At 68.9% G+C, this 111,970-nt stretch carries 100 protein-coding genes (1 of these 100 cut by a window edge); 60 read left to right on the plus strand and 40 right to left on the minus strand.

The window, feature by feature from the left end; genetic code table 11:
• On the plus strand, positions 1-305 hold a 305-nt coding region (locus tag WG898_RS11650), incomplete at its 5' end, for a hypothetical protein (RefSeq protein ID WP_339602965.1).
• A 25-nt stretch (positions 306-330) separates the two neighbouring features.
• On the opposite strand, the gene WG898_RS11655 is transcribed toward WG898_RS11650, so the two are convergent.
• The 3 genes from WG898_RS11655 to WG898_RS11665 all read right to left on the minus strand — a co-directional run bounded on the left by WG898_RS11655 (position 331) and on the right by WG898_RS11665 (position 1,780).
• Positions 331-624, minus strand: a complete 294-nt coding sequence (locus WG898_RS11655) for a transposase (protein WP_444718933.1) — start codon at positions 622-624, stop codon at positions 331-333.
• Positions 625-639: 15 nt separating this feature from the next.
• Entirely contained in the window at positions 640-1,155 is a 516-nt protein-coding gene (locus WG898_RS11660) for a lipocalin-like domain-containing protein (RefSeq protein WP_339602966.1), read from the minus strand.
• 205 nt (positions 1,156-1,360) lie between these two features.
• Positions 1,361-1,780: a cupin domain-containing protein gene (locus WG898_RS11665; protein ID WP_339602967.1), complete on the minus strand. Its 420-nt coding sequence runs from the start codon at positions 1,778-1,780 to the stop codon at positions 1,361-1,363.
• A 215-nt stretch (positions 1,781-1,995) separates the two neighbouring features.
• On the opposite strand from WG898_RS11665, the gene WG898_RS11670 reads away from it, so the two are divergent.
• The 4 genes from WG898_RS11670 (at position 1,996) to WG898_RS11685 (ending at position 4,105) form a co-directional block, all read left to right on the plus strand.
• On the plus strand, positions 1,996-2,814 hold the full coding sequence (locus WG898_RS11670; RefSeq protein WP_339602968.1) for a class I SAM-dependent methyltransferase: 819 nt from the start codon (positions 1,996-1,998) through the stop codon (positions 2,812-2,814).
• Between the two features lie 62 nt (positions 2,815-2,876).
• Entirely contained in the window at positions 2,877-3,278 is a 402-nt protein-coding gene (locus WG898_RS11675; RefSeq protein WP_339602969.1) for a hypothetical protein, read from the plus strand.
• Positions 3,279-3,317: 39 nt separating this feature from the next.
• Positions 3,318-3,713: a VOC family protein gene (locus tag WG898_RS11680; RefSeq protein ID WP_339602970.1), complete on the plus strand. Its 396-nt coding sequence runs from the start codon at positions 3,318-3,320 to the stop codon at positions 3,711-3,713.
• Positions 3,714-3,724: 11 nt separating this feature from the next.
• Positions 3,725-4,105, plus strand: a complete 381-nt coding sequence (locus WG898_RS11685; protein ID WP_339602971.1) for a hypothetical protein — start codon at positions 3,725-3,727, stop codon at positions 4,103-4,105.
• Here the strand turns inward: WG898_RS11685 and WG898_RS11690 are convergent.
• On the minus strand, positions 4,102-5,523 hold the full coding sequence (locus tag WG898_RS11690; RefSeq protein WP_339602972.1) for a peptide MFS transporter: 1,422 nt from the start codon (positions 5,521-5,523) through the stop codon (positions 4,102-4,104). The two genes, WG898_RS11685 and WG898_RS11690, sit on opposite strands and share 4 nt — an antisense overlap.
• A gap of 293 nt (positions 5,524-5,816) precedes the next feature.
• On the opposite strand from WG898_RS11690, the gene WG898_RS11695 reads away from it, so the two are divergent.
• The 3 genes from WG898_RS11695 to WG898_RS11705 all read left to right on the plus strand — a co-directional run bounded on the left by WG898_RS11695 (position 5,817) and on the right by WG898_RS11705 (position 8,409).
• Positions 5,817-6,404 (plus strand): LysE family translocator, encoded by a 588-nt coding sequence (locus WG898_RS11695; RefSeq protein ID WP_339602973.1) that lies wholly within the window; start codon positions 5,817-5,819, stop codon positions 6,402-6,404.
• Between the two features lie 9 nt (positions 6,405-6,413).
• Positions 6,414-7,856: an aminotransferase-like domain-containing protein gene (locus WG898_RS11700; protein WP_339602974.1), complete on the plus strand. Its 1,443-nt coding sequence runs from the start codon at positions 6,414-6,416 to the stop codon at positions 7,854-7,856.
• A gap of 64 nt (positions 7,857-7,920) precedes the next feature.
• Positions 7,921-8,409: a c-type cytochrome gene (locus WG898_RS11705; RefSeq protein ID WP_339602975.1), complete on the plus strand. Its 489-nt coding sequence runs from the start codon at positions 7,921-7,923 to the stop codon at positions 8,407-8,409.
• A 19-nt stretch (positions 8,410-8,428) separates the two neighbouring features.
• Here WG898_RS11705 and WG898_RS11710 read toward each other — a convergent pair whose 3' ends face one another.
• Both WG898_RS11710 and WG898_RS11715 read right to left on the minus strand, forming a co-directional pair.
• On the minus strand, positions 8,429-8,866 hold the full coding sequence (locus WG898_RS11710) for a universal stress protein (RefSeq protein ID WP_339602976.1): 438 nt from the start codon (positions 8,864-8,866) through the stop codon (positions 8,429-8,431).
• Between the two features lie 147 nt (positions 8,867-9,013).
• Positions 9,014-10,570 (minus strand): tannase/feruloyl esterase family alpha/beta hydrolase, encoded by a 1,557-nt coding sequence (locus WG898_RS11715; protein WP_339602977.1) that lies wholly within the window; start codon positions 10,568-10,570, stop codon positions 9,014-9,016.
• A 153-nt stretch (positions 10,571-10,723) separates the two neighbouring features.
• On the opposite strand from WG898_RS11715, the gene WG898_RS11720 reads away from it, so the two are divergent.
• From WG898_RS11720 to WG898_RS11730, 3 genes are all read left to right on the plus strand, one after another.
• The gene (locus WG898_RS11720) at positions 10,724-10,975 is read left to right on the plus strand and encodes a DUF3297 family protein (RefSeq protein WP_339602978.1); all 252 of its coding nucleotides are present in this window, start codon (positions 10,724-10,726) and stop codon (positions 10,973-10,975) included.
• Positions 10,976-11,068: 93 nt separating this feature from the next.
• A complete protein-coding gene (locus tag WG898_RS11725; protein WP_339602979.1) occupies positions 11,069-13,018 on the plus strand; it encodes an RDD family protein in 1,950 nt (649 codons plus the stop codon).
• Positions 13,019-13,192: 174 nt separating this feature from the next.
• On the plus strand, positions 13,193-13,564 hold the full coding sequence (locus tag WG898_RS11730; RefSeq protein WP_339602980.1) for a hypothetical protein: 372 nt from the start codon (positions 13,193-13,195) through the stop codon (positions 13,562-13,564).
• Here the strand turns inward: WG898_RS11730 and WG898_RS11735 are convergent.
• On the minus strand, positions 13,554-15,956 hold the full coding sequence (locus tag WG898_RS11735; protein WP_339602981.1) for an ABC transporter permease: 2,403 nt from the start codon (positions 15,954-15,956) through the stop codon (positions 13,554-13,556). The genes WG898_RS11730 and WG898_RS11735 overlap by 11 nt on opposite strands.
• Positions 15,953-16,660 carry an ABC transporter ATP-binding protein gene (locus tag WG898_RS11740; RefSeq protein WP_339602982.1) on the minus strand — a complete coding sequence of 236 codons (708 nt, stop codon included), beginning with the start codon at positions 16,658-16,660 and terminating at the stop codon, positions 15,953-15,955. Before WG898_RS11740 ends, WG898_RS11735 begins: the two co-directional genes overlap by 4 nt.
• A gap of 121 nt (positions 16,661-16,781) precedes the next feature.
• Between WG898_RS11740 and WG898_RS11745 the strand changes: the two genes are divergently transcribed.
• The 7 genes from WG898_RS11745 to WG898_RS11775 all read left to right on the plus strand — a co-directional run bounded on the left by WG898_RS11745 (position 16,782) and on the right by WG898_RS11775 (position 26,406).
• Positions 16,782-17,360 (plus strand): TetR/AcrR family transcriptional regulator, encoded by a 579-nt coding sequence (locus tag WG898_RS11745; protein WP_339602983.1) that lies wholly within the window; start codon positions 16,782-16,784, stop codon positions 17,358-17,360.
• Positions 17,361-17,402: 42 nt separating this feature from the next.
• Positions 17,403-18,494: an ABC transporter substrate-binding protein gene (locus WG898_RS11750; protein WP_339602984.1), complete on the plus strand. Its 1,092-nt coding sequence runs from the start codon at positions 17,403-17,405 to the stop codon at positions 18,492-18,494.
• Between the two features lie 40 nt (positions 18,495-18,534).
• Positions 18,535-20,730, plus strand: coding sequence for a helicase-related protein (locus WG898_RS11755; RefSeq protein WP_339602985.1), 2,196 nt, complete (start codon positions 18,535-18,537; stop codon positions 20,728-20,730).
• Between the two features lie 168 nt (positions 20,731-20,898).
• The gene (locus WG898_RS11760) at positions 20,899-21,522 is read left to right on the plus strand and encodes a substrate-binding periplasmic protein (RefSeq protein WP_339602986.1); all 624 of its coding nucleotides are present in this window, start codon (positions 20,899-20,901) and stop codon (positions 21,520-21,522) included.
• A 184-nt stretch (positions 21,523-21,706) separates the two neighbouring features.
• Positions 21,707-23,521 carry an FAD-dependent oxidoreductase gene (locus WG898_RS11765; RefSeq protein ID WP_339603288.1) on the plus strand — a complete coding sequence of 605 codons (1,815 nt, stop codon included), beginning with the start codon at positions 21,707-21,709 and terminating at the stop codon, positions 23,519-23,521.
• Complete coding sequence (locus WG898_RS11770; protein WP_339602987.1) at positions 23,518-25,341, plus strand: 2-oxoacid:acceptor oxidoreductase subunit alpha; 1,824 nt, start codon at positions 23,518-23,520, stop codon at positions 25,339-25,341. The genes WG898_RS11765 and WG898_RS11770 overlap by 4 nt, the downstream gene beginning before the upstream one ends.
• A gap of 12 nt (positions 25,342-25,353) precedes the next feature.
• Positions 25,354-26,406: a 2-oxoacid:ferredoxin oxidoreductase subunit beta gene (locus WG898_RS11775; protein ID WP_339602988.1), complete on the plus strand. Its 1,053-nt coding sequence runs from the start codon at positions 25,354-25,356 to the stop codon at positions 26,404-26,406.
• Here the strand turns inward: WG898_RS11775 and WG898_RS11780 are convergent.
• The 5 genes from WG898_RS11780 to WG898_RS11800 are packed head-to-tail and all read right to left on the minus strand — an operon-like array spanning position 26,387 to position 31,799.
• Positions 26,387-27,187 carry an arginine N-succinyltransferase gene (locus WG898_RS11780; RefSeq protein WP_339602989.1) on the minus strand — a complete coding sequence of 267 codons (801 nt, stop codon included), beginning with the start codon at positions 27,185-27,187 and terminating at the stop codon, positions 26,387-26,389. The genes WG898_RS11775 and WG898_RS11780 overlap by 20 nt on opposite strands.
• A complete protein-coding gene (gene astA / locus WG898_RS11785; RefSeq protein WP_339602990.1) occupies positions 27,184-28,260 on the minus strand; it encodes an arginine N-succinyltransferase in 1,077 nt (358 codons plus the stop codon). Before astA ends, WG898_RS11780 begins: the two co-directional genes overlap by 4 nt.
• A complete protein-coding gene (locus tag WG898_RS11790; RefSeq protein ID WP_339602991.1) occupies positions 28,257-29,252 on the minus strand; it encodes a GlxA family transcriptional regulator in 996 nt (331 codons plus the stop codon). The genes astA and WG898_RS11790 overlap by 4 nt, the downstream gene beginning before the upstream one ends.
• A complete protein-coding gene (locus tag WG898_RS11795; protein ID WP_339602992.1) occupies positions 29,249-30,373 on the minus strand; it encodes a succinylglutamate desuccinylase/aspartoacylase family protein in 1,125 nt (374 codons plus the stop codon). The genes WG898_RS11790 and WG898_RS11795 overlap by 4 nt, the downstream gene beginning before the upstream one ends.
• 16 nt (positions 30,374-30,389) lie before the next feature.
• The gene (locus tag WG898_RS11800) at positions 30,390-31,799 is read right to left on the minus strand and encodes a cyanophycinase (protein WP_339602993.1); all 1,410 of its coding nucleotides are present in this window, start codon (positions 31,797-31,799) and stop codon (positions 30,390-30,392) included.
• 230 nt (positions 31,800-32,029) lie between these two features.
• On the opposite strand from WG898_RS11800, the gene WG898_RS11805 reads away from it, so the two are divergent.
• The 12 genes from WG898_RS11805 to WG898_RS11860 all read left to right on the plus strand — a co-directional run bounded on the left by WG898_RS11805 (position 32,030) and on the right by WG898_RS11860 (position 45,954).
• Positions 32,030-34,780: a TonB-dependent receptor gene (locus tag WG898_RS11805; protein WP_339602994.1), complete on the plus strand. Its 2,751-nt coding sequence runs from the start codon at positions 32,030-32,032 to the stop codon at positions 34,778-34,780.
• Entirely contained in the window at positions 34,737-35,855 is a 1,119-nt protein-coding gene (locus tag WG898_RS11810) for a serine hydrolase domain-containing protein (RefSeq protein WP_339602995.1), read from the plus strand. The genes WG898_RS11805 and WG898_RS11810 overlap by 44 nt, the downstream gene beginning before the upstream one ends.
• 53 nt (positions 35,856-35,908) lie before the next feature.
• Entirely contained in the window at positions 35,909-37,969 is a 2,061-nt protein-coding gene (locus tag WG898_RS11815; RefSeq protein WP_339602996.1) for a M13 family metallopeptidase, read from the plus strand.
• 64 nt (positions 37,970-38,033) lie between these two features.
• Positions 38,034-39,134, plus strand: a complete 1,101-nt coding sequence (locus tag WG898_RS11820; protein WP_339602997.1) for an ABC transporter substrate-binding protein — start codon at positions 38,034-38,036, stop codon at positions 39,132-39,134.
• 51 nt (positions 39,135-39,185) lie between these two features.
• A complete protein-coding gene (locus tag WG898_RS11825; RefSeq protein WP_339602998.1) occupies positions 39,186-40,202 on the plus strand; it encodes an SGNH/GDSL hydrolase family protein in 1,017 nt (338 codons plus the stop codon).
• On the plus strand, positions 40,199-42,022 hold the full coding sequence (locus WG898_RS11830) for a carbamoyltransferase family protein (protein WP_339602999.1): 1,824 nt from the start codon (positions 40,199-40,201) through the stop codon (positions 42,020-42,022). The genes WG898_RS11825 and WG898_RS11830 overlap by 4 nt, the downstream gene beginning before the upstream one ends.
• On the plus strand, positions 42,009-42,356 hold the full coding sequence (locus WG898_RS11835) for a hypothetical protein (protein WP_339603000.1): 348 nt from the start codon (positions 42,009-42,011) through the stop codon (positions 42,354-42,356). The genes WG898_RS11830 and WG898_RS11835 overlap by 14 nt, the downstream gene beginning before the upstream one ends.
• A 235-nt stretch (positions 42,357-42,591) precedes the next feature.
• The gene (locus WG898_RS11840; RefSeq protein WP_339603001.1) at positions 42,592-43,059 is read left to right on the plus strand and encodes an Lrp/AsnC family transcriptional regulator; all 468 of its coding nucleotides are present in this window, start codon (positions 42,592-42,594) and stop codon (positions 43,057-43,059) included.
• 268 nt (positions 43,060-43,327) lie between these two features.
• Positions 43,328-44,086 carry an N-acyl amino acid synthase FeeM domain-containing protein gene (locus WG898_RS11845; protein ID WP_339603002.1) on the plus strand — a complete coding sequence of 253 codons (759 nt, stop codon included), beginning with the start codon at positions 43,328-43,330 and terminating at the stop codon, positions 44,084-44,086.
• Positions 44,083-44,556 (plus strand): hypothetical protein, encoded by a 474-nt coding sequence (locus WG898_RS11850; protein WP_339603003.1) that lies wholly within the window; start codon positions 44,083-44,085, stop codon positions 44,554-44,556. The genes WG898_RS11845 and WG898_RS11850 overlap by 4 nt, the downstream gene beginning before the upstream one ends.
• Positions 44,557-44,698: 142 nt before the next feature.
• On the plus strand, positions 44,699-45,076 hold the full coding sequence (locus WG898_RS11855; protein WP_339603004.1) for a SirB2 family protein: 378 nt from the start codon (positions 44,699-44,701) through the stop codon (positions 45,074-45,076).
• Positions 45,077-45,135: 59 nt separating this feature from the next.
• Positions 45,136-45,954 carry a substrate-binding periplasmic protein gene (locus WG898_RS11860; RefSeq protein WP_339603005.1) on the plus strand — a complete coding sequence of 273 codons (819 nt, stop codon included), beginning with the start codon at positions 45,136-45,138 and terminating at the stop codon, positions 45,952-45,954.
• On the opposite strand, the gene WG898_RS11865 is transcribed toward WG898_RS11860, so the two are convergent.
• The 7 genes from WG898_RS11865 to dnaA form a co-directional block, all read right to left on the minus strand.
• On the minus strand, positions 45,931-46,170 hold the full coding sequence (locus tag WG898_RS11865) for a hypothetical protein (RefSeq protein WP_339603006.1): 240 nt from the start codon (positions 46,168-46,170) through the stop codon (positions 45,931-45,933). The two genes, WG898_RS11860 and WG898_RS11865, sit on opposite strands and share 24 nt — an antisense overlap.
• 155 nt (positions 46,171-46,325) lie before the next feature.
• Positions 46,326-46,586, minus strand: a complete 261-nt coding sequence (locus WG898_RS11870) for a hypothetical protein (RefSeq protein ID WP_339603007.1) — start codon at positions 46,584-46,586, stop codon at positions 46,326-46,328.
• A 266-nt stretch (positions 46,587-46,852) separates the two neighbouring features.
• Complete coding sequence (locus WG898_RS11875; RefSeq protein ID WP_339603008.1) at positions 46,853-47,197, minus strand: HepT-like ribonuclease domain-containing protein; 345 nt, start codon at positions 47,195-47,197, stop codon at positions 46,853-46,855.
• Complete coding sequence (locus tag WG898_RS11880; protein WP_339603009.1) at positions 47,187-47,507, minus strand: nucleotidyltransferase family protein; 321 nt, start codon at positions 47,505-47,507, stop codon at positions 47,187-47,189. The genes WG898_RS11875 and WG898_RS11880 overlap by 11 nt, the downstream gene beginning before the upstream one ends.
• A 37-nt stretch (positions 47,508-47,544) precedes the next feature.
• The gene (gene gyrB, locus WG898_RS11885) at positions 47,545-50,097 is read right to left on the minus strand and encodes a DNA topoisomerase (ATP-hydrolyzing) subunit B (RefSeq protein ID WP_339603010.1); all 2,553 of its coding nucleotides are present in this window, start codon (positions 50,095-50,097) and stop codon (positions 47,545-47,547) included.
• Between the two features lie 97 nt (positions 50,098-50,194).
• The gene (dnaN, locus tag WG898_RS11890; protein ID WP_339603011.1) at positions 50,195-51,319 is read right to left on the minus strand and encodes a DNA polymerase III subunit beta; all 1,125 of its coding nucleotides are present in this window, start codon (positions 51,317-51,319) and stop codon (positions 50,195-50,197) included.
• Between the two features lie 129 nt (positions 51,320-51,448).
• Positions 51,449-52,957, minus strand: a complete 1,509-nt coding sequence (gene dnaA, locus WG898_RS11895; protein WP_339603012.1) for a chromosomal replication initiator protein DnaA — start codon at positions 52,955-52,957, stop codon at positions 51,449-51,451.
• 437 nt (positions 52,958-53,394) lie between these two features.
• On the opposite strand from dnaA, the gene rpmH reads away from it, so the two are divergent.
• The 4 genes from rpmH to yidC are packed head-to-tail and all read left to right on the plus strand — an operon-like array spanning position 53,395 to position 56,095.
• The gene (gene rpmH / locus WG898_RS11900) at positions 53,395-53,529 is read left to right on the plus strand and encodes a 50S ribosomal protein L34 (protein ID WP_047486751.1); all 135 of its coding nucleotides are present in this window, start codon (positions 53,395-53,397) and stop codon (positions 53,527-53,529) included.
• Between the two features lie 18 nt (positions 53,530-53,547).
• On the plus strand, positions 53,548-54,054 hold the full coding sequence (locus WG898_RS11905; protein WP_339603013.1) for a ribonuclease P protein component: 507 nt from the start codon (positions 53,548-53,550) through the stop codon (positions 54,052-54,054).
• An 11-nt stretch (positions 54,055-54,065) separates the two neighbouring features.
• A complete protein-coding gene (yidD, locus tag WG898_RS11910) occupies positions 54,066-54,392 on the plus strand; it encodes a membrane protein insertion efficiency factor YidD (protein ID WP_339603014.1) in 327 nt (108 codons plus the stop codon).
• A complete protein-coding gene (yidC, locus tag WG898_RS11915) occupies positions 54,389-56,095 on the plus strand; it encodes a membrane protein insertase YidC (protein WP_339603015.1) in 1,707 nt (568 codons plus the stop codon). The genes yidD and yidC overlap by 4 nt, the downstream gene beginning before the upstream one ends.
• A gap of 237 nt (positions 56,096-56,332) precedes the next feature.
• On the opposite strand, the gene WG898_RS11920 is transcribed toward yidC, so the two are convergent.
• The 3 genes from WG898_RS11920 to WG898_RS11930 all read right to left on the minus strand — a co-directional run bounded on the left by WG898_RS11920 (position 56,333) and on the right by WG898_RS11930 (position 60,506).
• Positions 56,333-57,166 carry a hypothetical protein gene (locus tag WG898_RS11920; protein ID WP_339603016.1) on the minus strand — a complete coding sequence of 278 codons (834 nt, stop codon included), beginning with the start codon at positions 57,164-57,166 and terminating at the stop codon, positions 56,333-56,335.
• 90 nt (positions 57,167-57,256) lie between these two features.
• Positions 57,257-59,968, minus strand: coding sequence for a serine/threonine-protein kinase (locus WG898_RS11925; protein WP_339603017.1), 2,712 nt, complete (start codon positions 59,966-59,968; stop codon positions 57,257-57,259).
• 7 nt (positions 59,969-59,975) lie between these two features.
• Positions 59,976-60,506: an ECF-type sigma factor gene (locus tag WG898_RS11930; RefSeq protein ID WP_339603018.1), complete on the minus strand. Its 531-nt coding sequence runs from the start codon at positions 60,504-60,506 to the stop codon at positions 59,976-59,978.
• 137 nt (positions 60,507-60,643) lie between these two features.
• On the opposite strand from WG898_RS11930, the gene mnmE reads away from it, so the two are divergent.
• Both mnmE and WG898_RS11940 read left to right on the plus strand, forming a co-directional pair.
• Complete coding sequence (mnmE, locus tag WG898_RS11935; protein WP_339603019.1) at positions 60,644-62,020, plus strand: tRNA uridine-5-carboxymethylaminomethyl(34) synthesis GTPase MnmE; 1,377 nt, start codon at positions 60,644-60,646, stop codon at positions 62,018-62,020.
• A 29-nt stretch (positions 62,021-62,049) separates the two neighbouring features.
• On the plus strand, positions 62,050-63,765 hold the full coding sequence (locus tag WG898_RS11940) for a DNA glycosylase AlkZ-like family protein (RefSeq protein WP_339603020.1): 1,716 nt from the start codon (positions 62,050-62,052) through the stop codon (positions 63,763-63,765).
• A gap of 105 nt (positions 63,766-63,870) precedes the next feature.
• Here the strand turns inward: WG898_RS11940 and pdxR are convergent, their stop codons facing one another.
• The gene (gene pdxR / locus WG898_RS11945) at positions 63,871-65,409 is read right to left on the minus strand and encodes a MocR-like pyridoxine biosynthesis transcription factor PdxR (protein ID WP_339603021.1); all 1,539 of its coding nucleotides are present in this window, start codon (positions 65,407-65,409) and stop codon (positions 63,871-63,873) included.
• Positions 65,410-65,511: 102 nt separating this feature from the next.
• Between pdxR and gabT the strand changes: the two genes are divergently transcribed.
• The 3 genes from gabT (at position 65,512) to WG898_RS11960 (ending at position 69,568) form a co-directional block, all read left to right on the plus strand.
• Complete coding sequence (gene gabT / locus WG898_RS11950) at positions 65,512-66,807, plus strand: 4-aminobutyrate--2-oxoglutarate transaminase (RefSeq protein WP_339603022.1); 1,296 nt, start codon at positions 65,512-65,514, stop codon at positions 66,805-66,807.
• A 5-nt stretch (positions 66,808-66,812) separates the two neighbouring features.
• A complete protein-coding gene (locus WG898_RS11955) occupies positions 66,813-68,264 on the plus strand; it encodes an NAD-dependent succinate-semialdehyde dehydrogenase (protein WP_339603023.1) in 1,452 nt (483 codons plus the stop codon).
• Positions 68,265-68,446: 182 nt separating this feature from the next.
• Positions 68,447-69,568, plus strand: a complete 1,122-nt coding sequence (locus tag WG898_RS11960; RefSeq protein ID WP_339603024.1) for an agmatine deiminase family protein — start codon at positions 68,447-68,449, stop codon at positions 69,566-69,568.
• 51 nt (positions 69,569-69,619) lie between these two features.
• Here WG898_RS11960 and WG898_RS11965 read toward each other — a convergent pair whose 3' ends face one another.
• The 4 genes from WG898_RS11965 to WG898_RS11980 all read right to left on the minus strand — a co-directional run bounded on the left by WG898_RS11965 (position 69,620) and on the right by WG898_RS11980 (position 74,292).
• Complete coding sequence (locus tag WG898_RS11965) at positions 69,620-71,008, minus strand: DUF3138 family protein (protein ID WP_339603025.1); 1,389 nt, start codon at positions 71,006-71,008, stop codon at positions 69,620-69,622.
• A 98-nt stretch (positions 71,009-71,106) separates the two neighbouring features.
• Positions 71,107-72,222, minus strand: coding sequence for a polyamine ABC transporter substrate-binding protein (locus tag WG898_RS11970; RefSeq protein ID WP_339603026.1), 1,116 nt, complete (start codon positions 72,220-72,222; stop codon positions 71,107-71,109).
• Positions 72,223-72,268: 46 nt separating this feature from the next.
• On the minus strand, positions 72,269-73,198 hold the full coding sequence (gene aguB, locus WG898_RS11975) for an N-carbamoylputrescine amidase (RefSeq protein WP_339603027.1): 930 nt from the start codon (positions 73,196-73,198) through the stop codon (positions 72,269-72,271).
• Positions 73,199-73,218: 20 nt separating this feature from the next.
• Complete coding sequence (locus WG898_RS11980; protein ID WP_339603028.1) at positions 73,219-74,292, minus strand: agmatine deiminase family protein; 1,074 nt, start codon at positions 74,290-74,292, stop codon at positions 73,219-73,221.
• A 108-nt stretch (positions 74,293-74,400) separates the two neighbouring features.
• Between WG898_RS11980 and WG898_RS11985 the strand changes: the two genes are divergently transcribed.
• The 3 genes from WG898_RS11985 (at position 74,401) to WG898_RS11995 (ending at position 77,606) form a co-directional block, all read left to right on the plus strand.
• Positions 74,401-75,258: a LysR family transcriptional regulator gene (locus WG898_RS11985; protein ID WP_339603029.1), complete on the plus strand. Its 858-nt coding sequence runs from the start codon at positions 74,401-74,403 to the stop codon at positions 75,256-75,258.
• Between the two features lie 102 nt (positions 75,259-75,360).
• Positions 75,361-76,491 carry an agmatine deiminase family protein gene (locus WG898_RS11990; RefSeq protein ID WP_339603030.1) on the plus strand — a complete coding sequence of 377 codons (1,131 nt, stop codon included), beginning with the start codon at positions 75,361-75,363 and terminating at the stop codon, positions 76,489-76,491.
• A 26-nt stretch (positions 76,492-76,517) separates the two neighbouring features.
• Positions 76,518-77,606, plus strand: a complete 1,089-nt coding sequence (locus tag WG898_RS11995; RefSeq protein ID WP_339603031.1) for an agmatine deiminase family protein — start codon at positions 76,518-76,520, stop codon at positions 77,604-77,606.
• A 12-nt stretch (positions 77,607-77,618) separates the two neighbouring features.
• Here the strand turns inward: WG898_RS11995 and WG898_RS12000 are convergent, their stop codons facing one another.
• The 7 genes from WG898_RS12000 to WG898_RS12030 form a co-directional block, all read right to left on the minus strand.
• On the minus strand, positions 77,619-79,907 hold the full coding sequence (locus WG898_RS12000) for an ATP-binding protein (protein WP_339603032.1): 2,289 nt from the start codon (positions 79,905-79,907) through the stop codon (positions 77,619-77,621).
• Between the two features lie 25 nt (positions 79,908-79,932).
• Positions 79,933-80,166: a DUF2805 domain-containing protein gene (locus WG898_RS12005; protein ID WP_285234415.1), complete on the minus strand. Its 234-nt coding sequence runs from the start codon at positions 80,164-80,166 to the stop codon at positions 79,933-79,935.
• Between the two features lie 63 nt (positions 80,167-80,229).
• Entirely contained in the window at positions 80,230-81,711 is a 1,482-nt protein-coding gene (locus WG898_RS12010; protein WP_339603033.1) for a sensor domain-containing diguanylate cyclase, read from the minus strand.
• Positions 81,712-81,798: 87 nt separating this feature from the next.
• Positions 81,799-83,040, minus strand: coding sequence for an acyl-CoA dehydrogenase family protein (locus WG898_RS12015; protein WP_339603034.1), 1,242 nt, complete (start codon positions 83,038-83,040; stop codon positions 81,799-81,801).
• 14 nt (positions 83,041-83,054) lie between these two features.
• Complete coding sequence (locus tag WG898_RS12020) at positions 83,055-83,372, minus strand: EthD family reductase (RefSeq protein WP_339603035.1); 318 nt, start codon at positions 83,370-83,372, stop codon at positions 83,055-83,057.
• Positions 83,369-84,127: a histidine phosphatase family protein gene (locus WG898_RS12025; protein WP_339603036.1), complete on the minus strand. Its 759-nt coding sequence runs from the start codon at positions 84,125-84,127 to the stop codon at positions 83,369-83,371. The genes WG898_RS12020 and WG898_RS12025 overlap by 4 nt, the downstream gene beginning before the upstream one ends.
• Before the next feature lie 87 nt (positions 84,128-84,214).
• A complete protein-coding gene (locus WG898_RS12030; protein WP_444718939.1) occupies positions 84,215-86,209 on the minus strand; it encodes a monovalent cation:proton antiporter family protein in 1,995 nt (664 codons plus the stop codon).
• Between the two features lie 161 nt (positions 86,210-86,370).
• Here WG898_RS12030 and WG898_RS12035 point away from each other — a divergent pair, with 161 nt between their 5' ends.
• The 8 genes from WG898_RS12035 to WG898_RS12070 all read left to right on the plus strand — a co-directional run bounded on the left by WG898_RS12035 (position 86,371) and on the right by WG898_RS12070 (position 94,489).
• A complete protein-coding gene (locus WG898_RS12035) occupies positions 86,371-87,642 on the plus strand; it encodes a Glu/Leu/Phe/Val family dehydrogenase (protein ID WP_339603038.1) in 1,272 nt (423 codons plus the stop codon).
• A gap of 212 nt (positions 87,643-87,854) precedes the next feature.
• Positions 87,855-88,721, plus strand: a complete 867-nt coding sequence (locus tag WG898_RS12040) for a hypothetical protein (protein ID WP_339603039.1) — start codon at positions 87,855-87,857, stop codon at positions 88,719-88,721.
• Between the two features lie 8 nt (positions 88,722-88,729).
• Positions 88,730-89,098, plus strand: coding sequence for a hypothetical protein (locus tag WG898_RS12045; protein ID WP_339603040.1), 369 nt, complete (start codon positions 88,730-88,732; stop codon positions 89,096-89,098).
• 50 nt (positions 89,099-89,148) lie between these two features.
• Complete coding sequence (locus WG898_RS12050) at positions 89,149-90,138, plus strand: KpsF/GutQ family sugar-phosphate isomerase (protein WP_339603041.1); 990 nt, start codon at positions 89,149-89,151, stop codon at positions 90,136-90,138.
• The gene (locus WG898_RS12055; RefSeq protein ID WP_339603042.1) at positions 90,138-90,725 is read left to right on the plus strand and encodes a KdsC family phosphatase; all 588 of its coding nucleotides are present in this window, start codon (positions 90,138-90,140) and stop codon (positions 90,723-90,725) included. Before WG898_RS12050 ends, WG898_RS12055 begins: the two co-directional genes overlap by 1 nt.
• A 2-nt stretch (positions 90,726-90,727) precedes the next feature.
• Complete coding sequence (gene lptC / locus WG898_RS12060) at positions 90,728-91,429, plus strand: LPS export ABC transporter periplasmic protein LptC (protein ID WP_339603289.1); 702 nt, start codon at positions 90,728-90,730, stop codon at positions 91,427-91,429.
• The gene (locus WG898_RS12065) at positions 91,426-92,196 is read left to right on the plus strand and encodes an SDR family oxidoreductase (protein ID WP_339603043.1); all 771 of its coding nucleotides are present in this window, start codon (positions 91,426-91,428) and stop codon (positions 92,194-92,196) included. The genes lptC and WG898_RS12065 overlap by 4 nt, the downstream gene beginning before the upstream one ends.
• Positions 92,189-94,489: a carbohydrate binding family 9 domain-containing protein gene (locus WG898_RS12070; protein ID WP_339603044.1), complete on the plus strand. Its 2,301-nt coding sequence runs from the start codon at positions 92,189-92,191 to the stop codon at positions 94,487-94,489. Before WG898_RS12065 ends, WG898_RS12070 begins: the two co-directional genes overlap by 8 nt.
• Before the next feature lie 75 nt (positions 94,490-94,564).
• Here the strand turns inward: WG898_RS12070 and rbp are convergent, their stop codons facing one another.
• Positions 94,565-95,053: an RNA-binding regulator gene (rbp, locus tag WG898_RS12075; RefSeq protein ID WP_339603045.1), complete on the minus strand. Its 489-nt coding sequence runs from the start codon at positions 95,051-95,053 to the stop codon at positions 94,565-94,567.
• 240 nt (positions 95,054-95,293) lie between these two features.
• Between rbp and WG898_RS12080 the strand changes: the two genes are divergently transcribed.
• From WG898_RS12080 to WG898_RS12095, 4 genes are read left to right on the plus strand one after another with little or no spacing between them, the layout of a single operon-like run.
• The gene (locus WG898_RS12080) at positions 95,294-96,214 is read left to right on the plus strand and encodes a hypothetical protein (RefSeq protein ID WP_339603046.1); all 921 of its coding nucleotides are present in this window, start codon (positions 95,294-95,296) and stop codon (positions 96,212-96,214) included.
• Positions 96,215-96,216: 2 nt separating this feature from the next.
• On the plus strand, positions 96,217-96,993 hold the full coding sequence (locus tag WG898_RS12085) for a helical backbone metal receptor (protein WP_339603047.1): 777 nt from the start codon (positions 96,217-96,219) through the stop codon (positions 96,991-96,993).
• A gap of 10 nt (positions 96,994-97,003) precedes the next feature.
• Positions 97,004-97,645, plus strand: coding sequence for a MarC family protein (locus WG898_RS12090; RefSeq protein ID WP_339603048.1), 642 nt, complete (start codon positions 97,004-97,006; stop codon positions 97,643-97,645).
• Positions 97,646-97,657: 12 nt separating this feature from the next.
• Positions 97,658-99,307, plus strand: a complete 1,650-nt coding sequence (locus tag WG898_RS12095) for a GMC family oxidoreductase (RefSeq protein WP_339603049.1) — start codon at positions 97,658-97,660, stop codon at positions 99,305-99,307.
• Here the strand turns inward: WG898_RS12095 and WG898_RS12100 are convergent, their stop codons facing one another.
• Positions 99,308-100,684: a leucyl aminopeptidase family protein gene (locus WG898_RS12100; RefSeq protein WP_339603050.1), complete on the minus strand. Its 1,377-nt coding sequence runs from the start codon at positions 100,682-100,684 to the stop codon at positions 99,308-99,310. It lies immediately after the preceding gene.
• Between the two features lie 49 nt (positions 100,685-100,733).
• Positions 100,734-101,099, minus strand: a complete 366-nt coding sequence (locus tag WG898_RS12105; protein ID WP_339603051.1) for a thioredoxin family protein — start codon at positions 101,097-101,099, stop codon at positions 100,734-100,736.
• A 165-nt stretch (positions 101,100-101,264) separates the two neighbouring features.
• On the opposite strand from WG898_RS12105, the gene WG898_RS12110 reads away from it, so the two are divergent.
• On the plus strand, positions 101,265-101,429 hold the full coding sequence (locus WG898_RS12110) for a hypothetical protein (RefSeq protein ID WP_339603052.1): 165 nt from the start codon (positions 101,265-101,267) through the stop codon (positions 101,427-101,429).
• A 48-nt stretch (positions 101,430-101,477) separates the two neighbouring features.
• Here the strand turns inward: WG898_RS12110 and WG898_RS12115 are convergent, their stop codons facing one another.
• Complete coding sequence (locus WG898_RS12115; RefSeq protein WP_339603053.1) at positions 101,478-103,781, minus strand: DEAD/DEAH box helicase; 2,304 nt, start codon at positions 103,779-103,781, stop codon at positions 101,478-101,480.
• Between the two features lie 49 nt (positions 103,782-103,830).
• Between WG898_RS12115 and WG898_RS12120 the strand changes: the two genes are divergently transcribed.
• From WG898_RS12120 to WG898_RS12130, 3 genes are all read left to right on the plus strand, one after another.
• Positions 103,831-105,084 carry a hypothetical protein gene (locus WG898_RS12120; protein WP_339603054.1) on the plus strand — a complete coding sequence of 418 codons (1,254 nt, stop codon included), beginning with the start codon at positions 103,831-103,833 and terminating at the stop codon, positions 105,082-105,084.
• Positions 105,085-105,303: 219 nt separating this feature from the next.
• Positions 105,304-106,065 (plus strand): TSUP family transporter, encoded by a 762-nt coding sequence (locus WG898_RS12125; RefSeq protein ID WP_444718934.1) that lies wholly within the window; start codon positions 105,304-105,306, stop codon positions 106,063-106,065.
• A 56-nt stretch (positions 106,066-106,121) separates the two neighbouring features.
• Positions 106,122-106,967, plus strand: a complete 846-nt coding sequence (locus WG898_RS12130; protein ID WP_339603055.1) for an HDOD domain-containing protein — start codon at positions 106,122-106,124, stop codon at positions 106,965-106,967.
• Between the two features lie 6 nt (positions 106,968-106,973).
• On the opposite strand, the gene WG898_RS12135 is transcribed toward WG898_RS12130, so the two are convergent.
• Complete coding sequence (locus WG898_RS12135; protein ID WP_339603056.1) at positions 106,974-108,275, minus strand: GGDEF domain-containing protein; 1,302 nt, start codon at positions 108,273-108,275, stop codon at positions 106,974-106,976.
• Between the two features lie 160 nt (positions 108,276-108,435).
• On the opposite strand from WG898_RS12135, the gene WG898_RS12140 reads away from it, so the two are divergent.
• Together WG898_RS12140 and WG898_RS12145 are read left to right on the plus strand one after the other, a co-directional pair.
• A complete protein-coding gene (locus WG898_RS12140; protein WP_339603057.1) occupies positions 108,436-109,167 on the plus strand; it encodes a hypothetical protein in 732 nt (243 codons plus the stop codon).
• A 46-nt stretch (positions 109,168-109,213) separates the two neighbouring features.
• Positions 109,214-111,970, plus strand: partial view of an SNF2-related protein gene (locus tag WG898_RS12145; protein WP_339603058.1) — the 5' portion only. The gene runs 1,434 nt beyond the window's last position; 2,757 of the gene's 4,191 nt are visible here — the first part of the coding sequence; its start codon is at positions 109,214-109,216; the stop codon falls past the right edge of the window.

Raw genomic sequence — 111,970 nt, forward strand, 5'->3', positions numbered from 1 at the left:
TGCACCAGGCTAGCCATACTGCCGAGGCTGCTGCGGGTTCCGGCGTGCACCATCATTTTGGCGGCAGGCCAAGCTGCTCGCCCGCCGTGGTCCGCCGTGCTCGGCCAGTTTCCACTGCGGTGAACGAACCGATCGCGGCATTGACGCGCGGGAAATTCCCCATCCACGGCGTCATCGCGTTCACACGTCCGCTCTGCGCAACCCATATTGGCGCCAAGCCATCGTTTGATCCATGCACCACCGAGGCATCGCAAACTGAGGCCGCGCTTCGCACTTACCGGGTGCGCAGACGCCGCGATGCCTGAGTCTTTGCAGGGACTTCTCAGCGCGTTAACAGCGTGGCATTGATTTCTCGTCAAGGCCTGGCCCAGGCTGCTTGCCTAAGCGCAGGCCTAGGGACGAAGGACAGCCAGCTCGAGACGCGGGCAGCGTGTTTGCCCGCGCTGAGCAGCGCAGACTTGGGCCTTGGATCCAGAGTGTGCGCGGGTAGTCGGCACCGCGCTTGTTGATGCGGCCCGGACGCAGCTTGCCGCCACTGGCGCGCGGGCAGTGCACCAGGCCGCGCCAGGTGGCGAACGGGCGCGCGTTGCGTTCTTGAACTGGCCGTGTCGGCGATAGAAGCAAGCGCTTGGGCCAGCGCTACCTTGCTCGCTTCAACACGACTTCGGCAGTACCGCCGCCGGTCGAAGCGGGGGTCCTCCATGTGAGCTCGTCACCCTTGAGCGTGAACGGCCGTTTCTGGTCGGCTCCGTTCCAGTTTGGAAAGGTACTGGCTTCTATGTGGAACGTGATCGTCTTGGCCGTTTCGTCGACGCTATATCTGCCGAAGTGAGCGATCGAGCCTTGAACGACGGCCTGGTTTTCCTCCGGTGTACCCTGCATGCGATTGGAGGAAGTGAATTTGGCCAGCCCTGCGCGCGCGGTCATCAAGATGTAGCGGCCATTGCTATCGAAGGTCGCCTGTCCCTGCGGATTGGGTCCAAAGAGGGGCTCGCGAATGCCATCGGGGCGCACCAGGTCAACCGAGACATATGCCCAGGTTCCGACGACCTGATCTTTGAGGGTGGCTTGAGCCATGGCGCAGCGCTCGGGCAGAACAATCCAGAGAAGCAGCAACGCCATGGGAGGCCGGGTGCGTAGGCTGAATCGGTTCACGGCGTTCCTCCGCGATGGTTCGATGGGCGTTCCGAATGATGCCCGGCGGTCAGCGTCTATCCGTCGTCGCACGGTGCGAGGCAAGCGGCCCGCCGGCTCGGGTAGCAAGGGCATCGGCGGTCCAGTTCAAGCCGTCGTCAAGGTGCATCGGCCTGCTTCGAGGCGAGATTCACAAGGCGCCACACACAATCGGCCGGGCCAAGTCCTAAGGTGCCTTTGGAATGTCTACGGCTATCCACACTGCGGGGATCGTTCCGCGGTTTTCGGCCCAGTGCGTCGTCGCTTTGCCCTCTGCAAAGCCCTCTCCAGGGTGGATCACTACGTCCGGCTTGTCGGCCTGGTGGTAGGTGACTTCGCCCTGGAGGAAGTAGCTGACAGTCGGTCGGTCCTTGTGTGTGTGGATGCCAAGCACGCCGCCCGGCTGTAATGTGATTCGGCGCATTCGCAGCGGCCTGCCCTTGACTGAGTCGATCTCCTCGGTCAGATCAATGGAATGCAGGACGGCCGCAGTCTGCCCCTTTGTTTCCCTTGGCGCATCAGCCTGTCCGTGGGCAACGCCGGCCAGGAATGCGCCGGCAAGGCTGGTGGAGCCAGCAATAACGAGGGCCAGGGCATGTGGGCGCATGAAGGTCTCCTTCGTCGGTGTCGAGCTGACAAGCGTAGCCTGGGCGCCCGAGAGTCAGCGTTTATGCGCCGCAGGACGGTGCTTGTCAAGCGGCCGACACCAGCCGGCAGCGGCATGCGCTCGCCTAACTCAGACGCCCGCCAAGCAAGCACAGATCGCCCCCGCCGGCGTATAAACGCGACGGGCTCCCATCGGCGCATGCTGAATCAACAATGATGAATACATCCCACACCGATCGCCTGTTTGCCGGCTCCATTCCACAGCTCTACGAGCAATACCTGGTGCCGCTGATCTTCGAGCCCTATGCCGTCGACATGGCCGCGCGCGTCGCCGCGCTGCGGCCGGCGAGGGTGCTGGAGGTCGCCGCCGGCACCGGGGTGCTGACGCGCAGGCTGGCGGCGCGCCTGCCACCCGAGGCAGCGCTGGTGGCAAGCGATCTCAACGAGCCGATGCTGGACCATGCGGCCGCCATTGGCACGGCGCGGCCAGTGCAGTGGCAGCAGGCCGATGCGATGAGCCTGCCCTTCCCCGACGCGTCTTTCGATGTGGTGGTGTGCCAGTTCGGCGTGATGTTCTTTCCCGACCGGGCCCTTGCCATGGCGGAGGCGCGCCGTGTGCTGCGGCCCGGCGGCTCATTCCTCTTCAGCGCCTGGGACGCCATCGAGCACAACGAGTTCGCCGATGTTGTGATCCGCGCGCTGGCGGCGCTGTTTCCTGCAAGGCCGCCGCAGTTTCTGGCGCGCTTGCCGCATGGCTACCACGAGCAGGCGCAGATGGCGACGGATCTGGCGCGCGCCGGCTTCGCGGCGCCGGCACACTTCAGCACCCTCGGTTTCATGAGCCGCGCGGCTTCGCCATGCCTGCCGGCCACGGCCTACTGCCAGGGCACGCCGCTGCGCAATGAGATCGAAGCCATCGACGGCAACCGGCTCGAGGAGGCGACGCAGGCCGCCGAAGCCGCGATCGCAGCGGTATTCGGCAGCGGCCCTGTGGAGGGGCGCATTCAGGCCGTTGTGGTGGAGGTGGCGCGCTGATCGCCCGAGGTGAGCAATGGCACTGGTCAGGCGTGCCGGCGCATCGTGAGAAGCGCTCGCTCATGAACGCTGCCCATCTTTACGCCGTGCTGCTGGGTGGGTCGATCGCCGGCGCGCTGGACATCCTGTTTGCGATTTCCTTTGCCGCCTACCAGGGTGCCACGCCCGTGCGCCTGCTGCAGACCGTGGCCAGCGGCCTGCTCGGCAGCGCCGCGTTTGCCGGTGGCCTGCCGGTCGCCGCCCTGGGTCTGGCGCTGCATCCGCTGCTTGCGGGCGGCCTGTTCGGTGCCCTGGTCTTCCTGGCCATGCGGCTGCTGGTACTGCCGCTGTCGGCCTTCCCCTATCCGGTCAGCTTCAAGCCGCTCGCCACCGCGCTGGACCTGCTGTCCCATATGCTGCTGTTCGGCGTGCCGATCGCCTGGGCCGCACAGCGGGCCTTGCTCGATGCGAGCGCAAAGGCCTGAATCACCCCGCAACGCGCACCTCGCCCCTCTTGTTCAGCCATGTTTTCACACATCTTCGTCGGCGTGAGTGACTTCGAGCGCGCGCTCGCCTTCTACCGGCCGCTGATGGCCGCGCTTGGCATCCAGGCGCGCTTCTGCGATGCCGGCCGGCCATGGGCGGGCTGGCAATCGAGCCCCGATCCGCGCCCGCTGTTCCTGATCGGCAAGCCCTACGACCGCGCGCCCCATCATGCCGGCAACGGCCAGATGGTGGCCCTGCTGGCCGCCAGCCGGGCGCTGGTGCGCGCTGCCCATGCGGCGGCCCTGGCCCACGGCGGCACGGACGAGGGCGCCCCGGGCCTGCGGCCCGAGTATCACGAGCATTACTACGGCGCCTATTTCCGCGATCCCGATGGCAACAAGCTCTGCGTGGTCTGCCATGCGGCCGAAACCTAGACTCTGCAGCCATGAACAGCTCCGAAACCTTCGCCAAGCGCGTGTTCTTCTGGGCCGCCGTCTACGGCATCGTCATGCTGGCGCCGCAGTATTTTCTGGAGGGCCAGCTGGGGCGGGACTTCCCGCCGCCGATCACCCATCCGGAGCATTTCTACGGATTCATTGGCCTGGCGCTGGCCTGGCAGTTCGCCTTTCTGGCGATTGCCAGGCAGCCCACGCGGCTGCGCCCGGTGATGCTGGCCGCCGTGCTCGAGAAGTTCTCGTTCGCGGCCTCCAGCTTCGCCCTGCTGGCGGCCGCGCGCGCGCCGCTGCCGCTGGGCATCTTCGCGGCCATCGACGTGCTGCTGGGCACGCTGTTCCTGCTTGCCTACCGCAGGCTTGCTGACACTTAGGCTGGCGCGTCGTCCGGCGCCAGCACCTTGCCGAACAGCAGCTTCACCACCAGCAAGAGCAGGCCCGCGGCCGCCACCAGGGCCGCATGCAGGGCCCAGAACTGGCCGCCGGGCAGCTCGTCGAGCAGGCCGGCCAGCCAGCCGACGAAGGTGTTGCCCACGAACAGGTGCAGGTAGTAGATGCCGATCAGCAGGCCTTCCAGGCGGCGCGGCGCGGCGCGCGAGTACAGCGCCAGGCCCACCGGCATGATGTTGGCAAAGCCCAGGTTGTTGAGCAGGGTGTAGCCCACGGTCCAGGCAAAGCTGACCTTCTCGCCGGTGGCCGCGATATGAGCGGCCGCCAGCATCAACAGCGCCGGGGCGGCCGCGCTGACCAGGCAGCCCAGCGCCATCTTGGTGATCTCGTCGGGCTCGCGGCGGCGCGTCGCCCACCAGCGCCAGAAGGCCAGCGAGGCCAGCATGGTGGCGGTGCTGAAGAAGGCATCCACCGCCTGCAGCCAGGTCACCGGCACCTGCCAACCCAGCAGCACCAGGTCCATATGCTTTTGCGACCAGAGCGGAAAGGCGTTGTTGTACTGCTGGTTGCCCACCACCGAGAGCACCAGTACCGGGATCAGCGCGATCAGCAGCAGCAGGCGCGCCAGCTCCTGGCGCGTCATGCGCGGCTTGGCCTGGCCGGCCAGCGCGGCCTTGGCGGCAGCGCCACGCGCAGCCTCGGCCGGCAGCCAGCGCCGCCCCAGCAGATACACCACCAGGCCGATCAGCATGCCCACGCCGGCGGCGCCGAAGCCCCAGTGCCAGGCCAGCTTTTCGCCCAGGGTGCCGCACACGATGGGGGCCAGGATCACCGCGATCTGCACCGCCAGCATGAAGATCTGGAAGGCGCTGGCGCGGCGCTTGTCGCCGGGCGCATAGAGTGCGCCCACCTGGGCGGCGATATTGCCCTTGAAGCAGCCCACCCCCACCAGCAGGCAGGCCAGCGCGGCCAGGAAGCTGGCCTCGAAGGCCATCAGGAAATGGCCCAGCGCCATCAGGCTGGCGCCCATCACCACGGTGCGGGTACGGCCCAGCCAGCGGTCGGCCAGCAGGCCGCCGAACAGCGGCATTAGGTAGACGAAGCCGGCGTAGAGGCCGAACACCACCGAGGCCAGCTGCTGCGGCGAACGCGGGCCGGTGAGGTTTTCGATCAAGGCGCGCAGCGTCGCCATGCCGTCCACCGCGCCGATGTGCTCGGGCAGGAACAGGTAGTTGCTGAGGTAGAGCACCAGCAGGGCCTGCATGCCGTAGTAGGAGAAGCGCTCCCACAGCTCGCAAAAGGCCAGCCAGCCCAGGCCGGCCGGGTGGCCTAAGAAGGCGCGGTCGCTAAGCGTGCGAGCGCTGCTCGCTGCGGGGGCGCTGTCGAGGGGAAAGGTGGTCACGGCGCGGCGGTCGTCAAGATGGGTGGAAAAGCCGCGACTGTCGGCGAAAGCGGCCCTGCTGGCAATCCGCAATCGCCTGCGTGGCAAAGAAAATTGAAGTCTTTGCCGATCTCCGCGGACGACCGGCCGACACCGGCACAAGGCGGCAATACCGTAGCTTCCCGGGAGGCTGTTGCGCGCTTGTACCTCCACCGGCACTGATACAGCGTTGTGCCGTGGGCACCGGCTTGTGGCTTGGCCGCGCCGGCCACCCTGCCTAAGCTGGCGGCACTGTTGAACCGGAGCCCCCTGCGATGTCTGAACTGCTGCCCCTGATGACCTACTGTTTCGTCATGTCCAGCACCCCGGGGCCCAACAACGTCATGCTCACCACCACTGGCGCCAACTTCGGCTTCCGCGGCGCGCTGCCGCAGATCCTGGGCATCAATGTGGGCGTGGCCGTGCAGACCCTGGTCTGCTGCCTGGGCCTGGGCAGCCTGTTCATGGCCTACCCGCTGGCGCAGGACGCGCTGCGCATCGTGGGCGCGCTCTACCTGATCTTTCTGGCCTGGAAGCTCAGCGGCGCGGGCGGCATCAACAGTGGCGAGGCACCCCGGCCGGCCAGCTTCTGGCAGGGCCTGATGTTCCAGGCGGTGAATCCCAAGAGCTGGGTCAAGGCGGTGACGATCGCCTCGGTCTTCATGCCCGCCAACCTCGGCCCGCTGCAGGGCGGCCTGGTGGCGGCGCTGCTGGGCTCGCTGATCGGCTTTCCCTGCAGCTCCAGCTGGGCCCTGTTCGGCATGGCGATCCGGCGCTGGCTGGACGACCCGCTTAAGCGCCGCGTCTTCAACCTGAGCATGGGCGGCACCTTGCTGGTGTTGGCGATCCGCTTCCTCGCCTAGACTCCCAGCGTGTTCTCCATCGACCGCAACTCCCCCACCCCGCTGGCCGACCAGATCGAGGCGCGGCTGCGCGGGCTGATCAATGCCGGCCAGCTGCCGGCCGGCGCCCGGTTGATGTCGATACGGCAGCTGGCGGCACAGCTGGCGGTGAGCCCCAACACCGTGGTGGCGGCCTACGACCGGCTCGCCGCCGAGGGTCTGATCGACAGCCAGGGCACGGCGGGCTATTTCGTCCATGCCGGTGTGGCCGCGGCGGCGCCCGATGCCGTGGCGCTGGAGGCGGGCGAGGAGCAGGAGCCCGTGTGGCTGGCCCAGCAGGCCAACGACCAGCGCGCCGGCCTGCTGCTGGCCAGCAGCGGTGCCCTGCCCGCCAGCTGGTTGCAGGACGCCGTGCCGGCCAGCACCCTGACCCGCGCGCTGGCGCGCAGCCCCGCCGGCATGGCCACGCGCTGCCCGCCCCAGGGCCTGCCCGAGCTGCGCGAGCGCATCGCCACGCTGCTGCGCGGCCAGGGCATCGCGGCGGATGCCGGCCGCGTGCTCACCACCTTTGGTGGCACCCATGCGATCGACCTGATCTGCCGCGCCCTGCTGCAGCCCGGCGATACCGTGCTGGTGGAGAACCCCGGCTACTTCCTGATGTTCGGCCGCCTGCGCGAGCTGGGCCTGCGCCTGCTGCCGATCACGCGCCGCCCCGATGGCATAGACCTGGACGAGCTCGAGACCGCCTGCCGCGTGCACAAGCCGCGCCTGCTGTTCGTCCAGACCACCCTGCACAACCCCACCGGCTGGGGCAGCAGCCCGGCCAATCTGCACCGCCTCTTGGTGCTGGCCCAGCGCCATGGCCTGCTGATCGCCGAGGACGATGTGCAGGGCCATTTCCACCCCGGCCAGCCGACCCGCCTGGCCGCGCTCTCGGGGCTGGACCGGGTGATCTACTACTCGAGCTTCTGCAAGGCCGTGAGCCCGGCGCTGCGGGTGGGCTATATGGCCGCCGAGCCCGCGCTGCTGCGCGCCCTGCTGCGCGAGAAGATCTACCAGGTGCTCACCACCGCCGCGCTCAACGAGTTGGTGTTCCTGGAGCTGCTCGCCGCGGGCCGCTGGCGCAAGCATCTGGAGCGCCTGCAGCGCAAGCTCATCACGGCGCGCAACCACTGCCTCAGGCAGCTGGCCGAGGCCGGCATGCAGATCGACACGCCCAGCGAGGGCGGCCTGTTCCTGTGGGCCGCGCTGCCGCCGGGGGTGGACGTCGAGACCCTGGTGCAGGATGCCTACCGCAACCAGATCCTGCTGGTGCGTGGATCGACCTTCATGGCCGATGGCGCGGGCGATCCGCACATCCGCTTCAATGTGGCGCAGAGTCAGCAACCGCGCCTGGCCAGCTATCTGCGCGAGCGCATCGCAGCGCTCGCGGGCGCGCAGCAGGCGCTGGCGCGGGTGGTGGCAAGGCCTTGAGCCAAGGCAAGGCCGGACTGCGGGCGCGGCTCACAATCGGAGCGCCAGCCATGCGGAGGTGCCCATGCCCAAGCCGTCTTCTTCATCAACCACCGTCATCAGCATTGCGGCGGCGCTGCTGCTGAGCGCCTGTGCCGTGGAGCTGCAGAACCTGCAGCCGGCGCAGCAACTGGCCCGCGAGGCCCGGCCGCCCGGTTCGGTCTACAGCGGCTGGCGCGTGTTCCAGGACAAATGCGCGCGCTGCCATGGCCCCGCCGCCAACGGCACGGCGGGCGCGCCCGACCTGCTGCCGCGCGTGCAGCAGATGGGCTCACGCCGCTTCGTGGGCCTGGTCTTGCAGCGTTATGACTGGAACCTGCCGGCGGCGCAGGCCGACAGCGCGGGCGCGGCGCGCGACGCCCTCATCGAAGCGGTGCTGCAGCGCCAGGCCGGCGCCCTCAGCATGCCCGCTTGGCAGGGCAACCCGGAGGTGAGCGCCCATATCGTCGACCTGTACGCCTATCTGTCGGCGCGCGCCCAGGGCACGCAGGGGCCGGAGCGTCCGCAGCCCTGACGGGCAGGCTCGGGCAGTCTCAGCGCCACACCAGCACCGGCACCTGGCTGTGCGTCAGCACCTTCTGGGTCTCGCTGCCCAGCAGCAGCGACTTGAAGCCGCGCCGGCCATGCGAGGCCATCGCGATGAGGTCGCATTCGCGTGCCTTGGCGGATCGGACGATGGCCTCGAAGGGATGTTCGTCGGCAACCGATAGCACATCGCAAGCTACCTTGCATTCCTCGGCGGCCTTGCTGATCACCGCCAGGTAGCGCGCGGCGCGCGCCTCGGCCTGCGCCATATAGGTGACCTTGGTGTCCTCGATCATTTCGACGTCGTAGGCAAACACATGGAAGGGCTGGATCACATGCAGGCCCGTGACCCGCGCGCCGCATTCCTGAGCCAGCGTCATGGCCTTGGCAATCGCCGACTCGGAGGCGGCGGAACCGTCGGTAGGCAGGAGCAGATGCTTGAACATGGCGCACTCCTTTCTCTTGCTGGCCGGTGCGCTGATCGCCCGGCATGGACTCCCTGCTATTCAAACGTTATGCCGACGTTCCCCCGTTTCAAGGCCCATCAGGGCGGCCAGGTAGCACTTTGTTGCGCTGGGGCAAGCGGTGCGTAATCAGGGTGCGCAAACAAAGTTCGAGGCCTGCAAGGCCGCGCCGATGTCCTTGGCCGGGCCGATGTAGCGTGGGTACAGGGGATAGACGCAGAGCGGCCGTGTCAGCAGCGGGGTGCCGGCAAAACGCTTGCTGGCCAGCAGGGTGGCGGGCGCCTGCTGCTGGACCACCCAGGCATCGAGTGCCGCGAGCAGGTCCACCTCGTCGGCGCCCTGACCGCCACCGCAATGGTTGACCCCCGGTGCGATGTAGAAGCGCACGAAGCCGTCCAACACCGCCTGGCCGCCCAGGGCCGTCAGCAGGCCCTGGTAGTACTCGGCGCTACCCTTGGGGCTGATGGCGACATCGCTGCCGCCATGCCAGAGCATCAGCTTGCCGCCGCGGGCGTGGAAGGCGCCCAGCGCCGTGCTGGTGGCATCGTTGAGCGCGGCCAGGGCGCTCAGTGCGGCAGCGTCCTGGTCGTAGCGGTAGAGCAGGCTGTCGATGCTCAGATTCCGGGCGAGATAGGACTTCACCGTGGTGTCCTGAAACAGGTACTGCAGGGATGCGCGCACATCGCCATTGCCGGTCAGCCAGGGCGCCCAGGCGCCGCTGTCGTCCTCATTGCCGGTGAGCTTCCAGCCAGGGTTGCGGTAGCTGGCCGCGGCAGTGGTGAACTGCGCTGAGCTGGTCCAGGACTGCAGCAGCGCCAGCTGCACGTCCGACAGGCAGCCGCTGCCGGCTTCGGCACCGCCCGGGCAGCGCAGCTGGGCCGGATCGAAGCTGCAGGCGGCCGGGTTGGAGACGATGCCGTCCGCGAGGCCGTCGAGGCTGTCGCAGGCCGCGCGCACCGCGCCGGCCAGGCTGGCGATCTTGGCGGCACCGAGCATGGCGCCGGGCGCTGCCAGCGCCTTGGCGTTGCGCTGGTAGGCGCCCATCAGGCCGGTCCAGTTGTAGGCCGGTGCGCGCGCAATGATGCCGTCGAACAGCAGCGGATAGCGCTGCGCCATCATCAGCGCCTCGCGGCCACCATTCGAGCAGCCCTCCAGATAGGACCTGGAGGGCGCCGCGTCATAGGCCGCCCTGATCATCTCCACTGCGGCGGGCAGCACCGTTGGAATGGCCTCGCTGCCGAACATGCGCGCCGCGGTCGGATCGCTCAGGGCCCAGCTGGCGTCCACGCCGCTGGCCTGGTGGCCGCCATCGCTCGCCACCGTGGCAAAGCCCTTGCCCAAGGCGGCCGCGCTCTGCGCCAGCGGGGGTACCGCGCCGTCGTAGCCGCCGCCGCCCACGTAGTAGAGCTTGCCATTCCAGCTGACGGGCAGGCGCAGCACGATGTTCAGCTTGGGCGCCATGCTGGCACTGACCTGGCAATGCGCCGGCACATCGGCGCTGGCGGCCATGTCCTGCGCCGCCAGCACCCTGGCCCCAGCCAGGGTCTTGCCCTGCAGCCGGATGCAGGCCTGCTGGCTGGGGGCGGCGTTTTCGGCCGCGCCGCCGCCACAGCCGCACAGCAGGGCAGCGAGCAGCAGGGCGGGCGCGGCGACTGGCGCGTGGGCGAAGTTTGCAAGCTGGCTCATCAGCAACTCCCGTGCACATGGCGCAGTATCCGTGCATCAAGAACGCGCCGGCGTCGATCTCGATGACCGGCCGTGGCCGAGCGCGCGGGCAGGCCCCGGCAAATCCTGGAAAATCACGCCCTACCCATCTTCCACACGAGATCCGCAAACCCCATGACCGACGCAGCCCAAGCCACCCCCGCCATGCCCGACCGCCTTTCGGTGGACCCGCGCAGCCCCTTTCACGACGCCGCCGTGTTCGAGCGCGACATCGGCATCCGCCTGAACGGCAAGGAGCGCTTCGACGTCGAGGAGTACTGCATCAGCGAGGGCTGGGTCAAGGTGCCCGCCGGCCGCACCGTGGACCGCAAGGGCCATCCGCTGATGATCAAGCTCAAGGGCAAGGTGGAAGCCTTCTACAAATAGGCCGGCGCCCTCGGCTACCATGGCCTAACGGCTGAAAAGCGGGTGCCAGGCAGCCAACAACAATAAACCGGGCGAGGGGTGGGCGTGCAAGACATGAAACCAGCGGGCCTCAAGGTCCGCGCGCTGGCGCTGGCCATCGATGCGCTGCTGCTCTATATGGTGCTGGCGCCGCTGGGCTGGCTGCTGCGCGGCGATGCCCTCGGCGCCGGCCCCGGTACCCTGGCGGCGCTGACCCTGGCCGGCGTGAAATGGCTGCTGCCCAGCGCGCTGGTGCTGGGCTTCTGGCATGCCTGCGGCGCCACGCCCGGCAAGCTGGTGTGCGCGCTGCGCATCGTCGACGCGTCCAGCGGCGGCCGGCCCGGCGTCGGCCAGCTGGCGCTGCGCTGGCTGCTCTGGTTGGCGTCTGCCCTGCCGCTGGGCCTGGGCCTGCTGTGGACCGCGATCCACCCCGCGCGCCGGGGCTGGCACGACCAGTTCGCTGGCACGGCGGTGGTGCGTGCCAGCGGTGGCGCCGGACGGCCGGAGCCCGGCATGGCCCGGCTGCGGGCCTATCTGCTGTCGCACTGGCTGGGCGAGCTGCCCCTGGCCGTCAGCTTCTGGCTCAACACCGTGCTGGTGGCGTTGCCGCTGCTGGCCGCGGCGCTGGGCCTGGCCATGCAGGTCAACGTCCATGGCGCGATGCTGAGCCTGGGCAGCGCGGCGCTGCTGGCGGTCTGGGCGCTGCTGCTGCTGGCGCTGTGCTGGGCCGTGCCGGGCTGCTGGCGCGCCGCCAGCGCCTATGCGCGCTCGGGCCCCGACCAGCGCCGCGCGCTCGCGGCGCATGCGGCCCTGGTGGTGCTCGCGAGCGCGGTGCTGCTTGCCAGCGGCTTCGATGTGTTGCCGCGCGCCGGCCAGTACCTGCAGCTGGCCAGTGGCAGCGATCCGCTCGGCAACGCCGCCATCACCTTGTCGGAGGACGGCGCTCGCCTGGCGCTGAAGGGCCCGCTCGGGCGCGGCGATGGCGCCGAGTTCATGCGCATTGCGGCCGACGCCAAACGCCTCAGGGTGCTGGAGCTGGCGTCGTCCGGCGGGCGCCTGGCCGAGGCCCAGCGCATCGCCGATTTCGTGCGGGCGCGCAAGCTGCGCACGCGCGTGACCGGCAATTGCGATGGCGCCTGCGCGCTGATCTTCCTGGCGGGTGCCGAGCGCCAGATCGTGCCGGCCGCCGCGGTGGGTCTGAGCGGGGCCGCCAGCGGCCTGCTGAGCCCCCTGCTGGCGGGGCCGGTGGCGGTCGAGCTGGCCTCGCGCTACCGCGCCCTGGGCCTGCCCGAGCCCTTCATCGCGCGCATGCTGCAGGCCGGCCCGGCCTCGCGCTGGCAGGTGCCACGCACGCAATGGGAGGACGCGGGCCTGCTCGATGCTGCGCCGGCCACGCTGGACGTGGCCCTGCCGGCGGCCGGCGCGGCCGATGCGCGCTTCGAGCTCGCCGAGCAGCTGCGCGGCCATCCCAGCTGGTACTGGCTGAATCGCTATCTGCCCGGCCTGATCGATGCCGCGGCCGAGCGCATGGCGGCGACGCTCGCGCAAGGCGATGATGCGGCGCAGGTGCAGGCCGAGGGCCAGGCGCTCGTCACCGCCCTGCTGCCCGGGCTGCTGCAAAGCGCCGGCAACGAACTCCGGGTGGCCTATCTGGCGATCTGGAGCGATCAACTCAAGAGCGCCCGCCAGCTCGGCCCCAGCCAATGCGCGGCGCTGCTGGCCGGGCAGGCGGCCGTGAAGCGTCAGCTGGACGAAGCGCTGATAGGCCGGGAAAACGCCTGGCTGGTGCAGGCCGCGATGCAGGGCGAGGGGCCCGACTTCCGCCCGGTGAATGCCAACGAACAGGTGGTGCTGCAGCACCGTCTGGGCGAGCGCGCGCCGGCGATTCTGGCGGGCCTGTTCCAGGCCGGCCGCAAGGCCCAGCGGCGCCAGGACTGCGAGCGCAGCATCGAGATTCTTGCGCTCGTCAACGCGTTGCCGCTGAACATGCGCCAGGTGGCGGCGCGCGCCATCTTTCAGGATTGAAGTGACAACCCCTCGTCCAAGGCCTACCTTGGCCGGTCCCCCAGGGGGACGGCGATGCTTGCCGGTTCGACCGGCAAGCACATCGCCAAGGCGGGCCGGCTTGGGAGCGGCCCGGCGCTCGGCCCGCGGGTCTCATGCATCGCGGCTGCCGCGAATGCGGAATGGATAACTGATATGCGCCGAACATTGATTCTTCTCGTCGTCGCACTTTGTGTGCTGCTGGGCCTGGGCCTGGCCTATCCCGAGCAGGCGCGCGTCCGCTTGCGCCAGGTCCTGGCGTCGGGCCAGGCGCTGGTGCCGGGGCGTGGCGTCGAAGCGCTGCACAAATGCCGGGTGGGCGCGACGGTGGAATACCGCAGCGCGCCCTGCCCGGCCGGCAGCCAGGAGGCGGCGATGACGCGCGGCACGGTCACGGTGATCGCGGCGCCGGCCGCGGCGCCGAAGCCCGCTGCTGCAGCGGCCTCGCTGCCCACGGTGCGCGATCTGCTGGCGCCGCCCGGCGAGGTGGATCTGCAGCAGCGCCGCATCGACCAGCTCACGCGCTGAGGGTCTCGCGTATCGTCAGCCCGGCGGCGCGCCGCGCCGGCCACCAGCTTGCCAGCAGCGCCGCGGGCAGCAGCAAGAGCAGCCACAGGCCAAGCGCGCTGGGCGCGAGCTGCAGCAGCAGTTGCTGCGGCGAGATCGCACCCAGCACCGCGCCCACGCGCGCCGACAAACCGGTGGCGAGCAGCAGCGCCAGCCCCACGCTCAGCAGCGCGATCAGCAGGCCCTCGGCCAGCACGCTGCGCAGCACCGCGGCCGAGCTGGCGCCCACGGTGCGCAGCACACCAAATTCGCGCGTGCGCTCCAGCACCGCGCTGCCCAGCGCCGAGCTCAGGCCCAACAGGCCCACCACGGCCATCAGGCTCGCGATGAAGACCAGGGCGTAGATCAGGATGTAGACATGACCACCCTGGGCGGCAGCGAAGCGCTGCTCGGTGAGCAGGAACTTGACCGCCATGCCGGCCCCCTCCAGCGCCCGCACCAGGGCCGTGCCGCTGGCCTCGGCGTCGCTGCCTGGCTTCAGTGCGATGCGCAGCGCGTTGCTCTGCCCGGCCATGCCGGTCAGCGCGGCAAAGGTCTGCGGCGTGACATACATGGCACTGGGCGTGAGCGCCTCCCTCACGATGCCAACGACCTGCAGGCGCTGCGGCTGGCCGGCGACGTCCAGCTGCACCCAGTCGCCCAGGCCCACATCCGCGAAATTGCTCTGCGCGGCGCCGCTGTTCAGCACCACGGCGTGCCGATCATCCGGGCGCAGCCAGCGGCCCGCGCGCATGCGGTGCTCGATCATGGCGGTGGCCGGCGGGGCGGCGCGCAGCGAGACGCTGCCATGTCCGCCATCGGGATAGCTGTGCACCACCTCCAGTTCGCTGTCCTGATGGCGGGAGGTGCCGATCAGGCTCCAGGGCTCGAAGGCGGCCAGGCCGGGCAGGGCGCGCAGCAGCGGCTCCAGGCGCTCCAGGGCCTGGGGCTGTTGCAGCCGCAGCTCGATGTCGAAATGCCGGTCGGCCGCGGCCTCACGCACCCGGGCTTCCCAGGCGGCGCGCAGGTTCAGGCTGGTGATGAACATGGCGCCGGCGCCGCCCAGCAGCAGCAGGGTCATGAGCAGGCGGGCGCGGCGCCGGAAGGTGTTGCGCAGCGCCAGCGTGAGCGCGGCGTCGCCCAGGCTCAGGCGCGTCAGCCAGCGCGCCAGGCGGCCGCGCTCGGCGGCGGCGCTGGCGCTGACGCCGTGGTCGTCGATCGCCGACCGTACCGTGCGCCGCGCCGCCAGCCAGATCGGCAGCAGCGCCGCCAACATGGGTGCGGCGATGCCTATGCCCAGGGTGGCAGCGAACACCCAGCCGGGCAGGGCCAGCGAGTCCAGGCGCAGATTCAGCAAGCGAGCCACCGCGCTCATCAGGCCGCGGCCGGCGGCCCAGCCGAGCGGCCAGCCCAGCGCCACCGCCATCAGCCCGAGCGCGCCCACCATCAGCAGATAGAGGCCGGCGATCTGGCTGGAGCGCCCGCCAATGGTCTTCATGATGGCGATCTGGCGCACCTGCTGGGCCAGCAGGCCGCCTATGGTGCTGGCCGTCAGCAGCGCGCCCAAGAGCAGGCCCAGCAGGCTGAAGATCAGCAGCATGCCCACCACCGTCATCATCTGAGACTGGTGCGGATGCAGGCGCGGCGGCGGGATGCGGGCCTGCAGCACCGGCAGGCCCTGGCTGCTCAACCAGGCCGCCAGGGGGCGCACGGCGGCCTCGATGCTGGCCTGGTCGGCGTCGTCTCGGAGCAGCAGCTTGAGCAGGTTCAGCGCCAGTGGCTGGCCCCAGTCGGCCAGGGTCTGCTGGGTGACGTAGCCATAGACGGTCTGCTCCTGCCAGGCGGGCGCCACGCCGGGGTCATGCGCCGTGCCGGCCAGCGGCACGCTGATGCGACCCGCGGCGGGCAGTTCAAGCTGGACCTTGGCGCCCACGCGCGCCTGGCTCATGCTCAGGGCGCTGCGCTCCATCAGCAGGCTGCCGCGCGGCGGCGGCCAGCTGCCGCTGTCCGCATGCACGCGGTTGATGGCGAGGGTCTCGAAGCTGGGCACGACGAACAGCATCAAGGGCATCCAGCCCTGCTGGCCCACCTGGATGCGGCCCAGCAAGGTGCCGCCCAGTTCGGCACCCAGCACGCCAGGCTGGCTGCGCAGCGCCTGCAGCACGGCGGCCGGCGCTCGCTGCGGCAACTCGAGCTGCGCCGAGGCGGGATTTGTGCCGAGGTAGTTGAGCGGCACCTCGCGCGCCAGCACGATGGTGGCGCTCAGCATGGTCACCACACCGGCGATGCTGGCCGCCAGTGCGATCACGATCAAGGCCATGCGGCCACGGCTGCTCATCAAATCGCGCCAGATCTTGACCCAGCGCGTGCTCATGTGAGCCCCTTGGAATCCTGCACCAGCCGCCCGTCGCGCAGCGTCAGCGTGCGGCTGAAAAAGCGCCCCAGCTCGCGCTCATGGGTCACGGTGATCACCGTCTTGCCCTCACGGGTGAGCGCGGCCAGCAGGCCCATCACCTCGTCGGCGGTGGCGGAATCGAGGTTGCCGGTGGGCTCGTCGGCCACCAGGATGGCGGGGTCGTTGGCGAGTGCGCGGGCGATCGCGGCGCGCTGCTGCTGGCCGCCCGAGAGCTCGGTCGGCAGCTTGTCGGCCTGCTCGGCAATGCCCAGGCGTTGCAGCAGATCGAGGGCGCGCGCTCGGCGCTCGCGGGCCGGGTAAGTGGCGCAGAAGTCCATCGGCAGCATCACGTTCTCGGCCACCGTCAGCGTGGGCAGCAGCTGGAAGAACTGGAACACCACGCCGACCTGGCGGCCACGCCAGCGCGTCAACGCCTCCTGGCTCATGCGGTGGATGGGCTGGCCGGCCACCAGGATCTCGCCGCTGCTGGGGCTGTCGATGCCGGTGAGCAGGTTGATCAGGGTGGTCTTGCCGCTGCCCGAGGGGCCCATCACGGCCACGCATTCGCCCGCCTGGATCTGCAGGCTCAGGTCCTGCAGCGCGGCGCAGGGGCGCGCCGCCGACGGGTATTGCTTGCTCACGCCCTGCAGGGCGATCAGGGCGGGGGTCAGGTCTTGCGGCATCGGGTCCTTGCTCTTGTTGCTTGGCTTGGACCCGAACATACTGTTCCGCAGTCCAAAAGCCCCGAACAAGCCGGCAGCGCCTGTTCGTTAGCGAATTGCCAGCCCCGCTTTGTTCGAGAACATGCCAGAACCTGTTGTCAAAGCACCCGATCGCCGCGCGCAACGCAGTCGCGAACTCTTGCTCGACGCGCTCTTCGAGCTGATGTGCGAACGCGGCTACGAACGCCTGACGATCCAGAATCTGCTGGACCGCGCCGGCGTGGGGCGCGCCACCTTCTATGCGCATTTCGAGAGCAAGGACGAACTGCTGGCGGTGAGCGTGCAGGGGCTGCGCGCCTGGCTGGAGGCCGCGCGTGCGCCGGATCGGCGCCTGGGCTTCAGCCTGGCCTTCTTCCAGCATCTGGCCAGCCACCGCCAGCTCTACCGCATGACGGTGGCGCGCGAGAGCGAGGTGAGCGTGGAGCGCCATATGCGCGCCATGCTGCGCGCCCTGGTGCATGCCGAGCTCGCGCAGGGGCAGTCGCCCGGCCGCGCCGCTGCGGCGGTGGACCTGGCCACCCAGTATGTGGTGGGGGCGCTCTGGTCCATGCTGGTGTGGTGGATGGACGAGGCGCAGGACTGGAGCGCCGAGCGCGTCAACGAGCTGTTCGAGCGCATGACCTTTCCCGGCCTGGACCTGACCCTGGGCACGCGCTTTTAGGCGCCTCTAGGGCGGCAGGGCATTTGCGGCGAAAATGCCGCCTTGCCCGCCACCTTCCCTTACCTGCGCACGCCGATGAACCGCCGCCGCCTGATGGCCCTGCTTGGCACCGGCCTGGCCGCGCGCTCGGCCTGGGCCCAGCCGCCCGCTTCACTCAGGGAGCTGGAGCGGGCCGCGCGTGCCGAGGGCCGCATCCACAGCCTGGGCATGCCCGACAGCTGGGCCAACTGGCGCGATACCTGGGCCGAGTTGCGCCGCCTCTACGGCCTGGTGCACAGCGACCGCAATATGACCAGCGGCGAGGAGATCGCGCTGCTGGAGGCCGAGGGCCGGGCCGCCACGGTGGACATCGGCGACGTCGGCTTCGAGTTCGGCGCGATCGCGCGCAGCCGCGGCGTCACGCGCCCCTACAAGCCCAGCAACTGGGCCGAGATTCCCGACTGGGCCAAGGACGCCGATGGGCATTGGGCGCTGGCCTATACCGGCACCATCGCCTTCCTGGTCAACACCCGCCGCCTGCCCAGGCCGCCGCGCAGCTGGCAGGCGCTGTTCAAGGGCCAGTACCGCCTGCTGCTGGGCGAGGTGGGCCCGAGCGCGCAGGCGAATGCCGCGGTGCTGGCGGCGGCCGTGGCCCTGGGTGGCAATGAAACCCAGCTGCAGCCCGCGCTGGCCCAGTTCGCGCCCATGCACCGCGAGGGGCGGCTGCTCTACATCTACCCCGGCCCGGTGCCGATGAACCAGAACCTTGCCGACGTGCATGTGATGTGGGACTTCGTGGCCCTGGCGATGCGCAAGCGCGTGCCCGACCCGGGCGACTGGGAGATCTTCATCCCCGAGGATGGCTCGATCACCAGCGGCTACACCACCATCATCAACAAGCATGCGCCGCATCCCAACGCGGCCATGCTGACGCGCGAATACATCTTCAGCGACGCCGGGCAGACCCATCTGGCGCGCGGCCATGCGCGCCCGATACGCGTCGACAGCCTGGAGCTGAGCCCCGACGTGGCGCGCGGCCTGATCGCCGCCAGCCAGTATCAGGTCGCGCGCGCCCTGCATCCCGCCATCTGGGCCTGGGAGGCGAAAAAGCTGACCCGGCTGTGGCAGGCCGAGGTCCTGGCCCGGGCTTCCTAAACTCCTATTTCCTTGCACGCGTGCCGCCGGCACGCTCTCCATGCCTATTACCAAGCTCCTGCCCCACGCCCGCCATGCCAGCCGCCTGCCCGCCGAGATCGGCCTGCAGGAACTGCAGCGCATACGCCAGGCCGCCTACCAGCTGCCGCAGGTCTGCACGCCGGCCGATTTCGGCGACAACACCCATGAGGACGAGCTTGACCGCCTGGGCCTGATCCTCTTGCAGAAGGCCGTGGCGGGCGCGCGCCCCAGCCGCTGGATAGACCCGGCGCTGATGGCCACGGCACTGCGCCATCTGGACGCGCTGGGCACCGCGCCCACGGTGCGCGCGCTGATGCAGCAGCGCACCGCCCAGCTGGAGACCCAGGGCCTGCGCCGCGAGGGCCTGGCCTGGAGCCGGCTGTGCAGCCAGACGCTGGTGCTGGCGCGCCCCGGCTGGTCCGTGCCGGTGGCCTACCGCGTGCCGCAGCACGAGGCGCCGGTGTGGGACTTCTACCGCAGCGGCGAACAGTCCGCTCTCAAGGCCGCGCTGGGCGCCGCGCCGCCCTATGCCCAGGCGGCCGAGCTGCAAGCGCATCTGCAGAATCTGCTGGCACGCAGCGAGGCATTCAACGAGGAGCAACTCGATTCGCTGCTGCCGCGCCTGCAGGCCGAATGCGCGACGCCGCAATCGCTGGCCGATCTGAAGGCCGGCTGCACGCGCGCGCAGGACCGCTGGGAACACCGCGTCGCCGAGCTCAACACCCTCGCCGGGCTCAACAGCGAGCTGGCCTTCCAGGGCTACCCCGACACCTTCGAGGTGGCGCGCCGCATGCAGCGCACGGTCACGCTCTATGTGGGCCCGCCCAACAGCGGCAAGACCCACGCGGCCTTCGAGCGCCTGGCTGCCGCGCACGATGGCGCCTATCTGGCGCCGCTGCGCCTGCTGGCGCTGGAGGGCCGCGACCGCCTGGTGGGCCGCGGCGTGCCCTGCTCGCTGCTCACCGGCGAGGAGAACGTGCCGGCCGATGGCGCGCGCGTGGTTTCCAGCACCATCGAGATGGTCAACACCAACAAGCCCATCGATGTGGCGGTGATCGACGAGGCGCAGATGCTGTTCGATCTCTACCGCGGCTGGGCCTGGACCCAGGCCATCGTCGCGGTGCCGGCCAACGAGGTCATCATCATCTGCTCGGCCTATGCGGTGCCGGCAATTGAGAACCTCTTGGGCCTGTGCGGCGAGCGCTGCACGGTGCGGCATTTCGAGCGCAAGCAGGAGGTGCAGCTCCTGCCCGCAGCGGTGCCGATCGCGGCGCTGAAGAAGGGCGATGCGGTGGTGGCCTTCAGCCGCCGCGAGGTGTTGATGCTGCGCGACCAGATCGCGCAGGCGGGCCACCCGGTCTCGGTGATCTACGGCGCCCTGCCGCCCGAGGTGCGCAAGCGCGAGGCCGAGCGCTTTGCCAATGGCGCCAGCCATATCCTGGTGGCCACCGACGCGATCGGCATGGGCCTGAACCTGCCGATACGCCGCGTGCTCTTCAGCACCATGACGAAGTTCGATGGCCAGACCGACCGCACCCTGGGCGTCTCCGAGGTGCACCAGATCGCCGGCCGCGCGGGCCGCTACGGCATGCACGACGAGGGCTTTTGCGGCGTGCTGCGCGAGGCCGAACCCAGCGCCGCGCGCACCCTCAAGGAGCTATTACCCAAGCAGCCGCGCGCGCCGCGCGACTTCAAGGCCGCGGTGGCGCCCAACTGGTGGCATGTCTCCACCATCGCCGAGCGCCTGGGCCTCAACAAATTGCGCGCGGTGCTGGACGTCTTCATGGACCAGCTGCGCCTGGACGATGCGCATTTCGCGGTGGCCGAGCTGGAGCAGATGCTGGAGCTGGCCGAGCTGCTGGACCGCAGCGCCGGCACGCTGAGCCTGAAGCAGCGCTTCATCTACGCCCAGGCGCCGGTGGACACGCGCACCGATGCCCAGCTGCAGGAGTTCCTCGACTGGACGCACCGCCACGCCCTCACGGGCCAGGCCGGTTCGCCCTGGTTCCTGCAGGACGTGGACGAGCACAGCCGCCTGGAACGCATGGAGCAGGCGCTGCGCAGCTGCACCCTGTGGCTCTGGCTGGACCTGCGTTTTCCCGGCATCTTCGGCCAGGTGGACGCGGTGGTGGACCTGCGCGGCCGCCTCAACGACGGCATCGAGCGGCATCTGAAGGGCAAGAAGCCCCTGTATCAAACCAGACGGCGGCGCTGAGCGCTTGGTGGTAACTTCAGACCTGCGGCACCGTGCCGCGGGTCGGACGTGTTGACAAGCATCACAAGCAAACTGCCGCTTCCTTGCGCATGGGCGCTCGCGCTGGCCTGCTTCTGCCGCGCAGCGCCGGCGCAGGAGATCGTTTTCCTGGCGCCCAAGAATCAGGACATGCCGGTGGCCGGCTTTCAGGGCGGGCAACTGGTCGACGGCCTGACCAAGGACCTGGGCGATGCGATCGCCGCGCGCCTGGGCCTGAAGGTGCGCTACCTGCCCATGCCCAGCAAGCGCGTGCCGCTGGCGCTGGCGGCCGGCGAGGCCGACGGCCTGTGCTATGTGCTGCCGCATTGGATCGACGGCGACTTTCACTGGAGCCGACCCCTCTTGCCCACCGCCGAGGTGATCGTGGCGCAAGCCACGGCGCCTGCGCTGCGCCGCCTGCCCGAGCTGGGCGGCAAGCATGTCGGCACGGTGCTGGGTTATCGCTACCCGGCGCTTGACGCGGCGCTGCAGCACAAGCCCATGCTTCGCGACGATGCGCTCAGCATGGCGCAGCTGTTCGTCAAGCTGGGGCTGGGCCGCAGCCCCTACGCCATCGTCGACCAGCTCAGCCTTGACTATCACCTCAAGACCGATCCCGGCCTGAAGCTGCGCACCGAACTGGTGTTGAACCGCTCGGTGACCCAATGCGCCTTTTCTCGGGCCGGCAAGCTGCCCTTCGAGGCCATCAGCCGCGCGATCGACACGCTGGTGGCCGAGGGCGAGATCGAGCGCATGCTGGCGCGCTACCGCTGAGCCGCCCGCCGCGGCTTTGACGCCGGTCAGTCTTGGCCCAGCTTTGGGCCTGGCCGGGTTTGCCCCCGTCTCCTTTGCCGCCGTACCCAGCGTAGACTGGCCCGCGTAGTGAGGCCCCGGCTTGGCGCACGACGTCCGGATCTGGTGAGTGCCTCGCGCCGTTCCAGCACAGGAGGCGACCCAGGTGCAGCGCAGCGATACCCAAGACCCGGCCTATTTCCACAAGGTCGTTGACTGTCAGTGGGCCTGCCCGGCCCACACGCCCGTCCCCGAGTACATCCGCCTGATCGCCCAGGGGCGTTACGACGACGCCTATATGGTGAACTGGGTCTCCAACGTCTTCCCCGGCGTGCTCGGCCGTACCTGCGACCGCCCCTGCGAGCCGGCCTGCCGGCGCGGCCGCGTGGAAGAGAAGAACGTCGGCGAGGGCAAGAAACCCGAGGCGGTGGCGATCTGCCGCTTGAAGCGCGTGGCCGCCGACCACAAGAGCCAGGAGCTGCGCGCCCTGCTGCCCAAGCCCCTGCCGCGCAACGGCAAAAAGGTGGCTTGCGTGGGCGCAGGCCCGGCCTCGCTGACGGTGGCGCGCGACCTCGCCACCCAGGGCTATGCGGTCACCGTGTTCGATGGCGAGACCAAGCCCGGCGGCTTCATCCGCAGCCAGATCCCGCGCTTTCGCCTGCCCGAGAGCGTGATCGACGAGGAATGCGGCTACATCCTGGGCCTGGGCGTGGAGCTGCGTGCGGGCCGGCGCATCGAATCCATGCGCGCCCTGCTGGCCGAGGGCTATGACGCGGTGTTCGTGGGCTGCGGCGCGCCGCGCGGGCGCGACCTGACCCTGCCAGGCCGGCAGGAGGCGGCCGCCCATATCCGCATCGGCATCGACTGGCTCGCCTCGGTGTCCTTCGGCCATGTCAGCGGCGTGGCGCCGCGCGTGATCGTGCTGGGCGGGGGCAATACCGCGATGGACTGCTGCCGCTCGGCGCGCCGCCTGGGCGCGGCCTCGGTGACGGTGGCGGTGCGCAGCGGCTATGCGCAGATGAAGGCCTCGCCCTGGGAGAAGGAGGACGCCGAACATGAGGGCATCCCCATCCTGGACTTCCATGTGCCGCTGGCCTTCGAGCATGATGCCGACGGCAAGCTCACCGGCATGCGCTTCAAGCGCGCCAGCCAGGGCGACGAGATCAGCATTCCCTGCGACGAGGTCTTGATCGCGGTGGGCCAGGAGAACGCCTTCCCCTGGATAGAGCGCGATGCCGGGTTGGCCTTCAACGAGCAGGGCCTGCCGGTGTTGGATGCCCAGACTTTCCAGTCCAGCCTGCCCCAGGTCTTCTTCGGTGGCGATGCGGCCTTCGGGCCCAAGAACATCATCACCGCGGTGGCGCATGGCCATGAGGCGGCGGTGTCGATCGACCGCTTTCTGCACGCCGAGCCGGTGACGAAGCGCCCGCCGCCGCATGTCAACCTGCTCTCGCAGAAGATGGGCATTCACGAATGGAGTTATGACAACGCCATCACCCAGGAGCTGCGCCACAAGGTGCCCTGGGCCGCGGCAGAGAAGGCGCTGGCCAGCATACGCGTGGAGGTGGAGCTGGGCTTCGACGCCGCCACCGCCTTCAAGGAGGCGCAGCGCTGCCTGAATTGCGATGTGCAGACGGTGTTCACCGACAAGCTCTGCATCGAATGCGATGCCTGCGTGGACATCTGCCCGATGGACAGCATCAGCTTCGTGGCGAACGGCGAGGAGGCGGAGCTGCGGCAGCGCCTCAAGGCACCGGCGCTGAACCTCGCGCAGGATCTCTATGTGAGCGGCCCCTTGAAGACGGCGCGCGTGATGGTCAAGGACGAGGATGTCTGCCTGCACTGCGGCCTGTGCGCCGAGCGCTGCCCCACGGGCGCCTGGGACATGCAGAAGTTCCTGCTGCTCACCACCAAGGCCGGGCCGGCCTGCCGCGATACGCCCGCCCGCGTCAGTCCCGCAGAAAGGAAGGTGGTGGCATGAGCCGAATCGAAGCCGTCAACGATTTCGTCTTGAAGTTCGCCAATGTGAATGGCTCGGGTTCGGCCTCGGCCAATGAGCTGTTCGCCAAGGCCATCCTGCGCATGGGCGTTCCGGTGAGTCCGCGCAACATCTTCCCCAGCAATATCCAGGGCCTGCCGACCTGGTACGAGGTGCGCGTCAGCGAGGCCGGCTGGCTGGGCCGGCGCGGCGGCGTCGACATGATGGTGGCGATGAACCCGCAGACCTGGGAGCAGGACGTCAAGGAGATCAGCCCCGGCGGCTATCTGTTCTACGACTCCACCCGGCCGCTGCCGCCCGAGGCCTTCCGCAAGGATGTGGAGGTGATCGCGATGCCGGTCACCGCGATCTGCAATGCCACCTACGAGGACTCGCGCCAGCGCCAGCTGTTCAAGAACATCATGGTGCTGGGCGCACTGTCACAGCTGATGGACATGGACCCGACGGTGATTGAAAGGCTGTTCGCCGAGCAGTACCGGGGCAAGGAGAAATTGCTGGACTCGAATGTGCGCGCCCTGCACGCCGGCCGCGAGTTCGCGCGCGACCACCTGACGCAAGGTCTTGGCCTGAAGGTGCGGCGCGCCGACAAGGTGGGCGAGCGCATCTTCCTCGATGGCAACAGCGCCGCGGCGCTGGGCTGCGTGTACGGCGGCGCCACCGTCTGCGCCTGGTACCCGATCACGCCCAGTTCCTCGGTGGCCGAGGCCTTCGACAAATACTGCAGCAAGTACCGCGTCGACCCCGCCACCGGCCAGCATCGCTACGCCATCGTGCAGGCCGAGGACGAGATCGCCTCGATCGGCATGATCACCGGCGCGGGCTGGAACGGCGCACGCGCCTTCACCGCCACCTCGGGGCCGGGCGTTTCGCTGATGACCGAGTTCCTGGGCCTGGCCTATTTCGCCGAGATCCCGCTCACCATCATCGATGTGCAGCGCGGCGGCCCCAGCACGGGCATGCCCACGCGCACCCAGCAGGCCGATTTGCTGAGCAGCGCCTATGCCTCGCATGGCGACACCAAGCATGTGCTGCTGCTGCCGCAGGACCCCAGGGAATGCTTCGAGCATGCGGCCACGGCGCTGGACCTGGCGGACCGGCTGCAGACCCCGGTGTTCGTGATGAGCGACCTGGACATAGGCATGAACCAGCGCCTGTGCGAGCCGCTGGCCTGGGACGAGAGCCGCAGCTATGACCGCGGCAAGGTCATGACGGCCGAGGAGCTGGAGGCGGGCAAGGATTTCGGCCGCTACAAGGATGTGGACGGCGACGGCATCCCCTGGCGCACCCTGCCCGGCACCCACCCGACGCGCGGCGCCTATTTCACCCGCGGCACCACGCGCGACGAGTACGCGCGCTATTCCGAGGCGGGGCCCGACTACATGCGTAATGTCGAGCGCCTGCTGAAGAAATTCGCCACCGCCGCGACCCTGGTGCCGCCGCCGGTGCTGAAGCCCGCGGCGCAGAAGACGCGCCTGGGGGTGATCTATTTCGGCTCCACCGCACCGGCCATGGACGAGGCGCTGGAGTCGCTGGACGCGGCCCATATCCACCTCGACGGCCTGCGCCTGCGCGCCTTCCCCTTCCCGGACAGCGTGCGCGACTTCATCGCCGCGCACGACCAGGTCTTCGTGGTGGAGCAGAACCGCGACGCGCAGATGCGCAGCCTGCTGATCAACGAGCTGGAGGTGGCGCCGGCGCGCCTGACCAAGGTGCTGCACTTCGACGGCACGCCGATCACCGCGCGCTTCATCACGCAGGCGATCACGCGCCATGTTCATGCTTTGGCAACCACCCCGCGCTAGGAGAGCCGCCGAATGACCTACCTGGCCAAACCCAAGCTCCACCATCCATCGCTGGCGAAGAACCGCGTGGGCTACACGCGGCGCGACTACGAGGGCAAGGTCTCGACCCTGTGCGCCGGCTGCGGGCACGATTCGGTCTCGTCGGCCATCGTGCAGGCCTGCTGGCAGCTCGACATCGAGCCGCATCGCGTCGCCAAGCTCAGTGGCATCGGCTGCTCCAGCAAGACGCCCGACTATTTCCTCGGCGCCAGCCATGGCTTCAACACCGTGCATGGCCGCATGCCCAGCGTGCTGACCGGCGCCAACCTGGCCAACCGAGGCCTGCTCTACCTGGGCATCTCGGGCGATGGCGACTCGGCCTCGATCGGCCTGGGCCAGTTCGCGCATGCGATGCGGCGCGGCGTGCGCATGGTCTACATCGTCGAGAACAACGGCGTCTACGGCCTCACCAAGGGCCAGTTCAGCGCCACCGCCGACCGCGGCTCGGTGGCCAAGAAGGGCGCGGTCAACCACGACGCCGCCATCGACCTGGTGAGCCTGGCCCTGCAGCTGGGTGCCACCTATGTGGCGCGCGGCTTCAGCGGCGACAAGGCCCAGCTGGTGCCGCTCATCGAGGGCGCGATCCGCCATGGCGGCGCCGCCTTCATCGACGTCATCAGCCCCTGCGTGGCCTTCAACAACCATGCCGGCAGCACGCGCAGCTACGACTATGTGCGCGAGCACAACGAGGCGGTGAGCCGCATCGACTTCATCGACCTGGCGCCCGAGCAGCTCGCCGCCGGCGATGAGGATGTGGTGTGCGTGCCGCAGCACGACGGCAGCACCATGCGGCTGCGCAGGGTCAAGGCAGATTACGACGCCACCGACCGCATCGCCGCGATGAACCAGGTGCAGGCCCTGCAGGCCGCCGGCGAGATCGCCACCGGCCTGCTCTATGTGGACCCGCAGGCGCGCGATCTGCACCTGGGCCTGAACACCGTGGGCTGGCCGCTCAACAGCCTGGGCGAGGCCGAGCTCTGCCCGGGCAGCGCGGTGCTGGACAAGATCAACGCCGCGCTGCGCTAATTGCAGGCAGCCGGTCGATGCGGGCCGAGAACACCGGGCCGCCGTCGATGATGTTGATATGGTGGTCCCAGGCCAGGCCTTCGGCTTCCAGCAGTTCCGGCAGCAGCTGGGCCGAGGCATCCACCTGACCGATGGCCGCCTGGGTGGCGGCCGGCAGGAAGGAGGCGTAGACCGGCTGGCGCGGCAGCAGCACGGCCACCAGGGCGCGCCAGTCGGGGCCATGGCGGGCCAGCAGGCCGGCCGCATCGCCAATCACATCGCCGGCATAGAAATGCCGGCCCAGGCCCTGCCAGAAGGGTGAGCGGCCCGCGGCGTCGCGCTGGCCGGGCAGTTCGATGATGAGGGTGCTGCCATGCGCGGCGCGCTGCTCGGCCAGCCGCAGCAGGGCGCCGCGCAAAAGCAGGCGCAAGGCCGCGGCCTGCTCGGCCAGACTCAGGCCCGCGCGCGCCCAGCCGAGCTCGGCCAGCTCGCTGGCACCGGCATGGTCGCTGCCCAGCAGCAGGGTGCGCTGGCGGTGGAACAGGCGCAGCGGCTTGGCCGCATGCACGACGCAGCCGACGTGGTACCAATGGCGCGGCAGCTGCAGGCCGACGCCGGCGCGCAGCCGCAGGCAGGCGCGCGGCCGGCCGCGCTGCTCCAGCAGCAGCCATTGCTCGCTGCCGTCCGAGGCCGGCAGGGTCTCGTCGCTGCCGGGCGGCAGCCACTCGCGCAGGGCGGCAAGATCCGCGGCCAGCACCGCGCGCACGCGCGTGCCTTCTTGCTGCATGTTTCTTTCGTTCATGCCGGCTCCTCCGTGGCGCTCTCGGGCGCCGCCCAATCCAGCGGCGCGGCCAGCACCGGCTCGCCGATGCGCAGCGCCAGCGCGGCGGCGCTGGCCTCGTCCAGCGTCAGCGTGGGCGCGGCATCGGCCGGCAGCAGCACGGCGCGGAAGTCGCGCCGCCGGCCATTGCTCACCAGCTGCCAGCGCGCGCCGGGCTGCAGGCTGCCGGCCTGGCTGGGCCGGCGGCGCGCACGCCGCACCGTCTTGAGCGTGGGCAGCCGCCCCTCGACGGTGGGGCCGCCGTCGTAGATATTGATATAGGTGTCGGCCTCGAAGCCCTCGTCCAGCAGGATGGAGAAGGGCAGCTCGCCCACCGCGTGCAGCTGGCCCAGCGCCCATTGCGCGGGCTCGTCCAGCAGCGGCACATAGATGGGCGACTGCGGCATCAGCTCGGCGATACAGGCCATGTTGCGGCCGCTGGTGAGGGCCTCGGCGCTGGGGTAGTCCATGTCGAAGAAGCGCCGCCCCACCGCGTCCCAGAAGGGGCAGCCGCCGCTCTCGTCGGCCGGGCCGGGGTTCTCGGAGGCGATGCGGTCGGAAAAGCGCTCGGGATGCTGGGCGATGAAGAGCAGGCGCGCGCGCGACAGCAGCTGCGGCGCCAAGCCTTCGGCATAGGCGGGGTCGATGTGAAAGCCGGTCAGCAGGCTCACGCCGGTGAGGTCGTGGCACAGGTGCAGGGTGTGGATGCGGTTGCGCGTGCCTAACTCTGGGCTGACCTGCACGATGAACTCGTTGCGGTAGCTGTAGAAGCGATCGTGAAAGCCCGGGCTGGCCTCGATGCCGCTGGTGCCTATGATGGCGCCCCCGCGCGCCAGGTCCTCCAGCACGAACAGGTAGATCTCCTCGCCGGTGGCATCGTCCTCGGTCTCGAAGGCATGGGCCGAGCGCGCCAGCTTGTCCTGCAGGGCGCCTCGGTTGCTGGGCAGCGAGGAGATGCCGATCGCGCTGGCATGGGCCAGGCGCTCCAGCGCCGCCAGGTCGGCGGGCAGGGCCGGGCGCAGCCGATAGCGGCACGGCAGGTTGGTTTCACTCATGATGGCGAATCCTCATGCGGGGGGCGCCAGGCCTGGCTCTGGCGGCTGCGCTCCTCGCGCGGCGTGCAGCCAAAGCCGGCGCGGTAGGCGTTGGAAAAATGCGAGGCGGTGGCGAAGCCGCAGGACAGGCCGATCTGCAGCACCGACTGGCTGGTCTGGCGCAGCATGCGGCGCGCCCGCTCCAGCCGCAGGCTCAAGTACCAGCGCGCCGGCAGGGTGTCCAGATGCTGCTTGAAGAGGCGCTCCAGCTGGCGCCGCGACACGCCCACCAGGCCGGCGATGTCCTCGGTGGAAAGCGGCTCGCCGAGATTGGCCTCCATCAGCGCCACCGCCTCGGCCAGCTTGGCCGAGCCATTGCCGGCGCCGGTCAGGCGGCCGCCCTGGCGCTGGTGTTCGTCGCGGCCGCGCAGGCGCTCCAGCCCCAGGGCCATGGCCAGCTCCTGCGCCAGGCGCTCGCCGTGGCGCTGGCCCAGCCAGGCCAGCAGCAGGTCCTGGCCGGCCTGCTGGCCGGCGCAAGTGAGGCGGTCGCGGTCCAGCTCGTAGAGATGCTGGCTCAGCAGCACATCGGGATGGCGCTCGGCCAGCGCCGCGCCATGCGGCCAGCTGAGCGTGGCGCGGTAGCCGCGCAGCAGGCCGGCCTCGGCCAGCCAGGCGGCGCCGCAACCCAGGCCGCCCAGCACCAGGCCGCGCGCGGCGCAGGCGCGCAGCCAGGGCAGCAGCATGGGCGCCAGCGCCTCCTGCTCATGCCAGGCGCCATCGCTGACCACGAACACCGCGTCGAGCCCGGGCGCAAGCGCGAGCTCGGCCAGGGGCTGGCATTGCAGCCGCGCGCCCACGCCGGCCGTGACGCTGCGCTCGGCCCCCAGCAGCAGGCATTCGTAGGCCTCGCCGTCCAGCAGCTGCTTGGCGGCTGCCAGCGTCTCGATGGCGCCGGCGAGCGTCTGCAGGCCAAAGCCTGGCAGCAGCACGAAGGCGCAGCGCGTCAGCTTCATGTGGATAGCAGCTTGCCCGCACGCAGCGGCTGGCGGCCCGCCACCTTGCCCAGGCGCATGCCGGGCACCGCCATGCGGCGGTTCTCGCGCGCGAAGAACAGGCCGTCGATCGGGCTGGTGACGATGCTGCGCTGGCCGCTGATGGGGTCGATCAGCTCGGCCACCGGCTCGCCGGCGCGCAGCCGCGCGCCGACCTCGCGCAGGAACACCAGCACCCCGCCTTGCGGCGCCACGAGCGGCATCGATCCCGCCAGCGGCAGCCCCTCGCAGGCCTGCTCGGGCAGCTGCGCCACCGCACCGCTGATGAGGCCGCGCTCGGCCAGGTAATGCACGATCGCCTGCGCGTCGCGGCGCGCCAGCTGATGCTGCACATCGGCCTCGCCGCGCAGCTCGATGGTGGCCGCCAGGCAGGCCAGTGGCAGCGGTTTGTCGGCGCTGGGCGCCAGGCGCGCGCGCAGCCGCGCCCACACCATCGAGCAGGCCTCGTCGAAGGGATCGTCGCCCGAGGCATCGGCCAGCAGCGCGAGCTCGGCGCCCAGGCAACGGCCCAGCAGCTTCGCCTCGGGCCAGAGCGCCTCGGCGGTGTAGAAATGCAGGAGGGCCTCACCATCGCAATGCAGGTCCAGCACGATGTCGGCATCGATCGCCAGGCCCAGCAAGGTACGGCGCAGGCTCGCCAGCACGGTGCCGGCGGGCAGCGCGGCCACCGCCTCGCGCAGCGCCGCGCGCACCAGCCGCACATTGGCCAGCGGGTCCGGCCCCAGCCGACCCTCGAGCCGCCGCGCCACCGGCTCGGCCAGGTCGGCATAGTGGCGGTTGAAGTTCTCGCCGCTGTAGAACTCGAAGCGGCCCTGCATGCCGCGCAGCTGCCACTGGCTCATGCCCAGCGGGTTGGCGGCCGGCACCAGCACGATCTCGCCCGCGATGCGGCCGGCGGCCTCCAGCTCGTCGAGCAGCTCGCGCAGATGCTGGGCCACCAGCATGCCCGGCACCTCGTCGGCATGCAGGGCAGCCTGGATGCTGGCCTTGAGCCCGTGGCCGGGCTGCCCATAGTGCAGGCTGATGAGTTCGTGGCTGAGCCCGGGGGTGGCTGGCAGCAGGGCATGACGTTGCATGTGCATGGCCGCGCTTGCCTACTTACTGCGAGCTGCCGTCGCGTTCGGTCGCGGCGGGGCTGGCGCCGCGGTTGGTCGGCGCCCAGGGGCTGTAGAGCGGCTGCGGCAGGCGCACCGGGGTGATATCGAGGTAGAGGTTGATGACGGTGTAGTCCTCGGGGCCGAGCTCGTCGCTGCTCCAGCCTATGCTGCCGGGCCCCTTGTAGAGGCGGAACAGGAAGCCCAGCTCGGCCAGACTCTCGCCGGGCTTGGGCGCGGCCTCGAAGCTGATGCCGCGCACCTCGGGCAGGTTGCTGTCGATCAGGTAATTCATCGCGTTGGAGATTGCCGAATCGCCCAGCATGTCGGAATAGAACAGCGGGTCGGTGTAATAGGGTTTGAAGTCGGGCGTGCCGGGCTCGAGCTTCTGGCTGCGCAGCTTCAGGGCTGACGGCGTGGTGACGCGCGTCTTCAGGTTGAAGCGGTCGCCATGGTCCAGATAGGTCAGGCGCGCCTGGGTGAGGTTGAGCGCACCCAGGGTCGGGTCGGTCTTGATGTCGCTCAGGTCCACCAGCAGGGCGCCCTTGCCGCCTATCACCTCGACCTCGTCGCCGCGTATCACCGCGGCCGAGTTCTCCTCCACGCCCAGTCCCAGCTTGTAGCCCTTGGCCATCATCAGCGGGATCATGCGGCCGAAGCGGCCGCGCTTGAGGAAGTGCTGGTCGACGAACAGATCGGGGCCGACGAAGCCGAGGCCGCGGTCGATCTGCTTGCCCTCGGTCCACTTGCCCTTCATGATGCTGATCACGCTGGGTGCGTCGCGGAACATCACCCGGCTCATGATGGCCGCGCCCGCCGAGGTGCCGGCCACCACGCCGCCGCGGCGGTAGACGTCCCAGATCGCGTCGAGCATGGGCGTGGTATGGCCGCCGGGGTAGAGCACGTCGACGATGCGCTCCTGCGAGCCGCCGGTGAAGAACACGCCGCGGGCATTGCGCACCTTGGCGATCAGGGCCGGGTCGCGCACCACCTTGTTGAGGTCCACCCAACCGAACTTGGGCGCCACCGGCAGGGCCTCGGCCACCGCGCCGCGGCGCTGCAGCAGCTCCACCACCTGCTTGGCGCTGCTCTCCGGGTCTTCCGCGGCGGTGCCGAACACCACGAAGCGCGCGCCCTTGCCGCCGGCAAGGGCCACCAGCCGGCCCCAGACCTCCTCGTTGTCGGCCTTCAGCGCCCCGCCTATCGGCACCGCATGGCCCTTGATGGGCGGCTCGGCCGCTTCGTTGGCAGGTGGCGCGGCCAGCACATGGCTGAGCGCCGGTGGCGTCTTGGGCGTGGGCGCCGCTTTGCTGGCGGGCGGCGTGGCGGCCTGCGCGGCCAGCCAGCAGCTGCCGGCCAGCAGCAGGGTCAGACCTTGCGCGCTAAGTTTCAGGAGTTGTCGGGTGGCTTGCATGCTTGTGTGTTTCCAGGGCCTGCGTCAGGTGCCGATGATGGCAGCGTCGCGCGGCGCCGGGGTTCAAGGGTAGTGCCGGCCGCGTAATTGAAAAACTACCTGTCGCTTCCACGCAAGCGGCTTGCCTTGAAGCGACAGCCAGTTGCAAGCAAGCGACGAGGCGTGCAAACCCCCGGTGCCCGCGGGCCCGGCTGTTCCTAGACTGGCCCACCGCAATTGGAGAAGCCAGTATGAAACCAGCCCTGCGCCCCCAAACCGCCACCGCTTCTTCTTCGTTGTCGTCTTCGCTGCCGCCGCAACTGCGCAGCAGCACCGCGCTGGCCGCGGCCCTGCTGCTGGCCCTGCCGGCCTGGGCGCAGAGCACCGACACGCTGAACCGGGTGGAGATCACCGGTTCCGCCATCAAGCGCCTGGAGAACGAGGGCGCGCTGCCGGTGCAGGTGATCAGCCGCGAGGACATCACCAAGCAGGGTCTCACCACCGCGGCCGAGATCGTCGCCCGGCTCAGCGCCAGCGCCAGCAATCTGACCGATGGCGGCAGCATCGCCTATGGCGGCTTTCGCGACCAGATGGGCATGAATGGCGCCAATCTGCGCGGTATCGGCGTCTCGTCCACCCTGGTGCTGCTGAACGGCCGGCGTCTGGCCAACTTCGCCTCGCCCGGCGATGCCTCGGGCGTGGACCTCAACAGCATTCCGGCCGCCGCGATCCAGCGCGTCGAGGTGCTGCTGGATGGCGCCTCGGCGCTCTACGGCAGCGATGCCATCGGCGGCGTGATCAACTTCATCACCCGCAAGGACTACCGCGGCGCCGAGCTCAATGCCAGCGCCGGGCGCAGCGGCGAGGGCGGCGGCGCCAAGCGCACCGCTTCGGTGGCCGGCGGCGTTGGCGACACGAGCCGCGATGGCTTCAATGTGTTCGGCGTGCTGGATCTGCAGCGCACCAGCAGCCTGAACGCCATGCAGCGCAAGTTCATCGACGAGCTGAAGATCCCCGAGCGCCTGCCGGATCTGCTCTCCAGCGCCTCCTTTCCCGGCAATCTGCGCCTCAGCAGCAGCCAGCGCGATGCGCTCATTGACGACGGCTTCTCCAGCAATGGCAAGACCGTGATCGACAGCAAGAACATCAACCCGGCTGCGGCCAAGGGTTGCAATCCGCCCGCCTCGCTCTACCTGCCCGACGGCATCGGCGGCGTGGACGGTTGCACCTACGACTACATGCGCGACATCGAGCTCTATCCGGAGTCGGACAAGGCCAGCCTGTTCGGCCGCGGCGTGTTCGAGCTCGGCGGCGGCCACCAGTTCTTTGCCGAGGCCTCGCTGAGCCGCGCCAAGACCCTGTACACCGGCACGCCCAACCGTGTCGATGCGCTGATGGACATCTCCAAGGTGCCCGCCCTGGCCGGCACCAGCCTGGCCGGGCTGGCGGCCGACGACGAAGACCGCGTCATCAAGGTGCGTACCCGGCTGGTCGAGGCGGGTCTGCGCACCAGCGAGCTGGTGTCCAGCCACCAGCGCTATGTGGCCGGCGTGAACGGCACGCTGGCCAAGTGGGACTACGAAGTCGCGTTCAACCACAGCAGCAGCACCGTCTCCGACCGTGACCACCAGGGCTATCTCAACGAAGCCATGATCCGCGACGGCTTTGCCAAGGGCACGCTGAATCCCTTCGGCCCCTCCAACGCGGCCGGCCTGGCGCTCTACGAGGCGGCGCAGATTCGCGGCGAGGTACGGCGCGCCGAGGGCCGCATGGACAGCCTGGACTTCAAGGCCACGCGTGCGCTCTGGGCCTTGGCCGGCGGCGACCTGGCCCTGGCCCTGGGCGGCGAATTCCGCCGCGAGAAGCAGGACTACCGCCAGTCCGATGCGCTGGCCAAGGACCTGATCCTGGGTGAGACCTCGCAGGGCCCGGATGCCGACTTCGGCCGCTCGCGCAAGGTGGCCGGCGTGTTCGCCGAGCTCAGCGCGCCCATCACCAAGGCCCTGGAACTGCAGGCCGCGCTGCGCCATGAGCGCTACCAGGTCACCGGCAGCGCCACCAGCCCCAAGCTGGGCCTGAAATACGTGCCGTCCAAGGAATTGCTGCTGCGCGCCTCGGTGGGTGCGGGCTTCCGCGCGCCCAGCCTCTCCGACCTCTACCGCCCGGTCACCCAGGGCAGCTCGGCCACCTTGGTGGACCCGGTCTGCATGGCCGCCGATCCAAGCGCCACGGTGACCGATTGCTCCGACATCTGGGACACCTTCAACTACAGCAATAGCAAGCTCAAGCCCGAGCGCTCGCGCCAGTTCTCGCTGGGTGCGGTGCTGGAGCCTAAGCGCGGCATGACCTTCAACCTGGACTACTGGAACATCCAGAAACGCGACCTCATCAGCACCCTGGGCGTCGATTCCATCCTCGCGAATCTGGACAAATACGGCAGCCTGGTGCACCGCGACGAGGACGGCGTGATCGACCACATCGACCTGGTGAAGGAAAACCGTGGGCGCCAGAAGATCTCGGGCCTGGACCTGGGCGTGGCGCTGTCGGGCCTGAAGAGCGACTTCGGCAGCTTCGGCCTGCGCCTGAACGGCACCTGGACCTTGGCCTCCAAGCAGCAGACCGGCAACGACGATCCCTACTACAGCAACCTCGGCCACTTCATCAACGACGGTGTGGTGCAGCGCTGGCGCCATACCCTGGCGGCGGATTGGGAGCTGGGCCCCTGGAGCGCCACGCTGTCCAACAGCTACCTCTCCGCTTACACGGACCAGACCATCGTCGGCAAGCCCGACCGTCGGGTGGGCGCCTACTCGCTGTGGGATCTCACCGGTGCCTGGAGCTGGAACAAGGCCCTGACCCTGCGCGCCGGCGTGAAGAACCTGTTCGACACCGCCCCGCCGTTCTCGCAGCAGGCCTGGTTCTTCCTGTCCGGCTATGACCCCAGCTACACCGACACGCGTGGCCGCTTCTTCTACCTCAGCGCGCAGTACCAGTACCGTTGATGAGCGGCGGCGCCTGAGCCTGGCGGTGCTGGCCATGCTGGCCCTGCCAGGACGAGGGCATGCGGACGAGCCTGAGAGTGCGGACGCACGCATCGCGCAGCTGGCGCGCGAGCTGCCGGAGTGGATGGCCGAGCTGGGCGTGCCGGGCGCGAGCCTGGTGCTGCTGCGCGAGGCCCGGGTCTGCTGGGCCGCCCACCTGGGGGTGTTGCAGCATGGCGAGGCGCGGCCGGTGCGTGCCGACACGGTGTTCGAGGCCGCCTCGATGAGCAAGCCGGTGCTGGCGTATCTGGCCCTGCGGCAGGTGCAGGCCGGGCGGCTCGATCTGGACCGCCCGGTGCTGGATTATTCAGACGAGCGCTTCGAGCCCCCCCAGCCGGCGCAGGCGCGCATCACCGCCCGCATGCTGCTCTCGCACAGCTCGGGCCTGCCCAACTGGCGCCCGGGCGATGCTGACGATGATGATGGGGACAGCGGGCCGCTGCAGCTGGACTTCGAACCCGGCGCGCGCTTCCAGTATTCGGGCGAAGGCTATTTCTATCTGCAGCGCGTGCTGGAGCGGATCAGCGGCCTGCCCTTGCAGGCATTGGCGGCACGCGAGTTGTTCGAGCCCCTGGGCATGGGCCTGAGCAGCTTTGTGCTCACGCCCGCACTGGAGCGCTTGCGCGCGCGTGGCCACGACGAAGCCGGCCGGCCGCTGCCGCCCAGCCATTACCGCCGCGCCAATGCCGGCTACACGCTCTACACCACGGCCGGCGATTACGCCCGCTTCATTGGGTCCCTGCTGGAAGCGAAGGCGAGCGCGGCCATGCTGGCGCCGCAGATCGAGGCCGGCGACCGCCAGCCCCTGGCGCGGCCCGCGCGCGCGCGCGGCGAGCGGGTGTTCTGGAGCCTGGGCTGGGCCATCGAGCGCGGCGCGCAGGGCCCGATCGCCTATCACAGCGGCACCAACAGCACGGGCTTCCGCTGCTTCAGCCAGTTCGCGCCGACGCGCGGCAGCGGCCTGGTGCTGATGAGCAACAGCCTGGCCGGCAACAAGCTGTGGCAGCGCCTGCTGGCGCTGCTGGGTGACCTTTGAGCGCCGGGGCGTAGCTGCACGAGAATGCCGGCTCTTTACCAAAGAGCCCCACAATGCCCAAGAAGCCCTTGTTGACCCTCGCCATCGCCACGCTCTGCGGCATGGCCGGCGCCCAGGAGCAGCCGCTCACCAGCCTGCCCTACACGCCCAGCCTCGATACCGCGGCCATGGATCGCACGGCCGATCCCTGCGAGGACCTCTACCAATATGCCTGCGGCGGCTGGCTGAACAACAACCCGGTGCCGCCCGATCAGTCGCGTTGGTCGGTGTACGCCAAGATGGCCGACGAGAACCAGCGCTACCTCTGGGGCACGCTGGAACAGCTGGCCAAGGATCGCGCCGCCGGCGCCAAGCTGAGCATTAACCAGGCCAAGATGGGCGACTATTTCGCCGCCTGCATGGACGAGCAGGCCGCCAACGCAGCCGGCCTCAAGCCGCTGCAGCCGCTGCTGGACCGCATCGCCGCGCTCGGCAGCAAGCAGCAGCTGCCGGCCCTGCTGGCGGAATTGCATCTGGCGCTGGGCAATGAGCGCGTCTTGTTCGGCTTCGGCGCCAACCAGGATTTCGCCAACTCCAGCCAGGTGATCGCCTTCGCGGTGGCCGGCGGCATCAGCCTGCCCGACCGCGATATGTATCTGCAGCAGGACGAGAAGTCGATCAAGCTGCGCGAGCAGTTCCGCAGCCATATCGCGCGCAGCTTCGAGGCCCTGGGCGAGAGCCCCGCCGCGGCGCAGGCCGCCGCGCGCAGCGTGCTGGCCACCGAGACCCTGCTGGCGCAAGCCACGCTCAGCCGTGTCGACAAGCGCGACCCCTACAAGACCTTCCACAAGCTGAATGCGCGCGGCCTGCAAGACCTGACCCCCGCGTTCGACTGGGCCGCCTACCGGCGCGCGCTGGGCGTCGATCCCAAGCTCAACACGGTCAACGTCACCGAGCCGGCCTTCTTCAAGGCGCTGGACAAGCATCTGCGGGCGACCAGCCTGGACGAGCTCAAGACCTATCTGCGCTGGCAGCTGCTCAGCAGCATGGCGCCACAGCTCAACAACGAGCTGGTGCAGCTGAACTTCGACTTCTTCGGCCAGACGCTCAACGGCGTGCCGCAGCTCAAGAGCCGTTGGAAGCGCTGCGTCGAGCTGGTGGACCTGCAGCTGGGCGAGGCCCTGGGCCAGGAGTTCGTGCAGAAGAACTTCAGCCCCGAGCTGAAGGCCCAGACGCAGCGGATGGCCGGCGAGATCGAGGCCGCGATGGCCGAGCGCGTGAAGGCCCTGCCCTGGATGAGTGCGGCCACCAAGGCGCGCGCGATGGACAAGCTGCACAGCATCGTCAACAAGGTCGGCTACCCCGAGCAGTGGCGCGACTACGGCGACTTCGAGGTTTCGCGCAGCGATTTCCTCGCCAATGTGCAGCGCGGCAATGCCTTCGAGGCCAAACGCCAGCTGGCCAAAATCGGCAAGCCGCTGGACCGCGGCGAATGGGGCATGACGCCGCAGACGGTGAACGCCTATTACAACGCGCAGATGAACGACATCAACTTCCCGGCCGCGGTGCTGCAGCCGCCGCTGTACGACGCCAGGCTCGACGATGCGCCCAACTACGGCAACACCGGCGGCACCATAGGCCACGAGCTGATCCACGGCTTCGACGACGAGGGCCGGCAGTTCGATGCCAAGGGCAATCTGAAGGACTGGTGGACCAAGAAGGACGCCAAGGCGTTTGAGCAACGCGCCGCCTGCGTGGTGGACCAGTACGCCCAGTACACCATCGTCGACGACATCAAGATCAACAGCAAGCTGACCCTGGGCGAGGACCTCGCCGACCTGGGCGGCCTGGTGCTGGCGCTCTCGGCCTGGAAGTCGCATACCGCCGGCATGCAGCTGGAAAGCAAGGATGGCCTCACGCCCGAACAGCGCTTCTTCGTCGGCTTTGCGCAATGGGATTGCAACAACGCGCGCCCCGAGGCGCTGCGCGTGCAGGCCCTCACCAACCCGCATTCGCCCGGCCGCTACCGCATCAATGGCGTGGTGGTGAACATGCCGGAGTTCGAGCGCGCCTTTGCCTGCAAGCCCGGGCAGGCCATGGTCAAGCCCGAGGCGCAGCGCTGCAAGGTCTGGTAAGCCGGCCAAGCATAGCCGGGGGGGTTTGCTTTTTGCCGGCAGACCTGAAAGACTGCAAGGCACCATGCCAAACCGCCGCCGCGCTCTGTGGGCCTTCGCCTGTCTGATGGCGGGCGCTGCCGGCGCGCAGGCGCAGGAGCTGCGCATCGCCGCGTCGGCGGCGCTGAGCGGGCCGGCCGCGGCGCTGGGCCGGCGCTACCACGCCGGTGCCAGGTCTTGCTTCGAGCAGCTCAACCAGCATGGCGGCATCGGCGGTGCGCGCATCGTGCTGGATCTGCGCGACGATGCCTATGAACCCGAGCAGGCCGAGGCCAACACGCGCGCCTTTGTCGAGGACGAGCGCATCCTGGCGCTGTTCGGCTATGTCGGCACGCCCACCAGCAAGGTGGCCCTGCCCTATGTGCGGCGCTGGCGCATCCCCTTTCTGGGCCCCTTCACCGGTGCCGACATCCTGTGGGAGCCCGGCAACCCGCAGGTCTTCAATGTGCGTGCCAGCTACCGCGAGGAAGCGGTGGCGCTGGCCGAGGCCATGCGCAAGGCCGGCGTGCAGCGCCTTAACGTGATGTACCAGGCCGATCTGTTTGGCCGCGCCGGGCTGGAGGCGATGCGCGCCGCCGTGCAGCCCCTGGGCATCGCGCTGGGCGCGGTGGCCACCTTCAAGCGCAATACCGTCGAGGTGCAGGAGGGCGTGCGCGCCCTGGTGGGCAAGAACAGCGCCGAGGCGATCTTTGTGGTGGGCACCTACACCAGCATGGCGGCCTTCGTGAAACAGGCGCGCGCGGCCGGCTTCAAGGGCCGTTTCTACACCCTCTCCTTTGTCGGCCTGGAACCCCTGCGCGAGGCCCTGGGCGCGGCCATGCAGGGCGTCACCGTGGCCCAGGTGGTGCCCGACGCCGAGGATCGCAGCATCCCGGTGGTGGCGGCCTACCAGCAGGCCATGCGCGAGGCCGGCGAGAAGAGCTTCGACTCGATCAGCCTGGAAGGCTATCTGGCCGCGCGCGTGCTGGTGGAGGGCTTGCGCCGCGCCAGGCCGCCGCTCACGCGCGAGAGCCTGGAGCAGGCGCTGGCGACGCTGGGCGAGCTGGAGCTGGGCGGCTTTGGCGTGCATTACGGCGCCGAGCTGCGCCGCGGCTCCAGCTATCTGGGCTTGAAGACCGGACCCTGAGCCGCCTGCTAGGGTCTGGTCAAGCCCCCGGCTTGGATGTAGCTTGCCGCCATGAGGCAGCAGTTCGAGTACCACCCGCTGATCGGCTATCGCTACATCGCCGGGCTGCGGGCCCGCGTGCCGCATGAGTCGGGCGGTTATCTGCTGCATACCAACGCGCAGGGCTTTCGCTGCGCCCATGATTTCGAGCCGGCGCTGCGACCCGGCAAGCCGCAGCGGGTGCTGCTGTTCGGCGACTCCTTCACCGCCGGCGACGGGGTGCGCAACGAGCTGCGCTACGGCGATCTGCTGGAGGCCATGCTGCCGGGGCTGGAGGTCTACAACTTCGGCCTGCCGGGCACCGGCACCGACCAGCAATACCTGTGCTGGTCGGACTGTGCCCAGGGCATCGCGCATGAGCTGGTGATCGTGGCCGTGCTGGTGGAGAACATCCGCCGCGTCGCCTCGCGCTACCGCCCCTTCGTCGACGACGCCGGCCGCCGCAGGCTGCTGGCCAAGCCCTATTTCGAGCTCGACGGCAATGGCGGGCTGCGGCTGTGCCAGGTGCCGGTGCCGCGCGAGCCGCTAGCCCCTGCCAGCCTGCCCGCGGCCGAGGCCGGCTTTGTCGAACAGGGTGGCCGGCATGCCGGGCTGCGCGCCTGCGTGAACGCGCTGGGCTTGAAGCCGCTGGCGCAGCGCCTGCATGCCTACCAGCCCTGTCCGGAGTACGAGCATGCCGAGCATCCCGCCTGGCGCTTGCTGAGCGCCATCCTGGCGCAATGGGTGGCCCGGGTGGGTGCGCCCCGCCTGCTGCTGTTGCCGCTGCCGCTCTACCAGCATGTCGAGCAGCGCGCCGATGCAAGCGCCTACCGGGCGCGCTTTGCGGCGCTGGCCGCGCAACTGGGATGTCAGCTGCACGATCCGCTGCCCGAGCTGCTGGGCTACGAGATGGCGGCGCGGCGCGGCTTTCGCTTCGAGCATGATGTGCACCCCAGCGCGGCGGGCCATCGCGCGCTGGCGCGTTCGCTGGCGCCGGTGCTGGCCGCGCGGCTGGGCCTGGCGCAGGCGCCGCAGGGGCTTGAACCATGAGCTGCCATGTGCTGGGCATCTCGGCGCTCTACCACGACGCCGCGGCCGCGCTGGTGAGCGATGGCGCCATCGTCGCCGCGGCGCAGGAGGAGCGCTTCTCGCGCCGCAAGCATGACCCCAGCCTGCCGCTGGGCGCCATCAACGATTGCCTGGAGCAGGCCTTTCTCGACGCCTCCGAGCTGGCCGCGGTGGTGTTCTACGAGGACCTTGCGCTGGCCTTCGACCGCGCCCTCAAGAGCCTGCTGCAGACTGCGCCGGACAGCCTGCCGCAATGGTTGCGCGCCGCGCCCGCGCTGCTGGGCGCCAGGCCCCTGGTGGGCGCCGCGCTGCGCGCCCTGCTGGGCCCGCAGGTCCGCCTGCTGACGGTGCCGCATCACTTCGCCCATGCCGCCTCGGCGTTCTACCCATCGCCCTTCGAGGAGGCGGCCATCCTCGTGATGGACGGCGTGGGCGAATGGGCCAGCACCAGCATAGGCCGGGGCCGGGGCAGCCGCGTGGAGCTGCTGCGGCAGATCAACTACCCGCACAGCCTGGGCCTGCTCTACAGCGCCTTCACCGCCTATTGCGGCTTCAAGGTGAACTCGGGCGAATACAAGCTGATGGGGCTGGCACCCTATGGCCGGCCGGTCTATGCGGGCCTGATACGCGAGCGCCTGATTGACCTCAGGCCCGATGGCTCGTTCCGCCTGCATAGCGAGTACTTCGGCTACCTGGGCGGCGACAGCATGACGAATGCGCGCTTTCATGCCCTGTTCGGCGGGCCACCGCGCGCCGCCGAGGCGCGCATCACGCGGCGCGAGATGGATCTGGCCGCGTCCATCCAGCTGGTGCTGGAAGAGGCGGTGCTGGCGCTGGCCGCGCAGGCGCGCGCCCTCACCGGCCTGCGTCGGCTGGTGCTGGCGGGCGGGGTGGCGCTGAATTGCGTGGCCAATGGCAGACTGCTGCGCGCGGGCCTGTTCGACGACATCTGGATCCAGCCGGCCGCGGGCGATGCCGGGGGCGCGCTGGGCGCGGCGCTGCTGGCCACGCATGGCTATTTCGGGCTGCCGCGCCCGGCGCGCGCCGACGGGCAGGACGCGCAGCGCGGCAGCCTGCTGGGGCCGGCCTATGCAAGCGCCGAGGTGCGGGCCTTTCTCGACCGCGCCGGCCTGCCCTACGAGCATGTCGACGATGCGGCAGCGCTGGCACGCCGCATCGCGGCGGCGCTGGCCGCCGGCCAGGTGGTCGGGCTGCTGAGCGGCCGCATGGAGTTCGGCCCGCGCGCGCTGGGCGCACGCTCCATCCTGGGCGATCCGCGCGGCGCGCAGATGCAGGCGCGCATGAACCTGAAGATCAAGTACCGCGAGTCCTTCCGCCCCTTTGCGCCGGTGGTGCTGGCGGAGCGCGCGGCCGCTTGCTTCGAGCTGGATCGCGACAGCCCCTATATGTTGCTGGTGGCGCCTGTGCGTGGCGCCAGCAGCGCGGCCCTGGCCGAGGGTGAGGACGACATGCTGCAGCTGCTCGCCCGCCAGCGCTCCGTGCTGCCGGCCATCACCCATGTGGACGGCAGCGCGCGCGTGCAGACGTTGCGGCGCGAACAGCATGCGCTGCTGCATGCGGTGCTGTGCGAGTTCGAGCGCTTGAGCGGCTGCCCGGTGCTGGTCAACACCTCCTTCAATGTGCGCGGCGAGCCCATCGTCTGCTCGCCGCGCGACGCCTACCGCTGCTTCATGCGCACCGGCATGGAGCTGTTGGTGCTGGAAGACTGCCTGCTGCAGCGCGCGGCGCAGCCACCCTGGGTGGACGATGAGGACTGGAGGCAGATCCATGCACTCGACTGAGCAGCAGGCGCTGCGCGACTTCTTCGAGCAGCGGCTGCTGCCGCTGGCCCGGCGCCTGCGCGCGCAAGGCCAGCCCCTGTTCCCGCTCGGGCCCGAGCCGGCGCTGGCCAGCTATTACCTGCCGGCGGCGCCCGCCAGCCTCGGCCAGGCGGATTTCGAGCCTGGCCCGGCGGCGTCTGTGGCCGAGTTCGGGCAGGCGCTGGCGCGGCTATGGCATGACGAACCCGAATTGCTGGCCCTGCTGCCCGAGCTGCTGGCGCTGCTGCCGCAGCTGGCGGCATCAGCGCCGGATGGGCCGGCCGAGCTGTCGGCCTTCATCTACGCGATGCTGTAACAACGCCGCAACCCCCGGCACTTGTGATGCCTGGGGTATCGGCTGCAGGGCCGCCGGCCTTGGTGGGCCGCGCCTGCACCGCGTGGCCTTGGCCGGCGGTTGTCTTTGCTTCTGGCTGCTGATCGCAGTGCCTTCAGTGTAGGCCGCGGGGCGGGGCAGAAAATTGCGAAGATGGCTTGATCGCTGCGAGTATTGGCAGACAATTGCGCGAATACCATGAATGCGGGCATTGGCCATGGAGATAGACCGAATTGACAGGCAGATCCTTGAAATCCTCCAGGAGGATGGCCGCATTGCCAACCAGGAGCTGGCGGATCGCGTGGGCCTCTCGCCCTCGCCCTGCCTGCGGCGCGTGCGCGCGCTCGAGGAGGCCGGGCTGATCGCCGGCTACCGCGCCCTGCTGGACGCCAAGAAGCTGGGCCTCTCGCTGATGGCCCTGGTGCATATCTCCATGGACCAGCACACGCCCGAGCGCTTTGCCAACTTCGAGGCCTCGGTGCGGCTTCTGCCCGAGGTGCTGGAATGCCTGCTCATCACCGGCCAGCAGGCCGATTACCAGCTCAAGCTGGTGGTGCGCGATATGGACCATTTCCAGAGCCTGCTGCTGGGCAAGCTGACGCGCATCCAGGGCGTGACCGGTGTGCACTCCAGCTTCGTGCTGCAGCATGTGGTGAACCGCACCGCGCTGCCGGTGGGGGGCTGAGCGAGGCCGCGGGGCGACGGCGACGGCGACGCGACGCCGCAGCGCAAGGCAGAGAAGCGGCATGGAAGCAGGCCTTGACGGGCTTTGTCGGGCCGCGCTTTGGTCGAAAGATAAGGCTTCCTTGGTGCAAACCAGCGCTTGGCGGCCGTCCAGGCGCCGGTGCGCAGACGCTGCCGGGCGCACATCGTCTGCATGCCTGCAAGGCCGCATGGCCGGGCGGGCAGGGGGTGAGTTGTCAGCGCCCTTTCATTCATCAAGCGAGGTCAAGATGTTGGAAGCAGACGAACGATCCGGGCAGGCCTACCTGGCGCAGTCCAGCCATGCGGCGCCGAGCCTCAGTGCCGGCGAGGCCGAGCGCGTGAAGATCCGCATCGCCAGCTCGGCGCTGCACCAGGGCGAGGTGGCGGCCCTGCTGGAGCGGCGCTACCGTGCGCGCGGCTACAGCGCCCCCGAGCTGCAGGTCGATGCCGACAGCGAGCGCGCCATCACCCTGTGCGCCGAGACCGGGCAAGGCGATGTCATAGGCACACTGACGGTCGCGCTGGACGCGCCCCAAGGCATGCTGTGCGACGAGGTCTATGGCGACTGCCTGCAGGCCTACCGCGATGCCGGCGAGCGGCTGTGCGAGATGAGCAAGTTCGCCGTCGAGGGCGCCGCCGAACAGGGCGGCTACGGCAAGACGGTGCTGGCCGCCTTGATGAACGTGGCCTATATCTACTGCCGGCTGCTGCACGGTGCCGACCGGGTCTTCATCGAGGTGAACCCGCGCCATGAGGTCTTTTATCGGCGCTGGCTGGGCTTCAGGCGCGCCGGCGAGCTGCGCAGCTGCGTGCGTGCGAATGCGCCCGCCGTGCTGCTGGCGCTGCCGCTGGCGCATGTGGACCAGCAGCTCAGCCTGCTGGCCGGGCATGCGCAGGGCGCCCATGCCAGCCACGCCAGCAGCATCTATCCCTATTTCGCCGGCGCAGCCAAGCAATCCGCCATCGCAGCACGCCTGCGCACGGCGATGGGGAGGGCCATCAATTGAACGCCTTCATCCTGCATTTCGAGCTGACCCGGCCGCGCCCCTGGGGCCAGCTATGGAGCTTGCTGCTGCCGTGGCGCAAGCCCTGGGCGCCGGCCGCGCCGCCGGGCGCGGTGAGCCTGGCCGGGACCGACGCGGGCAAGCGTGCCGTCCCAACCCCGGCGCACGCCTTGCAGGCCTTGCTCGACAGGCTCGGGCCGAGCTCGCAGGGCTTGAGCGAGCTGGGCCGTGTGGCGTGCACACTGCGGCTGGCCGCCGCGCACAACCCGCTGGCGCATCTGGGCGCCGACACGCTGACGCAGGCGATGCGGCAGCTGGAGGGCGTGGCAGACCTGTGCCACGATGCCGAACTGGCCCTGCTGCATTTGCAGATGCACAGGCGCGTGGAGGAATTGCGCACGCGCGCGCAGGCGGCGCGTCATGGGCAGCAGGCGCTGCCGGCGTCGCAAGGCGGCTGCACCGGCGCCGCCTGAGCCGAAGCGAGACACTGCGAGTCGATACCATATGGCCCGGCCGGCCAGCAGTGCCGGGCCAAGGCGACAACAAGAACGATGCGGGCAGACCGGCTTGACAGCGCCATGGGCGCTGCCCAAGCTCTGCACAGAGGGATTCGAAATGAGCTGGTTCTATTCGCAGATGCAGGACATGCACATCCTGCTGGCCTGGTGCAGCGTGGCGCTCTTTCTGGTGCGCGGCCTGGCGCTGCAATTCAAGGCCGAGTGGCCGCTGGACGTGCGCCTGCGCGCGCTCGTGTTCGGCGTCAACTTCCTGCTGGCGATCGCCGGCCTCAGCCTGTGGGGCTCGCTCAACTACAACCCCTTGGTGCACACCTGGCTGCTCGCCAAGTTCATCGCCATCGGCGCCTACATGGCCTGCGTGCACTGGGCCATGGACCGCGGCGAGTTCAGCCCGCTGGCCTATGTGGCGGGCCTGCTGCTGCTGGCTTATGTGATGGCCGTGGCCAGCACACGCGATCCGCTGCTGGGCTTCTGACCCAAGCTGGGCGGGGCTGGCCTCAACGATGCACCCGCTGCCTCAAACTATCATGGCCCATGCGCCAAGCGGTGATCACTTTCGGCGACAGCCGCCGTCGACCCGGGCTGTGCCCGCGTAGGGGAACTGCGCTGCGGCTTGCCGGCCTGGTGCTGGCCGGCCTATGCAGCTTGCAGGCGGCCCTGGCCGCCGAACCGAAGAAGCTCACCCTGGGCACCAATGTCGACGAGACGAACTTCACGGGCCTGTGGTCACGCCTGCTCTATGCCGAAGCGTTCAAGCGCCTGGGGATGGAACTTCAGATCGTGGTGGCGCCGCTCAAGCGCCTGGAAATGCTGCTGGAGCGTGGCGAGATCGATGGCGAAATGATTCGTGGCCCGGCCTATGGCGCCGCGCACCCGCGCCTGCAGGTGGTGGAGCTCCCCTTGGCTCGCCTGTCCTATGCGCTCTATGCGCTGCAGGCGCCGCCGGGCCTGCGCAGCCTGGACGACCTGGCCAGCGGGCGCTTGCGCGGGGCTTATCGGCGCGGTGTGGTGTTTTGCGACGAGGCCTTGAGGCCGCGCCTGGCAAAGCAGCAGCTCACGGCGGTCACCACAGTCAAGCAGAGCGTCGACATGCTGGCCGCCGGCCATGCCGACTTCATCTGCGACGTCTCCATGGGCATCGCTCAGTACGAATTCGAGACCAGGACGCAAGGCAACAAGAACAGGCTGCAAAAGCTCTTTGACATCAGCCCGCCGCAAGCAAGCAGCAGCTATCTGCTGGAGAAGCACGCACCCTTTGCCGCACAACTGGCCAGCACGCTCAAGCAGATGGAGAGCGAGGGCCTGGTCGAGCAATACCGGCTCGAGGCGCTAGCGCGCTTGAAGCCGCCCTGAGGCGACCTGGCCGCCGCCCTCGGGCTCGGGCGCGGCCCATTCATGCCCGCAGTCCAGGCAGCGGTGGTGGACGGGCTCGCAAGGCAGGCAACACCCGCCCAGCGCGATCTCGCCGCGCTCGGCCGCATCCATCGCTTCGGGCGAGGGAAAGCCAAAAAGGATGTTCACGCCGGAGGGCTTGCCGCAGGCGGGGCAGCGAAGTTTGGGAGGTGTCATGGTTTTGCTTGAGGTTTGGGCCTGGACGCATGCGCCCGGATGGCGGGCGCGTGAGGGGGGCCTGATGTCGAGATGAGATGACCGATTGAAATATTCGATCGATACCGGTCAACAAATGGGGGATCGCTCCCCCTGGGTGCACGACGCCCTTGCGCTCAATGCAGCGTGGCGTCCCCCGCTTCCTTGCGGGCCCACTCGGCCATGTACTCGAACACCTTGGCTACGTGGCGCATCTTGGCCGGCTTCTCGTCGTCGCCGTAGGTGTGCTGCACGCACAGGCCGTCGCCGCGCTTGCCACCCTGGACCCACAGCAGGCTGAACTCGGCCCCCAGCCGGTGGGTCAGCTCCATAGCGAAGTCCTCGTACTTGCCGCGCGGCATGTCGGCATCCCGGTCGTCGTCATTGGTGTTGATCATCTTGCATCCCTGTGCTTGGCGCACCGCCATCCGGTGCAGGGAGGAGCTTGCATGACGGGCGGCTCATGGGGTGAGCCACTGAAAAGGACGATTGGCGTCGGGAGACGGCGGGACGGCCCGGCCTTTTCAAGGTCGCGTCTCGTTCTGGGAAAACCCGGGGGGCCGCCCGTGCCCAAAGAGCCTTGAAAATAGGTGTCGCGCGGACCGGCCGGGCGTTTGCCTGTTGGATTTCCGGAACCCGCCAGGGCGATCCGTCCCAGCCGTATTTACTCTACGGAATTCAGCAGCATCCTCATGCGTTCGCACAGCGGGGCCAGGTGTTGCTCCACCACACCCCAAACCAGCTTGTCGTTCACCGTCGCATAGGCATGCACCAGCACATTGCGCAGGGCCACGGCCTGGGGCAGATCGGGGATGGTGGCGGCGGTGGCGGGGTCGGCCTTGCGCAACTGGCCCAGTGCCTCGCCAACGATCTCCAGCTGCCGCTCCACGGCGGAGCGCAGCATTTCGTCCTGCAGGTAGTCGGCAAAGGTCTTGCTTTGCACGAAGCGACCCGCGCGCTCGGCGGCCTGCAAGGCATCCCAGAGGTACTTGGCCGGGTCAGGCGCCATACAGCGGCACTTGCTCGGCTTCGATGCGGCGGCGCAGATAAGGGTTGCGCAGGGCGTCGGGGGTCAGCAGGTCCACCGGGCGGTTGAACAGCTGCTCCAGGTCTTGCTTGAGTGCAAAGAAGGCCCGGGAATAAGCGGCGGGCTGCAGCGTATCGTCGAAGGCAACCAGGAAATCGAGGTCGCTGTCAGCGGCGCGGAAGTCTGCCCGCACGGCCGAACCAAACACATGCAGGCTGTGCGCATGATGGCGCTGGCACAGCTCGGCCAGCTGTGCCTGGTGCTCGGTGATGAATGCCTGCGCGGTGCCCATGCCGGTATTCAACCCGCCGTGGGGGCGGGCCGTCAACTCAAACGTCGATATTCGCCGCCCTCAGCGCATTCGTCTCGATGAAGTCGCGGCGCGGCTCCACTTCGTCGCCCATCAGCATGGTGAACACGCGGTCGGCTTCGATGGCGTCGTCGATCTGCACGCGCAGCAGGCGGCGCACGTTCGGGTCCATCGTCGTTTCCCAGAGCTGTTCGGGGTTCATTTCGCCCAGGCCCTTGTAGCGCTGGCGGCCCACCGAGTTTTCGGCTTGCTGCATCAGCCAGTCCATGGCACCGCGGAAGTCGGCCACCTTGAACTCCTTGGCCTTCTCGCCCTCGCCCTTGCGGACCAGGGCGTTCTCGCCGATCAGGCCCTTGAAGGTGCTGCCGGCGCGCGCCAGCACTTCGTAGTCGGCGCCGTGCACGAAGTCGGCATTGATGATGCTGGAGCGGGTGTTGCCATGGTGGCGGCGCGCGATGCGCAGGAACAGCTTGTCGGTGCGAGCGTCGTACTCGCTGGTGACGAGGGCGTCGTGCAGCGCGGCCTGCATCGCGGCGGCGGCGGCCTCGGCGGCTTCCTTGCTGTCGAGGTTGATGCTCAGGCCGCTGGCCAGCACGCGCAGGGCTTCGAAGTCCATCCAGTTGGCGAGGCGCGTGATCACGCTCTCGGCCATTACATAGTTGCGCGCCAGCGCTTCGAGCGCCTCGCCGCTCAGCACGGCATCGCCAATGCCGGTGTGCAGATGCGCGTCCTGCAGCGCCACCTTGAGCAGGAAGCCGTCGAGTTCATGCGCGTCCTTCAGGTACTGCTCATGCTTGCCGACCTTGACCTTGTAGAGCGGTGGCTGGGCAATGTAGATATGGCCGCGCTCCACCAGCTCGGGCATCTGGCGGTAGAAGAAGGTCAAGAGCAGGGTGCGGATGTGGGCGCCGTCGACGTCCGCGTCGGTCATGATGATGATGCGGTGGTAGCGCAGCTTGTCGGGGTTGAAATCGTCGCCGCCGGCACCGCGGCCGATGCCGGTGCCCAGGGCCGTGATCAGCGTGAGGATTTCGTTGGAGGTGAGCAGCTTTTCATAGCGCGCCTTCTCGACGTTCAGGATCTTGCCGCGCAGCGGCAGGATGGCCTGGAACTTGCGATCACGGCCCTGCTTGGCGGAGCCGCCGGCGGAGTCGCCCTCGACGATGTAGATCTCGCACATCGCGGGGTCTTTTTCCTGGCAGTCGGCCAGCTTGCCGGGCAGGCCCAGGCCGTCCAGCACGCCCTTGCGGCGCGTCATCTCGCGCGCCTTGCGCGCGGCCTCGCGGGCGCGCGCGGCGTCGAGGATCTTGCCGCAGACGATCTTGGCGTCGGTGGGGTTCTCCAGCAGCCAGTCATTCAGCTTGTTAGCCACGATGTCTTCCACCGGGCCGCGCACCTCGCTGGAGACCAGCTTGTCCTTGGTCTGACTGCTGAACTTGGGCTCGGGCACCTTGACACTCACCACGCAGGCCAGGCCTTCGCGCATATCGTCGCCGGCCACCTCGACCTTGGCCTTCTTGGCGAGATCGTTGTCGGTGATGTATTTGTTCAGCACGCGCGTCATCGCGGCGCGCAGGCCGGTGAGGTGGGTGCCGCCGTCGCGCTGCGGGATGTTGTTGGTGAAGCAGAGCACGTTCTCGTTGAAGCCGTCGTTCCACTGCATGGAGACTTCGACGCCGATATTGGTGCCCTGGTCCGACATCTTGTCGCCCTGGGCGTGGAAGATGTTGGGATGCAGGGTGCTCTTGCCCTTGTTGATGAACTCGACGAAGCCGCGCACGCCGCCCGCGTAGGCGAAGTTGTCTTCCTTGTTGTTGCGCTCGTCGACCAGGCGGATCTTCACGCCGTTGTTGAGGAAGCTCAGTTCCCGAAGCCGCTTGGCCAGGATGTCGTAGTGGAAGTCGTTGTTCTGCTGGAAGATCTCGGTGTCGGGCAGGAAGTGCACCTCGGTGCCGCGCTTGTCGGTATCGCCGATCACGCGCATCGGGCTGGTTTCGAAGCCGTCCACCACCTCGATCAGGCGATCCTGCGGAATGCCTTGCTTGAACTCGATCTGGTGCACCTTGCCGTCGCGGCGCACCGTCAGGCGCAGCCACTTGGAGAGGCCGTTCACGCAGCTCACGCCCACGCCGTGCAGGCCGCCCGAGACCTTGTAGCTGTTCTGGTTGAACTTGCCGCCGGCGTGCAGCTCGGTCAGCGCGATTTCGGCGGCAGAGCGCTTGGGCTCGTGCTTGTCGTCCATCTTCACGCCGGTGGGGATGCCGCGGCCGTTGTCGATCACGCTGATCGAGTTGTCGGTGTGGATGGTGACGATGATGTCGTCGCAATGGCCGGCCAGCGATTCGTCGATCGAGTTGTCCACCACTTCGAACACCAGGTGGTGCAGGCCGGTGCCGTCCGAGGTGTCGCCGATATACATGCCGGGGCGCTTGCGCACCGCTTCCAGGCCTTCGAGGATCTGGATCGAGTCCGCGCCGTAGACCGCGCCCGAGGAGGCTTCCGCCGTGACGGCAGCCTGCTGCTTCTCGGTCAGGCCGTCGGGGTTTTGTTCGTTGCTGGGCACATCACTCATCGGGGACTCTCTCTCACTCGCGGGCCCTTGCATGCGGCCCTTTAAAAGCACTGAAGCGGGCCGGGGCCCGCTGTTCATGAATCGTTTCGAACCGGCGTCAGATCCTCATCGGCATGACGACGTATTTAAAACCGGTCTGCTCTGGGATCGTGATCAGCGCGCTGGAGGCGCTGTCGTTCAGGTCGATGCTGACCATGTCCTGGCTCATGTTCTGCAGCGCATCCATCAGGTAGGTGACGTTGAAGCCGGTCTCGATCAGGTCGCCGTTGTAGTCGATCTCGATCTCTTCCTTGGCCTCTTCCTGCTCGGCATTGCTGGAGGCGATCGAGAGCAGGCCGGGCTCGAAGGACAGGCGCACGGCCTTGAACTTCTCGCTGGTCAGGATGGCGGCGCGCTGCAGGCTGGCCAGCAGGGTCTGGCGGCCCAGCGTGACGTTGAACTTGTGGTTCTTGGGGATCACGCGGTTGTAGTCGGGGAACTTGCCCTCCACCAGCTTGGTGACGAACTCCATGCCGCTGAACGAGAACTTGGCCTGGTTGCCGGCGAAGCGCATCTCGATCGGCTGGTCGTCCGAACCATCTTTGCCACCGTCCTTCAAGAGGCGCATCAGCTCCAGCACGGTCTTGCGCGGCAGTATCACTTCCTGCTTGGGGATGTCGGTTTCCAGCGTGGCCTGGGCCAGCGCCAGGCGGTGGCCGTCGGTGGCCACCAGGGTCAGGTTCTTGCCCTCGGCCACGAACAGGATGCCGTTCAGGTAGTAGCGGATGTCGTGCACCGCCATCGAGAAGTGCACCTGGTTGATGAGGTGCTTGAGGGTCTTCTGAGGCACGGCGAAGGCGGGGCCGAAATCGGCCGCTTCCTGCACCAGCGGGAAGTCGTCGGCCGGCAGGGTCTGCAGCGTGAAGCGGCTCTTGCCGCCCTGCAGCGTCATCTTGCTGCCGCTGGAGCTGAGGCTCACCGTCTGGTCGGCCGGCATCGAGCGCAGGATGTCGATCAGCTTGCGCGCACCCACGGTGCTGGAGAAGTTGCCGGCATCGCCGTCGAACTCGACCGTGGTGCGCACCTGGATTTCCAGATCGCTGGTGGTCAGCTCGACCTGCGAGCCCTGCTTGCGTATCAGCACGTTCGCCAGGATGGGCAGGGTGTGGCGGCGTTCCACGATGCCGGACACGGCCTGCAGGGCGCCCAGTACCTTGTCCTGGGTGGCTTTCAACACAATCATGTTTTCTACCTCTCTCCGCTTGTTCTGAGGGGGTTGCCGCACGGCACCGGGGTGAACGCGCGCGCGTGAGCAGCGCGCATTGTCGCCCAGGAATGAGGTCTTACCCGGGGGTGGAAACCTGGGGGCAGATCAACCTTTGAGCGTCTGTTCCAGCACATGCAGCTGCTGGTTCAGCTCGGTGTTCTTCTGGCGCTCGCCGCCGATCTTGCGCACCGCGTGCAGCACGGTGGTGTGGTCGCGGCCGCCGAACAGCTCGCCGATCTCGGGCAGGCTCTTCTGCGTCAGCTCCTTGGCCAGGTACATCGCAATCTGGCGCGGCCGCGCGATGCTGGCCGGGCGCTTCTTGCTGTACATGTCGGCGACCTTGATCTTGTAGAAGTCGGCCACCGTCTTCTGGATGTTCTCCACCGAGATCTGGCGGTTCTGGATCGACAGCAGGTCTTTCAGCGCCTCGCGCGCCAGCTGGATATTGATTTCCTTGTGGCTGAAGCGGCTGTAGGCCAGCACCTTGCGCAGCGCACCTTCCAGCTCGCGCACATTGGCGCGCACGTTCTTGGCGATGAAGAAGGCCACGTCCTCGGGCATGGGCGCTGCTTCAGCCTCGGCCTTCTTGATCAGGATGGCCACGCGCATTTCCAGCTCGGGCGGCTCGATCGCCACCGTCAGGCCGGCGTCGAAGCGGCTGGTGAGGCGCTCGTCGATGTCCACCAGGCCCTTGGGGTAGGTGTCCGAGGTCATGATGATGTGGGCGCGCTTGGCCAGCAGGGCCTCGAAGGCGTTGAAGAACTCCTCCTGCGTGCGGTCCTTGCCGGCGAAGAACTGCACATCGTCGATCAGCAGCAGGTCCAGCGAGTGGTACTTGGCTTTCAGTTCGTCGAAGGTCTTGCGCTGGTAGTTCTTCACCACGTCCGAGATGAACTGCTCGGCGTGCAGATAGAGCACGCGGGCGTCGGGCTTGTCCTTCAAGAGGGCATTGCCCACGGCGTGTATCAAATGGGTCTTGCCCAGGCCCACGCCGCCGTAGATGAAGAGCGGGTTGTACATCTGGCCGGGGGCGCCGGCCACATGCAGGGCGGCGGTGCGGGCCATCTGATTGGCACGGCCGGGCACCAGGGTGTCGAAGGTGAGTGCCGGGTTGATGCGGTGACGCGTGCTGCTGGGCGCCGGGCCCTGCGCATGGGCGCCGCCCGGCACGATGATGGCGGGCCCTTGCGGCGATTGCATGCCCACCACGCTGGCCTGCTCGACGCCGGCCATCTGCTTGGCGGCGGGCTGGTTGTTCACCGGCACCGGCCGCAGGCCGTTGTGCAGCACCTGGCCCACCGACAGCGCCTGGTTGGCGGGCGGCGCCATGCGGGCCAGCGCCTCGCGCGGCGCCAGTGCCAGCTCCAGGCGGGTGGGGCGGCCGGCCAGCTCGCTGAGGATGGATTCAATGCGGCCCGCGTACTGATTGCGGATCCAGTCGAGCTTGAAACGGTTGGGCACGCGCAGGGACACGACCAGCCCTTGCGCGCCCGAATCGGCCACCTCGGCCGGGGGCAGGGGGCGGATCCAGGTGTTGAATTGTTGCTCGGGCAACTCGGCGGCCAGGCGTTCACAGCCCTGCTGCCAGAGTGCCGTCAGGCCATCTGCGCTCATTGTGGAAAACTTGTTCTTGAGCGGCCGGATTGTACGTATTCGGGGCCGCCGAAGTAGAGGTTATCCACAGAAATTTCCGCGGGGTCAAGCCCCGGTAATCCCCAGGGGCCGCTGCGGCAAAGTTGACCGGGCGGGCATTCTTTGGTGTAATCGCGGGCTTTCCCGGACGCCGGACGTATTTGCATGGGCGCGTGACTTTTGAGAAGCAGAAGTCAAACCCCTTGCGGTAGGTCCACCGCGCCACCGGCCTGGGTTCACCTCGGCCGGCGGCGCACGCGACAAGCGGCGCACCGGCGCGGCGCACATCAAGGATGCGCCTCATCTGCAAGCATGCCACCACGCATGCCGCGGGCGAGGCCACTGGGATGCACACCGCATCCGATTGATTTGCCCACGGCTATATAGCGTCAACCGACGCGCCCACTGAGGTTCCCATCATGAAACGCACTTACCAAGCCTCCAAGACCCGCCGCGCCCGTACCCACGGCTTCCTCGTCCGCATGAAGACCCGCGGCGGCCGTGCCGTCATCAACGCTCGCCGCGCCAAGGGCCGCAAGCGCCTGGCCGTCTAAGGCTTACGCCGCCGCATCGTGATCGGCCGCATCCTGCGATCGGCCGACTTTGAGCGCGTGCTCGGTTCGCCGAGCCGTGCGCGCAGCAGCCATTTCGCTGTGCATCACCTTGCGGCCGTGCCCAGCCTGCCTGGCAAGCGCTTATCCACAGCTGCTGGCCAGTTATCAACAGGCGATGCACCGATGATCCACATGCTTGTGGATGACGCGCCCCTCACGGCCCCGCCGGCAGCTGTTCAAGGCCGCTGGCTGGGCATGGTGGTGCCCAAGCGCCATGCGCGACGTTCCGTCACGCGCACCCTGCTGAAACGCCAGATCCGCGTCGCCTTTGCCGAGGGCGAGGCGGCGCAGCTCTTGCCGCCCGGTTTGTGGGTGGTGCGCCTGCGCATGCCCTTCGACCGCAAGCAATACCCCAGCGCCTCGTCCGACGCGCTGCGCGCCGCCGCGCGTGCCGAATTGCAGGGCCTGGTGGCCAAGCTGGCGCGTGCGCCGCGGCCCGCCAGGCCCGAGCCGGCCCAGCCCTGAGCGCGAGCATCATGCAGAAGAAGACGCCGACATTCGCGCAGCGCTTCATGATGGGCTTGGTGCGCGGCTACCAGCTGCTGTTCAGCCACTGGATACAGGCCGGCTGCCGCTACCAGCCCAGCTGCTCGGCCTACGCCATGCAGGCCCTGTCCAAGCATGGCGCCTGTGCCGGCAGCTACATGGCCGCCGCCCGCATCCTGCGCTGCAACCCCTTCTGTCTGGGCGGGCATGATCCGGTGCCTGACAATGCGCCGGGTCTGTTCACCCGGCTGGGTTGTGCAGTGCCGCCCGCCCGTCCGACTTCCTCCCCTTCCTCCAATCCTGAAGCTTCCCCATGACTGATATACGCCGCACCGTGCTGTGGGTGGTATTCACCATGTCACTCGTCCTGCTCTGGGACGGCTGGCAAAAGTACAACGGGCATCCTTCGATGTTTGCGCCAGCGGTGCCCAAGCCGGTGGCCGCTGCCGCGTCCGCAGGCGTGCCTGCGCCGGCCGCGAGCGCCCTGACTGCCGCTGCCGCCACCGGCGCCGCCGCGCCCCAGGCCGACGCCGCCACGCAAGGCGAGCAGATCACCATCAGCACCGATGTGGTCAAGGTCACGCTGAACACCCTGGGTGCCGACATCACGCGCGTGGAACTGCTCAAGTACCTGAGCTTCCCCGAGCAGCGCTGGTACGAGCCGCTGGCCGAGCTGGTGGGGATGCGTCCGAAGCGCAGCGTCGAAGGCACGCCCATCGTGCTGCTGGACGCCGCCCATGGCTACCGCGCCCAGTCGGGCCTGGTGGGCAGCAAGGGCGAGCAACTGCCCACGCACAACACCCTGATGAGCCTGGTGCCCGGCGAGCGCGCGCTGAAGGACGGCGCCAACGAGCTGGTGCTGCGCTTCGAATCGCCCGAGGTGGGCGGCGTGAAGCTGGCCAAGACCTATACCTTCAAGCGCGGCGACTATGTCGTGGGCGTCAAGCATGAGGTCGTCAACTTCGGTGCCGCGGCGCTGACGCCGCAGCTCTATGTGCAGCTGCAGCGCGATGGCCAGCCCGCACCGGGCGGCTCGGGCTTCTACTCCACCTTCACCGGCCCGGCCGTCTATACCGAGAAGAGCAAGTTCCACAAGATCGAGTTCAAGGATCTCGACAAGGACAAGCTCGAGATCGAGAAGACCGCCAACGACGGCTGGGTGGGCATGGTCCAGCATTACTTCGCGAGTGCCTGGCTGCGCAATGCCGAAGGCGCGCGCGAGTTCTATGCCCGCAAGCTCGGCAACGGCCTGTACTCGGTGGGCATGGTCTTCACCCTGCCGACCCTGGCGCCCGAGGCCAAGGCCAGCACCGAAGAGCAGCTCTTCGTCGGCCCGCAGGAAGAAAAGAAGCTCGCCGCCCTGGCCCCCGGCCTGGAGCTGGTGAAGGACTATGGCTGGTTCACCGTGCTGTCCAAGCCGCTGTTCTGGCTGCTGGACCAGCTGCACAAGGTGCTGGGCAACTGGGGCTGGTCCATCATCGCCCTGGTGGTGCTCTTGAAGATCGGCTTCTACTGGCTCAATGCCAGCGCCTACCGCAGCATGGCCAAGATGAAGGCCGTGAATCCCAAGATCACCGAGATGCGCGAGCGCCTGAAGGACAAGCCGCAGGAGATGCAGCAGGAGATGATGCGCATCTACCGCGAGGAGAAGGTCAACCCGATCGGCAGCTGCCTGCCCATCTTCCTGCAGATGCCCTTCTTCATCGCGCTCTACTGGGTGCTGCTGTCCAGCGTCGAGATGCGCGGCGCGCCCTGGCTGGGCTGGATCGGCGACCTGGCCGTGCCGGATCCCTTCTTCATCCTGCCGCTGCTGATGACGCTCTCCAGCCTGTTCCAGGTCTGGCTGAACCCGACCCCGCCGGACCCCACCCAGGCCAAGATGATGTGGATCATGCCGCTGGCCTTCAGCTTCATGTTCTTCGCCTTCCCGGCCGGCCTGGTGCTGTACTGGCTGGTGAACAACATCCTGTCGATCGCCCAGCAATGGATGATCAACAAGCAGCTGGGTGTGACGAATTAAGCGCCACCCACCTGTTTGAGGGACCAAGCCCCCGCATCCGGGGGCTTTTTTTTGACCCTGCGCAAGCCTTTAATGCATCTCATGCGGGGCAGAGAATTTCAGACGGGAACTCCACAACCGGGCTGAAAATCCAGGCGAGAGCCCAGCGCTCACGAGAGTCGCTGTGCCGGCCTCCCCCGCGCCATACACGGCGGCACCCGGCAGTGCCGGGGCCACAAGTGGATGCGCTGGCGCTGGTCAGGGCTGCGTGAACGAGAAGACGTTGACGCTGCCGTCGCCCTGGACCGCCGTGTGGACGATCACTTGTTTGGTCAGTCCACCGCCCACCGGCAGCACGTATAGCACCCAGCGTATGGTTTTGCCGTTGCCGGTGACCAGACCGCCGGGACTGAACAGCGCATCAAGCTGTGCAGCGGTGAACACCGTCACTTCCGCGGAGGTCGAGGTGGTATCGGTGATCGTTGCCGATCCGTGATCGGCAGCGATGGCCAGCGTTGTCGCGCCGCGAACAGTGCCGTTGCCGGTGGCGCTGCACTCCAGCGTGCCGAAGGTGAATGCCGTGCCGAGCAACAAGCGCGCAGCACTGCCGGTGAACACCGCCGCACCAGCGTTCGAGCGCAGCGCCAGGTGCTTGGTCTTGTAGCTGCCACTGCTGCAAGTGAACAGCAAGTTGCCGTTGTAAAGCAATGCGCCTGCACTGCTGGCGTTGCTGGCAATAGGGTCAGCCCAGCTCACTATTTGGTTAAAACCATCGGTGGTGCTGACTTGCAAAGTGTTACCGACCGCGATGCACTGCGTGAGCGAGCTGCTGCTGCTGCCGTAGTAGTTCGCCACTGCTGGCGTTGCCGTGGCAGCCACAGGGCCGTACACATCGTAGGTCGGCGCCAGCCAGCTATTGCCGCTGCAAACCGAGCCGCCAGCAGGAGCCGGTGCGGGTGCGGGTGAGGGAGCAGGAGCAGGAGCAGGCGTAGGCGTAGGCGTAGGTGCGTTGCTGCTGTCGCTTCCACCGCCGCAGGCGGTCAGTGCGGCGGCCAGGATCAGGCTCGGGGTGATGGACGAAATGGGTTTCATGTGGCTCTCCAAGATGGCGATGTCGGCCCCGAAATTGGGGCCTCACTCGCACTTACGAGAAGCAGCGCCAAAAAGCGTCACCCGGGCGTATCAACGCTGCGAGGGCGCGGACCTCGCGTCGCGCAACAGTTGCAGGTATTCGGCGTAGTAGCGCTCGCCCCCGGCTTGTTGCAGTTGCTGTGTGAAGCTTTGCAGGCGTTCAAGTTCCGCCGGGTCCAGGCTGGCATGCCGTGCGATCAAGCGCCAGGCCTGAGCCTGCCATGCCAGGCCGGTGGCGTCGGCCTTGGCCAGGCATTGGCGCCACGCGGCAATTGCTGCCACCGCGTCCCCACGGGCCCAAGCCAGCTCACCTGTGCGCAGCGCCAGAACGGCAGCACGTGCAGGCACCTTTGCAAAGTTCTGATCGATGATCTGCTGCCCCTGGTCCAGCAGCGCATCGGCCCGAGCGTCATCATGCTCATGGACGGCACTGGCCGCGCAGGCCTGGATGATGCGCAGCCGCATGGCCGGCTGTGGGGCCTGCACGTCGCGGCCCCAGGCGCGGCAGGCCTGTCGCAAGCCAGGCCAGTCGCCGGCGCGTTGGGCGAGTTCCAGCGCCGTGGCTTCAACCGTCAATGAAAAAGCCTTTTGCGCCGCATGCGCCGGCAATCGGACGATGCGTTGTGCCTCCTGCAGATGCCGCACGGCCTCGTCACGCCGATCGCCTGCGAACAGCAATTGGGCGAGATTGACCTCGCCACGCGCCAGCAACAGCGCCTCGGGCCCCATGCTGCGGCGAATCACGTCGATCCCGTGGCGCAACAGGGTCTCGGCCTGTGCGGGCCGCAGCGTCATCGCCGCGAGCGCGCCCGCCTGGTCTTCAGAGGCCCCGGTTTTCCAGTCATCGCTGCCCCACTGCCGCCGATTGACGTCCACCCCTGAGATCGCGTCCTGAAACGCTTCTTCGGTACGGCCGAGGCTGAGGTGGGCAACCAGCAGTTGCTCGTAGACCGTACCGAGAGGGCTCGGGCCGTTGACGGCTTGCAGCAGCTCGGCCGCTTTGCGCAAATGGCCGATGTCGTCGGCGCCCGGCGCATGCAGCCGCCCGCCGAAGCCCCCCAAAGTCATGTGTGCCCGCGCCAGTTTGATGGGGTCTTGCACCCCTTGCGCTTGATAGATCTTCAGCGCCTGGGCAGCGGCCTCATAGCCTTGCCGGTACTGCCCCTGCGCTTCCCATCCATCGCGCTGGCCCAGCAGGGCATCGGCGTAAGCCACGCTGTTCGCACCATGGTTCAGCAGCGCCATGCGGACACGTTCGGATGTCAGCTGCGTGGAGAGCGCATTCAGACCGAGCTGCTGGGTCAGGGTGGCCAAATCCGCCAGCAAGCGTTCGCGGGCCTGAGGCTGCTCCTGCAGTGCACCGAGCACTCGCTGGGCACCCCGTTCTATCAGCTGGCGCACGGGCATTTCGCGTTCGCGGATATCGGGTTGTGGAGAGTGATTGGGATTGAACAGGCCCACCACGAATCCGTACATCGCGTCCGAACGCGCGGCTTCCTGCCGCGCTTGGTCAGCGGAACGCAGCGCCCATACCGTCGTTCCCAGCAGGGCAGCGATCGCCAATACACCTGCCGCTACCGCCGTGCGATGGCGGCGCAGAACTCGTCCTGCCACATAGCGCCAGGACGGAGCGCGCGCCAGCACCGGTAAGCCGGCCAGGTGACGCCGCAAATCTGCGGCCACGGCGTCCATGGTCGGAAAGCGCTGTGCAGGCTGTTTGGCCAAGGCCTTGAGCACGATGGTGTCCAGGTCGCCGCGCAATGCCTTGCGCAGGCCCGGCGTCTGGGCCTGGGTGGATGGCGGCGGCGGCAGCCAGTCCAGCACCGCCTGCTCCAGGGCATGGCGCGATGCGGGCGCAGCGCCCGCATAGGGCCCTTGCCCACTGAGCAGCCGATAGGCCAGCACGCCGAATGCGTAGACATCGCTCGCAATGCCCGGCTCCTCGCCGCGCACTTGTTCCGGCGAGGCGTACTCGGGTGTCATCGGCCGCTGGCCCAGCTGCGTCAGCGCGGGGTCGCGGTCGGCGCTTTCATCGGTGGCGAGCAGTCGTGCAATGCCGAAGTCCAGCAGCCGCAGTTGCCCATCGTCTTGCACCAGGATGTTGCCGGGCTTGATGTCCCGGTGCAGTACCAACTGGCTGTGCGCATATTGCATGGCATCGGCGATCTGCAGCAGCAGGCCCACGCGCTGCGGCACATCGGCCTGCCGCTGTGCGCACCAGGCCAAGATCTCTTGACCCTGAACCCGCTCCATGGCGAGCCAGGGCAGACCTGTCTGGCTAAGGCCGGCGTCGAGCAGCCGTGCGATGCCGGGGTGACTCAAGCGCGCCAGGATGTCGCGTTCGCGCTTGAAGCGCTCGGCCCATTGCGGCGAGGGGCTGTGCGGTAGTTTCAACGCGACCTCGCGCAGGAAGTCGCCCTCCCGGCGTCGCGCCAACCAGACGCTGGCCATGCCTCCACGCCCCAGCTCTTCCAGCAAGAGCCAGGGGCCGACGACCTGGCCGGCCCGGAGCGCCTGCCCAGGCGGCTGCTCGGCGCGGGTATCAGACGGCGCGAACGCCGGCAGGCTAGCGGCCAAGCTCAAGAAACCGACCTCGGCGGCCTTGGCTTCATGGCGCAACAACTCGGCGATCAAGCCGCGCCATCGCTGTTGACCCGGTGGCAAGCTGTCGAGAAAACCCGCGCGCTTGTGCTCGGGCAAGGCCAGCGTCTTGTCCAGCAGGGGTTCGATGTCGCCCCAATAGGCCAGATATTCAGCGCTCATAGGCCTCTTACTCGTCTTTCAGCAGCGACCAAAGCAGCGCGCGTGCCTTTTGCCAGTCGCGCTGCACGGTACGTCGGGCCTGACCCAGGATCTCAGCGCATTCGGCTTCTTCCAGCCCGACGAAATAGCGCAGCTCCACCAGCTTGGCCAGACGCGGATCGCTGGTCTGCAGCGCCAGCAAGGCCTCGTGAACCTCCAGGTACTCCTCATCGCGGCGCGCAAGCGTGGGCAAGTCGTCCAGCGGCACATGTGTGGCATCGCCACCGCGGCGCTGAGTCAGGCGGGCGCGCGCATAGTCCACCACGATGGAGCGCATGGTGGTGGCCGCATAGGCCATGAAGTGAGCGCGCTCCATGCTGGAATAACCCAGCTGCCGCGACAACTTGAGCCAACTCTCGTGCACCAGGCCGGTGGTGTCGAGCAGCGTCAGGGGTCCGCTGCACCGCAGTCGATGACGGGCTAGCTGTTTTAGTTCGCGGTACAGCGTTGCTTCCAAATCCGGCCTTGGGGCTAGCAGTCGCGGATCTAGCTGAGTCACGTGTTTGTCCAATAGACGGGGCGAAAATTGAAGTCGGCAGACTATAGGCGATGCCGATGCGGCGACCCTGACTGCCCCACGACTTGGCTCGCTGGCTCAGGCAGGCAACGATCGGCGCCATCAGCGAAAATGCGCCCATGCTGTCCCGCCACCAAGACCCCATTGCCGCCATTGCCACCGCCCCCGGACGGGGTGCCGTGGGCATCGTGCGCGTCTCGTCGGCGCAAGACCTGGCCCCACTGGTGATGGCGATCTGCGGCCGCGCGCTGAAACCGCGCGAGGCCAGCTACCTGCCCTTCAGGGCCGCCAACGGCGACGCCATCGACCAGGGCCTGGCCCTGCTCTTCCCCGCCCCGCATTCCTACACCGGCGAGCATGTGCTGGAGCTGCAGGCGCATGGCGGGCCGGTGGTGCTGCAGCTGCTGCTGGCACGCTGCATGGAAGCAGGCGCAGAGCTGCGCCTGCGTCTGGCCGAGCCGGGCGAATTCACGCAGCGTGCCTTTCTGAACGGCAAGCTCGACCTGGCCCAGGCCGAGGCGGTGAGCGATCTGATCGACGCCAGCACCGAGGCGGCGGCGCGCAGCGCCAGTCGCGCGCTGGCCGGTGCCCTCTCCGGCGAGGTGGGCGAGCTGCGCGACGCCCTCATCAAGCTGCGCATGCTGGTCGAGGCGACGCTGGACTTCCCCGAGGAAGAGATCGACTTCCTGCAGCAGGCCGATGCGCAGGGCCAGCTCGCGCGCCTGCACGCGCGCCTGGCCGCGGTGCTCGACCGCACCCAGCAAGGCGCGCTGCTGCGCGAGGGCATCAAGGTGGTGCTGGCCGGCCAGCCCAATGTGGGCAAGAGTTCGCTCTTGAACGCCCTTGCCGGTGCCGAGCTGGCCATCGTCACGCCCATCCCCGGCACCACGCGCGACAAGGTCAGCCAGACCATCCAGATCGAGGGCGTGCCCCTGCACATCAGCGACACCGCCGGCCTGCGCGAGACCGAGGACGAGGTCGAGCGCATCGGCGTGGCGCGCAGCTGGGATGCGATCGCCGATGCCGACGTGCTGCTCTTCCTGCACGACCTCACGCGCATCGGCCAGCCCGACTACGAGGCCGAGGACAAACTCATCACCGAACGCCTGGCGGGCGTGGACGCCAGCCGCATCCTGCAGGTCTTCAACAAGGCGGATGTCTTGCACGGGCAAGACCTGGCCCCCGGTTCATTGACCCTCTCCGCCAAGACCGGCGCCGGCCTGGCCGAGCTGCGCCAGCGCCTGCTGCAGCAAGTGGGCTGGCACGCCACGCCCGAGGGCCTGTTCATCGCGCGCGAACGCCATGTCCAGGCGCTCAAGCGCACGCGCGAACATCTGCAGCTGGCCCAAGAGATGGCCACGCAGCCGCCGCCCGCGCTCGACCTGCTGGCCGAGGAGCTGCGCCTCTCGCACGACGCGCTGGGAGAGATCACCGGTGCCTTCACGGCTGACGATTTGCTGGGCGAGATATTCAGCCGGTTTTGCATAGGCAAGTAAGCAAGAAGGTAGCAACAAAAGCGCACCGAATGTCTCCGACCAAGAGCACCACCCCAGTCCTGCCTGCTCGCGAGTCCCTCACCGTCGAGTTCAAGAGCGACCGCTCGCGCCTGCCCGACCGCGAGCTGATCGAGGCCATCGTCTGCCTCGCCAACGCCGAGGGTGGCGAGCTGTGGCTGGGTGTGGAGGACGATGGCACACCGACGGGATTGCACGCCGAGCACCAAGAGTTGATGGGCCTGGCCGGACTGGTGGCCGCGCGCACCTCCCCTTCGCTCGCAGTCACGGTTACGCCGGTGCAGTTTGGGAACGTTGTCGTCGTCCACATCGCCGTGCCCAAGGCGCAGGGCGAGGTGGCCACTACCGGCGGCGTTTACCTGCGCCGCCGCCTGAAGGCCGATGGTCAACCCGAGTGCGTGGCCATGCTGCCGCATGACCGGGCCAGCCGCCTCAGCAGCTTTGGGCTGATGGATGCCTCGGCCCAGATCGTGGCTGGTGCCACTCTGAGTGACCTGGACCCGCTGGAGCGCGAGCGGCTGCGCCAGAGCGTGCAGCAGTATGGCGGCGACCGCGTGCTGCTGGAGCTGGATGATGAGGCGCTGGACGGCGCCTTGGGCCTGACCGGCCGGCTGCCCGATGGCGGCCGCGCGCCGACGCTGACGGGCCCGCTGTTGATCGGTCGTGAGCCGGCATTGCGCGAATTGGTGCCCACACATGAATTCGCCTTTCAGGTGCTGGCGCGCGAGGCCGTGGGCTTCAACGAGTTCCGTCGCTTCCCTCTGCTGAAGGGCCTGGACTGGCTGGAGACGAATTTCCGGCCCTATAACCCGGAGCGCGAGATCCAGGTGGGGCTGTTTCGGGTGCCGGTGCCACGGGTGGACCTGGGCGCCTTCCGCGAGGCCGTGGCCAACGCCTTGTTGCACCGCGACTACCACCGCTTGGGCGCAGTGCATGTGCGTCTTGACGACGCTGGCCTGACCATCAGCAACCCGGGTGGCTTGATGGATGGCGTGACCTTGGCCAACTTGCTGACCACCGAGCCGCGGCCGCGCAACCGCACGCTAGCCGACGCGATGAAGCGCATCGGCGTCGTCGAACGCTCGGGCCGCGGCGTGGACAAGATCTACCGCGGCATGCTGCGCTTCGGCCGCCCGGAGCCAGACTACCGGCGCACCGATGCCAGCAACGTGGTCTTGAAGCTGGCGACGGTCGACGCGGACGAGGCTTTCCTGAAGCTGGTGGTGGAACAGGAGGGCAAGCTCAAGCGCGAGTTGCCCATCGACAGCCTGATCGCGCTGGCAGCGCTGCGCGAGCTCAAACGCCTGAGCACCGATGAGCTTGCAAGGCATATTCAACGCGAACCAGCGCAGGCCAAACGCACGCTGGAAAGCCTGGTGGAGGCCGGCTTGGCGCAGGCGCATGGCGCGGCGCGTGGGCGCAGTTACACACTGGCGCTGGGGGTGTACAAGGCCGATGGCGACAAAGCGGCCTACACGCGCCAGCTCGGCTTCAGCAGCCTCCAGCATGAGCAGCTGGTGCTGAGCTACGCGCGGCAGCATGGGCGCATCCAGCGGGCCGATGTGATGGACTTGTGCCGCCTCACCGAAGGTCAGGCCAAGGATTTGCTTAAGCGCCTGAAGGCCCAGGGCAAGTTGCAGCTGGAGGGGGCGGGACGCGCTTCAGCCTATGTGCCGGGGCAAGGGGCTGAGGGGACTGGAGGAGATCGCAAGGAATCCCAGGGGTGAATCGGATGGAATCGGATGGAATCGGATGGAATCGGATGCCTCTTTGAGGCCGTCCATCCGAACGGCATGCCTATGAATCAAGCACTTGGTGAAGCTTGGGGAGGCCTACGGCCCGCCAATTGGCCGCCGCCGGTGGGGCACTGACCGAGCAGCAGCTCGTGTAAGCTCCCGCCGCAGCACCTCCGCCAGCGTGCCGAACGCCGGCGCGATGCGCGCCTCGGGCACGCAGGCATAACCCAGCAAGAGCCCGGGCTGGGCCAGTGCCGGGTCGCTGTAGTAGCTGCTGAGCGCGCGCACCGCGATACCGGCGGCGGCGGCGCTGGCTTCGATGCGGCGATCGTCGCTGCCCGCGGGCAGTTGCAGCACAAGGTGCAGGCCGGCGTTGTCGCCCAGCACCGGCAGGGCGGCGCCGAAGTTGGACTGCACCGCCGCCAGCAGGCATTCGCGCCGCTTGCCGTAGAGCGTGCGCATGCGCCGCACATGGTTGCCCAGATGGCCCTCGCGGATGAAGTCGGCCAGCGTGGCCTGCTGCTGCAGCTGGCCCTCGCGGTAAAGCTCGGCCGAGGCCTTGGCAAAGGGCGCGGCCAGGGCCTTGGGCACCACCAGATAGCCCAGGCGCAGGCCCGGGAACAGGGTCTTGCTGAAGCTGCCCACGTAGAGCACGCGGTCGCCGCCGTCCAGACCCTGCAGGCTGGCGATCGGGCGGGTGCCGAAGCGGAACTCGCTGTCGTAATCGTCCTCCACGATCCAGCTGCCATGTTGGCGGCAATGCTCCAGCAGCTGCTGGCGGCGCGCCAGGCTCATCACCATGCCCAAGGGGTATTGGTGCGAGGGCGTGGCCAGCACCAGGCGCGGTGCCGCGGGTGCCGCGCCCTTGAAGCGGCCCGGCCAGCTCAGGCCCTCGGCGTCCACCGGCTGTGCCAGCGTGCGCAGGCTCAGCGATTGCAGGGTGCTGCGCAGGCCCCAGTAGCAGGGTTCTTCCAGCCAGACCTGGTCGCCCGGGTCGGTGAGCAGGCGCGCCACCAGGTCCACCGCCTGGTGGCTGCCGCTGGTGATGATGATCTGCTCTGCCGTGCATTGCACCGAGCGCGCCACGCGCAAGTGTTCGGCCAGGGCCTCGCGCAGCTCGGGCAGGCCGCCGCCGGGCGCGTAACTGAGGCGTTCGGGCCGGTTGGCCTCGTGCCAGCGCCGGTTGTGCAGGCGCAGCCAGGTGCGCACCGGGAACTCGGTCACGTCCGGCACGCCGGGCATGAAGGCGCCCCATTGGCGCGCCGACACGCCGGCCTGGGCCAGCAGGGCGCTGCCGCGCCTGGAGAGCGCCGGGGCGGCCGGCGCCAGGGCCTTGTGTGCGCCGGCGCGGCCCAGGCCCAGCGGCGGCTCGCGCTCCACCTCGGCCACATAGCTGCCGCTGCCGGCGCGGGTGATCAGGCAACCCTGGGCCAGCAGGTTGTCGTAGGCGTCGATGACGGTGTTGCGCGCCACGCCCAGCTGCTGGGCCAGCCAGCGGGTGGAGGGCAGCTTGCTGCCCGCGGCCAGCTGGCCCTGCAGCACCGCGCGCAGCAGCAGGTCGTGCAGCTGGCGGTTCATGGCGCCCTCGCCATGCAGATGCTGCAGCAGCCAGTCGGCCAGATTGCTGTCCTTCATATGCCCCATGGCTCCGAAAAGTGGCTCTATTAGAAATCACAAACTGGTACTTATGAATTGAACCACTATGGCGCATATTTCGGCATCGTCCAAGGAGCCCCCATGTCCCATTCCGAGCAAGATTCCAAGCACCTGAACAGTGACTGGCAGGCGCGCCGCCTGGCCGCCACGCCGCGCGGCGTGGCCGTGCTGCAAAACTTCTACGCCGAGCGCGCGCTCAACGCCGAGCTCTGGGACGTGGAGGGGCGCCGCTTCATCGACTTCGCCAGCGGCATCGCGGTGCTCAACACCGGCCACCGCCATCCGCGCGTGCAGGCCGCCATCGCGGCGCAGCTGGAGGCCTTCCACCACACCGCCTACCAGGTCGTGCCCTATGCCGGCTATGTGACGCTGGCCGAGCGCATCAATGCCGCCACGCCGGGTGATTGGGCCAAGAAGACCGCCTTCTTCACCACCGGCGCCGAAGCCGTGGAGAACGCCATCAAGATCGCCCGCGCCGCCACCGGCCGCAGCGGCGTGATCGCCTTCGACGGCGCCTTCCATGGCCGCACCATGATGGGCATGGCGCTGACCGGCAAGGTCCAGCCCTACAAGGCGGGCTTCGGCCCCTTCCCGGCCGAGACCTACCACGCTCCCTTCCCGAGCGCGCTGCATGGCGTGAGCGTGGAAGACGCGCTGGCCGGCGTGCAGCGCCTCTTCAAGTCCGACATCGACCCGCAGCGCGTGGCGGCCTTCATCTACGAGCCGGTGCAGGGCGAGGGCGGTTTCAACCCGGCGCCCGAGGCCTTCATCGCCGGCCTGCGCCGCATCGCCGACGAGCATGGCATCCTCCTGATCGCCGACGAGATCCAGACCGGCTTTGCGCGCACCGGCAAGCTTTTTGCCTCGCATCACCACGGCGTGCCGGTGGACCTCATCACCTTCGCCAAGAGCCTGGCCGGTGGCATGCCCCTGGCGGGCGTGTGCGGCCGCGCCGAGCTGATGGACGCGCCCGCCCCCGGCGGCCTGGGCGGCACCTATGCCGGCAACCCGCTGGCGGTGGCCGCCGCGCATGCGGTGCTGGACGTGATTGCCGACGAGGGCCTGTGCGAGCGCGCTGAAGCGCTGGGCCAGCGCCTGCGCAGCTGCCTGGAAGGCCTGCGCGCCAAGGTGCCGCACTTGGCCGAGGTGCGCGGCATTGGCAGCATGCTGGCGGCCGAGTTCTGCAACCCCGCCAGCGGCGCGCCCGATGCCGACTTCACCAAGCGCGTGCAGGCCCTGGCCCTGCAGCGCGGCCTGATGCTGCTGACCTGCGGCAGCTACGGCAATGTGATCCGTTTCCTGCACCCGCTCACCACCCCCGACGCCGTGTTCGACGAGGCGCTCGCCATCCTCTCCGACGCTTTGCTCAAGGCCTGAACCGCATGAACGCCCCCCTGACCACTCTGCAACGCGACCGCGCCCTGCTGGACGGCCGCTGGGTGACGGCCGACGACGGCCGTACCTTTGATGTACACAACCCCGCCAGCGGCGAGCGCCTGGGCCAGGTGCCCCTGATGGGTGCGGCCGAAACCGCGCGCGCGATTGCCGCCGCCGAGCGCGCCTGGGGCCCGTGGCGCCGCCGCCCCGCCAAGGAGCGTGCCGCGCTCTTGCGGCGTTGGCACGAGCTGGTGCTGGCCAACGCCGAGGCGCTGGCCGAGCTGATGACCAAGGAGCAGGGCAAGCCCCTGGCCGAGGCGCGCGGCGAGGTGGCCTATGCCGCCTCCTTCATCGAGTGGTTTGCCGAGGAGGGCAAGCGCCTCTACGGCGAGACCATTCCCAGCCCGCTGGCCGACCGCCGCCTGCTGGTGGTGCGCGAGCCCATCGGCGTGTGCGCCGCCATCACGCCCTGGAACTTCCCGCTCGCCATGATCACCCGCAAGGTGGCGCCGGCGCTCGCGGCCGGCAACCCCATCATCGTCAAGCCGGCCGAGGCCACGCCCTTCTCGGCGCTGGCGCTGGCGGTGCTGGCCGAGCAGGCCGGCCTGCCCGCGGGCCTGCTGCAGGTGCTGACCGGCGACCCCAAGGCGATCGGCGGCGAGCTCACCCGCAACCCCACGGTGCGCAAGCTCAGCTTCACCGGCAGCACCGCGGTGGGGCGCCTGCTCTATGCACAATCGGCCCCCACCATCAAGAAGCTCTCGCTGGAGCTGGGCGGCAACGCGCCCTTCATCGTGTTCGACGATGCCGACCTGGACGCCGCGGTGGAGGGCGCCATGCTCTCCAAGTACCGCAATGCCGGGCAGACCTGCGTGTGCGCGAATCGCATCTATGTGCACGAGCGCGTCTACGAGGCCTTTGCCGACAAGCTCGCCGCGGCGGTGAGCCGGCTGGTGGTGGGCAATGGCCTGGAGGCCGGCGTCCAGCAGGGGCCGCTGATCAACGAGGCGGCGGTGCGCAAGGTCGAGGCCCATATCGCTAACGCCGTGAGTCATGGCGCGCGCGTGCTGGTGGGCGGCGCGCGGCACGAGCGCGGAGGCAACTTCTTCCAGCCCACCGTGCTGGCGGACGTGACGCCTGCGATGGCGGTGGCGCGCGAGGAAACCTTCGGCCCGCTGGCGCCGCTGTTCCGCTTCAGCAGCGACGAGGAAGTGATCGCCCAGGCCAACGACACCGAGTTCGGCCTCGCCAGCTACTTCTACAGCCGCGACATCGGCCGCATCTGGCGCGTTGCCGAGGCGCTGGAATACGGCATGGTGGGCATCAACACCGGCCTGATCTCCAACGAGGTGGCGCCGTTTGGCGGCGTCAAGCAAAGCGGCCTGGGCCGCGAAGGCGCGCGCCAGGGCATCGAGGACTATGTGGTGACCAAGTACATGGCGATGGCCGGGCTCTAGCCAGGGGGCCAGGCGCTGGACGCGGCCGCATCGAATTGCGCCGAACAAACCATTTGTTGCAGCCATGAGCGCGGCCGATGGATGAGTTCAAAACATGTCAGTAGTCAGTGCTGCGCACTTGAATTGGAATGCCGGGGCTGGCCAGACGCAGTCGCCAGCGCCCCTCCAACTCAGGACCCGCGATGACTCATGACGCTTTCGATCCCAAGCCGGCCGCCACGCGCCGCCAGCTCCTGCAACTCGGCGCCGGCCTGCTGGCCGGCTTGCCGCTGGCCGCGCAGGCGGCGGGCACCTTCTTCGTGCCCGACGAGGCCCGCCCGCAAACCCGTGTCTGGATGGGCTGGCCCGCCAGCACCGGCATCTGGGGCAGCGCCCTGCTGCGCAAGGTGCAGGACGACATCGCGCGCCTGGCGCGCACCATCGCCAAGTACGAACCCGTCGTCATGCTGGCCAGCGGCAGCAGCAACGCCGCCAATGCGCGCACCCGCATAGGCGCCACCAACTATCCCGTCACCATACTCAGCCATATCCCGGTGGACGACTGCTGGCTGCGCGACAGCGGCCCGGTGTTCCGCATCAATGGCGCAGGCGGCCTGGACTGCATAGGCCTGAACTTCAACGGCTGGGGCAATCAGCAGACCTGGCGGCGCGACGGCTATGTGGCCGAGCGCATCGCCGCCCACTTGGGCCTGCCCATCACCCATGCCGAGATCGTGGGCGAGGGCGGCGGCGTGATCCATGATGGCGACGGCACCCTGATCGCCAACGAGAGCTGCTGGGTCAATGCGAATCGCAATCCCGGCGTCGCGCGCCCCGACATCGAGGCCGAGCTGCTCTACCTCTACGGCGCCAGCAAGATGATCTGGTGCCCAGGCATCAAGGGCCTGGACATCACCGATGACCATATCGACGCCACCGCCGCCTTCGTGGCTCCGGGCCGCCTGGTGTTGCACAACCCACCCGCCAACGACAGCGGCATCTGGGCCCAGGACGCGCGCCGGGTGCGCAGCATCCTCGCCGCTGCCACCGATGCACGCGGCCGGCACTTCGACATCACCTTGTTGAACCAGCCCACGCGCGGCCGCCTCAGCGGGCCGGATGCCCTGCTCACCTACATCAACTACCTGGTGCTCAACCAGGCGGTCATCACGGTGAATTTTGGCGACACCATCAGCGACTCCGACACTTTTGCCAAGCTCTCGGCCCTCTACCCGGGCCGCACGGTGGAGATGATCAATCTGGACAGCCTCTACACCGGTGGCGGCGGCATCCACTGCGTGACGCAGCAGCAGCCGGTGGTGTAAGCCACGCCTCTGGGCATTTGAGAAAGGCGGCGAGCTGCTGGGATGGTGCGCTCAGAAGCTCATCACCAGCGAGCTGGCCAGCAACTGGTTGTGGTGGCGGAACTGCTGGCTGCGCTGGTTCAGGAACACCGGCAGGTCGGCGCGGTCCAGCCGGTACTCCAGCTTGAGCTGGGTGAAGGCATTGAGCTGGTAGCGGCCGCCCAGCGAGAGCGCCATGCGGTTAGCGCCGCGCTCGGCGTCGCCGCTTGCATCCGGGCCCAGGCCGTTGCGCGCGTCGGCAAAGCTGTAGCCCAGGGTGCCGCCGCCGTTCTTGCGGTTGTTCAGGTAGTCCAGCCTTGCCACCAGCTCCAGGCGCTGGCCCAGCTTGTAGGCCGCCATGCCCGAGAGGCCCCACCAGCGGCTGTCGCGCAACTCGCCGCTGATCGGGTCGGCGCTGATGGCCGCCTTGCGCTGCATGCCAAGGCTGGCCTGACCCGACAGCGTCCAGTCGCCGCGGCTGTAGAAGCCGTCCACCTCGAAGGCATGCACCATGGTGTCGTCGGCCGCATAGGGCTGGCCCGTCACCGGGTTGCCCGCTGGATCGGTGGCACGCCAGTTGGCGAGCTTGCCATGCACCCCGGCGAAGCCCCAGCCATTGAATTCGCGCTTGTAGTCGTAGAAGTCCACGCGGTAGGCCAGGGCCGGGGTCTTCTGGCCATTGTTCTTGCGCGAGCTGTTCACATTGGCCAGCAGGGCCTTGAACAACCAGGGGTTGCGCTGCAACTCGACGCCGGCACCGGTGTAGACGGCGGGCAGGGTGAAGTCGAACAAGAGGTTGTGCGTGACCAGGCGGTTCTGGTTGGCCTGCATGATTTCGTGGCCCGACCAGTCGGGGATCTGGCCGCCGATCAGGCGGGTCTGCAGATCGTCCAGCGGCAGCGAGAAGCTGGCCTCGTGAATGATGGACTGGCCATCGATGGCCACGCCACCGCCGCCGCGATTCGGCGCCAGCGTCAGGCGCAGCTTGGAGCCGCCTTCGAACTCCTTCTGGAAGTCCAGCATGGCCATGCCGAAGGCGCCGTTGTCATAAGCGTACTCGCCGTTCTGCGAGGAATTCAGGAACTGGAAGCCGCTGCGGTTCTGGCCCTGGCTGTAGACGAAGCTGGGGTCGATCAGGCCGCTGATCTTCAGGCCCTTGTAGCCCAGGGTTTCCTGGGCTTCTTCCAGCGCCTCGCTGCGCACGGTGGTGCGGCTGAGCTGGCGCTGCTGCTCGGGCGTCAGGCCGGGGGCCTCAGCCTGCTTGGCCTGCAACTCCTGCAGCTGGGCCTGCATCGCGGCCATGGCCTGCTGCATGGCCTGCAGCTGGGCGGCCAGTTCGGCGGCGCTCTGGGCCTGGGCCGGTGCACCGAACATCAGGGCCAGCAGGGGTGCCAGCGCAAAGGGAATCGAGTTCATCTTCATGGCTATGCCTCTCGGACAGGAGTGAGGTGGGCAAGGCTGCGCCCTGCCCGCCCGGCATGGCGCCGGGCGGGATGAGGAGCGACCCAGGAATGTTGGGCTTAGAGGCCCGACTTGAAGGCGGTGTAGGCGCGCGACATCATGCGGCGCAGCTCGTTGTTGACGGCACCCTGCACGCCCATGCGCGCAATCTCGGCGTCAGTTGGGAAGACCGAGGGGTTGCTGGCGATCTCGGGGCGCACATGCTTGCGCGCCTCGCGATTCGGGTTGGCGTAGAAGAGTTTGTTGCTTAGCGAGGCATGCACCTCGGGGCGCAGGATGTAGTTGATGAATTTGTGCGCATTCGCGGCATGCGGTGCGTCGGCCGGTATCACCATGGTGTCGAAGAACAGGATGCCGCCGCTCTTGGGCATGGGCGCCTCGATGCGCTGACCGCTCTTGGCGTCAAGGGCGCGCTGGCGGGCATTGTTGAGGTCGCCCGACCAGCCCATGGCCACGCAGACCGAGCCCGACACCAGGTCGTTCAGATAGCCCGAGGAGCTGAACAGCGTGATGTGGGGACGCACCGCATGCAGCAGCTCGGTGGCGGCGGCATAGTCGCCGGGGCGCGTGGTGTTGAGCGGCTTGCCCAGGTAGTGGAAGACGGCCGGCAGCACCTCGGAGGCCGAGTCCAGATAGGACACACCGCAGTTCTTCAGGCGCGCCACATACTCGGGCTTGAACAGCAGGTCCCAGCTGTTCTCGGGCATGGGCAGGTCCTTGAGCGCGGCCTTCACCTTGTCGACGTTGTAGCCCACCGTGGTGTAGCCCCACAACCAGGTCACCATGTACTGGTTGCCCGGGTCCAGCTTGGCCACCTGGGCCTGCAGGCCAGGATCCAGGTTCTTGAGGTTGGGCAGCAGGGCCTTGTCCAGGGGCTGGAGCAGGCCGCCATCGGCCTGCATCTTGGCCCAGCCGGTCGAGGACATCACGATGTCGTAGCCGGTGCGGCCGGCCACCAGCTTGGTGTGCAGGATCTCGCTGCTGTCGAAGGTGTCGTAGCGCACCTTGATGCCGGTTTCCTTTTCGAAGTTGGCAATCGTGTCGTCGGCGATATAGGACGACCAGTTGTAGAAGTTCAGCACCTGCTCTTCGGCCCGGGCGTTTGGCAGCAAGGCCGCCAGGCTCAAGCCGAGCAGGGCTGTGCGCCAGCACGAGCGTTGCATGGTTCGTTTCATGTGGTCTCCTGTACCGTTTTTCTTGACGCTGATGGAAGGTGGGAATTCAAGCGGCCGAGCGCAAATCGGGGCGGACATGCCGGCCGTCGCTGCTGAGCAGGGTCTTGTACATATCGGGCCGGCGGTCGCGGAAGAAGCCGAAGCTCTGGCGGTCTTGCCTGATGACCTCCAGATCGAAGCGCTGCAGCAGGATGGTTTCATCGGTCCGATTCGCCTCGGCCAGCTTGGCGCCGGTATGGTCGGCGATGAAGCTGCTGCCGTAGAAGTTGCCGGTCAGGCCCTGCTGGCGCTCGTTGCCATTGCCCAGGCCGGTTTCGCTGCCGATGCGGTTGGCGGCCACCACCGGCACCATATTCGCCGCCGCATGGCCCTGCATGGTGCGCTGCCAATGGCCGGCGGTGTCCATCTCGGCGCTGTGCGGCTCGGAGCCGATGATGGTGGGGAAGCACAGCAGCTCGGCGCCCATCAAGGCCATGCTGCGCGCCGTCTCGGGATACCACTGGTCCCAGCAGATGGCCACGCCGATGCGGCCGAAGCGGGTGTCCCAGACCTTGAAGCCGGTGTCGCCGGGGGTGAAGTAGAACTTCTCGGTATAGCCCGGCCCATCGGGGATATGGGTCTTGCGGTAGACGCCCAGCACGCGGCCGTCGGCGTCGGCCACCGCGATGGAGTTGTAGGCGGCGTTGCCGGCGCGTTCGAAAAAGCCTATCGGCAGCACGATGCCCAGCTCGCCCGCCAGGCGCGCAAAGTGGGCGATGCGGCTGTTGCCCTCGAAGGGCTCGGCCAGGTCCAGGTGGCGCCAATTCTGGTCCAGGCAGAAGTAGGGCATCATGAACAGCTCGGGGCATAGCACCAGATTGGCGCCCTGCGCGGCGGCCTGGCGTATCAGGCGTTCGGCGCGCGCCATATTGCGCTGGAAGTCCCAGTCGCCCGAGGCCATTTGCACGGCGGCGACGGTGATGGTGCGAGAACTCATGGCGTGCAGCTCCTTGTGTTTCAGCCGGGCAAGCGGCACACCGCCAGGCGGTTGCCCAGCATGGGTTGCTGTTGGGTCGAGCAATGGGTGGCGCCGCCGCCCAGCGAGATCGCGCCGATGGGCAGCAACTCGACGCGGCGATCCGGGAAGGCCTGGGCAAACACCTGGCGCGCCAGCTCGTCCTGCGCCACGTTGAAGGCGGTGGAGATCACCGCGCCGTTGACCAGGATGTAGTTGGCGTAGATGTCGCAGAAGCGCGCACTGCCGTAGTTATGTGCACCGCGCGGCACTGGCAGATCCAGGATCTCGAAGCGGCGGCCGTGCGCATCGGTGGCCAGCTCCAGCGCGCGCCGGTTCTCCTGCATGGCGCGGTAATAGTCGCCCTGGTCCGGGTCGGCGGCATTGAAGAGGATGCGCGCCGGCGCGGTGAAGGAAGCGATGCCGTCCACATGGCCGTCGGTCTCCACCTCGGCCGGGTTGCCGGGCAGCCAGATGATCTTTTCCACCCCCAGCATGCGGCGCAGCTCGGCCTCGATGTCGGCGCGCGTCATGCCGGGGTTGCGATTGGGATGCAGCAGGCAGCTCTCGGTGGTCAGCAGCGTGCCCTGGCCGTCCACATAGAAGGAGCCGCCCTCCAGCACCATCTCGGACTGCACCAGGGGCACCTGGGCCAGCGCCGCGATATCGGCGGCCGCGCGCTGGCAGCCCTCGTAGGGCCGGTATTTCTCGCCCCAGGCGTTGAAGCGAAAACCCACCGCCCGCTGCGTGACCTGGTTCTCGTCCACCAGAAAGATAGGGCCGCAGTCGCGCAGCCAGTTGTCCTCCACCGCCATGGCCACCACGCTGACCTGTGGGCCGCACAGCTCGCGCGCCTTGGCCGCGAGCGGGGCGTGGGCGGCGACGATGCAGCGCTGGTAGCCGGCGATGGTGCGCGCCAGCAGGCCAAAGGCGCGGCAGACGGCGTCGTAATGCTCGCCCCACAGCTCTTCGCGCTTGCTCAGCACCGGCCAGCCCAGCCAGGTGGCGGCCATGGGTTCCCATTCGGCGGGCATGCGCAGGCCGGCGCGGCGGCAGTCGAAGTCGTTCAGGTTCAAAGCTTGTGCCTCATGACGGTTGGCGTGTGGGGTATGAGGGTTACTTTGATTTGAATTTGATGAATGGAAAAGCGACATTTATTGGGTCAACTGATCTGCTGGGCTCATATGTCATACGCCAGACTCCCTTCCTTCAAGTTCCTGCTTGGTTTTGAGGCGGCCGCCCGCCTGGGCAACTACTCGCGGGCGGCGGACGAGTTGTGCGTCTCGCAGTCGGCCATCAGCCACCAGATCTCGCAGCTGGAAGAACAGGTCGGCCAGCCGCTGTTCCGCCGCAAGGGCAGGGGGGTGGAGCTCACCGTGGCGGGCCGCCTGCTGCTGGACAGCGTGAGCAAGTCGCTAGAGCAGCTGCGTGGCGGGCTGGCGCGTATCGAGACCTATCTGGACGAGAACCTGGTGACCCTGGTGTGCCCGGCGCCCATCGCCCAGGGCTGGCTGCAGCCGCGCGTGGAGCAGCTGCTGCAGGAGCATGCGCTGCTCTGCCCCATCATCTCCATCGACGAAACGGCACGCTATATCGACGAGATGGACGTGGACATCGCCATCACCCATGAGCCGCTCAAGCAGCAGGGCGTGTTCGAGGTGCCCCTGCTCAGCGATGAGCTGGTGGCCGTGTGCAGCCCCGAGATAACCCAGAACATCAGCGGCCTGCTGTGCCTGGAGGGCGACCTCACCAGCGACCGCATCGGACCCTTCATCCGCGAGCATTTCAGCGATCTGCGCAAGCTGGCCATCTACGACGATGCCCGCCTGGTGCTGGACGCCGCCTTGCGTGGCCGCGGCCTGGCCCTGGTGTCGCGCCTGCTGGCCGACGATGGCTTGCGCAGCGGGCGCCTCAAGCGTCTGGCCCCCTACCCCTCGCTGCCCTTGGGCACGGTGTGGATTTCACGCGCCGAGGGCGAACCGCGCCTGCCCCTGGTGCGTGGTGTGTTCGACAGCCTGCTGCGCTACTCGCAGGCAGACTGACACCGACATGAGCCAGTTCGATCGGTAAGCCCAAAACAAATCAGTTATGCGAATGGGTTACATCCGCAAGAATGCGAATCCCTGGTAGTAACCCTGATTCACATGAACACAAGACGCGCCCTGCTGGGCTTGGGCAGCCTCGGGCTGATGAGCGGATTCCTGAGCGCCTGCGGCGGTGGTGGTGGCGATGACAGCGCGCCCGCGCCGAGCCCCGCCCCCGCCCCCGCTCCCAGCGCCTGGCGCATGCCCGACGAGGGCGAGCCGCATTGCGCCACCTGGATGGCGTTTGCCGCCAGCGAGGCCGTCTGGGGCGCCGAGCTGCGCCGTCCGGTGCAGCAGGCGCTGGCACGCATTGCCAATGCCATCGCCGCCTTCGAGCCGGTGAAGATGCTGGTCGGCGCCGCGGACATGGCGGCGGCGCGCGAACTCTGCGGGCCGGCGGTGCAGCTGATCGAGCATGAGATCGACGACCTCTGGATGCGCGACAGCGGCTGTGTCTTCGTCAAGAACGGCCGCGGCGAACGCGCCGCCGTGAACTTCAACTTCAACGGCTGGGGCAGGAAGCAGGGCCATGCCCGCGACGCCACCGTGGCCGCCCGCATGGCTGCGCTGGCCGGTGTGCCGCTGCTGGGCAGCAGCCTGGTGCTGGAGGGCGGCGGCATCGAGGTGGACGGCCAGGGCACGGCCATCATCACCGAGAGCTGCGTGCTCAATGACAATCGCAACCCCGGCGTCAGCAAGGCCCAGGCCGAGGCCGAACTCAAGCGCCTGCTGGGGCTGGAGAAAATCATCTGGCTGCCCGGTGTTGCCGGCAAGGACATCACCGACGGCCACACCGATTTCTATGCCCGCTTCCTCAAGCCCGGCGTGGTGGTGGCCGCGCTGGAGCGCGACAGCGCCTCCTTCGACTACCCGGTGACGCGCCGCCACCTGGAGCTGCTGCGCGCCGCCACCGATGCGCAGGGTCGCGCGCTGCAAATCGTGACGCTGGAAACCCCCAGCCAGGTGAGGCCCGCCTTTGCGCGCAAGGACTTTGCCGCCGGCTATGTGAACTTTCTGCTCACCGACAAGGCGCTGTTCCTGCCCGAGTTTGGCGACGCCGCCGCCGACCGCGCCGCCCGCATGGCCCTGGCGGCCCAGCTGCCCGGCCACCAGATCGTGCAGCTCGACATCGACGCGATTGCCGCCGGCGGCGGCGGCATCCACTGCACCACCCAGCAAGAGCCGGCATAGACTGCATCCACCTCCAGGAGCCACCCATGAGCCCCTTGTTCTCACGCCGCCGCCTCATGCAGGCCATGAGCCTGGCGCCCCTGGCCGGCCTGCCGACAGCCGCCCGGGCCGCCGAGGGCTGGCATATGCCCGACGAGGCCGAGCCGCACGCCGCCACCTGGATGTCCTTCGGCCCCAGCGAGGAGGTCTGGGGCCAGCGCCTGTTGCGCCCGGTGCAGCAGCATCTGGCCGGCATCGCACGCGCCATCGCGGCCTTTGAGCCGGTGCATATGCTGGTGCGCGAGGAGCAGGTCGAGCTGGCCGCGCGCCTGTGCGGCAACAAGGTCAGGCTCGAAGTGCAGCCGGTCGATGACCTGTGGATGCGCGACACCGGCCCGGTGTTCGTGAAGAACGCCGCTGGCGGGCACGCCGGGGTGGACTTCAACTTCAACGGCTGGGGCGGCAAGCAGGCCCATGCGCAAGACGCCGAGGTGGCCGAGTTCGTGTGCGAGCAGACCGGCGTGCCACGGCTCAGCGCCGAGCTGGTGCTGGAAGGCGGCGGCATCGAAGTCGATGGCCAGGGCACGGCCATCATCACCGAGAGCTGCGTGCTCAACCGCAATCGCAACCCGGGCCTGACGAAGGCGGCCTGCGAGGCCGAACTCAAGCGACTGCTGGGTCTGGAGAAAATCCTCTGGCTGCCCGGCATTGCCGGCAAGGACATCACCGACGGCCACACCGATTTCTATGCCCGTTTTTGCTCGCCGGGGGTGGTGGTGGCCGGCCTGGACGAGGACCCCAAGTCCTACGACCACGCCGTCACCCAGCGCCATCTGGAGATCCTGCGCCAGGCCAGCGATGCACGCGGACGCAAGTTGCGCGTGCTGGTGCTCAAGGGGCCGGAGCGCGTGCGCCCCGAGCTCGAGTCGCCCGAGTTCGCGGCCGGCTACATCAACTTCTATGTCTGCAATGGCGCGGTGATCGCGCCCCAGTTCGGCGATGCGCGTGCCGACGCCAACTGCAGCTCGGTGCTGCGCGAGCTATTCCCCGGGCGCGAGCTGGTGCAGCTGAACATCGACGCCATCGCCGCCGGTGGCGGCGGCATTCACTGCACCACGCAGCAGCAGCCGCGTTGAGCCGCGCCCGCCCTATTCCGCCAACTCGGGCGCGCGCAAGGGCAGCAGCACCGTCACGCATGTGCCCTGGCCGGGCTGCGAGCTCACGCTCACCGAGCCGCCCAGGGTCTTGCTGCTGAGCGTCTGCACGATCGCCATGCCCAGGCCCGTGCCGCCCTTGCCGATCTTGGTGCTGAAGAAGGGCAGGAAGATCTTGTCGAGCGCCTCCTGGCTCATGCCGCGGCCGTTGTCGCGGAACTCGATGCGCACCTTGTCGCCCTCCTGGCGGGCCTGGATGCGCAGCTCGCCGGCCTGGCCCTCCTCGAAGGCATGCAGGTAGGCGTTGTTGATGAGGTTGATCGCCACCTGGCCCAGCGGCCCCGGATAACTGTCCATCGCTATGCCCGCCGGGATGTCGAGCAGCAGACGCTGCGGGCGCCGCTTCAGCGTCGGGGTGAGGGTGCCGACGATCTCCTGGATCAGCTCGTGCAGGTCGAAGTGGCGGCGCTGCTCGCTCGCCTGGTCAGCCGTCACCTGGCGGAAGCCGCTCAGCAGTTCCACCGCACGCTGCAGATTGCGCAGCACCAGCTGGCTGCCGCTGCGCACCTGCTCGACGAAGTGCTGCAACTCGCTGCGGCGCAACCCACCGGCGGCGATGCGCCGCTCGAACTCCACCGCCTGGGCCGACAGGGTGCTGCTGGCGATCAGGCCGTTGCTCATCGGCGTGCTGAGCTCGTGCGAAACGCCCGCCACCATGGTGCTGAGGGTGGCGCGCGCCTCGGTGCGCGACAACGCCTCCTGCACCTCGCAGAGCTTCTCCATGGTGGCTTCCAGCTGGGCGCTGCGTTCGCGCACGCGCTGCTCCAGGGTGTTGTTGAGCTCCAGGATGCGCGCCTCGGCCTGCTTGCGTGTGTTGACCTCCATCATCATGCCGACGATCTGCAGCGGTTTGCCGGCGCGGTCGCGTCGGATCACCTTGCCGCGCGTGGCCACCCAGGTCCAGCCCTCGGTGCCATGACGGTGCCGGTATTCGACCTCGTAATGGTCGGTCTCGCCGCGCAGATGCGCGCGCAGCACAGCATCGACGGCGGCGATATCGTCCGGGTGGCAATCCTGCTTCCAGTGGTAGTCCGGCCCGGGTTGCCAGTCGCTCGGACCGTGGCCGGCAATTTCCCGCCAGCGCTCGCTCACTGCGGCCTTGCGGGTCTCGAAGGAGTAGTCCCAGGTGCCGACGCCGGTGGCGGCGATGATGTTCTGCAGGCGTTCGCTCTCGCTGAGCAGGCGGCTCTGCGCCTGGGCCGCCGCGCGGCTGCGCCGCTGCGCCCACCAGAGGCTGGCGCTCAGCAGCAGGGTGGCGGCCAGGCCGGCCGCGAGCACCAGGCTCGCCACCTGCGGCGGCGCACCGGCGATGAAGCCGGGTCGAGGCTGCAGGCGCACGTTCCAGGTGCGCCCCGCCACTTCCACCGCATGTGCCTCGGCCAGCGGGCCGATGTCGGCATTGCCATGCACATAGATGGGCGGCTTGTCGGGCTGGTCCGCCGCATGCACCAGCAGGTCCAGCTGCAGGCGCTCGGCCAGCTGGGCGGCGCGCCGGAACAGACTGGGCAGCTCGATCACGCCGGCCAGGTAGCCGATCGCGCTGGGGTGCTCGCCTGGCGCGCCCCGGGCATAGACCGGCGCGGTGATGGCAAAGCCCGTCACTGGCCGGGCGTCGGGCCGGCGATGGATCACCGTGAAGGTGAGCGAGGCCACCGGCCGGCCGCTGGCGCGCGCCTCCAGCTTGGAGGCCATGCGCAGGGCATCGAAGGCCAGGTCCAGGCCGATGGGCGAGGCATTTTCGGGCCAGCCGAACAGCACCGGCACATGTTCGGGGCGCGCGCGCACCGGCACCCAGCTGTCGGGCGTCGGGCCGGGTTCGATCACGCGGTAGTCGGCCAGGCCCAGGGCGCGCGCCTGCGCCTCGAACTGCGCCAGCCGCGCGTGTGGCACGATGGGTTGCCACTCCAGCAGCATCAGCCCGGGCAGGCCCTCGGCGAGCTTGGCGGCATAGCGGTTGAAGGTCTCGCGCTGCAGCGTCGGCTGCTGCGACTCCAGCATCAGGCCGGCGCCACGCACCGCCTCGACGGTGCGCGCCAGGTCTTGCGTGAACGAGTCCACCACCTGGCGCGCCGCGGCGCTGCGCAATTCCTTGAAGCGCAGCCGCTCGGCATCGCCGACGGCGGCATAGCCCAGCAGGCTGGCGATGCCACCCACGGCCAGGGTCAGCGCGACCAGCAGGGCGTCGCGCTTGCGCTCGAGTCGGTGCGGCCAGCTGGCGGGCATGGCAGACGTCGCTGTCCAGCCTTGCCTAACGTCCGTGCGGCCACTGGGCCTTCTTGGTGGGCGCCTTCACGCCCTTGCCCTGGGCGGCCCAGAGCTTGTAGGCGCTGGACGTGAGCTCGCGCTTCATCAGCTGCACCAACTCGCCTTGGCCGAGGCCATGCTCCATCAGCACCTTGTTGTAGGGCGGACGGTCGGTGAACGCGGTGGCGATGATGCGCTGGATCTCGTCCGGGCTGAGGCGGGGTATGGGCTTGGCCATCAGGGATGTCCTTCGAGGCGGGCGGGGGCACGGGGGTCTTGCATGACCCGATTGTCCGCCGGATCAGGCGATCCTGGCCTCGCTGACCATCTTGGCTCGCCCGCCCTGCTTGGCCTGGTAGAGCGCCGCATCGGCGGCCTCCAGCAGGCTTTGTGCCGCCACCTGGGCCTGCCCCAGGCGCGCCGCCACGCCGATGCTGAAGCTCAGCGTGGGCCGCACCGGCGAGGCCGCATGTTCGATCGCGGCCAGGCGCAGGCTGTCGAGGCAGCGCTGTGCCACCACCTGGGCGCCGGCCAGGTCGGTGTCGACCAGCAGCACCACGAACTCCTCGCCGCCATAGCGGCACACCGACTCGCCGCCCCGGCCCACGCAGGAGCGCAGCAGGGTGGCAACGCGGCGCAGCGCGTCGTCGCCGGCCACATGGCCGTAGCGGTCGTTGTATTGCTTGAAGTGGTCGATGTCCACCAGCAGGATGGCCAGCGGCTGGCCCGAGCGTGCGCTGCGCAGCCATTCCTGCTGCAGCGCCTGGTCGAACAGGCGGCGGTTGCCCACGCCGGTGAGACCGTCGGTGGTGGACTGGCGCGCCAGCAGCTCGTTGGCGCGTTTCAGGCGCAGCTCCTGGCGCTTGCGCTCGCTGAAGTCGGTGACGATGCAGACGAACAAATGGGTGGTAGCGGTGCGCACCTCGGCCATGGTGAGCTGCAGCGAGAGCTCTTCGCCACTGCGATGGCGTGCGCTCACCTCGCGCGGCTGGCCCAGCAGCGACTGCGGCGCCAGTTCACTGAGGCCGCCGCTGAACAGCATGCTCAGGTGCCCGCCCTGCAGCTCGGCGGCGCTGAAGCCGAACAGCTGCTCGCAGCTGGGGTTGACCTCAAGCACATGGCCCTCGGCATCCAGCGTCAGGATGGCGTTCATGGCCGACTGGATGATGGCGTGCAGATGCGCCTGGCTGGCCGCCAGGCGCTGCTGCTCGTGAATCAGGTCGCTCACGTCCATGCGTACGCCGACGATGCCGCCCGAGGGGGTGCGGCGTTCGAACACGCGCAGCCAGATGTCGTCGTGCACGTTCTGCAGCAGCGGCGTGCTCTGGCGGCCGCGCCGGCGCTTGCGCTCGGCCAGCCACTCTTCCTCGCGGCCGACCGCCTCGGGAATGCCCTGGCGTGCCAGCGAGGCGCGCACCATGTCCTCGAAGCCGGCCTTGCGCTGGAACTCGCGCAGCATGTGCGGATAGATCTCGACCAGGCGCTGGTTGAATGCCACCAGGCGATCGGCTTCGTCATAGATCTCGACGCTGGCGGGCAGGGCGTCGATGGCCTCCTCCAGCGTGCGCCGGGCGCGCTCGGCCCTGGCATGGGCGCGCCGCAGGGTGCCCAGGGCCGCCGCGGCCAGCAGGCCGCCCAGGGCCAACAAGCCCATCAGCAACCAGGGCAGCCAGCCCGCATCGGCCCCGCCCAGACTGAGCGCCAAGGCCGCCGCCTGCCCCAGCAGCAGCAGGGCAAAGGCCAGGGCAGGCCAGGTGCGGACGAAGGAGAAGCGGCTGAGCATCCAACGACGGGCTTATGGTTTGCCCGCATGCTAGTCAGCCGGCCCCGACTGCGTATCGGGCCGGACCCTTCCCTCTTTAGGGGGGGGTCAGGTCTTGCGCGTCGGCGGCAGCTTCATATGGCGCGACAGCTCCAGCTTGGCCAGCGAGTTGCGATGCACCTCGTCCGGGCCGTCGGCAAAGCGCAGCGTGCGCTGGTGCGCCCACATCATGGCCAGCGGGGTGTCGCCGCTGACACCGGCGCCGCCATAGACCTGCATGGCCCAGTCGATCACCTGCAGGGCCATATTGGGTGCAACGATCTTGATCATCGCGATCTCGGCCTTGGCGACCTTGTTGCCCACCGTGTCCATCATGTAGGCGGCCTTGAGCGTGAGCAGGCGCGCCTGGTCGATCATGCAGCGCGCCTCGGCGATGCGTTCCTGGGTGACGGTCTGCTGCGCCAGGGTCTTGCCAAAGGCCACGCGCGAGACGGCGCGCTGGCACATCAGCTCCAGCGCGCGCTCGGCCGCACCGATCGAGCGCATGCAGTGGTGGATGCGGCCGGGGCCCAGCCGGCCCTGGGCGATCTCGAAGCCGCGGCCCTCGCCCAGCAGCAGGTTGCTGGCGGGCACGCGCACGTTCTTGAGCGCGATCTCCATATGGCCGTGCGGCGCGTCGTCGTAGCCGAACACGGTGAGCGGGCGCACGACGGTGATGCCTGGCGCGTTGGCCGGCACCAGAATCATCGACTGCTGCTCGTGGCGGCCGGCCTCGGGGTTGGTCTTGCCCATCACGATGTAGACGGCGCAGCGCGGGTCGCCGGCGCCCGAGGACCACCATTTCAGGCCGTTGATCACATAGTCGTCGCCGTCGCGCTCGATGCTGCATTCGATATTGGTGGCATCGCTGGAGGCCACCGCGGGCTCGGTCATCAGGAAGGCCGAGCGGATCTCGCCGCGCAGCAGCGGCTCCAGCCAGCGGTCCTTCTGCGCCTCGCTGCCGTAGCGCTCGATGGTTTCCATATTGCCGGTGTCGGGGGCCGAGCAGTTGAAGACCTCGGCGGCCCACCAGACGCGCCCCATGATCTCGCACAGCGGCGCGTACTCGAGGTTGGAGAGGCCTTCCGGCGCGCGTGCCGACTTGGGCAGGAACAGATTCCACAGCCCGGCCTGGCGCGCCAGCGGTTTCAACTCCTCGATCAGCTTGGTGGCCAGCCAGGGATTGCCGGCGCGGCGGTTCGCCTCGATCTCGGCGTGCAGGCGCGCCTCGTTGGGGTAGATGTGCTGGTCGAAGAAGGCCAGCAGACGGGCCTGCATGGCCTGGACCTTGGGGCTGTAGTCGAATTCCATGGTGAAAAGACCTTTCAGACGATGGGCGTCAGCTCGCTGATGCGCAGCTGCGGTTGCAGATCGGTATAGCGCGCCACATGCGCGGCGAGTTGCGCGCCGGCCTGGGCCATCGCGGCCTGGGCCTGCTCCAGGCTGGCGAAGTAGGCATTGGTGGCGGCCACCGGCTCGCCGGCGCGCGGCCCCTTGGGGTGCATAAAGCGTTCGGCCTCCAGGCGCGTGAGGCCCAGCGGGGTGAGCAGTTCGCGCGTCAGCGCCATATGCTCACTGGCGTAGATGGCGTGGTCAAAGCGGGCGCCGTCGCGCCAGACATAGGTGCCGGTGATGCGGATCATGCTTGTTGTTCCCCTTCGTCTCGGAGTGCGCGGTAGCGCAGGTATTGCTGGTAGAGCGCTTCCATGGTGGTGTGGCGTTCTTCCACATGCAGGGCGCCGGTGGGCGCGAAATTGCAGACGCGCAGCAGCCAGTCGTCGGGCGCCGTGCCCACGTCCAGCACATTGATGCAGGCCGGGCTCTGCACCAGCGAGCCATACAACAGGCGCTGGCCGCCGCTCAGGGCATGCGAGAGGATGGCGGCGTTCACCACGCCGTGCAGCACCAGCAGGGCGCAGTCCCAGCTGGGGTCGGCGCGCAGCCGCGCCAGCGCCGGCAGCACGCGGTCCAGCAGCTCGCCCACGCTTTCGCCATTCAGAAAGCGCGTGTCCTCGCCCAGCCGGGCATGGTGCAGGCCGGTGAAGGCGGCCTGCAGATCGGCCTGCGGGATCTCGGCCAGGCGCCCGCCGCGTATCTCCTGCAGCTCGGGCCAGGTCTGCGGGGTCAGGGCTTGCGCGCACGCGCCGAGCTGCTGCAGCACCAGGGCGGCGGTCTGCACGGTGCGCGGCAGGCCCGAGACGATGACGCGGTCGAAGCGCACGCCCTCGCGGGCGAACTGCTCGCCGGCGGCGCGTGCCTGGGCCTGGCCCAGTTCATTCAGCGCGACCTGCTCGGGCAACACCGGTCGGCCGGTGCTGGCGTCAAAATAGCTCACCGCGCCGTGGCGCATCAGGTAGATGCGGCGGCGGCGCTGGCCGGGGGCGGTGCTGGAACTCATGGCCGCAGTGTGGCGCAAGCCGCGGCGCGCGCATGTCACGCAGGCGGCAGGCTGTCGCCGGGGCGGCAGCGCTTGATCGCTGCGGGTTCAGGTTCTGAGCAGCTTCTCTTCGGCCAGCGCCAGCGCCCCCGGCGTGCCCGAGAGCACCAGGGTGTCGCCGCCCTGCAGCAGCAGCTGGTCGTCGGCCTGCACCACCGCGCCGCCGGCGCGCTTGACCGACACCACCGCCACCCCGGTGGCATGCAGGGCCAGCTGGCCCAGCGCCTGGCCGGCATAGACGCTGGCGATGGGCAGGGTGACCGAGCGCAGGCGCGCCTGCTCGCGCTCCTCGGCGGTGTCGTCGTCGCTGCCGTGGAAGTAGCCGCGCAGCAGGCCGTAGCGCGCATCGCGCGCGTCGCGCGTGAGCCGGATCACGCGCCGCATCGGCACGCCCACCAGGGCCAGCGCATGGCTGGCCAGCATCAGCGATCCCTCGATGGCCTCGGGCACCACCTCGGTGGCGCCGGCGGCGCGCAGGCGTTCCAGGTCGGCATCGTCGATGGTGCGCACCACCACCGGCACATGGGCGGCATGGGCGCGCACCAGCTGCAGGATCTTCAGCGCCGAGGGCGTGTCGGGGTAGCTCACCACCACCGCGCTGGCGCGCGACAGGCCGGCCGCCATCAGGCTTTGCAGGCGCGCGGCGTCGCCGAACACCACGCTCTGGCCGGCCGCAGCGGCCTGGCGCACGCGGTCGGGGTCCAGGTCCAGCGCCATATAGGGGATGTGCTCGCCCTCCAGCAGGCGCGCCAGGTTCTGGCCGCTGCGGCCGTAGCCGCAGATGATCACGTGGGCGTCGGCCTTGATGGCCTTCTTGGCGATCGTCGTTAGCTGCACCGATTGCAGCAGCCAGTCGCTGGCCGAGAGCTTCATGACGATGCGGTTGCTGTACATGATGATCAGCGGCGTGGCCAGCATCGACAGCACCATGCTGGCCAGCACCGGGCTGAGCCATTGCGGCGCGATCAGCTGCTGCTGGGCGCCCAGGGTCAGCAGCACGAAGCCGAATTCACCCGCCTGCGCCAGGTAGAGGCCGGTGCGCAGCGAAACCCCGGTTGGTGCCAGGAACAGCTTGGCCAGCGCGCTGACGAGCAGGAATTTGGCGAAGGTGGGAGCCAGCGTCAGCAGCACCACCAGCGGCCATTGCGCGCTCACTGCGCGCCAGTCCAGCTTCATGCCTATGGTGATGAAGAACAGCCCCAAGAGCACGTCGTGAAAGGGCCGGATGTCGGTCTCCACCTGGTGCTTGAACTCGGTTTCGGCAATCAGCATGCCGGCGATGAAGGCACCCAGCGCCAGCGAGAGCCCGGCATGCTCGGTCAGCCAGGCCAGGCCCAGGGTCACCAGCAGCAGGTTGAGCATGAACAGCTCTTCGCTCTTGCGGCGCGCCACCAGGGTGAGCCACCAGCGCATCACCTTCTGGCCGCCGGCCAGCAGCAGGGTCAGCAGGGCCACCGCCTTGAGGGCGGCCCAGGCCAGCGAGCTGGCCATCTCGGCGCCGCCGCTGTTCAGCGCCGGGATCAGCACCAGCAGCGGCACCACCGCCAGGTCCTGGAACAAGAGCACGGCGATGACGCGACGGCCATGCTCGCTCTCCAGCTCCAGCCGTTCGGCCATCAGTTTCACCACGATGGCGGTGGAACTCATCGCCATGGCAGCGCCCAGCACCAGCGCGCCCCGCCACTCCAGATCCCAGGGCAGGCCCAGGGCCGCGAACCCGCGATCCAGCATCAGCTGGCCGGCCAGAGTGCCAAGAATCGACAGCGCCACCTGCAGCAGGCCCATGCCGAAAACCAGGCTGCGCATGCTGCGCAGCTTGGGCAGGTTGAACTCCAGCCCGATCACGAACATCAGGAACACCACGCCGAACTCGGCCAGGTAGTTGACGCCCGCGCTGCGCCCCGAGAGCTCCAGCGCATTCGGGCCTATCAGCACTCCCACCACCAGATAGCCCAGCATGGGCGGCAGCTTGAGCGAGCGGCATGCCACCACCCCCAGCACCGCGGCCACCAGGTAGAGCAGGGTCAGATCCAGCGAGTTCATCATGTGCCGATGGTAATGGCCGTATGTGGCGGCCGCGGGCCATGATCCAGCGCAAAGCAGCGACCCTATGCGCATGCCGCATGGGCACATGTGCACTCGGCTTTGGCATGCGCGCGGGCTTCGAGATACCGTTCGCGCCACCAAAAATTACGGAGCAGTACATGCCCAACCTGTCTTTCGTCTCGCCCACCCGCAACAGTCCCTGGGGCACCTATCTGTCCCAGATCGACGCCGTTGAACCCTACCTGGGTCATCTGGCACGCTGGGTCGAGACGCTGCGCCGCCCCAAGCGCGCGCTGATCGTGGATATCCCCATCGAACTCGACAACGGCACCATCGCCCACTATGAGGGCTACCGTGTGCAGCACAGCCTGACGCGCGGCCCCGGCAAGGGCGGTGTGCGCTACCACCCCGATGTGACGCTGGAAGAAGTGATGGCCCTGTCGGCCTGGATGACGATCAAGAACGCCGCGGTGAACCTGCCCTATGGCGGCGCCAAGGGCGGCATCCGCCTGGATCCCAAGACCTTGTCGATGAAGGAACTGGAAAAAGTTACGCGCAGGTACACCAGCGAGATCGGCATCATCATCGGCCCGCAGCAGGACATCCCGGCCCCGGACGTGAACACCAACGGCCAGATCATGGCCTGGATGATGGACACCTATTCGATGAACACCGGCGCTACCGCGACCGGCGTCGTCACCGGCAAGCCCATCCCCCTGGGCGGCTCGCTGGGCCGCGTGGCCGCCACCGGCCGCGGCGTGTTCGTGATCGGCCGCGAGGCGATGCGCCGGCTCAACATCCCGATGGAAGGCGCGCGCGTGGCGGTGCAGGGCTTCGGCAATGTGGGCTCAATCGCCGCCAAGCTGTTCGCAGCCAACGGCGCCAAGATCGTGGCGGTGCAGGACCACACCGGCACCATCCTGAACACCCAGGGCATGGACATGCAGAACCTGCTGGACCATGTGGCCCAGACCGGCGGCGTGGCGGGCTTTGCGGGCGCCGACCACATCGCCAACGAGAACTTCTGGGACGTCAAGACCGATGTGCTGATCCCGGCTGCGCTGGAAGGCCAGATCACCGCCGAGCGCGCGCAGCGCCTCTCGACCCGCCTGGTGCTGGAAGGCGCCAACGGCCCGACCACGCCCGACGGCGACCAGGTGCTGGCCGACCGCGGCATCGTGGTGGTGCCCGACGTGATCGCCAATTCGGGCGGCGTGACGGTCTCCTACTTCGAATGGGTGCAGGACTTCTCGTCCTTCTTCTGGACCGAAGACGAGATCAATGTGCGCCTGGACAAGATCATCACCGGTGCCTTCAAGGGCATCTGGGAGACCTCCGAGCAGCACCGCATCTCGCTGCGCACGGCCGCCTTCACGGTGGCCTGCACACGCGTGCTGCAGGCCCGCGAAGAGCGCGGCCTGTATCCCTGAGATAGGAGCGAGGCGGGTCCCTGCGGACCCGCCGACCCCTATCGAAGGCCCGGCGGCCTGCAAGCCGCTGGGCTGAGATGCGACCGCTGCGGGTCCCTGCGGACCCGCCGACCCCCATCGAAGGCCCGGCGGCCTGCAAGCCGCCATCTTTGGCCTTGCTTCATGCACGCTGCATAGACTGCGCAGGCCGCTATGCCCCGTCCCAGCCGCGCATGCCTTTCCCGACCCTTCATCACATCCGCTGGCTACGCCGTCTGGCACTGCCCTGGCTGTTCAGCCTGGCTGCCGGACCCTGCCAGGCCGCGGCCGCCGAGCCGCCAACGCAACTGGACAGGGTGGAGGCCAGCGGCGAGGCGTGCATCGAGCGTGAGCAGAAGACGGTGTCGCAGCTGCTCAAGATGCGCCAGGCCTTCGACACCTACCGGTCGCTGGCACCCGAGGCCAAGCTCTATGTGCGGCTCTACCCGCGCCGCGCCGAAGCCGATCTCGCCGACCTGGCGCTGGAGTTGCGCAGCAGCGCGGGCCGTCAGCCGCTGCTGCTGGACGAGTCGCAGCGCTTCGAGATCGATCCGGCCTGGGCGGCGCTGCCCAGCGATGCCAGCGTGCGCAGCAGGTTGGCCGATGGCCGCCTCGCATGGCATCCGGATGTGCGCACGCCCGGCCTGCCGCCCAATGCCCGGCGCCTTGGCGACCTGCGCCTGGAATGCCATGTCGACATCTACGGCGCGGACACCTTGATACGCGGCGTCAAGCTGCCCGCCTTCTATGTGGCCAGAACGCTGACCGACATCTGCGCAACGCTGAAGGCCGGCCTCTACGGGCATTTCGCCGATAGACCGGTGTTTGCCATCACCCTGGTGCATGGCCAGCGCCGCATGAGCCTGCCCTATGAGCAGTTGCACGGCAGCCTGGCGAGCCAGGACAGTCCCATGTTCGGCCTGGTCGACTGGGGCTATTGGCTGCGTGACCGTGTCTACTTTGCGCCGCTGGAGGACCAGAGCTGGCCGGACGACAGTTTGCTGGTCTTTGAGGACATGGATGAGACGGTAGCTCCAGCCGCCAAGGGCCTCGCACCATGAGGCGCGGCATGAGCGGTGCGCTCGCGTTCGCGCTGGTGTTGGCGGGCTGCACCACCGTGGGCAATGGCGCGATGCGGGCGCTCGATCAGCAGCAGCTCGCGCAGTGGGTGCAGCCGGGCCGCAGCAGCCGTGCCGAGGTCGAGCAGCGCCTGGGGCGCGGCAAGGTCTTGCGTTTCGAGTCCAGTGGCTGGGAGACCTGGCACTACTACGACAAGGACGGCCTGCCCAAGTTTCTCGACTTTGTGCCCGTGGTGGGCACGCTCACGGCGCGGGTCGACAGCGGCGCCAAGGAGCTGGTGCTCTTGTTTGACGCGCAGGGCACGCTGCGCAAATACGCCTGGCGCGAGCAGGGCATGGGCCTGAAGCCCTTGTTCTGAGCGGGCCGGCCGGGGCCGTCCGGGCAGGGGCGCTTGCTACACTGCCGGCCATGACTCTTCCCCAGCATTTCGATGCCGCGCGCGCGGTGAACCTGGGTCGCGAGACCCTGCAGATCGAGGCTGCCGCCCTGCTGGCGATGGACCCTCGCTTGGGCGATGCCTTCGCGCGGGCGGTGCAGCTGGCGCTGGCCTGCAGCGGGCGCGTGGCCGTGATGGGCATGGGCAAGAGCGGCCATGTGGGCCGCAAGATCGCCGCCACCCTGGCCTCCACCGGCACGCCGGCGCTGTTCGTGCATCCGGCCGAGGCCAGCCATGGCGACCTCGGCATGGTCACGCCCAAGGATGTGGTGCTGGCGCTGTCCAATTCCGGCGAGAGCGACGAGCTCAACGCCATCCTGCCGGTGCTCAAGCGCCTGGGTGTCCACATCATCGCCATGACCGGCGGCGCCGAGTCCAGCCTGGCGCGCCACGCCGATGTGGTGCTGGACAGCCGCGTCGACCAGGAGGCCTGCCCCTTGAATCTGGCCCCTACCGCCAGCACCACCGCGCAAATGGCGCTGGGCGATGCGCTGGCCGTGGCGCTGCTGGACGCGCGCGGCTTCAAGCCCGAGGACTTTGCGCGTTCGCACCCCGGCGGCGCGCTGGGTCGCAAGCTGCTGACCCATGTGCGCGACCTGATGCGCAGCGGCGACGCGCTGCCGCGCGTGCGCGCCGAGCTGCCCTTCACCGAGATGATGCGCGAGATGTCGGGCAAGGGCCTGGGCGTGGCCATCCAGGTGGACGACGAGGACCGCGTGCAGGGCATCTTCACCGACGGCGACCTGCGCCGCCTGATCGAGCGCGGCGGCGATCTGCGCACGCTCAAGGCCGGCGCGGTGATGTCCAAGAACCCGCGCACCGTGCGCGCCGATGCGCTCGCGGTGGACGCCGCCGACCTGATGGAAGCGGCGCGCATCACCCTGGTGCTGGTGGTGGACGAGCAAGGCCGCCTGCAAGGCGCCATCAGCATCAACGACCTGATGTCCGCCAAGGTGATCTGATGGCGCTGCTGCAGCCGGCCCTGCGTTTTCCGCCCGAACTCCTGCTCAAGGCCCAGGGGCCAGGTCTTGCCATCAAGGCAGCGATCTTCGATGTGGACGGCGTGCTCACCGACGGCCGCATCTATATCGGCGAGCAGGGCGAGGGCGTGAAGGCCTTCAACACCCTGGACGGCCATGGTCTGAAGCTGCTGGCGCAGGGCGGCATCATCCCCATCATCATCACCGGGCGCGATTCGCCGGCGGTGCGCCGCCGCGTCGCCGATCTGGGCCTGCCGCATGCCGCCTATGGCGCCAAGGACAAGCTGGCGGTGGCCCAGCCGCTGCTCGATCAACTCGGGCTGGACTGGCCCGAGGTGGCCGCGATGGGCGACGACTGGCCCGACCTGCCGCTCATGACGCGCGCCGGCTTTGCCTGCGCGCCGGCCCAGGCCCATGCCGAGGTGCGCGCGGTGGCACACCATGTCACCGCGGCCGCGGGCGGCCATGGCGCGGCACGCGAATGCTGCGACCTGCTGCTGATGGCCGCCGGCCGCTATGCCGCGCTGCTGCAGGGCCATCTCAGCACCCTGGATGGGGGCGCGGCTTGAAGATGATGACGCCGACGGCGCGCCTGGCCCCCGCCGCGGCGGCCGCGCCGCGCCTGCGGCAGCCGCTGATCTGGCGCCTGCAGGCCCTGCTCTCGGCCTATCTGCCGCTGCTGATGATGGCGCTGCTGGCGGCCGGCACCTGGTGGCTGGTCAAGCACACGCCCACGGCCGACGGGCCGATGGAGCCGGTGCCGGCCAGGCATGAGCCCGACTACCAGATGAAGGGTTTCGAGATGCAGCGCTTCGCGCCCAGCGGCGCGCTGCGCGTGCATCTGCAGGGCGCGGCGATGCGCCACTACCCCGATACCGACACCATCGAGCTCGACGGCGTGCGCCTGCAGGCCTTTAACGAGAACGGCAGCCGCACCGAGGCGCAGGCGCGGCGCGCACTCAGCAACAGCGATGGCAGCGAGATCCAGTTGCTGGGCGAGGTGCGGGTGCAGCGCTATCCGGCCAAGTCAGCGGCCAAGTCGGATGCCGGCGCCGTGCCCGATCTGCAGGTACAAGGCGAGTTTCTGCACGCCTTCGTCAATACCGAGAAGCTGCGCTCGCACCTGCCGGTGCGCATCGCCACGCGCGGCGGCGAGATGCGCGCCCAGAACTTCGAGTACGACAACCTCAAGGGCCTGCTGAGCTTCAACGGTCCCAGCACGGCGCGCTTCGATGCGCCGGGGCTGCGCGGCGGCAAGGCGGCCAAGCCATGAGCCTGGTGTTCATCACCGGCGCCTCCAGCGGCCTTGGCCAGGCCATGGCCCTGCACTACTACCAGCAGGGCTGGGCACTTGCCCTGGTGGCGCGGCGCGGCCGCGAGCTGGCCGGCTGGGCCGAGGCGCAGGGCCTGGACCCGGCGCGCTGGCGCGTCTACCCGGCCGATGTCAGCGATGTGGCCGCCATCACCGCGGCCGGGCGCCAATGCATCGCCGAGCAGGGCCTGCCCGATGTGGTGATTGCCAATGCCGGCATCAGCATCGGCATGGACAGCGCGATTGCGGAGGATCTGGCGGTGCTGCAGCGCATCTACGCCACCAACAATATCGGCCTGGCCGCGACCTTCCAGCCCTTTGTGGCGGCGATGAATGCGCGCGGCAGCGGCCGCCTGGTGGGGGTGGCCAGCGTGGCCGGCATTCGCGGCCTGCCGGGGCACGCCGGCTATTGCTCCAGCAAGGCGGCCGTCATCAGCTATTGCGAAAGCCTGCGCGGCGAGTGCCGGCCCTATGGCGTGCGCGTGGTGACGATCGCGCCCGGCTACATCGCCACCCCGCTGACGGCCAAGAACCGCTACCGCATGCCCTTTCTGATGCAGCCCGCGGACTTCGCGGCGCGCGCCTATGCAGCCATCGAGGCCGGCGCCAGCCTGCGTTTCATCCCCTGGCAGATGGGGGTGGTGGCGCGCCTGATGCGGCTGCTGCCGAACGTGCTGTTTGATCGCTTGCTGGCCGGGCGGCCACGCAAGCACCGGCAGGGTGAGTAGGGCGCGCTTGCTCGCGCTGGCCCTGCTGGGGCTGAGCCAACTGGCCAGCGCGCAGGACGCGGGCCCGCGCGCGCTGCGCCTGCGCGCTGGCGACGCGCCGCCGCGCATCGACGGCCTGCTGGACGACCCGGTCTGGCAGCGAGCGCCGGTGTACGAGCGCTTTGTGCAATTCCTGCCCGAGGACAAGCAGCCGGCGCGCTGGCGCACCACCGTGCAGGTGCTGGCCGATGCGCAGGCGCTGGTGTTTGGCATCCGCGCCTATGACGATGCACCCGCGCAGATCCGCGCGCCGCTGACGCGCCGCGACCAAGTGCGGCGTGATCAGGACTTCGTCTCGGTGGTGCTGGACCCGGTGGGTCAGCGCCGCGCCGCGCAGTTCATCCGCATCGGCGCCGGCGGCGCGATTGCCGATGGCGTCTTCACCGCCGAGGACGACGCCGAGGACTTCGCGCCCGACTTCGATGTGCAGGTGGCCACCCAGCGCCTGCCCGACGGCTATAGCGTCGAGCTGCGTTGGCCGCTGGCCGCCCTGCGCTATCCCTATGCCGGAGGCGCGCCCTGGCGCGTGATGGTGACGCGCAGCATTCCGCGCGAAGACAACGTGCTGCTGGTGAGCGCGCCCCTCACCAAGGACGCGCTCAGCTTCATCGCCGAGCTGCAGCCGCTGCTGGGCCTGGACGAGCTGGTGGACGAGGTGCGCGAACGCAGCTTTCTGAGGCTGCGCCCCGAGCTCACCGCGCGCGGCACGCGCAGCCAGGGCCCCGACGGCGGGCAGCGCGAGCGCCTCCTCAGCCTGGGCGGCGAGCTGAAGTGGCGCCCGCGCGCGGACTGGGTCATCGACGCCACCCTCAACCCCGATTTCTCGCAGGTGGAGCTGGACACCCCACAGCTCGCCGGCAACACCCGCTTTGCACTCTTCGTGCCGGAAAAGCGCCCCTTCTTCCTGGAGAGCAGCGACGTGGTGGGCCAAACCGTGCCCGATGACAGCGGGCAGGCGCGCGGCCTAGCGGCGTTCTACTCGCGCGCCGTCACCGATCCCGACTGGGGCCTGCGCGCCACCTGGCGCGGCGCCGCCGCTGAGGCCACGCTGATGAGCTTGCGCGATGCCGGCGGGGGTCAGGTCTTGCGCTCGCATGCCTATGGCAGCGAATTCCGCGCCCAGGATCTGCGCTCGCAGGCCAGCTTCGCGCGTGCGCGCATGCAGGCGGGCGCCTGGGGCGTGGCCGCGCTGGCATCGCTGCGCGACTATGGCGCGGGGCGCAGCAACCGCGTGCTGGGCAGCGACTTTGCCTGGCGCGTCGGCGAGGAAGACCTGGCGCGCGGGCATCTGCTGCTGTCCAGCACCAGTGCCGGCTTCGATGCGCAGGGGCAGCCGCAGCGGCAGGCGGCCGAGCAGGGCCACTATGCCTGGCTGAGCTGGCGCCATCGCGACGCGGCGTGGAGCGGCACGCTGGATCTGGAACGTCTGAGCCCGCGCTTCGCCAATGACAACGGCTTCGTCAGCCAGACCGGGGTGGAGCGCATCAGCCTCAATCTGCATCGCCGGCTCGGCACGCAAGACCTGGCCCCACTGGGTGAATGGTCGCGCTTCCAGGCCTATGAATTCGAGTGGCAGGCCAAGCTGGTCGAAACCCGCACGCTCGCCGACGCCGCCTACGGCGTGCGCGGCGGCGAACGCCTGGAGCAGCGCCTGCAACCCGGGCTCTGGTTCTCCGGCGCGCGCAACTTCGAGCTCTGGGCGCACCTGGGCCTGGACCGGCAGCGCGCCCAGAGCGCCGGCCGCCTGCATGCGCCGCGCACCCTGCTGCTCGGCGCGCAGGCCAACCCCTGGCCTTGGTTGGGCCTCATCAGCGCCGAGCTGGAGTGGGGGCGCCGCCTTGACGTGCAGGCCGATCGCCTGGGCGCCGGCGCCAGCCTGATGCTGGAGGCCAAGCTGAAGTTCCCGCTCGGCCCAATGTGGTGGCTGGAGCTGGACCCGCACCTGGCGCATGCCCATGTGAAGGCGCCCGGCGGGCGGGGCGGCGTGCACGAACTGGCCTGGCAGACGCTCGCGGTGCTGCACCTGAGCGCGCGCGACTCGGTGCGCGCGGTGCTGCAGCGTTCGGCATTGCGGCGCGAGGCCGAGGCGGGCTTGCCCGGCCAGGATGAGCGCGGCCGTTTGCTGTCCCTGATGGTCCAGCATCGCCAGGGGCTGAGCCGCGTGTTCAGCCTGGGCTGGACGCAGTCGCGGCCCGATCATCTGCGGCGCAACACCGAGCTGTTCGCCAAGCTGGCCGCCGATCTGGAGCTTTAGGCAAGACGCCAGAAACGAGAAAGGCACCCGAAGGTGCCTTGTCTTGTGCGTCAGCGCCGCAGCGCTGAGGACGGATCAGTAGCCGCCCGAACGGCCACCGCCGTAGCCGCCACCGCCGCCACCACCGTAGCCGCCGCCGCCCGAACGGCCACCGCCGCCGAAGCCGCCGCCACCGGAACGGCCGCCGCCACCACCACCGTAGCCGCCACCGCCGCCGCCACCACCGTAGCCGCCGCCGCCGCCCGAACGGCCACCGCCGCCGAAGCCGCCGCCGCCGGAACGGCCACCGCCGCCACCAAAGCCGCCCGGACGCTCTTCACGAGGACGTGCTTCGTTCACCACGATCGCACGGCCTTCCAGAGCCTGGCCGTTCATGCCGTTGATGGCGCTTTGCGCCTCGGCGTCCGAACCCATTTCCACGAAGCCGAAGCCCTTGGAACGGCCGGTTTCGCGGTCCATCATGACCTTGGCCGAGGTCACGGTGCCAAATTGACCGAATGCTTCTTGCAGCGATTCGTCACGGACGCTGTAGGCGAGGTTGCCTACGTAAAGCTTGTTTCCCATGGGGAAGCCCTTTCAATACCAAATAACCATGTGGAGCTTCAACCCATCGTGAACCATTCAAGCGAAGGCGCGGCGTCCGAACACAGGTAAACGATTATGGGTGAGAGATCCAGTGATCCGTAAAGCGCCCAGCGCTGAGTGTTGTTTTTCAGCTTCTGAGGAAAACCCGTAAGTCAAGCCCGACGCTGCGCCTGGGCGCCGCCCTGACGCAGGCCGGGGCCTCGCTATCATGCCGGCCAGATGCAAAAACTCTCCCTGCACGCCCTGAACCGGGTGTTCGCCAGCCTGGATGCCGTGCGCAACGGTCCGGCGCTCTATGCCCTGCTGAGCAGCTTCTGCTTTGCCGGCCTGCTGCTGGCGATGGCCGAGGCGGCGCTGGCCCGCAGCGACGGCGCCTGGGGCCTGGTCTGGGGGGTGGGCGCGGTGCTTGTCGCCTTTTACGGTGTCAACCTCACCGGCCTGCTGCTGATGGACCAGGCCCTGGGGCGGCCGATCCGCGATGTGCAGGACGCCATGCCGGTGGCGCTGGGCGCGGCGGCGCGCGTGCTGGTCAATCTGCTGCTGCTGCTGCTCGGGGCCGCCCTGGTGCTGGGCCTGCTGTTGGCGGCGCTGTGGCTGGTGCGCCTGCCCGGCGTGGGCCTGTACTGGTTCACCCTGCTGGTGCCGGCCGGCGTGCTGCTGCTGGGGGTGGCAGCGCTGGCGGTGACGGTGCTGGTGGGGCCGCTCACCGGCCCTTCGATCTGGGCCGACCAGGGCGTCGAGAACACCTTGCGCATGCATGGCCGGCTGCTGCGCCACCGCCTGCTGGAGGCCGCAGTGCTAATGGCCGGTGTGCTGGCCCTCACCGCCCTGGTGAGCGCGATGGTGAGCTTTGTGGTGATGGCCGGCGGCCGCAGCATGGCCCTGATCTCGCCCTGGGCGGCGGGCGTGCAGGTGCCGCCGCAGCAGTTCATGGCCGGGCTGTTCGGCTATGGCCTGCGCGCCCTGGGCTCGGCGGGCGCGCCGGTGACGGTCACGCCCGCCGGCCAGGCCGCCATGGTGGGCGGTGGCGCGGTGTTTGCGCTGGCCCTGGTGCTGCCGGCCCTGATCTATCTGCGCGGCTGCTGCGCCGTCTACCTGGCCCTCAACGCGACGCCATGGAACGAGCAGGAGGGCGTCTGAGCATGCCGGAGCAAGCGCCGCGCATCGCCAGCCTGGTGCCCTCGATCACCGAGCTGCTGGTGGCTCTGGGCCTGGGCCCCTACCTGGTGGCCCGCACCGGCTTCTGCATCCACCCGGCCGCCGCGCTGGCCGCGGTGCCCAAGGTGGGCGGCACCAAGGACGTGAACCTGGCCAAGCTGCGCCGGCTCGCGCCCAGTCATGTGATCGTCAATGTGGACGAGAACCGGCTGGAAACCGCCGAGGCGCTGCGCGAGTTCGTGCCGCAGGTGCTGGTCACCCATCCGCAGGGCCCGGCCGACAACCTCGCACTGCTGGCGCAGCTGCGCGCCGCCTTCGGCCAGCTGCCCGGGGTGGAGGAGCGCGCCGAGGCGCTGGCGACGGCCCTGCGGCAGGAGCTGGCCGCCTGTGCCGCCACCGCCTGGCCAGGCCAGCGGGTGCTGTATCTGATCTGGCGCGCGCCCTGGATGACGGTGGCGCGCGACACCTACATCGCCCGCATGCTGGCCCAGGTGGGCTGGCAGAGCTGGCCCGATGCCCTGGGCGGCGAGCAGGGCGCGGCGCGCTATCCGCTGCTGCGCGGCGACGAGCCCTGGCTGGCGCAGATCGAGCGCGTGCTGCTCAGCTCCGAACCCTATCGTTTTGGCGCCGAACACCTGGCCGAGGCGCAGGCCCTGTGCCCGCAGGCGCGCGTGCAGCTGGTGGACGGCGAGCTGCTGAGCTGGTACGGCGCGCGCGCCGCTCAGGGATTGGCGTACTTGCGGGGGCTGGCCAGCGCATAACATCAAGACTATGGACATCTACAAGCCCCTGGTCGCGCTGCTCGCCATCGTCAATCCGATCGGGGTGGTGCCCTTCTTCATCCACTTCACCCAGACCTTCACCAAGGAGCAGCGCCAGCACACCATCCGCGTGAGCGCCTTCTCGGCCTTTGTGGTGATCGCGGTGAGCGCGGTGGCGGGCCTCAAGGTGATCGAGTTCTTCAGCATCACCCTGCCCTCCTTCCAGGTGGGTGGTGGCACCCTGCTCTTGATCAGCTCGCTGCAGATGCTCAACGCCCAGCCGGCCGAGGCGCGCCAGGCCGATGTGAGCGAAGGCTCCAGCAAGGTCGATGCCGGCGCCAGCATCGCGGTGGTGCCGTTGACCATCCCGCTGCTCACCGGCCCGGCCACCATCTCCACCATGGTGATCTATGCCGAGAAGACGCGCCACTGGTGGGAGCTGGCGGTGCTGGTGGGCTATGGCGTGGTGGTGGGCCTGGTGACCTATGTGGTGTTCTCGGCCTCGGGCCGCATCGCCCGCGTGCTGGGCCAGACCGGCATCAACATCATGACGCGGCTGATGGGCCTGATCCTGGCGGCGTTGGCGGTGGAACTGCTGGCCGATGGGCTGGTGAAGCTGTTCCCGGTACTGGCCTCGCACCTCTCAAATTGAGGGCGCGGCGCGATGGCCTTTGATTACATCATCGTCGGTGCCGGCACGGCCGGCTGCCTGCTGGCCAACCGGCTCTCGGCCGACCCGTCCAAGCGCGTGCTCTTGCTGGAGGCGGGCGGCAAGGACGATTACCACTGGATCCACATCCCGGTCGGCTATCTGTACTGCATCGGCAATCCGCGCACCGACTGGCTTTACCAGACCGAGCCCGATGCGGGCCTGAACGGGCGGCGCCTGCGCTACCCGCGCGGCAAGGTGCTGGGCGGCTGTTCCAGCATCAACGGCATGATCTATATGCGCGGCCAGTCGCGCGACTACGACGGCTGGGCCGAGGCCAGCGGCGATGCGGACTGGTCCTGGGGTCAGGTCTTGCCTTACTTCAAGAAGCACGAGAACCACTGGCGTCTGGACGCGGCCCAGGGCGTGAGTGACGATTTCAGTGCCCTGCACGGCCATGGTGGCGAATGGCGGGTGGAGCGCCAACGCCTGCGCTGGGAGGTACTGGACGCCTTCGCCCAGGCCGCCAGCCAGGCCGGCATCCCGGCCACCGACGACTTCAACCGCGGCACGAACGAGGGCGTGGGCTATTTCGAGGTCAACCAGAAGGCCGGCTGGCGCTGGAACACCGCCAAGGCCTTTCTGCGCCCCACCTGCCTGGGCCGGCCCAACTTCGAACTCTGGACCGGCGCCCAGGTGCAGCGGCTCACGCTGCAGCGCGAGGATGACGGCCGGCTGCGCTGCAGCGGCGCCGAGGTGCGCACCCCGCAGGGGCTGGAGACGGTGAGGCTCAATCCGGGCGGCGAGCTGCTGCTGGCCGCCGGCGCGATCGGCTCGCCGCAGATCCTGCAGCTCTCGGGCCTGGGCCCGGCCACGCTGCTGCAGCGCCATGGCATCGCCGTGCAGCAGGCGCTGGAGGGCGTGGGCGCCAATCTGCAGGACCATTTGCAGATCCGCGCGGTCTTCAAGGTGCAGGGCGCCAAGACCCTGAACACCCTGGCGGGCAGCTGGTGGGGCAAGGCCAAGATCGGCCTGGAATATGTGTTCAGGCGCAGCGGGCCTATGAGCATGGCGCCCTCGCAGCTGGGCGCCTTCACGCGCAGCTCGCCGGACAAGCCCTGGCCCGATCTGGAGTACCACGTGCAGCCGCTCTCGCTGGATGCCTTTGGCGAGCCGCTGCACGGCTTCAATGCCATCACCGCCAGCGTCTGCAATCTCAACCCGACCAGCCGCGGCACGCTGCAGATCCAGTCGACCGACCCGGCCATGGCGCCGCTGATCGCGCCCAACTACCTCAGCACCGACGAGGATCGGCGCATTGCCGCCCAGAGTCTGCGCCTGACGCGCCGCATCCTGGCCCAGCCCGCCATGGCGCGCTACCGGCCCGAGGAATACAAGCCCGGCGTGCAGTTCCAGAGCGATGCGGACCTGGCGCGCCTGGCCGGCGACATCGCCACCACCATCTTCCACCCGGTGGGGACCTGCAAGATGGGGCGCGCCGACGACACCAGCGCAGTGGTGGACTCGCATCTGCGCGTGCGTGGCGTGGCCGGCCTGCGCGTGGTGGATGCCAGCGTGATGCCCACCATCACCAGCGGCAACACCAACTCGCCGACCCTGATGATCGCCGAGCGGGCGGCCGACTGGATCAAGGCCGGGCTTTGATCAGGCGCAGAAGCGCTCTTCCAGATAGCTCAGCAGGGTGCGTATGGTCTGCGCCTCGCCACCCACCGGGCGGCCGGGGCGGGCCACATCGTTCCAGGCGAACAGGTCGATGTGCAGCCAGTCCTGCTCTGCGGGCACGAAATACTCCAGGAACAGCGCCGCATTGATGGCGCCGGCCAGCGCGTTGCGGCCGGTGTTGACGATGTCGCCAATGCTGGAGGCGATGCCCTCCTGATACGGCGCCCACAGCGGCATATGCCAGAGCGGGTCGTCCAGCTTCAGGCCCAGATCCACCAGCTCGCGGCCGCTGTCCATATGCCTGGTGAACAAGGCCGGCAACTGCGCGCCCAGGGCCACGCGGGCGGCGCCGGTGAGGGTGGCCAGGTCGATGATGAGCTCGGGCTTGTGCTCGCTGGCATAGGCCAGGGCGTCGGACAGCACCACGCGGCCCTCGGCATCGGTGTTGCCAATCTCGATGTGCAGGCCCTTGCGGGTCTTGATCACATCGCCGGGGCGGTAGGCATTGCCGGCCACGGCGTTTTCCACCGCCGGGATCAGCACCTGCAGGCGCAGCGGCAGCTTCAGCGCCATGATGAGCGCGGCCAGGCCCAGGGCATTGGCGGCGCCGCCCATGTCCTTCTTCATCTGACGCATGCCCTCGGCGCTCTTCAGGTCCAGGCCGCCGGTGTCGAAGCACACGCCCTTGCCCACCAGGCTCACCAGCGGATGCTGGGCCTTGCCCCAGTTGATCTCGATCAGGCGCGGCGCACGCGCGGCGGCGCGGCCCACGGCGTGGATGGCGGGGAAGTTCTGCTTCAGCAGCGCGTCACCGACGATCTGCTTGAACTTGGCGCCATGCTGCTTGGCGATCATGGCAGCGGCCTGCGCCAGTTCCTCCGGGCCCATGTGCTCGGCCGGGGTGTTGACCAGATCGCGTGTGGCGGCGATGGCGGTGGCCAGGGCCAGGCCGCGTTCGGCCTCGGCGCCGGGGGCCAGCAGCAGCGTGGCGGCTGGGCGGCTGCGCGGCTTGTAGAGGTCGAACTGGTAGGCGCCCAGTTCCCAGGACATCGCGGCCTGTTCGGCCGGAATCGCCAGGCCTTCCTCGCTCAGGCAGTACTGGCCCTCGGGCAGGGCCTTGGGCAGGGCCGCCAACGCGAAGGGGTGCGCCACATGGGCAATGCCGGCGAACACCTGGCCCAGCTTGCCGTCGGCGCCTGGCACCAGGGCAAAGCTGTCGGGTGCGCCGCTGAAGCCGCAGGTGGCGAGCCAGTTCTGCGTCGGCTTGGGCAGCTTGGGCGCCAGCGCCTTGAAGGCGGCGCGGTCGACGGCAATGATGGGGGTGGCGCGGGCCACCGAAGTCTTGAGTTGTACGGTCATGTGTGGGTGCGGCTTAGCCAGGCAAGGCCCACATTGTCGCCGCAAGGCCTCAGCAACTGTGCTGCAGGCGCGAAAGCAGGGCTTGGGCCGCCGGGCCGAAGTCGCGGGCCGGGCCGGCGTCTCGCAGCGAGTCCAGCAGGCGCTGGGCCGTGGCCAGTTGCGGCGTCAGGGGGCCGCAAAAGCGCAGCTGCTCGCCCACGCCCACCAGCAGGGTGGGGAAGGTTTCCACATCCAGATCGCCCACCAGCTCGGCATCGTCCTCGATGTCCACCCAGACGAAGCGGTACTGGGGATACAGGCTGCGCAGCTGCGCAAAGGTGTCGTGGTAGCTGCCGCACAGCTGGCACCAGCCGGCGCAGAGGCAGGCCACCAGCGTGGTGCTGGCGGGGTCCGGGTGCTGGGGGTTCTTGGGCATGGGGCGCAGCTTAGCCAAAAAATCTCAGGGCGCCGATCGGCACCAACTTGGTGCAAACTTTTTGAAGAAATGTTGTCAACCGAGCTTCCAGCACTGGCGTTGAACCTGGCAACGGATCGGGATTGGAGAAGAAGCTCCCGGGCGTTTACCAAAAGGTCTCAAGCCATGATGATGAAGTCCCAGCATCGCACCGAACCCCAACCCCGTCGCATTCCGATGCCGGAATGGAACACGGACAAGGGTCGCAAGCACGAAGCGTTTGAATCCGGCAGCCTCGGCTGCGACCGCCGCAGCCTGGCGCGCGCCATCCGCTTCGACCGCAAGCGCTGAGCGAGCCCTCGCTCGGCCCCCCGCAGAGCGCCCTCGTGGCGCTCTTTGTCATTCTGAATCGGTTTCTTCTTCTTCTTCTTCGTCCAGCGGTGCCAGCAGGCGCTCCAGTTCCGGCGCGCTGAACTTGGCCAGACCCTCGCCACTGTCGCTGCCCAGCAGACCTTCGGCCAGGGCCCGTTTGCGCTGCTGCAGCTCCAGCATGCGCTCCTCGATACTGCCCTGCACCACCAGCTGGTGCACAAACACCGGCTGATCCTGGCCGATGCGGTGCGCGCGCGCGCTCGCCTGGGCCTCGACCGCCGGGTTCCACCAGGGGTCGATATGGATCACCGTGTCGGCCGCGGTGAGGTTGAGCCCCACGCCGCCGGCCTTCAGGCTGGCCAGCATCAAGGGCACCTCGCGGGCTTGGAAGCGTTGCACGATGGCGCCGCGCTGCGCGGCCGGCGTGGCACCGGTGAGCTTCAGCAGCGGCAGGCCCAGGGCCCGGAACTCGGCCTCCAGCAGGTCCAGCATCTCGGTGAACTGCGAGAACAGCAGCAGGCGCCGACCCTGGGCCAGCAGATCGGGCACGCGCTCGCGCAGCCAGGCCAGCTTGGCGCGCTCGACGCCCGCCGGCAGCTGCACCCCCTTGAGCAGCAGCGGGTCGCAGCAGACCTGGCGCAGCTTGAGCATGGCGTCGAGCACCGAAATCAGGCTGGCCGACCAGCCCTGGCGCGCCAGGATGCGCCGCACCATATGGTCGGCGCCCACGCGCACGCTCTCATACAGCTGCTTCTGCCTGCCCTGCAGCGTGACGCGCTGCACCAACTGGGTCAGTGGCGGCAGTTCGGCGGCCACCTCTTGCTTGAGCCGGCGCAGGATGAAGGGGCGCACCCGCGCGGCCAGTAGGCGGGCGCGCCGGCCCTCGCCGTTCACCTCGATGGGCTTGCGCCAGATGCGGGCGAAGCCGCGCGCATCGCCCAGAAAACCCGGCATCAGGAAGTCGAACTGGGCCCACAGCTCGCCCAGATGGTTTTCCAGCGGCGTGCCGGTCAGCACCAGGCGGTGCCGCACCTGCAGGCGCCGCAGCGCGCGGGCGCTGCGGGCATGGGCGTTCTTCACCGCCTGGGCCTCGTCCAGTATCAGCAGATGCCAGGGCTGGGCCGAGAGCGGCCGCAGGTCGCGCCACATCAGCCCGTAGGTGCACAGCACCAGATCGGCCTGGCCCAGCCGGGCATACAGCGCCGCCCGCTCCGGCCCATGCAGGACGACGACGCGCAGGCCCGGCGTGATGCGCGCGGCCTCCTGGGCCCAGTTGAACAGCAGCGAGGTGGGCAGCACCACCAGGGCCGGCCGGTCCAGCCGCCCCGCGAGCTTTTCCAGCCACACATGGGCGAGCGCCTGCGCGGTCTTGCCCAGGCCCATCTCGTCGGCCAGGATGCCGCCCAGGCCCTGCTCGCGCAGGTATTGCAGCCAGGCCAGCCCCTGCAGCTGGTAGGGCCGCAGGCGCAAGCCCAGGCCGGGCGGTTCGGGCACGCTGCGCGGCGCCCCCACCGCGAGCAGACGCCGTGCCATCGCGCGCAGGCCGGCATCGCCGCTGATCTGCCAGCGGTGCTTGGGCGCCTCGTCAAGCAGCGCCAGGCGCGTCGCATCCCAGGCGCTCAGGCGCAGCGGGGCCTTGCCCAGCCTGGCGCTGCCCAGCAGGTCCAGCAGCGCCGCCATGATGGCCTTCAGCGGCCCCGCCGGGGCATGGACGCGCCGGCCGCCGGGCGCGCGCAGGCTGACGATGGCCTCGTCGTCCATCGCGGCGATGGCGTCGGCGTTCAGCCAGCGCTTGTCGCGCCGCAGCAGGTTGGCGATCAGCGGCGCCAGGTCGAGGCGCTCGCCGCCGGCCACCTCGATGCCCAGGCTCAGCAACCAGGAGCCCTGGCTCCGCGCCAGGCCCAGGCCTTCGACCTGAGGCGCCTGCTCGTCGGCGATGTCCAGATGCCAGGCATCGACGGCCAGGCTTTCATGCGCAAACCCGGGCGCCACCCGCACCTGCCAGCCCAAGGCTTGCAGCGCCGGCACGGTGTCGGCCCGGAAGTCGCCGAAGAGTTCCTCCTGCATCAAGGTCCAGCAGGGGGCCAGGTCTTGCCCCAGGGTGGGATGGCGCCATTGCAGCATCGCCGGGTCCACCGGCTGCACACCCAGCGCCAGCCATTGCGGCCAGCGTGCGTCGTCGGCGGCCAGGCCCTCCAGCCGCAGCAGGCTGAGGCGATCGCCGCGCGGCCCCAGCTTGCCATGCGCGCGCATGCCCAGCCAGCCTTCGCCGCGACCCAGGGTTAGCAGGGTGAGGCGTGGCGCGGTGGCAGGGGGGACGTCAACAGGCATCGCGGCATTGTCCATGGCCGTGCTGCCGGCAGATGGCAGACTGCCGGGCATGAGAATGCTTGTACGCAGCCTGCTGCTGCTCCTGTCCCTGCTCCTGATCGGCGTCATCAGCCTCGTGCTGCTGGCCCTGCAGGCCGAGCCCTTGGTGAGCAACCCGCTGCAGGTGAATGCGGCCGAGGTGCAACGCGCGCGCGCCGTGCTGAGCCGCAACGACCCGCGCAGCGACCCGCAAGAGGGCCTGCGCGTGGCCAGGCTCAGCGCCGGCGAGCTGGAGCTGCTGGTCAATCAGCTGGCGCAGAGTGTGAGGCCGATGGCGGTGCGGCTGCGCCTGCGCACCGGCGGCGCCGGGCTGGAGGCCAGCCTGCGCCTGCCGCTGCTCTGGCCGGGGCCCTGGCTGAACCTGCGCGCCGAGTTGCTGGAAGCGCCCGGCTGGCCGCTGGTGAGCCGGCTCCGGCTCGGCCGGCTGCCGCTGCCGGACTGGTTGTCCGAGCGCCTGCTGCGGGGCCTGATGCAGCAACTGATGGAGCAGACCGGCAGTGCCGTGCCGGCGGAGATGCTGCACCAGATCAGCTTTGCGCCGGATCGCCTGTTGGTGGTTTACGAATGGCGCAAGGACAGCCTGGACCGCCTGCTGGGCGTCTGGGCGAAGCCGGCCGAGCAGGCGCGCTTCAAGCTCTACCAGCAGCGCCTGGTGGCGGCAACCCAGGCCTTCGCGCCCGGCAGCGCGGTCTCGCTTGCGGCCCTGCTGCCGCCGCTGTTCGAGCTGGCGGCCCAGCGCAGCGCCCAGGGCGAGGACCCCCAGCAGGAGAACCGCGCGGCGGTGCTGACTCTGGCCCTGCACGCCAGCGGCCAGCATTGGAGCAAGCTGATACCGGCGGCGCGTGGCTGGCCGCGCGCCACACCGCTCACCGTCACGCTGGCCGGCCGGGACGATTTTTCCCAGCATTTCCTGATCTCGGCGGCGTTGGCGATCGAGGGCGGCGGGCCCATGTCCAAGGCCATCGGGGTCTACAAGGAACTGGCGGACGCGCGCGGCGGCAGTGGCTTCAGCTTCAACGACATTGCCGCCGACCAGGCCGGCACGCGGCTGGGCCTGCTGGCGATGGAGCATGCCAGCCAGCTGCAGCAGCGGCTGCGCCGGCCGCTGCCGGAGAGCCACTACATGCCCGCGGTGGCCGACCTGCCCGAGTTCCTCAGCGAGGCCGAATTCCAGCGCCGCTATGGTGGCGTGGGTGGTGCCGGCTATCTGGCGTTGCTGGCGCAGATCGAGGCCCGCATCGCCGCGCTCGAGCTGTTTCGCTGAGGCAACAGTGCGGCCCTCGGCCGCGTGGAAACCCCAAGTGCGTGCATCGGCGGCTAAACCTACATTGGCCTCACTCGACGCGAGCGTTGTGCGAATAGCGCTTGCCTACGGGGGCTGAGGAGACAAACACAGCAAAGCAATTCGAACGAATTCAGTGACACTGTCACAGTTCACGGGCACCGGACGGTGCCCGTTTTTATTCGTGGCGCCGAACCGAAAATGCTGGAACTTGTGACCGTGGCGCTGGCCTCGCTGCTGGCCGGATTTGTGGATGCCGTCGTCGGTGGCGGCGGCCTGGTGCTGGTGCCGGCGCTGTTCAGCGTGTTCCCCGCCGCCCCGCCCGCGACGCTGTTTGGCACCAACAAGGGCGGCGCCGTCTGGGGCACGGCCTGGGCCACGCTGCAATACGCGCGTCGCGTCAGCCTGCCCTGGCAGGCCCTGGCGCCGGCCGCCGCCGCCGCGCTGCTGGGCAGTTTTGCCGGGGCCTGGACGGTCACCCTGGTCAGCGCCGGCGGCCTGCGCCGTAGCCTGCCCTTCATCCTGCTGGGCGTGCTGCTCTACACCCTGGTCAGGAAGGACATGGGGCGTCACCACGCGCCGCGCTACACGGGGCGTGCAGAGGCCCTGGTGGCCAGTGCCATCGGCCTGCTGATCGGTTTCTACGACGGTTTCTTCGGCCCGGGCACCGGCAGTTTCTTCGTGTTCCTGTTCGTGCGCCTGCTCGGTTTCGACTTCCTGCATGCCTCGGCCAGCGCCAAGCTGCTCAACACCGCCACCAATTGCGCGGCCCTGCTGCTGTTCGCGCTCAAGGGCCATGTCTGGTGGCAGATTGCCGCCGTGATGGCGGTGACGAATGTGCTGGGCAGTCTGATCGGCACCCGCATGGCCCTGGCGCGCGGCGCGGGCTTTGTGCGCGGCATGTTCGTGCTGGTGGTGAGCGCGCTGATCCTGAAGACCGGCTGGGACGCCTTCCTGCGCTGATCCCCTAAGGAGCTTGGCGCCGCAACCAGCGGCAGGCGCTACCATAGGGATCACTTATGACTACGTCAGCCACCATGCCGGTCGATCCACAATTGCGCGCGCTTGATATCGAGATCCCCACCCAGCCCGAGGTGTTGGTCAAGCTATCGCTGCTGATGGCGGCCGAGGACATCGATCTGCAGGCGGTGTCGGCGCTGGTGGAAACCGATATGGCGCTGGCGGCGGCGGTGCTCAAGGCCGTCAATTCCTCGCTCTACGGCCTGCGCGGCCGGGTCCAGACGGTGCACCAGGCGCTCACCTATCTGGGCATGCGCGAGGTGGCTGCCATCACCTTCGAGATGGGTTTGCGTGCCGCCTTCCCGCCCGCCGCCGAGTTGGAGCCGGTCTGGTCGCGCGCCTCGCAGCGCGGCCTGCTGATGGGCCGCATGGGTCAGATGCTGGGCGTGGACCCCTGGGCCGCGCATTCGGCCGGCCTGTTCGAGGAATGCGGCAAGGCGGTGCTGTACCGCCATGCGCCCGGCCATTACCCGGCCATGCTGCGTGCCGCCACCAAGGACAGCGATCTGGTGCAGCTGGAGCACACCGCCTTCGGCGTCAGCCACGACGCCCTGGGCGCGGCGCTGTGCGAGAGCTGGGGCCTGGCCCCGGCCGCGGTGGCGAGCGTGCGCCACCATGTGCAGGTGCAGGCCGAACTGGCCATGCCCGAGAGCCTGCAGCGCCGCAGCATCTGCGCCATCTCCACGGTGGCCTGGGCCTTGCTGAACGCGCCCGATGAGGTCGAGGCGGTGGCACGTACGATCGCACCGCTGGCGCAGCTGGACGAGACCCTGGTGCTGCGCGCCGCGCGCCGCGTCAGCGAGCAGCTGCTGGAAGCGCAATCGCGCGGGCGCGACACCCAGTAGGGCCGTTCACGCTGCCAGGCTGAGGCGGTCGCGGCCGGCATGCTTGGCGATGTAGAGCGCCTCGTCGGCCGCCTGCAGCAGGCCCTGCGGGCTCAGGTAAGGGTGCTGGGCGCCATAGCCGGCCAGGCCGATCGACACCGTCACCATCTGATCCACCGGGCTGGCGCCATGCGGCAGGGCCAGGCCGCGCCAGTCCTCGCGCAGCTGCTCCAGCAGGCCTTGCGCACTGGCGGTATCGAAGCCGGGCAGCAGGCAGGCAAACTCCTCGCCGCCCAGGCGCGCCACCAGATCGGTGTCGCGCTTGAAACGCTCGCCCAGCAGGCGCGCAAAGCGCTGCAGCAGCTCGTCGCCGGCGGCATGGCCATGCAGCTCGTTGTAGGGTTTGAGGTGGTCCAGATCGAGCACCGCCAGCGCCAGCAGGCTGTGCTGGCGCTGGGCGCGCTTGAACTCGCGGCGCAGCGCGTCGTCGAATTCGCGCCGATTCGCCAGCCCGGTCAGCGCGTCGGTGCGACTCAGCATTGAGAGCTCGCGCTTCTTGCTTTCCAGCGCCTGCTCGGCGGCGCGCAGCGCCTGGCTCTGGCGCTCGATCTCGGCGCGCAGGGCCTGGGCCTGCTTGTGTTCGCGCCTGAGCTGCTCGCCCATGCTCGAGTGCACATGGGCGATCGCATGGTTGAGCTCTTGCAGCTCGGCGCTGCGGCCGCCCTGTTCGTCGAGCCAGGCAAACTGGCTGGGCGGCTGCGTGGGGTCGAAGGATTGCGCGTCGGCACTGAGGCGGCGCAGATGGCGCAGCAGCATGCGGTCCACCACCACCACCGCCGCCGCCACCAGCACCAGCACCAGCAGCAGATGCTGCATCAGCATGGCCCAGGCGGCTTCCTGGCTGAGGGTGTGGCGCAGGCTGGCGGCCTCCGACAGCACCCGCACCGAGCCCATCAGCTCGCCCTGCCCGCCCTGCGGCAGCTTGAATTCGCTCTGGGCACTGCCCTCGTCATGCACGGTGCTGCCCGCCACGAAGCGGCGCCCGTCGTGCGCCTGCAGCTCCACGCCATGCACGCCCTGGCGCGCCAGCATGCTGCGCAAGAGCAAGTCGGTCAGCTCGGGCTGGGCGCTGGCCAGGCTCTTGGCCAGGGGCTCGGCATAGAGCAGGGGCAGGGTGCGCATTTCATGCGCCAGCTGCTCGGCATGGCGCGCAGTTTCCTGCTGCAGCTGCAGCCCGCCCGAGAGCAGCGCCACCACCAGGCCCACCCCCGCCAGGATCAGGCTGGTGCGCGATCTTGCGGAGGCGCTGGATGCGGGGCTGTAGGACATGAAGAGAGGCGGACCGGACTCGATAGGGTTGGGCTCGCGTCACGCGTGAGCACTGACTTCATTGTGTGCGCGCAGCGCGCGGCCGGGTAAGCGGGAGAACACCAGTGCGCCCGGAAGCGCTACATTGCCTCTGAAGCTAGCGGCTGGGAGGTGCGCGGTGGTGCAGCGTGAAATCGCCTTGGGATGTGGCCTGGCCTTGGCGACGGGGCTGGCGGTGGCCGATCCTGGCTACTACCTGCTCACGCCCTACGACAACGCAGGCCAGACCCTGCTGGAACTGCGCTACTGGACCGTCAAGCCTGGCGGAGGCCGCCCGGCCAAGCTCTGGCCCGAGCTGGGCCTGGCACATGGCTTCGGATCGCGCTGGACCACCCGCCTGCTGGCCAGCTACATCGGCACCGAGGCCAGCAGCTTCAAGCTCAGCAGCCTGAGTTGGCAGAACCAGTTCATGCTCACCCAGGGGCAATACCCCTTCGATCTGGCCCTGCATGCCCAGCTCAGCCAGCTGCATGGCTACGAGCCCGGGCCGGCGCTCGAGTGGGGGCCGGTGTGGCAGAGCGAGTGGGGGCTGTGGCAGATCAACCTCAACGCCCTGTTCGAGCATGGCTATGGCGAGGATGCCGACGGCGGCACCCAGCTCAAGCTGCAATGGCAGCTGCAGCGCCGCCTGGCCCCGAACCTGCGCCTGGGGCTGCAGGGCTTCAGCGAACTTGGCAATTGGCGCGCTTGGGATGCCCGTGCCAAGCAGTCGCACCGGGTCGGGCCGGTGTTGCGCTGGGCGCTGCCGGTCGGGGAGCGTCAGGCACTGAACTGGCAGTTCGCCTATCTATGGGGCTCGACCTACGGCAGGCGCGGCGACATGTTCTCCGCCCATTTGCAGTTCGCCTTCTAACCTAACAACTCGCTGGTCGGTACGGGCCGGGCGGCATACTGCCGCCATGTCCCCGCACCCCGACCCCAGCAGCGCCGCCTCTACCGAACCCGAACTGCAAGCCGTCTTCGATGCCCTTTTGCTGATGGGCGGCAGCCGCGGTGCGGCCGGGCTGGCGCTGTGGCTGCAGGCCCAGGGCGAGATCGCCAGCGCCGAGCGCTTCGGCCAGGCGCGCGTGCAGCTGGCGCTGCGCCAGCTGCAGCAGCAGGGCCGCATCCAGCTGCTCGGCGGCCGCGTCTATGGCGTACCGCCGGGGGCGCAGGCCGAGCGCCTGCAGGCGCTCTTGCTGCTGCCCGCGGCGCGCCAGTATTGGCAGCGCCTGCTCTATGTCTACAGCGATGGACAGGTGCATGCGCGCCAGCCCATGCAGTGGATAGGGCTGCGCTCGGCCGACGAGGCGGTGCGCATGCTGCGCCTGTTCATGCATTCGGGCGTGGACCTGGCCGCCTACCAGGCCCAGCTGCGCGGCCCGCTGCTTGAGTTGAGCCATGCGGAGGTGCAGGCCGAGGCGCTCACCGAGCCCTGGATGCCGGACGCGCTGGCGGCGCTGCCGGCCGAGCTGAGCGAGACCCTGCTGCGCCAGACGCTCAAGACCCTGAGCGCCGACGATCCGCGCCGCGGCCAGATCCGCCAATGGCTGCTGCAGCAACAGCAGCTGGCGCAGGCGCCGCAGTCCCTGGGGGCGGAGGCGCGCGCCCAGCTCACCGAAGCCCGCCTGCAGGCGCTGGACCTGGCCGGTGCGCGCGCCCTGCTGCAGGGCGCGCCGGGAGAGTCGAGCGGGCCGGAGGCGGTGCTGGTGCAGGCCGCCGAGCGCCTGGCGCAGGGCGCCTGGGCCGAGGCCGCGGCCCTGTTCGAGCAGGCCCTGAAGGCGCGCCGCCAGGCCAGCGGCCAGCGCCGCGGCCTGCTGGAGCGCGAGCTGGCGCGGCTCTACCTGGTGAGCCTGCTGGCGCAGCCCGAGCCGCTCGCCTGGGCGCAGGCGCGCAAGTTCTGCATCGCCGAATCGGGTTCGCGCAAGCCATCGGCGCATGAATGGTGGGGCTTGTGGGCGCATGCGATCGGCGTGCGCCTGGGCGAGGAGGGCCTGGACGAGCCGGCGCTGGCCTACATCCCTGGGCTGGAGCAGCGCACCCATGCGCTCGACCAGGCCTGCGACCGCCTGCTGCTGGCCGCCTGGCTGGGCCGTCCGCCCGCGCCGGGCTGGACGCTCGCCGCCGCCGCGGCCCTGCTGCAGCGCCTGCAGGCGGCCGAGCAGCATTGGCAGGCCCGCCTGCTGGCGCAGGCGGTGGCGCGGCTGGAGCTTGGCGAGCTGACGACTGAGTTGCGCGTCCATGCGAGCCCCGCCAACTGGCTGGGCGGCCCGCGCGAGGCCTGGCGCGATGCGCTCGCCGCTATCGCCCAGCTGGCCGAGGCCCAGGCGGCGCAGACCGGCATCAGCGAGCTGGCCTGGCAGATCGAACTCGACGCCCAGGGCCGTGTGCAAAACATCCTGCCCTTCGAGCGCAGCCGCGGCGCGCGCGGCCAGCTGAAGCTCAAGCCCGTGACGCTTTCCAAGCTCAAGAAGCAGGGCCAGAGCAGCAGCGCGCGCGACAACGCCGTGCTGCGCCATATCGAGCGCAGCATCTACAGCGCCGCCAACAGCTACGAGCTGGACGTCAGCCAGGCCGCCATCGCCCTGGTCGGGCATCCGGCGCTGATGTTTGCCGATGCCCCCGGCCAATGGGTGGAGCTGGTGGAGGCCCTGCCCGAGCTGGAGGTGCGCCAGGGCGGGGACGGCGCCTACGCCTTCCACATCCACCCGCCCCTGCTGTGCAGCGAGCCGCCCAGGTTGAGCGTTTGGTATGGCAGCCGCCATGAGGCCGAGGTGGAGAAGCGCAACAGCCTGCGTGTGCTGCGCGACGGGCCGGCCCATGCACGGCTGCTGCGCATCAGCCCTACCCAGCGCCGCGTGGCCGAGCTGGTGAACCAGGGCTGGACCGTGCCGGCCAAGGCCGGGGCCGAGCTGGGCGCGGCCCTGCAGGTGCTGAGCGGGCATTTCCAGCTGCACAGCGATGCCGCTGCCGGCCGCGCGGTGGCGGGCGACAGCCGCCTGCGCGCGCGCCTGAGCCCGCTGGGCGAGGGCCTGCAGCTGCAGCTGGTGGCCCAGCCCTTCGGCGGCTTCGGACCCGCGGTCACGCCCGGCGCCGGCCGCGCGCGCCTGTTGTGCATGCACGAGGGCCTGAGCCTGGCGACCGAGCGCGACCTCGCTGCCGAGGCCGAACATCGCCGCGCGGTGCTGGAGGCCATGCCCTTTCTGGACCCCGAGCTGCCGCCCGACCTGCCCTGGCTGCTCAGCGAGCCCGAGGAGGCGCTGCGCGCGGTGGAGCTGCTGCCCGGCCTGCCCGGTATCGCCGCGCTCGACTGGCCCAAGGGAAAACCGCTGCGCGTCACCGCGCTGGCCAGCAGCGGCGTGCGCGTGCAGGTCCACAGCGCGCGCAACTGGCTGGCCCTGCAGGGAGAGGCCCAGCTGGACGAGCAGCGCGTGCTGGGCCTGCAGGAGCTGATGCAGCTGGCGCGCGCCTCGCGCAGCCGCTATGTGCGCCTGGCTGAGGGCGAGTACCTGGCCTTGAGCGAACAGCTGCGCCAGCAGCTGCGCGACCTGGACGCGCTGGCCGTGGCCAAGAAGGAGCAGCTGCAACTGCCGCCCGCCAGTGCCAGCTGGCTGGACGAAACCCTGGCCGAGATGCAGCTGGCCGGCGACGCCCCCTGGCGCGCGCGCATGGACGCG

The sequence above is a fragment of the Paucibacter soli genome (assembly GCF_037482845.1).
GTDB classification, from domain to species: Bacteria; Pseudomonadota; Gammaproteobacteria; order Burkholderiales; family Burkholderiaceae_C; genus Paucibacter_B; species Paucibacter_B soli.

Bases quoted from the DNA above. Each gene is read 5' to 3' on its own strand.
- WG898_RS11665 (WP_339602967.1), bottom strand. From the start codon at position 1,780: ATGCGCCCACATGCCCTGGCCCTCGTTATTGCTGGCTCCACCAGCCTT.
- WG898_RS11670 (WP_339602968.1), top strand. From the start codon at position 1,996: ATGAATACATCCCACACCGATCGCCTGTTTGCCGGCTCCATTCCACAG.
- WG898_RS11675 (WP_339602969.1), top strand. From the start codon at position 2,877: ATGAACGCTGCCCATCTTTACGCCGTGCTGCTGGGTGGGTCGATCGCC.
- WG898_RS11680 (WP_339602970.1), top strand. From the start codon at position 3,318: ATGTTTTCACACATCTTCGTCGGCGTGAGTGACTTCGAGCGCGCGCTC.
- WG898_RS11685 (WP_339602971.1), top strand. From the start codon at position 3,725: ATGAACAGCTCCGAAACCTTCGCCAAGCGCGTGTTCTTCTGGGCCGCC.
- WG898_RS11695 (WP_339602973.1), top strand. From the start codon at position 5,817: ATGTCTGAACTGCTGCCCCTGATGACCTACTGTTTCGTCATGTCCAGC.
- WG898_RS11705 (WP_339602975.1), top strand. From the start codon at position 7,921: ATGCCCAAGCCGTCTTCTTCATCAACCACCGTCATCAGCATTGCGGCG.
- WG898_RS11710 (WP_339602976.1), bottom strand. From the start codon at position 8,866: ATGTTCAAGCATCTGCTCCTGCCTACCGACGGTTCCGCCGCCTCCGAG.
- WG898_RS11715 (WP_339602977.1), bottom strand. From the start codon at position 10,570: ATGAGCCAGCTTGCAAACTTCGCCCACGCGCCAGTCGCCGCGCCCGCC.
- WG898_RS11720 (WP_339602978.1), top strand. From the start codon at position 10,724: ATGACCGACGCAGCCCAAGCCACCCCCGCCATGCCCGACCGCCTTTCG.
- WG898_RS11725 (WP_339602979.1), top strand. From the start codon at position 11,069: ATGAAACCAGCGGGCCTCAAGGTCCGCGCGCTGGCGCTGGCCATCGAT.
- WG898_RS11730 (WP_339602980.1), top strand. From the start codon at position 13,193: ATGCGCCGAACATTGATTCTTCTCGTCGTCGCACTTTGTGTGCTGCTG.
- WG898_RS11735 (WP_339602981.1), bottom strand. From the start codon at position 15,956: ATGAGCACGCGCTGGGTCAAGATCTGGCGCGATTTGATGAGCAGCCGT.
- WG898_RS11740 (WP_339602982.1), bottom strand. From the start codon at position 16,660: ATGCCGCAAGACCTGACCCCCGCCCTGATCGCCCTGCAGGGCGTGAGC.
- WG898_RS11745 (WP_339602983.1), top strand. From the start codon at position 16,782: ATGCCAGAACCTGTTGTCAAAGCACCCGATCGCCGCGCGCAACGCAGT.
- WG898_RS11755 (WP_339602985.1), top strand. From the start codon at position 18,535: ATGCCTATTACCAAGCTCCTGCCCCACGCCCGCCATGCCAGCCGCCTG.
- WG898_RS11760 (WP_339602986.1), top strand. From the start codon at position 20,899: ATGCCGGTGGCCGGCTTTCAGGGCGGGCAACTGGTCGACGGCCTGACC.
- WG898_RS11770 (WP_339602987.1), top strand. From the start codon at position 23,518: ATGAGCCGAATCGAAGCCGTCAACGATTTCGTCTTGAAGTTCGCCAAT.
- WG898_RS11775 (WP_339602988.1), top strand. From the start codon at position 25,354: ATGACCTACCTGGCCAAACCCAAGCTCCACCATCCATCGCTGGCGAAG.
- WG898_RS11780 (WP_339602989.1), bottom strand. From the start codon at position 27,187: ATGAACGAAAGAAACATGCAGCAAGAAGGCACGCGCGTGCGCGCGGTG.
- astA (WP_339602990.1), bottom strand. From the start codon at position 28,260: ATGAGTGAAACCAACCTGCCGTGCCGCTATCGGCTGCGCCCGGCCCTG.
- WG898_RS11790 (WP_339602991.1), bottom strand. From the start codon at position 29,252: ATGAAGCTGACGCGCTGCGCCTTCGTGCTGCTGCCAGGCTTTGGCCTG.
- WG898_RS11795 (WP_339602992.1), bottom strand. From the start codon at position 30,373: ATGCACATGCAACGTCATGCCCTGCTGCCAGCCACCCCCGGGCTCAGC.
- WG898_RS11800 (WP_339602993.1), bottom strand. From the start codon at position 31,799: ATGCAAGCCACCCGACAACTCCTGAAACTTAGCGCGCAAGGTCTGACC.
- WG898_RS11805 (WP_339602994.1), top strand. From the start codon at position 32,030: ATGAAACCAGCCCTGCGCCCCCAAACCGCCACCGCTTCTTCTTCGTTG.
- WG898_RS11815 (WP_339602996.1), top strand. From the start codon at position 35,909: ATGCCCAAGAAGCCCTTGTTGACCCTCGCCATCGCCACGCTCTGCGGC.
- WG898_RS11820 (WP_339602997.1), top strand. From the start codon at position 38,034: ATGCCAAACCGCCGCCGCGCTCTGTGGGCCTTCGCCTGTCTGATGGCG.
- WG898_RS11825 (WP_339602998.1), top strand. From the start codon at position 39,186: ATGAGGCAGCAGTTCGAGTACCACCCGCTGATCGGCTATCGCTACATC.
- WG898_RS11830 (WP_339602999.1), top strand. From the start codon at position 40,199: ATGAGCTGCCATGTGCTGGGCATCTCGGCGCTCTACCACGACGCCGCG.
- WG898_RS11835 (WP_339603000.1), top strand. From the start codon at position 42,009: ATGCACTCGACTGAGCAGCAGGCGCTGCGCGACTTCTTCGAGCAGCGG.
- WG898_RS11840 (WP_339603001.1), top strand. From the start codon at position 42,592: ATGGAGATAGACCGAATTGACAGGCAGATCCTTGAAATCCTCCAGGAG.
- WG898_RS11845 (WP_339603002.1), top strand. From the start codon at position 43,328: ATGTTGGAAGCAGACGAACGATCCGGGCAGGCCTACCTGGCGCAGTCC.
- WG898_RS11855 (WP_339603004.1), top strand. From the start codon at position 44,699: ATGAGCTGGTTCTATTCGCAGATGCAGGACATGCACATCCTGCTGGCC.
- WG898_RS11860 (WP_339603005.1), top strand. From the start codon at position 45,136: ATGCGCCAAGCGGTGATCACTTTCGGCGACAGCCGCCGTCGACCCGGG.
- WG898_RS11865 (WP_339603006.1), bottom strand. From the start codon at position 46,170: ATGACACCTCCCAAACTTCGCTGCCCCGCCTGCGGCAAGCCCTCCGGC.
- WG898_RS11870 (WP_339603007.1), bottom strand. From the start codon at position 46,586: ATGATCAACACCAATGACGACGACCGGGATGCCGACATGCCGCGCGGC.
- WG898_RS11875 (WP_339603008.1), bottom strand. From the start codon at position 47,197: ATGGCGCCTGACCCGGCCAAGTACCTCTGGGATGCCTTGCAGGCCGCC.
- WG898_RS11880 (WP_339603009.1), bottom strand. From the start codon at position 47,507: ATGGGCACCGCGCAGGCATTCATCACCGAGCACCAGGCACAGCTGGCC.
- gyrB (WP_339603010.1), bottom strand. From the start codon at position 50,097: ATGAGTGATGTGCCCAGCAACGAACAAAACCCCGACGGCCTGACCGAG.
- dnaN (WP_339603011.1), bottom strand. From the start codon at position 51,319: ATGATTGTGTTGAAAGCCACCCAGGACAAGGTACTGGGCGCCCTGCAG.
- dnaA (WP_339603012.1), bottom strand. From the start codon at position 52,957: ATGAGCGCAGATGGCCTGACGGCACTCTGGCAGCAGGGCTGTGAACGC.
- rpmH (WP_047486751.1), top strand. From the start codon at position 53,395: ATGAAACGCACTTACCAAGCCTCCAAGACCCGCCGCGCCCGTACCCAC.
- yidD (WP_339603014.1), top strand. From the start codon at position 54,066: ATGCAGAAGAAGACGCCGACATTCGCGCAGCGCTTCATGATGGGCTTG.
- yidC (WP_339603015.1), top strand. From the start codon at position 54,389: ATGACTGATATACGCCGCACCGTGCTGTGGGTGGTATTCACCATGTCA.
- WG898_RS11920 (WP_339603016.1), bottom strand. From the start codon at position 57,166: ATGAAACCCATTTCGTCCATCACCCCGAGCCTGATCCTGGCCGCCGCA.
- WG898_RS11925 (WP_339603017.1), bottom strand. From the start codon at position 59,968: ATGAGCGCTGAATATCTGGCCTATTGGGGCGACATCGAACCCCTGCTG.
- mnmE (WP_339603019.1), top strand. From the start codon at position 60,644: ATGCTGTCCCGCCACCAAGACCCCATTGCCGCCATTGCCACCGCCCCC.
- WG898_RS11940 (WP_339603020.1), top strand. From the start codon at position 62,050: ATGTCTCCGACCAAGAGCACCACCCCAGTCCTGCCTGCTCGCGAGTCC.
- pdxR (WP_339603021.1), bottom strand. From the start codon at position 65,409: ATGAAGGACAGCAATCTGGCCGACTGGCTGCTGCAGCATCTGCATGGC.
- gabT (WP_339603022.1), top strand. From the start codon at position 65,512: ATGTCCCATTCCGAGCAAGATTCCAAGCACCTGAACAGTGACTGGCAG.
- WG898_RS11955 (WP_339603023.1), top strand. From the start codon at position 66,813: ATGAACGCCCCCCTGACCACTCTGCAACGCGACCGCGCCCTGCTGGAC.
- WG898_RS11960 (WP_339603024.1), top strand. From the start codon at position 68,447: ATGACTCATGACGCTTTCGATCCCAAGCCGGCCGCCACGCGCCGCCAG.
- WG898_RS11965 (WP_339603025.1), bottom strand. From the start codon at position 71,008: ATGAAGATGAACTCGATTCCCTTTGCGCTGGCACCCCTGCTGGCCCTG.
- WG898_RS11970 (WP_339603026.1), bottom strand. From the start codon at position 72,222: ATGAAACGAACCATGCAACGCTCGTGCTGGCGCACAGCCCTGCTCGGC.
- aguB (WP_339603027.1), bottom strand. From the start codon at position 73,198: ATGAGTTCTCGCACCATCACCGTCGCCGCCGTGCAAATGGCCTCGGGC.
- WG898_RS11985 (WP_339603029.1), top strand. From the start codon at position 74,401: ATGTCATACGCCAGACTCCCTTCCTTCAAGTTCCTGCTTGGTTTTGAG.
- WG898_RS11990 (WP_339603030.1), top strand. From the start codon at position 75,361: ATGAACACAAGACGCGCCCTGCTGGGCTTGGGCAGCCTCGGGCTGATG.
- WG898_RS11995 (WP_339603031.1), top strand. From the start codon at position 76,518: ATGAGCCCCTTGTTCTCACGCCGCCGCCTCATGCAGGCCATGAGCCTG.
- WG898_RS12000 (WP_339603032.1), bottom strand. From the start codon at position 79,907: ATGCCCGCCAGCTGGCCGCACCGACTCGAGCGCAAGCGCGACGCCCTG.
- WG898_RS12005 (WP_285234415.1), bottom strand. From the start codon at position 80,166: ATGGCCAAGCCCATACCCCGCCTCAGCCCGGACGAGATCCAGCGCATC.
- WG898_RS12010 (WP_339603033.1), bottom strand. From the start codon at position 81,711: ATGCTCAGCCGCTTCTCCTTCGTCCGCACCTGGCCTGCCCTGGCCTTT.
- WG898_RS12015 (WP_339603034.1), bottom strand. From the start codon at position 83,040: ATGGAATTCGACTACAGCCCCAAGGTCCAGGCCATGCAGGCCCGTCTG.
- WG898_RS12020 (WP_339603035.1), bottom strand. From the start codon at position 83,372: ATGATCCGCATCACCGGCACCTATGTCTGGCGCGACGGCGCCCGCTTT.
- WG898_RS12025 (WP_339603036.1), bottom strand. From the start codon at position 84,127: ATGAGTTCCAGCACCGCCCCCGGCCAGCGCCGCCGCCGCATCTACCTG.
- WG898_RS12030 (WP_444718939.1), bottom strand. From the start codon at position 86,209: ATGAACTCGCTGGATCTGACCCTGCTCTACCTGGTGGCCGCGGTGCTG.
- WG898_RS12035 (WP_339603038.1), top strand. From the start codon at position 86,371: ATGCCCAACCTGTCTTTCGTCTCGCCCACCCGCAACAGTCCCTGGGGC.
- WG898_RS12040 (WP_339603039.1), top strand. From the start codon at position 87,855: ATGCCTTTCCCGACCCTTCATCACATCCGCTGGCTACGCCGTCTGGCA.
- WG898_RS12045 (WP_339603040.1), top strand. From the start codon at position 88,730: ATGAGCGGTGCGCTCGCGTTCGCGCTGGTGTTGGCGGGCTGCACCACC.
- WG898_RS12050 (WP_339603041.1), top strand. From the start codon at position 89,149: ATGACTCTTCCCCAGCATTTCGATGCCGCGCGCGCGGTGAACCTGGGT.
- WG898_RS12055 (WP_339603042.1), top strand. From the start codon at position 90,138: ATGGCGCTGCTGCAGCCGGCCCTGCGTTTTCCGCCCGAACTCCTGCTC.
- lptC (WP_339603289.1), top strand. From the start codon at position 90,728: ATGATGACGCCGACGGCGCGCCTGGCCCCCGCCGCGGCGGCCGCGCCG.
- WG898_RS12065 (WP_339603043.1), top strand. From the start codon at position 91,426: ATGAGCCTGGTGTTCATCACCGGCGCCTCCAGCGGCCTTGGCCAGGCC.
- rbp (WP_339603045.1), bottom strand. From the start codon at position 95,053: ATGGGAAACAAGCTTTACGTAGGCAACCTCGCCTACAGCGTCCGTGAC.
- WG898_RS12080 (WP_339603046.1), top strand. From the start codon at position 95,294: ATGCAAAAACTCTCCCTGCACGCCCTGAACCGGGTGTTCGCCAGCCTG.
- WG898_RS12085 (WP_339603047.1), top strand. From the start codon at position 96,217: ATGCCGGAGCAAGCGCCGCGCATCGCCAGCCTGGTGCCCTCGATCACC.
- WG898_RS12090 (WP_339603048.1), top strand. From the start codon at position 97,004: ATGGACATCTACAAGCCCCTGGTCGCGCTGCTCGCCATCGTCAATCCG.
- WG898_RS12095 (WP_339603049.1), top strand. From the start codon at position 97,658: ATGGCCTTTGATTACATCATCGTCGGTGCCGGCACGGCCGGCTGCCTG.
- WG898_RS12100 (WP_339603050.1), bottom strand. From the start codon at position 100,684: ATGACCGTACAACTCAAGACTTCGGTGGCCCGCGCCACCCCCATCATT.
- WG898_RS12105 (WP_339603051.1), bottom strand. From the start codon at position 101,099: ATGCCCAAGAACCCCCAGCACCCGGACCCCGCCAGCACCACGCTGGTG.
- WG898_RS12110 (WP_339603052.1), top strand. From the start codon at position 101,265: ATGATGATGAAGTCCCAGCATCGCACCGAACCCCAACCCCGTCGCATT.
- WG898_RS12115 (WP_339603053.1), bottom strand. From the start codon at position 103,781: ATGCCTGTTGACGTCCCCCCTGCCACCGCGCCACGCCTCACCCTGCTA.
- WG898_RS12120 (WP_339603054.1), top strand. From the start codon at position 103,831: ATGAGAATGCTTGTACGCAGCCTGCTGCTGCTCCTGTCCCTGCTCCTG.
- WG898_RS12125 (WP_444718934.1), top strand. From the start codon at position 105,304: ATGCTGGAACTTGTGACCGTGGCGCTGGCCTCGCTGCTGGCCGGATTT.
- WG898_RS12130 (WP_339603055.1), top strand. From the start codon at position 106,122: ATGACTACGTCAGCCACCATGCCGGTCGATCCACAATTGCGCGCGCTT.
- WG898_RS12135 (WP_339603056.1), bottom strand. From the start codon at position 108,275: ATGTCCTACAGCCCCGCATCCAGCGCCTCCGCAAGATCGCGCACCAGC.